The following is a 115,343-nucleotide window of genomic DNA, read 5'->3' on the forward strand; positions in this document are numbered from 1 at the left end:
TTTAATCTTGGTGTCAACAGCGACTGGCGCAAAGTCAGCTGCCGCAACGGCTTGGATGACAATATCGGCTTGCTTGGCTAGGTCGTCCATGGCCTCAGCAAGGTCTTCGGTGCTATCAATGCGGGTAATCTGCACGTCCGACGGCATAGCGACGTCAACGTGGGCAGCGACAATGTGGACATCGGCCCCGCGAGCAGCGGCGACTTGAGCGATAGCCCTGCCCATTCGACCTGACGACGAGTTACCGAGGTAACGCACAGGGTCGATAGCTTCCCGGGTGCCACCCAGGGAGATGACGACGCGTTTTCCAGCAAGGTCCTGCTGGGCCATCGCGGCGGCGCACTCAGGCACAGTGATGAGAAGATCAACAAATTCTGCAATCTCGTCGGGATCAGGTAGACGCCCCGGGCCCGAGTCACGACCAGTAAGGCGCCCAGTAGCTGGGGCCTTAACGACAAGGCCATGGCGACGTAAGGTCGCGACATTATCGACGGTCGCTGCGTTTTGCCACATTCCGGTGTGCATAGCAGGTGCGAGCAGCACCGGCGCTGACGTGGCAAGAACCGTCGTCGTCAGGAGGTCGTCGGCATGGCCTCCCGCAAGGCGCGCCAAGAGATCAGCAGTTGCTGGAGCCACCACTATGGCGTCGGCGCGCTCAGCCAAGCGGATATGCTCCACATCGGGAACGTCGTCAAAAACCTCGGTGTGGACCGGATGCCCACTCAACGCCTCCCACGTCGGGCGTCCGACGAATTCAAGGGCAGCCCTAGTGGGGACGACATGGACCTCGTGGCCGGCCTCAGAGAGGAGCCGCGTGAGCCGGCATGCCTTGTAGGCGGCGATCCCTCCCCCGACACCAAGAACGACGACACTCACGCCGGTCTCAGATCAGGCGCTCGGATCAGCGAGGTCAGCGAAGGGGTCATCCAGCTCAATAGCCGGGGCCTCTTGGGCCGCGGCGGCCTGGGCGGCGATCTCCTCGGCATCCATCTCGTGGGCTTCGACGACGCCGGCCTGGATCTCACGCATGGCGATAGATAGCGGCTTCTCCTGGTTGGTGGTTTCCACCAGTGGGCCGACATTCTCCAGTAGGCCTTCCGCCAGCTGGGAGTAGTACGCATTGATCTGACGGGCGCGCTTCGCCGCGAACAGGACGAGGCGGTACTTCGAGTCGACGTGCTCGAGGAGCTGGTCAATGGGCGGGTTGACGATGCCTTCAGGGGTGGTCTCAGTCAAGGAATGTCCTCCAGATATGGTCACAGACTTAGTAATTCTACCAGATGCGCAACTGCGTGATCTACGGTGTCGTTGACGACAACGGCGTCAAACTCATCCGCGTTGGCCAGTTCAACCTTTGCAGTCTCCAGACGCTGTTTCTGTTGCTCTGGTGTTTCCGTGCCGCGACCGACCAGACGGTGGACTAGCTCCTCCCATGAGGGCGGCGCGAGGAAGATCTGGGTCGCCTGAGGATAGGTCTCGCGAACTTGGCGAGCTCCCTGCAGATCGATTTCCAGCACGACCGTGCGATTGTCAGCAACTGCCCGTTCAACAGGACCGCGCGGTGTGCCGTACCGGTGGCTGTTATGGACGGTTGCCCACTCAAGGAGACCCTCGCCGTCAACGAGCTTGTCGAACTGTTCGGGGGTGATGAAGTCGTAATCGATGCCATCGCGTTCAGTGGGGCGCGGCGGACGGGTAGTCACCGACCTAGAAACGACGATCTCCGGATGGCTACGCAGCAGCGCCCCTACCACGGTCCCTTTGCCAACTGCGGTAGGTCCGGAGACGACAGCCACGGTGACCGGGCCGGTGTGACGAAGTCCTCGGGCCTGAGGGATGACGGGGACGCTATTCATAGGAACACCCTAATGGTCCATAGCGACACAGTTGCGCCGAGACGCGCGTCATCTTTTAGGAGCGTTGGTCAAACTCAGCGCGTAGCCCGGCAATCTGATGGCGTCCTAGGCCCCGGATACGCCGGTTAGGGGCAATCTCAAGACGCTCCATGATTTCGGCTGCGCGCTTGTCCCCGACCCGTGGTAAAGCTTTCAGCAAGTCGACGACTTTGACGTGAGCGAGTATCTCGTCGTTGGTGGCCTTATCGAGAGCCTCAGACAGCGTTATATTCCCAGAGCGAACCTTGGCTTTGAAGTCAGCACGGACTCTCCTTGCCCGTGTCGCTGCTTCACGAGCAGCCGAAAGCTGTTCAGGTGAAAGAGTGGGTATGGACACGAGCCCCTCCGATCAGGTGTGCAGCGCCTCGGCGCGACAGCGGGTGATCGTCTCCACCGGGGACCCGATGGAGACGATCGGCACATTAGTCCGCTTAGTCGTCGGTTGTGTCCATTTTGTGGAGATCTGTAGCCAATTCATGATCTTTGGAAGTTGGGTGTTCTCCGTCGGTCAGCTCAATATCATCAGCAGAATTTTCAGGATCGCTGGCATTTCCGCTAGTCGTGTCCACATTGCCCACCTCCGCAGGGAACAAGTCTGAACTGCTAGGCATGGATCCGACATCGTCAACTGTGATGAGCGGCTGCTCACTATCCCCGTCCAGCGCGGGGCAAGTTAAAGAGGCCGCGTCGTCGGACGACTGATCCTCGATGCAAGCGGGCCCATGAGTGATGACCGCACCGAGAAGCCCATTGAGGAAAGGCGCCGAGTCGTCGGTCGAGAACTCTTCACTCAACTCGATCGCCTCCGAAATCACCGCCGGATTCGGGGTATCCGTATGCAAGATCTCAAACGCACCGAGGCGGGCGAGAATACGATCCACCCGCGGCATTCGGGCCAGTGTCCAGCCTTCAGAAAGGCAATCAGTCAGGACCGAGTCAAGGCCGACCTGGGTGGCTGTCACACCACGGACCAAATCAGCTGCGAACGGCCTCACCGGGTTGGTGAAGACACCTGGACGCGCTGCGAGGACTTCGAGCGGATCAGTACCTATGAGGTCTGCCTCGAACAGAATATCGAGAGCCTGTTTACGCGCTTTGGACCGTGTCGAGAGGTCTGCGTGTTTTTGGATGTCTCCACTGACGCGCCTGACCTCGAGGTCGCCGATCCACTCGGTGGGGCCCTCGTCGTCAGGGGCGGGAACGGTATTCGTACTCACTTCTCGGAGATGCGGCCGAGGTAATCGCCGGAACGGGTGTCGACCTTGACCTTTTCACCCGTAGTGATGAACAGCGGCACCTGGATCTCACGACCAGTCTCGAGGGTCGCAGGCTTAGTGCCACCAGTGGAGCGGTCGCCCTGCAGGCCAGGCTCGGTGTAGGTGATCTCCAGCTCAACCGAGGCCGGCAGATCAATGTAGAGCGGGTTACCCTCGTGCAGAGCCACAGTTGCGGTCTGGTTCTCGAGCATGAAGTCCTTGGCATCGCCGACGACCTCGGCTGGGATCGGCAGCTGCTCGTAGGTTGACTCATCCATGAAGATGTAGGTGTCGCCATCCTGATAGAGGTACTGCATATCGCGACGATCGACCTCAGCCGATTCAATCTTGACGTCGGAGTTGAAGGTGCGATCAACGACTTTCCCGCTCAGTACGTGCTTAAGCTTGGTGCGCACGACGGTGTTGCCCTTACCCGGCTTATGGTGTTGGAACCAGATGACCGTCCACAGCTGGCCGTCAAGGTTGAGAACGGTGCCGTTCTTGATGTCATTGGTGGAGATAACCACAGGTCGGGCCCTTTCGGAGTCGTCGGATGGGGAGATGGACGGGTAGTGACAGCTAGTCGCTCTAGCCCACCCTCGACAAGTGTAGCGGAATCCCAGTGCGGCCGGTTGCGTAGGAAGGCGTTGCCTCAGGCACCGTACAGTCTCGCCTAGTGAGATCTTGGCCACAAAACGGGGCCCTTGTGCTGGGCAGGTGGAGACCTGTTGAAAATTTCAGAGTTACCGTCCGTTCACTGTGAGGCTGCCCCGCGCACCCCATGATCACGATAACGTGAGGTCATGTACGACCTCGGTTCCAGCCAGCTGCCGACTAGTTTTGACCCCGCTACGGACTCCGACCAGCACTCGCTGCGCGAGTTCATTGACCTGGTGGCTGATGCCGGATATGTCGTCGACTCCGATGAGCATGGTGACGACCCCGAACTCATCGCCCCTGACGGCTCTGCCGTGGAAACCTGGCACGAGGATTATCCGTATCCCAACCTCATGGATCGTCGCGAATACGAAACTCAAAAGAGACTGCTGCAGATTGAGCTACTGAAACTCCAGTACTCGATCGACGATACCGGTGAGCGTCACGTCATCATCTTTGAAGGTCGCGACGCCGCAGGCAAAGGTGGGGCCATCAAGAGGTTTAGCGAACACCTCAATCCGCGTCGTTGCCGCGTCGTAGCCCTCGATAAGCCATCAGACCGCGAACTGGGCCAATGGAATTTCCAGCGCTACATTCAACACCTGCCTACGGCCGGCGAAATCGTGCTCTTTGACCGCTCGTGGTATAACCGTGGTGGCGTCGAACGGGTCATGGGGTTTTGCACCGATGAAGAGCATCGAATCTTCCTTCGGCAGGCTCCAATCCTCGAAGAAATGATGATCGAATCGGGCATTCATGTCACGAAGTTTTGGTTCTCGGTCACCCGGCAGGAGCAACGCACCCGGTTCGCAATTCGTCAGCTCGATCCAGTTCGTCGCTGGAAGCTCTCCCCTATGGACTTGGAGTCGCTGGGGCGCTGGGACGATTACACCCGTGCTAAAGAGGAGATGTTTGCCGCAACTGACACTGATGCCGCGCCGTGGATATGTATCAAGTCTAATGACAAAAAACGCGCGCGTCTTAATGCGATGAGGTACTTCTTGTCGCAATATGATTACGAAGGCAAAGATGTGGATGTCGTCGGACAGCCTGATCCGAGGTTAGTGCGTCGAGCTCGAGACATGGTTGGAGACTAAATGGTGCTGCCTCGACGAGGATGGGCGATAGTTGCCTTGGCTACCGGGATTATGGCCAGCGGATGCGCAACCACGCCGCCACCTGACGACACCGGGGTACCCCTCCCTGCGGCCTCATCAAGCGCGTCGAAGGCCTCCTCCATGCCATCACGATCGACCGTTGAACCCACGCCTGCAAGGGCGAAGTCCGCTACGCCCACGAAGATAGCCACCACCCAGCCATTGGTCCATCGCAGTACCAACGGATCACTAACTGTCACTGTCTCCGGGGACCTGCTCTGGCACCCTTCCACGTGGGACACGGCGCGGGAGGATGGCCACGGAAGGAACGATTTCGCGCCGATCTTTGGAACCGTTGCGCCTATCCTTCGTAACGCCGACGTGTCGATCTGTCACGAGGAGGTACCCGTCGCCCCCAAAGGTTCTCAGTACTCCGGCTATCCAGAGTTCGCAGTGCCCGCTGAGATCGCCAAGGGGATCGCTGCTGTCGGATTCGACGCCTGCAGTACCGCCTCGAACCATTCCTTCGACCGTGGCTTGCCAGGTGTGAGGGCCACCCTCGATGCTCTGGACGCCGCACATGTTAAGCATTCCGGCACAGCCCGAACTAAAGAAGAGGCTGACACCCCTGTCATCGTGAGCCACGGTCTCAAGCTAGGTCTGGTTTCGGGAGCTTATGGCCTCAACGGATCGACCCCTCCCAAGAGCAAATCATGGGCGTGGAGTGACATCGAGGCAGACCACCTCATTAAGAGGGCAGAAGCGGCAAAGAAGGCTGGGGCAGACATCGTTATCGTCGCGGCTCACTCTGGCCTCGAATATCACCATGAGCCGACCGAGGAACAGATTCGGCTAGCGCAGCGCCTTACTGCATCTCCTGCCGTCGACATGGTTTACTGCCACCACAGCCACGTCGTTGAGCCATGGACGCGGATGAACGGCAAGATCGTCATATATGGGCTGGGGAATCTCGTTGCCCAGCAGTCGTCTAACATGCCCGGTACCGACGAAGGAGTCGTCGGTCGGGTCACCTTCACGGTACGAGCTGGGAAGGTTTCGACGACGAAGGCTGAGTACATCCCGATCCTTATCGGTTCTAAGAACGACGGTCCGATCCGGATTCATGCCGTCGATACTGAGCTTAAGTCGGGTATGGGGAATCAGGCGAGGCTCAAGAGTGCCCAACAAGATATTTCCCGAACCGTCACATCACTTGGGGTCGACGGCGTCACCGAAGCCTGAATGCCGACTGACCCGCAGCCACATGTTCCACTTGCTGGTGTGACCGAACACATGCCACTTCGTGGGTGAAATTTGCTGGTTGGTAAAGGTTTCGCCGAACCGATGAAACCCCGTAGCAGCCAGAATTAATTTCCGAACGTTTTTACCGTGCGGAACACCGGTCGTAGCACTCGGCCAGAGTGGCCTCGTCAGGGTCGACGATCATGGCGACCTGACCGGGTTTGTGAATACCGACAAACCGCAACACTTGACGCCCGGTCTGCGGGTCTACCCTGGTTTTCTTGTCCACGTTCATCGTCTCGCGCAGATCTGCCCACTTAATCTTGTCACAGGTAACAGGCAATCCGATCCCAGACAGGATAGTGCGGGTGCGCGCAACGACCTCATCGGATAGTCCCAGGTACCGGTGCGACAGTTCGGCCGCAAACACCATGCCCACCGCGTCGGCCTCGCCATGACGCCACGTGAAATGCTTGTGGGCCTCAATAGCGTGGGCCAAGGTGTGACCATAGTTGAGCCTCTCGCGTCCGACCTCTTCTCTCGAGGACGTCCGCTCGTGCAGATCAGCGCTCACCACACCAGCCTTGACGGTAATCGCACGTGTCAGCACCTCAACGAAGGTCTGGGAAGTGACGTCGAGGGCCAACCGCGGATGGTTGGAGATGACGTCGAGAATCACCGGGTCCTTAATAAACCCGCATTTGACGATCTCAGCCAGGCCAGAACGCACCTCTCGCGCTGGCAGGGTCGTCAGCAGGTCCGTGTCGCACAAGACGCCGATGGGCTCATGGAAAGCCCCAACAAGGTTTTTCCCGGCAGGAATGTTGACACCAGTTTTGCCGCCAATTGCAGCGTCGGCCATAGCCAGCACAGTCGTCGGAACGTGGATGACGTCAATCCCTCGCATCCATGTGGCGGCTAGAAACCCTGCAATATCGGTGGTAGCTCCTCCGCCAAACCCGACGATGATGTCTCCACGGGTCATGCTGGCCTCGGCTAGCCGGCGCCAGCCATCAACGAGAACTTCAGGCGTTTTGGCAGCCTCAGCGTCGGGAACCTCGATGACTACAAGATCGTCAATACCAAAGCGAGGTACCAGACGCACCAGAGCCTGTGGGCAGACCACAGCTGCACGGCGTCCTGCCACCAAACCAGCCAACTCGTGGACCGCTCCTGAACCGATCCTCACCCGGTAAGGCTTGGCCGCGGCGACCTCAACAAGGTTCACGGCTCCTCCTCTAAGTCAGCCAGTTCGGACACGATGACGTCGACGACTTGTTCCGGTGACAGCGTGTCGGTGGCCACCCGTATCGCTGCGGGGCGTTGGTAGACCGCCCGCCTCTCCTTCATAAGGCGCACCAACTGCGAATGCACCTGGCCTCCCAGCAAGGGTCGACCAGTGTCCTTGAGCCCGACGCGATCGGCGGCAGTACGAGCCGAGACGTCCAGCCAGACAACGCACACTCGCTCCAGCGCGTTCCCGACCTCGACGTCGGCCGGAGCCCCCCCGCCAAGAGACACCACCCCGCCGCGCTCGATGGCGGCAAGCGTCTCTCGTCTCTCGACCTTGCGAAAATACGGCTCTCCGTCAATGAGAAAAATCTCCGGAATATCACGACCCTCGGCCTGCTCAATCGCGGCATCGACGTCGACGAACTCTTCTCCAAGGCGCTGGGCCAGCAACGACCCGACGGTCGACTTGCCTGATCCAGGGGCACCGATGAGAGCTATCACGGGGCCACCGCCAGACCACGCGCGGCAAGACGATCCAGGTAGGCCTGCGCATTGCGACGGGTCTCAGTTACTGAATCCCCACCAAATTTCTCCAACGCGCACTCAGCCAACACCAATGCGACCATGGCCTCAGCAACCACACCGGCGGCAGGAACCGCACACACGTCGGAACGCTGGTGGTGAGCCTTGGCAGCTTCACCGGTAGTCACGTCTACGGTCGGCAATGCCCGCGGTACGGTGGCAATCGGCTTCATCGCCGCACGCACCCGTAGTATCTGACCAGTCGACATGCCACCCTCAGTGCCACCGGCACGGTCACTCACTCGATGGATACCGCCCTCAGTCGGCTCCATCCAGTCGTGAGCCTGCGACCCTCGGCGACGGGCCAGGTCGAAACCGTCGCCGAGTTCGACCCCCTTAATAGCTTGGATGCCCATCAAGGCCCCGGCAAGACGGGCGTCGAGCCGTCGGTCCCCCTGACTATGCGATCCCAACCCGGCCGGTAGACCGTAGGCCAGTACCTCCACGACACCTCCCAGGGTGTCGCCTTCCTTGCGGCAGGCCTCGATTTCCGCAACCATGCGCTTACTCGTGACGGAATCGGCGCACCGCACTGGATCCGCATCGATACGGGTCAGATCGCTTGGACCCGGACGTAGACCATTTGGAGCTGCGACAGAGCCCAAGGACACCACATGGGAAAGCACCTCGACGCCGAGAGACTGCTTAAGGAACGCCTTCGCAATCGCTCCCAATGCGACGCGGGCGGCTGTCTCGCGGGCAGAGGCGCGCTCTAGGATTGGCCGGGCCTCATTGAACTCGTACTTCTGCATGCCAGCAAGGTCAGCATGGCCTGGGCGGGGTCGTGTGAGCGCAGCTGCACGAGCATGCCCGGCCAGGTCCTCGGGAGCTACCGGACCAGGAGCCATGACGGTGCGCCACTTCTCCCATTCCGAATTGCCGATCCGGATCGCAATGGGATCGCCTAACGTCTCCCCGTGTCGGAATCCGGCCAGCAACTCCAACTTGTCAGCTTCAAAAGACATGCGGGCTCCTCGTCCCGCCCCGAGACGGCGACGTCGCAACTCCTCGGAAATCTCTACAGCCCCGACCTGGACGTGGGCTGGAATGCCCTCCATCGTCGCGACGAGAGCAGGGCCATGAGACTCCCCGGCAGTGAGATAACGCAGCATAATATTTAGTCTTTCAAAGGCGGGTGTGCTCAGCCAGGCCGTTCTGCGCTGTGGACCTCAAGACGTCCATCGGCACCGGGTAGCCAGTCATGAGTTGCACCTGACCGACCGCCTGCCCAGCGAGCAGGTCCAAGCCGTCAATGACGGTTGCACCAGCGATCTTCCCAGCCACGGCCAAAGGGGTTGGCCAGGGATCATAGACGACGTCAAAGACCGCATCAGCTCGAGCAGTGAGATCTTCAGCACGCCTCATCAAGGAATCGGCTGGAACCGTCGAGACCATGAGGTCGCACCGCGGAGGCTCCGATTCGAAAGGCAACCAAGCGACGTGAATGCCGAGGCCATCGGCAAGCTTAAGGATCTCCGTGGACCGTTCGCGTGAGCGCGACATCACGACGACTTCGCCCGTTCCCATCCCAATCGCAGCCGCAAGAACAGACCGGGCTGTTGCGCCCGCCCCTAGCATGACAACCTTCTTGACCTCAGTCACTCCCCTAGCACGAAGCGCAGCCTCTGCCCCCGTGACGTCGGTATTGCGGACGATGGTCGTGCCGTCACGACAAACCCAGGTATTCGCCGCTCCCAACATGTCAACCGTCGCGTCGGTCTCCCCCAACTCGACGAGATCGGCCTTGTGAGGCATCGTCACTGATAGCCCTCGCCAGGAACCGTCGAGCCCTTCAACAAAAGCACGCAAACCACCAGGCTCGACGTCGATGGCTTGGTAGGACCACTCTAGGCCGAGGACCTGGTATGCGGCGCGGTGAATTGCCGGGGACAAAGAGTGAGCCGCTGGATGGCCAACCACCGCACAGCGCATCGTCAGTCCTCCTAGATCAGCACGTATTGTCCTAGCACTTCCCCTTGTGGTCCTGACACCAAGCTTGGAATTTCTTGACATTTTTCTCGTGCTCGGCCAGCGTCTTGGAATACGCCGTAGTGCCCTTGTCGGGATCTGTAACAACCCAATAAAGGTAGTCACTCTTAATCGGTGTCACAGCTGCCTCCATAGATGTCGCACCGGGGTTGTCGATAGGGGTAGGCGGCAAGCCGTTATACAAATAGGTGTTGTACGGCGAATCCTTGGCACGCTGTTCGTCGTTCGTTGTCAGCTTGCCTTCGACGTGGTTGGCATAAAGCACCGTAGTATCCGACTCCAACTTCATTCCTTGTTGGAGGCGGTTGTAGATGATCCCGGCGATCATCTGCATATCTTTTGGCTTTTTGGCCTCTCTTTCCAAGATGGAGGCGACGATGAGGGCATCGTAGGGGCTGCGTTTAATAGTCTGAGCCTGGCCAATGAAATTCATCGTGTTAACCTGCTTGGCGAACTGATTCGTTTGCATCTTCAGGATTTCTAGCGGAGTTGGATTTGACCCCACCTCATAGGTGTCGGGAAAGAGGAAGCCCTCTGGATGCCCCTTGGCCCAGACCGGCAGGCCTAGCTTCGCAGTTTGCTTATACGCATTCTGGAAGCTGCCGAGTGGCATCGTGGTTCCCTTGGCCATGATCCCGAACTGTTGCTCTGTGGTTAAGCCCTCGGGCAGGGTGACACGGGTACGCTGGATATTGTCCGGGTTGTCCAGGATGGACACGGCCTTTGCGGCGTTCATATGCGTCTTGAGCTTGTACTGACCAGCCTGAATAGTAACGTCAGATTCCGAATCGCGAAGGGCCTTGTTATATGCCTTCGTTGACTTGACGACGTCGTTATCGAGCAGGATCGAGCCAACTTCGCTTACCGATGCGCCAGCAGGTACCCGAACTAAGACGTCCTTCTCGCCATCTCCGAGGTAGTCGTCAGCAGACTTGTACGAGATGTAGCCGTCGTAGACCTTCACACCGACAAAGACGCACCCGCCGACGAGCACGGCCAGGGAAAGGATGACGGCGACCGCGCTGCGAAGTTTGTACCAAAATTCCGCCTTCGGGTCATCGTGCTCGTTGAACGGTCCGCTCACGAATCCGCCCCTCCCGTCGCCGTCTCCAATTGGCCTAATCGGACTTGCTCCAACACGTGTTCCAGTATGGCCACAGCAGCGGCCTGATCAATCACGCCACGCTGTTTACGTGCGTTGCGCCCCGCCTCGTGAAGCGCTCGAGCCGCCGTACGCGTGGTCATTCTTTCATCGACCCAGCGCACGGGGATCGGGTTAATAGCCTCGGCCAACTGGCGTCCGGCATCCCGAACGTCTTGCGCGGCCAACTGCTCAGTCCCGTTAAGGGCGACCGGAAGTCCCATGATGACTTCAACCGGTTCGTACTCGGCAACGATTTCGGCCAGGCGCTGCACGGGGCGGTCGGCGGTATACACCGTCTCAACGGGGAAGGCCAGAATCGCGTCGCGGTCGCTCGCGGCCACGCCAATCCGTGCCTTTCCCCAGTCGATGGCAAGCCTCACACCGCACAGAGACGTGTCCGGACGTTCGGCGGGGTTCACAGCGCGGTCAGTTCAGTGTTAACAGCACGCAGAGCGGCGTCGATACCGGTGGGGTCGCTGCCAGCCCCCTGGGCCATGTCGTCCTTACCGCCACCGCGGCCACCAATCGGAGCAACGCCGACCTTGATAAGGGCACCTGCTTTGGCACCAGCAGCGCGTGCTGACTCGGTGGTGGCGACGATCATGGCCGGCTTGTCATGAGTGCCGCCGATTAGGGTGACGACGGCGGGACGGTCCTTGACGCGGGCTCGGATCTCAGTAGCAAGGGTACGCAAGTCGCTACCCGCGACACCTGGAACCTTGGCAGCGACGAGGTCGAAGGACCCGGCTGGAGTAGTCCCGGCAACGATGTCATCAACCTGACCCAGGAGCTCACGGGTTCGGGCAGCGCCGAGCTTACGCTCGGCCTCCTTGAGGTCGGTCGCGAGCTTCGAAACACGGTCGGCGAGCTGATCCGGCTGCACCTTGAGGATTCCGGTCAACTCGTTGACGAGCGCCCGCTCAGCCGCCATGTGACGGAAAGCATCAGTGGAAACGAGGGCCTCGACGCGCCGGGTACCCGAACCGACCGACTGCTCCCCTAGCAGACTCAGCATGCCAATACGACCGGTGGAGGCAACGTGAGTGCCACCGCACAACTCGCGCGACCACGGGCCAGCCAGCTCGACGACACGCACGATCGGCGGGTACTTTTCGCCGAACATGGCCATCGCTCCCATGGCTTTGGCGTCCTCCAGCGGCATCTGGGTATCAGTAACCTCGAAGTCGTCATGAATGGCAACGTTGCAACGCTCTTCGATTTCGTCTTTCAGAGAGTCCGACAGACCCTTGGTAGCGGAGAAATCAAAGCGCAGATAACCGGGCTTGTTGTAGGAGCCGGCCTGGGTGGCCGATGGCCCTACGAGCTCGCGTAAAGCGGCATGGATGACATGGGTGGCGGTATGGGCCTGGCAGGCTCCAAAACGAGTGGTCGGGTTGACCAGGGCTGTCACCCGATCACCAACGGCGAGATCGCCATCGAGATGCACCTTGTGGACGATCAGGCCTGGTACCGGACGCTGCACGTCAAGAACCTCAAAGTCGATCCCGTTGGCGCGAATGATGCCAGAATCAGAATCCTGGCCACCCATCTCGGCATAGAAAGGGGTCTCGGCCAACACGACCTCGACGACGGCCCCCGGTTCAGCAGCCGACACGGAGGCACCGTTAGCGATGATGCCAGTAACGGTGGTATCGACCGTCAAATCGGTGTAGCCGAGGAATGGGGTCTCACCGAGGGCACGAACTTGGGAGTAAGCCTCCCGATCCGTGAGCAGGCCCTTCTTCGCTTGAGAGTCAGCTTTAGCGCGGGCACGCTGCTCAGCCATAAGGGCGGTGAACTTGTTGCGATCAACCTCTAACCCTTGCTCGGCCGCCATTTCGAGAGTGAGGTCGATTGGGAACCCGTAAGTGTCGTGAAGCTGGAAGGCTTTCTCCCCCGAGAGGGTCTTTGACCCGGAGGCCTTAGTTTCGACCACGGCTGCATCGAGCATCGCGGTACCCGAGCTTAGAGTGCGTCGGAAGGTGTCCTCTTCCGCTGTGGCGGCACCGATGACGCGATCCCACTGGGTGAGGACATCAGGGAAGGAATCAGCCATAAGATCACGAGATACCGGGAGCAACTCGGGTAATACTGGATCCGCCACACCGAGCAGACGCATGGCGCGAACGACGCGACGCAGCAGACGACGCAACACATAACCGCGGGCCTCATTACCAGGGGTAACTCCGTCGGTCATGAGCATGAGACCGGAACGGACGTGGTCAGCAACTACGCGTAGTCGGACGTCGTCGTCGTGGCGAACGCCGTAACGCTTGCCCGACATCTCGGACGCTTTCTCAATGACAGGGAATACCTGGTCAGTCTCGTACATATTGTCGACGCCCTGGAGTAGGTAGGCAATACGTTCGAGACCGGCACCAGTGTCGATGTTAAGGCTGCGCAATGGGCCTGCGATGTCGAAGTCATCTTTAGCGCGCACCGCTGAGAGATCCTCGGTCTCGAATACGAGGTTCCAGATCTCAAGGTAACGGTCCTCATCTGCTTCTGGACCACCGTCGGGACCATAGGCTGGGCCACGATCGATGTAGATTTCCGAGCACGGGCCGCCGGGGCCGGGAACCCCCATATGCCAGTAGTTGTCCTTAAGGGAGCGACCCTGAATCTGCTCGTCAGGGATACCCGCAGCACGCCACGCCTCGCGCGCCTCAATGTCGCCCTCCGGATAGTCGGGGTGAAACCCAGGTCCAAGGACCGTCACCCAGATGCTGGCCGGGTCGAAGCCCAATCCGCCCTGTTCTGCCGGCTTAGTGACGAGCTCCCATGCGTACTGAATGGCCTCGTTCTTGAAGTAGTCACCGAAGGAGAAATTCCCCAACATCTGGAAGAAAGTGCCGTGACGAGTGGTCTTGCCAACCTCATCAATGTCTAAGGTGCGCACGCACTTCTGAATACTGGTGGCCCGCTTCCACGGGGAGGGCTCAGTGCCCATAAGGTAAGGCTTGAACGGCACCATGCCGGCGTTAACGAACAGCAAGGTGGGATCGTTGTAGAGCAGTGAGGCGCTCGGCACTACGGTGTGACCCTTACTTTCAAAGAAGTCGACGAAGCGCTGTCCGATCTCCGCTGTTCTCATGCCTAGCCCTTCTTGACGTGGTTGCTTTTGTGGCCCATAAGGGCCGTCCCGTATCGGGACACCGCAGTCCAACCCTACCCGCACGTGCGGCCGGCGACATCTCACCGCGCCACAGAGGGGGTGCGTACTCCGTGTTCTACCAGATCAGTCCTGCTCGCCGCCTTCGGCCGCAGTGGCGCTGTGGCTTATCTCGGTAGGACTGACCGTATTCTCAACTTGGGACTGACGCATCCGACGCTTCGGACGATGAATTGTTCGGCGCACTCCCTCACCAAAAGCCGCAGCCTTGACCATTGGCGTCCCGACGGTCTGGGTAAAGGTTTGGGCCAGCTCGGCGGCCTGGCCAGTAACGATGGTGCCATGCTCGGAAATGGTGTGGATGTCCTCGATGACTTGATCGAGTTTAGAAATCTCGCCATTGGTTATGACGACGGTGCTTTTAAGCTCTTCGAGGATCGGCACAGTGGACTCGTCGACATCACGAACAGCTTTGCGTACCTCGTCGAGGACGCCGCCAAGTTTGAGCAATGGAACCGCGCATAGCGCGACCAGCACTACCGCCGCGAGTGCCGCGATGAGTCCGGCTATCTGCCCCAAGGTCATGACTTCTCCTCCTCAATATCTCGCCCAAGCAGCACCCGTATCTGGCTCAGACGTTGTGCGATGACAGCCTCATTGCCATGATCGGTCGGGTCGTAATACCGGGTCGAGGCGATATCGTCGGGCAGATACTGCTGCTTGGCAACCCCATGCGGGAAATTGTGGGCGTAACGATATCCGACGCCGTGGCCCAGATCGTGGGCTGATGAATAGTGGGCGTCACGCAAGTGGGCGGGAACTTCGCCTCCCTTTCCAGCGCGTACATCAGCCAGGGCCCCATCGATAGCGGTGATGACGGCGTTGGATTTCGGAGCGGTGGCTGCGGCAATGGTGGCCTGGGCTAGGTTGAGACGAGCCTCGGGCATCCCGATCAGTTGGACGGCCTGGGCTGCCGCGACACAGGTCTGGAGCACACTTGGGGCGGCCATCCCGATGTCTTCACTGGCGAGAATGATAAGGCGCCGCGCAATAAATCGGGGATCCTCCCCTGCCTCAATCATCCGGGCCAGGTAGTGCAGTGCGGCGTCAACGTCTGAGCCGCGCACGGATTTGATGAAAGCGCTGATGACATCGTAGTGCTGGTCGCCGTCACGGTCGTAGCGCACTGCGGCACGATCAACCGCAGTGGAGACGATCTGACTCGTGATCGTGTCAGTACCTGCCGTACTCGCCCCGGCAGCGGCCTCTTCAAGATAGGTGAGGGCGCGTCGTGCGTCTCCCCCAGCCAGTTGCAGCAGGTCAGCGCGAGCATCGTCCTCCAGAACGTAACGCCTGTCGGACTCAGTTCGCAGGCCGCGTGGATCGCTCAGGGCTCGATCGAGTAACGATGAAACGTCAACCTCGGTGAGTGGCTTGAGGGTCAACAATAAGGAGCGCGACAACAACGGGGAGATGACCGAAAAAGACGGGTTCTCGGTGGTCGCCGCGATGAGGGTCACGGTGCGGTTCTCCACTGCCGGGAGCAGAACGTCCTGCTGAGCCTTAGAGAAGCGGTGCACCTCGTCGACGAAGAGAACGGTCGGCTGTCCCAAGGCTAACTGACGTCGGGCAGTGTCAAGTTCCCGACGGATGTCTTTGACTCCGGCCGTTACAGCCGAGATCTCCACGAAGCGTCGGTTCGTGGCGTGGGAGACGACCGAGGCAATCGTCGTCTTGCCAACCCCGGGAGGGCCCCACAAGAACACGCTCATGGCCCCGGTCCCCTCGGCCAGGCGGCGCAGGGGTGAACCGGGGGTCAGCAAATGCTGCTGACCGACGATCTCATCAATGGTGCGCGGGCGAAGCCGAACTGCTAGTGGCGCATCAGGGTTGGGAGTATCCAGGGACCCACCACTGGTCGCGTCGGATTGAGCCGACGTGACGTTGCCGAAGAGATCCTCACTCACCGTGGCACCATATCGCCACGTTGCGACAGCGAGCGGCCCACGTATGTTCGCGCAGTAACGCTCGGGCAGCGAATGATATCGCCGCCGCCCGTCGTCACCATGGGGTCGTCACGTCGTGGACTTATCTGCCTCCACATTCGAGGTTTGACCGCCGCAAGGCTTCTTCGGCTTGGCATCGACGCCGGCTTCGCGCCGCTGGGCCGGGGTAATTGGTGCAGGAGCAGCCGTCAGCGGGTCATAGCCGTTACCAGTCTTCGGGAAGGCAATAACGTCACGGATAGTCTCGAAGCCGCCAAGCAGCATAACTAGACGATCCAAACCGAAGGCGATGCCACCGTGCGGTGGCGCGCCAAATTTGAAGGCATCCAGTAGGAAACCGAATTTCTCCTGGGCCTCTTCGGGGCCAATACCCATGACGTTAAAGACCCGCTCCTGAACGTCACGGCGATGGATACGGATAGACCCGCCGCCTACCTCGTTGCCGTTGACGACGAAGTCGTAAGCGTAAGCCAAAGCTGAACCCGGATCGGTGTCGAAGGTATCCAGGCAGTCGGGGGTCGGGCTGGTGAAGGCGTGGTGGACGGCGGTCCAGGCGCCCGTGCCAACGGCGACGTCGCCGGAAGCCTCTGCTTCCTTGGTGGGCTTGAACAGCGGGGCGTCAACCACCCAGCAGAAAGCCCAGTCAGATGGATCAAAGAGTTCGCAACGGCGGCCGATTTCCAGACGGGCGGCGCCAAGTAGTTCCTGGCAGGAGGTCTTCGAGCCAGCAGCAAAGAAAATGGCATCACCAGGCTTGGCACCGGCCTTCTCGGCGATGCCAGCTTTCTCCTCCTCGGAAATGTTTTTGGCAACTGGACCTTCTGGCGCGCCCTCGTCAGAGATCGTGATGTAGGCCAGACCCTTGGCTCCGCGGGTGCGCGCCCACTCCTGCCAGGCGTCGAACTGACGGCGTGGCAGGGAGGCTCCACCGGGCATCACGACGGCACCGACGTAGGGAGCCTGAAAGACCCGGAACGCAGTGTTGGCAAAGAAATCGGTAACCTCGGTGATCTCGTTGCCAAATCGCAGATCCGGCTTGTCAGAGCCGTAGCGATCCATCGCCTCGTGCCAGGTGATGCGAGGTAACGGCGTCGGCATGTCGACGCCAATGATCTTCCAACAAGCCGCCATGGTCTCTTCAGCCAACGCGATGACATCGTCCTGGTCAACGAAGCTCATCTCGACATCAAGCTGGGTGAACTCAGGCTGACGATCGGCACGGAAGTCCTCGTCACGGTAGCAACGAGCGATCTGGTAATAGCGTTCCATACCCGAGACCATGAGCAACTGTTTGAACAACTGAGGGCTCTGCGGCAGGGCGTACCAACAGCCCGGGGCCAGACGAGCCGGAACCAGAAAGTCGCGAGCGCCCTCAGGGGTAGACCGGGTCAGAGTCGGAGTCTCAATATCATAAAAATTGTGACGATCCAGCACCTCACGAATGGCGTGGGTCACGTGAGAACGCAGCACCAGGGCTTCATGCTGATGCGGGCGGCGCAGGTCGAGGTAGCGGTACTTCAGACGGGCGTCCTCGCCGACACTGACGTGCTCGTCGATCTGGAAGGGTAGCGGCGCTGAAGGATTGAGCACCTCGAGCTCGGTGATGGCAACCTCAATCTCGCCGGTGGGTAGGTTCGGGTTGGCATTACCCTCTGGACGTGCCTCAACGACTCCGGTCACCCTGATGCAGTACTCGTTGCGCAGGTCGTGAGCGCCTGAGGACTCCAAGATCTCATCGCGGATGACGACCTGGGCCAGGCCTGAGGCGTCGCGAAGATCGATAAAGGCGACGCCACCGTGGTCGCGACGATGCCCAACCCATCCGGCGAGAGTCACTTCCTTGCCGATGTCGCTGGCTCGTAGGGTTCCTGCGTCATGGGTTCGCAGCACGTTTCATCCTTCCGTTGTCGCAGGCCACGCATAGACGGTACGGGCCGTAAAACAGCATACCGACGGGCCATGGACTGTCGCTATCCGCACCCAGATGCCCATTAGCTGCTCAGCCATAGCATCCGAAACTACGGACGCCGTGGCGATCGCAACCGCCACGGCGTCCGTCCCTCAAATCGGATCACACCTGGATCTCAGGGAACCACTCTTCGATTTGCTTACGCATAGCCTCATTTCCGCCGGAACGCTGATTGTGCTCGAGGATCCAGTCGCGGATCGACCCTCCGGCGAGCTCATTAATAGCATTACGCGCGGTCTGTGGGTCGTTGAGCACTTCTTTAAGCATTGAGACCGCTTCGTCGCTAGTGCGGTAGAAATACGGATAATCCTCAGGGACCGTCTTACGTGCCCAGGTGGTATCTGGGAAGACACCGATGGCACCGGCGACGAGAGCCTCGAGGTACTCGAAGCCATAGGCCTCGTTCTTGGCGGTGGCCAGGAAGGCCGTCATGCGGGCTAGGGACTCCCAGTACTCCTCGCGCTGACCGAAAAGGGGGCCAACGGAAGCCCACTTTGGCGACGACATCTTCATCGCCATGACGCTAGCGAGATCGCGCTGACTTAGACGGGCTTCCATTCTCACGTCCATGTCTGCAGCGACGCGGTTCATAACGTCGAGAAATACCTTCGGGCGTTTGGTTTCTGTGAGGTGAATCGCTGGGTAGAGAACCGTCGGAATTTCGGGATCAACGTGCTCGCGAGCGAGGTCATCACGAATGCCAGGCTGGATCCAAGCGACTCGGGCCTGGTGAGCCAGCGGGGAGATCGTCCAGCGGCGAACGAGCTCGGTTACCTCACCAGCAGTGCGCTCGCCAGAGCACAGTGTCGGGAAGAGGGCGTACGCGAGGCCCATAGCCGCAAAGTTCACTTTGTGGTGGTAGTGAGATGGGGGCAACCACTGAAGGTTAAGGATCTTGGGCTCGGCACCCTCGCGGTGCATGGTTTGGAAGACGCCAACCGAATCGATGACGTCGAGGTTGATGACAACGGTTTCAAGCGGTTCAAGGCTGGTCAGCTTCTTGGCCTCGAATCCATCGCACTGACGATCCTCGTAGTTCACGACGACGGCTCCCGGGTACATGTCGAGAAGCCGCTCAACGAGAGCGGTTCCGCCCCCTCGACTAACAAGTCGACCTTGGTCGTCGACGATCGGACTGTCATCGAGAAAACCCATCTTGATTGCGATGGTCATTGGTCATCTCCCGTTATCTGTGGGCGTCAGGCGCGGCCATGCGCCAAGCTTTGACTACGACTCTATCGCTAGCCGTGGCACCACGGTAAGCGAACCGACCCCTCCTGCGGCAAAAAGTGTTAACCGTTGATAGCCGGTCCAGTGAGGGTGCTCTGTAGGGCAGGCCCTTCCCGGCCGATGAGTTCTGCCGCCGGAAGATTCGCTAGGGACTGCAACCCAACGACGTAGCGAGCCGTGAAAATCCCCAGCAATTGCGAGAGTCCAAGAGAGGCCCGTATCCCCGCCTCTTCTGCGCCGAATCGGGGAATGAGTAAATTGACAACTGGGGCCAAAATTTCCTCGGTGTAAAACTGACGCATCATGTCGAAGGCGTCAGGCTGGGTAAGAAGTGCCTGCACCACACCTTGCATTTGCGGATCCGGTCCTCCCAGGCCAAGGTGACTATCCCAGGCATCGATGAACGCCTTGACCAGGGCCTCCCCCAGATGATCAGGGTCAGTTCGCGAACACACCTCAGCAATAATCCGGTGCGGACCATTGGGAAGGGACATCGCCTCGTTGTAGAGGGATTGCTTAGATCCGAAGTAGTAGCTCACCAACGAGGTGTCCACCTCAGCTTCGCGGGCTATAGCTCTTAGGCTCACTGACTGGAAATCACCGGCCAGAAAAAGGGACCGGGCTGCGGCTAAAATCGCGGCTCTCGCAGCCCCAGCCTCACCACGTGGACCACGACGAGACGATCGTGCGCACTGTGACTGAGACATGCCATGACCGTACTCCCTCATGACTTGGCTGAAAAAGACCCCCTACTGCTGCAAAGTGATTTCCACGGTGATGAAATGGAGACATGGACGCACACATCGGCAATGCGATTCCACCGGACGCGCAGGACCTTCGGATGGGTCTTGACGTCGGATCAACGACGATCAAGGCCGTCATCCTCGATCCCGACGAGAACATTCTTTTCGAGGACTACAGACGCCACCACGCCGATATCACCGGCGCTATGGCCTCTCTGCTCGCCGACGCCGCCGATGCCCTTCCCGGCGCAAAGGTGCGCGCGACCGTTACTGGATCGGCGGGATTGGGAACCGCAGAGGCATTGGGCCTTACTTTCATTCAGGAGGTCATGGCTGAGACGGCCGCCGTCCAACGTTGGAATCCCGACGCCGACGTGCTTCTCGAACTCGGTGGTGAGGATGCCAAGATCACCTACCTCAAGCCGGTCCCCGAACAGCGCATGAATGGTTCGTGTGCTGGTGGCACCGGTGCCTTCATCGACCAGATGGCTACCCTGCTGCACACCGACACTCCCGGCCTCAATGACCTCGCATCCCGGGCTAAGACCATCCATCCGATCGCCTCGCGCTGTGGTGTTTTTGCCAAGTCCGACCTTCAGCCCCTCATTAACGAGGGAGCCCGCCACGAGGATCTGGCTGCCTCGGTCCTGCAGGCTGTCGCCACTCAGTGCATTGCCGGCCTGGCATGTGGTCGCCCGATTCGGGGTAAGGTTATCTTCCTTGGCGGTCCGCTTCACTTTATGCCAAGTTTGCGAGACGCTTTCTCGCGCGTCCTCGACGGTAAGGTTGACGCGTACATCACCCCAGACCGCGCTCAGCTATACGTGGCTATGGGAGCAGCCCTGACGTCAACGTCTGAACCGGTAGATCTCGCGACAACTGCGAAACGTTCACGACACGCTCGTACTCAAAACGGGATTTCCCAGTCCATGCCACCGCTATTTCGTAGCGAGGAGGAATTAGACGAATTCAATCAGCGGCATTCTCACGCCAAGCTGCCACGCCTACCTTTACATGACGCTCGCGGTAGCCTCTTCCTGGGCATTGACGCCGGATCAACGACTATCAAGTCGGTCCTCCTTGATGAGTCCCTCAACATTGTCGCCTCTCACTACGCCTCTAATGAGGGTGACCCGGTGAGCGCGGCGGTGCAAATCCTCGCCGACCTGTACGACACTATGCCAGCAGAGGCCACTATCGCCCGTACCTGCACCACTGGGTACGGTGAGGGGCTCGTCAAGGCTGCACTAGAGGCCGAAGACGGCGAAGTCGAAACTATGGCCCATTACCGAGCCGCCGATCATTTGCTTCCCGGGGTGACCGCAATCATTGACATTGGTGGCCAGGACATGAAGTATTTGCGCGTCGTCGATCAGGTCATCGACTCTATCTCTGTCAACGAAGCGTGTTCGTCGGGATGCGGGTCCTTCTTGCAAACCTTTGCTGCCGGTATGGATACCGATATCGAATCATTCGCCTCCATGAGCCTGATGGCTCAGCATCCGGTAGATCTAGGTAGTCGCTGTACCGTCTTTATGAACTCCTCAGTTAAACAGGCACAAAAGGAGGGGGCCTCTCCCGCTGATATTGCTGCCGGACTGTCCTACTCAGTGGTCCGCAATGCCTTGTACAAGGTCATTAAGCTTACCGATCCGGCACAACTAGGGAACAAGGTTGTCGTCCAAGGTGGAACCTTCCTCAACAATGCTGTCCTACGTGCCTTCGAAAAGCTCACCGGTCGCGAGGTCGTTCGTCCCGCCGAGGCTGGCCTCATGGGAGCCTATGGAGCTGCCCTGACGGCTCACGCCCGGTTTCATGCCGGAGAGCCCACCACCTCCGAAGGCTTACGGGAGCGCGCTGAACTCGATGGTTTCACTGTTGAGACCCACCGCGACGACTGCATGTTGTGCCAAAATCACTGCCAACGCACCATCGCCACCTTCTCCGATGGTCGCGTCTTCGTCTCGGGCAACCGTTGCGACCGTGGCGCCGCGGTCACTAACCGCAAGATGGCCAAACTTCCGAAGTCTGAGCTGCCCAATGTGTTCGAGGCCAAGTACAAGAGGCTCTTTAGCTATCGGCGTTTGACGGCTAAGAAGGCCTTTCGCGGTGATTTAGGCCTGCCTCGCGCTCTCAATATGTACGAAAACTACCCATTCTGGTTCACGACTTTATCGGCACTCGGATACCGTGTCATGATCTCGGGACGTTCCTCCCATGCCCTATTTGAAAAGGGCATGGAATCGATCGCCAGCGAGAATATTTGTTATCCAGCTAAGCTTAACAACGGTCACGTTGAGGACCTTGTACAGCGTGGGGTGAAACGGATTTTTGATCCCTGTATCCGCTATGAGCAGGTCAGCGTGGCCGACGCCGACGCGCACTTCAACTGCCCGGTGGTTGCCTCGTACCCTGAGGTCATCAGGGCCAACGTCGAAAGTCTACGAGACAAGGACGTCGAGCTTATCTCGCCCTTCCTCTCGCTGGCCGATCCTGACAAGCTTGCTGAGCGGCTGGCTGAGGTTTTCGCCGATGATGATGTCACCGTCGATGAAACCGGCCGCGCCATTGCTAAAGGTTTGGAGGAAGATAAGGCTTTCCATGACGAAATCCGGAAAATGGGCGAGGATGCCTTGGCCTATATGGCCGAACACAACGTCCCGGGAATCGTACTGGCAGGCCGTCCGTACCATGTCGATCCGGAGATCCATCACGGAATTCCCGAGATGGTGAACTCCTTGGGAATGGCGGTACTAACCGAGGACTCGGTGGCCCATCTGGGAGCCGACTTACTGGAACGTCCACTACGCGTGCGCGACCAGTGGATGTTCCACTCCCGCCTCTACCAGGCCGCAGCCTTCGCCGGAACCCGTCCCGACCTTGAGTTGGTTCAGCTGAATTCATTCGGCTGTGGCCTTGATGCTATCACCACCGATCAGGTGCGTGAGATCCTGGCCGCGCGCGACCGTATTTACACCACCCTTAAGATCGACGAGGTATCCAATCTGGGAGCGGCTCGCATCCGAATGCGCTCGCTGCAGGCCGCATCGAAGGAACGAGCCAGCCATAACCGCAAGCTTGTGACTCATCCGTTATCGGATGACCGGGTGCCCTTCACCAAAGAGATGAAAGCTACTCACACCATTCTGGTGCCACAGTTGGCCCCCTACCAGACCTCCATCGCCGAGGCTGCCTTGCGGGCCTCTGGCTATCAGGTCGAGGTACTGAAGCAAGCTTCCCGAAGGAACATTGATTATGGCCTGTCGGTAGTCAACAATGATGCTTGTTTCCCGGCTATTGTCGTCATTGGGCAACTCGTGTCGGCACTGAAATCCGGCAAGTACGACCTTGATCACACCACACTTTTCCTTACGCAGACCGGCGGCATGTGCCGTGCCACTAATTACATCGGTCTGCTGCGCAAGGCTCTCAAGGATGCCGGGTTTGGCAATATCCCGGTCATCGCAGCTTCCCTGCAAGGAGTCGAGGACAACCCGGGCTTCTCCCTGACTGCTCCCCTCATCCACCGCATGGTGCAGGCCATTACCCTTGGCGACCTGCTGCAGAAGGTGCACCTTCGTACCCGTCCTTACGAGGCAGTTCCAGGATTGGCTGATCGCCTCATGCGCCGCTGGACGACCATAGCGCGCGAGCATTTCCTGAACGGTGGACATTCCACGACGTGGGGACGCAGAACGTCCTACAAGACCATCATCAACGGCATCGTTGACGATTTCGAACATCTCGACTTGGTCGATGGACCGCGTAAACCGCGGGTCGGTGTGCTTGGCGAGATTTTGGTGCAGTTCCATCCTGACGCCAATAACCACATCGTTGAGACCATCGAATCCGAGGGTTGTGAGGCTGTCCTGCCGGGCCTGATGTGGTTCGTCTACAACTGCTTGTCTGCTGGTGACTACAACTACAAGACCTTCGGCACCGACAAGTGGAGCCGTCACGTCAAAAAAGCTTTCCGAGCCCTGCTTATGCAGTATCAGAAGCCGGTCACCACAGCATTGCGCAAGTCGGCTCGGTTTGAAGTCCCGACCCCAATCACCGAACTCATGGCGGATGCCCAACGCATTGTTCAGCTCGGTAACCAGGCCGGTGAAGGCTGGTACCTCGTCGGTGAGATGGTCGACATGATCCGTGAGGGCGTACCGAATATCGCTGTTGTGCAGCCCTTCGCGTGCCTACCGAACCACGTCACCGGGCGTGGTATCTTCCGCGAGATCCGCCGTCAGTTCCCGCAGGCCAACGTGGTGTCTATCGATTATGATCCGGGGGCTTCTCAAGTAAACCAGCTCAACCGCATCAAATTGATGGCCGCTACCGCTCGAGATCGCAACGTCAGCGAGGAACGTGACGCCGGCCAGGCAGTGCGCCCGGAACCTGACGAGGAGATCCCAACCTCACCGCCGACAGCTTCACGCCCAGATCTCAACGGGAAACCGGTTATGGAGCTGTCTGTGCATCTGTAAGGGTCCTTGGGACCCGGTGCTATTGTCACCGTCATGAAACTGGTTGGCACATGTCCGATCCACACTGATCGGCTGGTGCTCCGCCGATGGTCGGTTGACGACGCCCAACAGATGTACGACAACTGGGCTAGTGACACCGAGGTCACACGGTTTGTGACCTGGCCGCCGCATCCCAACGTCGACGCGACCCGATTGCTGCTGACCGGTTGGGTACACGGCTACGGGGACCCCGCCATCTTCAATTGGGCAGTGTGGCTGGACGAGGTCATCATCGGGCAGATTGCTGTCGTGGACGTTGATACGAGAGTTAACCTCGCCGAACTGGGCTACTGCTTTGGCAGACGCTGGTGGAATCATGGCTACGCGACCGAAACGGTTAAAGCGGTGATGTCTTATTTGTTCGACACCGCCCAGGTCAACAAGGTTGAGGCCCGCCACGACCCGGCGAACATCGCCTCCGGGAGAGTAATGGAGAAGGCGGGAATGGTCGCCGAAGGGTTGCGGCGAGCATGCGTGATGGATTCGTGCGGCCCACGAGACTCCCAGTACCATGGCCTGCTGCGCAGCGAATGGAGAGGCCAGCAGGCTGATGACTGATCGTCGTGAGGTGACCTGCCGACGCTGGCGCGCTACCTTCCTCGTCCTCGCCTCGCTTGCTTCGCTTACCTGGGCCTTCGCGGGAGTGCTCAACCCGGCCATGAGCCAGCTGCACGCATTCGTTTCGGAGTATTCGGCGCGTGATCAGCCGTGGCGTTACCTCTTCCAGACCACCGATGTCATCATGGGGACATTGCTGTGTCTGGCAGGTCTGGCAACTCTCGTGTGGGCCCGACACCGCCCCCTCGGACGTCAGGGATGGTCGGGAGTTGGCTTCGTTGCAGGAGGGTTCTTCAGTGTCCTCGATGCCCTGGTTACGATGGACTGCTCTCCCACTCGTTCCCAAGCGTGCATGGCTGCTGAAGAGGCCGGACAGGTCAGTGTGAACCACATAGTCCACGTTGGGACCTCAACGATTGTCGTCGTCGGATTCGCGCTACCGATCCTGCTGCTCAACTCGACCATGACGAGATTCCGCGGATTCGGCCTTGTGGTGACGTGGGCTTGGGTTGTTTTTACCCTCCTCAACGGCATCGGTGCCGTAGGTTGGTTTGTCGGCACACCGATGGACTACACGGGAATCTGGCAGCGATTCAGCTTGGGACTGGGAACGCTGTGGTGGCTCATTCTGGCTGCCGATGACATCGTCACGGCGCGTGTTCAAGATCGCGCGCGCTCCTGCTGAGTTCCCTCACGCCGTCGCAACGTCCCAGGTCTACTGGGAGCCATCGTGGCCGAGGTCACCAGGTACCGATCACACCGGGATGAAGGTCTTCGGTAGGCGGGTTCCACGCCCCAGCATCAGCCTCAACCTGATCGCCCGACCGAATGTCCTTGACGGTGTCGGCGTCACGGTGGTCGGCGTGTTTGACGCCTGGGAACCACACAAACGGTATACCGCGACGATCAGCATGCTTGATCTGCTTCCCGAACTTGTCAGCCTTCGGAGCTACCTCGCATGGGATGCCGCGGGAACGCAATGCGGAAGCGACGACCTCCGAAGTAGCGCGATCCTCCTCAGTATTAACGGCAACGAGAACCGCCGAAGGAACCGAACGCGAGGAAGACAGCTCGCCGCGGGAAAGGATCGGCGCCAGCAAACGGGTGAGGCCCAGAGAGATGCCCACACCCGGGTAGACATGTTTACCATCGGAAGCAAGGGACTCATAACGACCCCCCGAGCATACTGAACCCATCGACTCGTGGCCGGTGAGCTCGGTTTCGTAGACGGTTCCGGTGTAGTAGTCGAGCCCGCGAGCGATTTTGAGGTTGGCAACCATGCGTCCGGGAACCGCCTTATTAACAGCAGCAACTACCCGGTTAAGGGAGTCCAGGCCCTCCTCGAGCATCTCATTGGCCACCCCCAACTCGCGTACCTTGGCAATAAAGGAGTCGTCGGCCGACTGAATAGAGGCCAGAGCGACGCACTTAGCCGCGGCGTCATCAGAAAGGTTCAACTCGTCGACAAGCAGCTTGCGGACGGCGTCCGGGCCAATCTTGTCGTACTTGTCGACCCGCTGTAGCACCGCCATCGGATCGGCGATGCCGAGCCCGCGATAGAACCCTTCGGAGAGCTTGCGGTTGTTGACGTGCATCGTAACGGTCGGAAATCCCAGCTCAGTGTGCAGTCGTTCAAGGGCTGACAGCATCACTAGCGGAGTTTCGACGTCGTGGTGCTCAGCAAGGATCTGGTCACCAACAATGTCGATATCGGCCTGGGTGAACTCGCGGTAGCGACCCTCCTGCGGACGCTCGCCACGCCACACTTTCTGAATCTGGTACCGGCGGAACGGGAAATACAGATGTCCAGCATTCTCCAGTACGTAACGTGCAAACGGGACGGTCAGGTCGAAGTGCAGGCCAAGGCGATCCTTCCCGGAACGCGTGTCGTGCGGGTCGGCGTGCAGCCGGTCGACGACGTAGACTTCTTTATCGATTTCTCCCTTGCGAGTGAGCTGTTCCATCGGCTCGACGGCGCGAGTACGAATCGGTACGAAGCCATGAAGCTCGAAGGTCTCCTCAAGAATCTGGGTCACATGGTTCTCTACCATCTGTCCTGAGGGCAGGAACTCGGGAAAACCGGACAGGGGCTTGAGACGGGCCATGAGGAAATCCTTCGAAAAGTTGAGAACAACAGCGGGTCACCCCGCAGCCTTTATTGTGCCAGTCTGAGGGCGATCGGGTGCATTCGCATGCAGTGAGGCCTAGCGGCGCCCCAAGAACGGATTGGTCAGACGTTCATTGGCCATCGTCGTTGGTCCGCCGTGTCCGGGGAGCACATGGGTGGAATCATCCAGGGGCCACACGACGTCGGAGAGGCTGTGTGACATCTGGGCAGGGTCGCTGCCTGGCATGTCAGTACGTCCGATAGATCCGGCAAAAACGACGTCTCCTGACATGACGATCGGACCAAACTCGGCGTCGATCGTACGAATCATGGAACAACCCGGGGTGTGGCCCGGTGCATGCAAGAACTCCAGGTCGAGGTTGGCGAACTGGTGATGGGAGAAGGGCTCAACGTCGACGACTTCTTCTGGCTCACGCAGGGTCGTCGACCCATACCACTGTTCGATAAGCGGGCGGGCGAAGTCGGAAAGCCCGGCCATCGGGTCGCTGAGCAGGTGACGGTCGTCACGAGGGCACAGCACCGGGATGCCGTACTCGTCCCCGACCTGTCGAGCAGAACCAATATGGTCGATGTGGCCGTGGGTCACAGCGATCGCCACTGGAACGAGGCGATGGGTTCTCAGGGCATCACCAAGGAACTCTTCAGCGCCCATACCGGGATCGACGATGACGCACTCAGACCCCTGTTCGCGCGCTAGCAGATAGCAATTGGTCTGAAAAGGACCTGTGATAAAGGACGCGATGAACACGTTTGGCAGTTTATCGGGCAAGATGGGGCGTATGAGTCACGCACAAGCTCCGCAGTCCTTCGGCCGCGTCGATGATGACGGCACCGTTTACGTCCGAACTAGTGACGGGGAGAGGTCTGTCGGCCAGGTGCCGGACTCCACTAGCGAGGAAGCCCTTGAATTCTTCGTGCGCCGCTATCGCGCCCTCGAGACCGAGGTGTCGCTGCTGGAATCACGAGTGAGCTCGGGCACCGCCTCGCCGGAGGAGGCACGGTCGGCCGCCAGTAAACTCGTCACATCTATCCATGAGGCCAATGCCGTTGGCGATCTGGAATCTCTCGCAGCCCGAGTGGAGGCATTGACCCCCACTATTGACGCCAAGGCGGAGACCCGCCGTGAGGAGCGCGCTGAAGCTAAGGCCCGCGCCAAGCAAGCTAAGGAGGAAATGGTAGCCCAGGCAGAGGCTATTGCTGCTGGCAGTGACTGGCGTGGTGGCATCGGAAAGTTTCGCGATCTACTTGACCAGTGGCGCCGTCTCCCCCGTATCGACAAGACGACTGACGACGAGTTGTGGCACCGTTTTTCCGGTGCTCGCACCGCATTTACCCGTCGTCGCAAGCAGCACATGGCTGAGCAGAACCACCTGCGCGAGCGCGCCCGCGTCGTCAAGGAGCACATCATTGAGGAGGCTCGTCCGCTGGCCGAGTCGACCGCCTGGGGCGAGACCTCTCGCCAGTTCCGCGATCTCATGAACCGATGGAAGGCCGCCGGACCTGCTCCCCGCGATGTCGATGACAAGCTCTGGAAGGAGTTCCGCGCTATCCAGGACACGTTCTTCGACGCCCGCACCGCGGCCCAAAGCCAGCAGGACGAAGAATACCGCGGTAACCAGGAGGTCAAAGAGCAGCTCCTTGACGAAGCAGAAAAGGATATTCTGCCCGTCAAGGACATTGAAGAGGCCAAGGTCAAGCTCCGCGCATTCCTCGAAAAATTCAATGAGGTTGGTCGAGTTCCTCGCGACGCCATGAAACGTATTGACGCCCGCGTCCGTGACTTGGAGCGTCAGGTCCACTCCGCTGAGGAAGCCGAATGGAAACGCACCGATCCGCAGGCTCGCGAACGTGCTCGCGCCACCGTCGATATGTTCAGCGCCCAAATCGACAAGTTAAACGCCCAGGTCGAGAAGGCTGAGGCCGCTGGTCGTACTAAGGATGCCGACAAGGCTCGCGAATCGATCAAGACCTACCAGACCTGGCTCGACGAGGCTCAGAAGGCACTCGACGAGTTTAGCGCCTGATGGTCACCGCTAACGGCCTCGGAACACTTCTCAGATCCGGGGCCGTTGGCGTTCTGGGCAACTTTCAAGACTTTACACGGAAGACGTCGTAAACCCCCGAGATTCGACGAATCGACTCAGCAAGGTGCTTGAGGTGAGTCGGATCGGGGGCTTCGAAGGTAAGCCGCAATCGAGCGAGATGAGACTTTGAGGTACTCATATTGGCTGAAATGACGCTTACCCCCTGCTCGGCGAAAACCCGAAAGGTATCGAGCAACAAACCGGCACGATCAAGGCCTTCCACCTGGATAGTGACCTGGTAGCTCTCTTGCCGATCATCAGACCACGACACCGAAACGATGCGCTCCGGGTGCTCAAGAAGATTCTTGGCATTGGAGCAATCTGTTCGATGTACTGAAACGCCGTCATAGCGCGTCACGAATCCCATGATGGGATCGCCGGGCAGCGGGGTACAGCATCGAGCCAGCTTGACGAGCATATCCGGATCGCCGTCGACCATAACCCCAGTTTCGCCACTGCGACGACGATGCGGCGCCTTGACGCCAACCGCCAGTTCTTCCTCGACATCGGCAGTGGCCTCTTCCGGACCGCCACCCAATGCGATGAGCTTCTCGACGACGGACTGGGCGCTGGCGTTGTGCTCTCCTACCGCTGCATACAAGGCGTTGATGTCGGGCACCCGGAGGTCGTCGGCCACCGCGGTAAGGTACTCGACAGTTAGCAACGATTGTAACGGCACACCGGCTTGACGTAGCTGCTTTGCGATAGCGTCCTTGCCGGCTTCAATGGACTCCTCGCGGCGCTCCTTAGTGAAGTAAGACTTAATCTTGGAACGAGCACGGGGAGAAGCGATGAACCCCAGCCAGTCCCGACTGGGCCCCGCATCAGGCGCGTTCGACGTGAGGATATCGACGACGTCGCCGTTGTTAAGTTTGGTATCGAGGGTGACAAGTTTACCGTTCACCCTGGCGCCGATACAACGGTGACCAACCTCGGTGTGGACGGCATAGGCGAAGTCAACCGGAGTGGCGCCCTGAGGAAGGCTCATAACATCGCCCTTGGGGGTAAAGACATACACCTCGCGAGAGTTAATCTCGAAGCGCAGCGAGTCCAGGAACTCGCTGGGATCAGATTCCTCCTTGGACCACTGGTTGAGAGACTGCACCCACGAAAGATCTGTGCCGTCAGGCTGAATCCCCCGACCGACAGCATTGGGGTTTTCCTTATACTTCCAGTGGGCTGCCACACCATACTCAGCGCGCCGGTGCATCTCGTGAGTGCGGATTTGCAACTCGACCGGCTGGCCGCCCGGCCCCAACACCGTGGTGTGCAAAGACTGGTACATGTTGTACTTGGGCATCGCGATGTAGTCCTTAAACCGACCCGGAAGAGGGTTCCATCGCACGTGCATGACACCGAGGGCTGCGTAACAATCGCGTGGAGTGTCGACAAGGATGCGCAGACCAGTGAGGTCGTAGATGTCAGAGAAATCCCGGCCCCGTACCACCATCTTTTGATAGATCGAGTAGTAATGCTTCGGTCGTCCGTAGACGGTGGCCTTGATGCCTGCTTCGTCAAGGTCCTGACGAACGATTGAGATGACGTCTTTGAGTTGCGCCTCCCGTTGCGGAGCCCGCTCCGCAACCATATGGACGATCTCGTCGTAGAGCTTCGGGTTAAGGGTGGAGAAGCACAGGTCTTCCAGCTCCCACTTGATGGCATTCATCCCGAGGCGGTGAGCTAGCGGGGCGAAAATCTCGAGGGTTTCCTTGGCAATACGGTTTTGCTTATCGGGACGTAGAAACCCTAGCGTGCGCATATTATGCAGCCGATCTGCCAGCTTGATGACGAGAACCCGAATATCTCGGCTCATCGCGATGACCATCTTGCGAATGGTCTCAGCTTTCGCAGAATCCCCGTATTGGACTTTGTCGAGCTTAGTGACCCCATCGACGAGAAGGGCGATTTCTTCACCGAAATCAGCAGTGAGCTGTTCGTTAGTGTAGGACGTGTCTTCGACGGTGTCGTGCAGGAGGCCGGCACATAGCGTCCGCTCGTCCATGCCAAGCTCAGCGAGGATCATCGTCACCGCGAGTGGATGTGTGATGTAGGGATCACCAGACTTACGAGACTGTCCGCGGTGGTAATGCTCAGCAGTGCGATATGCCCGCTCGATGATGGCGGTATCAGCCTTGGGGTGGTTGGCCAGCACGACCGAAATTAAGGGATCGGTGACGCTTTGCGTTGGGGCTGGTGGTTTCGGCGTCCCCCACCGGACAATGCGCTCGCGCATCCGCATGCGGGGCTGGGAACGCTGTTGACCCGGCTTCGGCTTGCCCAGGGTTCCCTTGCCCGAACCGTACGGGCCATAGACGCTATCGTCGGTCATCGCGTCACCTCCTGGCAAGCTAGACCTCTCATTCTAGTGGTATGCCGCGTCTCAGTGTCGGTTGAGTGTGCTGCCCGAGGGCTAGGTGCAACCAGCGCTGACAGCAAGGTCAGTCCTCTAGCGCTGTTCTCAGCGCACCAGGTCGCTTTCAGTTTGTGGTTCATGGCGACGTGGAACCGCTTTGCGCACGACCACGATGACGTCACCGGCCTGCAGCTGACCGACCGAGGGATCGTAGAAGTTGCGCAGCACGTCGTTTCGAATGACGGCTAGCACCCGTTCGTTTTGAATATCGGCTGGACGTGCGCCCACCTCGCTCTCGGAGACCATTCGCTGAACGACTTCCATGCCCTTGGAGCTGGACAACAAATCGTCCACGACGGTGCCAACGTACGGGTTAACCGACGACAGCCCGAGCAATCGTCCCACCGCGTCAGCAGATGTGACGGCAGCGTCGGCACCAGACTCGCGCAGCAGCGGGAGGTTCTCGTCCTCTCGACCGGAAACCACGATGTGGCAACGCGGGTTGAGCTGGCGCACCGTCAGCGTCGTCAGAATCGCCGAGTCGTCTCGGTTGAGGGTAATGACGACCTCCCGCGCCTTACTAATCTCAGCTCGCCTCAAGAGATCACGGCGAGTGGCGTCTCCCTCGAAGGCGGCCAGCCCGGACCGGTTGGCCTCAGCTACAGCAGAGGGGCGGGAATCAATGACGACGATCTTCTCGACGGGGACATCGTGGTTACGCAACGTATTGACCGCGCTGCGACCTTTCGTGCCATACCCGATGACGACGGTGTGATTCCTCATACGCTTCCTCCAAGCACTATCGAGCAGGCCGCGTCGCCCCTCATTGGCCAGCATCTCAAGGGTGGTACCGACTAACAGCACCAGGAAAGTGATGCGTAACGGCGTGATGATGAGGGCGTTGATGAGCCGCGCATGCGGCGCGACTGGGGTGATGTCACCGTAACCTGTGGTGGTGACGGTGACCGTTGAATAGTAAAAGGCGTCAATGAGCGAGACGCCGTCTCCAGCGGTGGAATCAACATACGAGTCTCGATCGACCCACACAATCAACGTACTGACCAGCAGCAATACCGCCGACCAGGCCAATCGCTTAACCAGCTCCCAAAAAGGTTCAGTCGCTTTGAATGGAAGCTTGACCAAAGCGGTCTGTTCGAAGACGCTATGGCGTCCCGAGGATTCGGGTGATTCCGAGACCATGATCAGATTGTGAGAACTGCGTTGACAGGGCCGATTCCGGCGCGATCGAGTTTCTCGCGACCGCCCAGAGCCGACAGCTCTATGAGCACCGATACACCAACCAGTTCTGCGCCCAACTGCTCCACGAGAGAGGCCGTAGCGCGAACTGTGCCGGCTGTCGCGAGGACGTCATCGACGATGAGCACCTTGGAACTAGGCTGCACCGCATCCTGATGGACTGTCAGGGTCGCAGAGCCGTACTCCAGCACGAATGACTGAGAGTAGACGTCGCCAGGAAGTTTCCCGGGTTTGCGGACAGGAACAAATCCCGCTCCGAGGGAGAGAGCTACCGGCCCAGCGAACATGAATCCACGTGCCTCCATACCGAGGACGACGTCCACGTCACGAGAAGCAGTGTCTACGAGTTCAGAGACCGCAGCCGCATAGCCATTGGGATTTGCCAGTAGCGGAGTAATGTCCTTAAAAGTGACCCCGGGCTCCGGAAAGTCCGGGACATCCCGGATCAGGCTAGCAATGAGGTCCTTACGGTAGGTCATTTCTTCCTCTCGGCACGGGTAAAACGACGTGGCTGGTGACGATCGCCCCCGGTGATAGTCGTAACGTCGCGTGGACCTTCCGCGGCAACGGTCTCAGCGGTTACCTGTGGTGCCTTCTGAGCGGCCCGCTCACGGCGACGCAGAACACGCGCAGTGTGCTCTTTCATGGCTGGCTCGTGCTCACGCAATTGGGTAAACACCGGGGTTGCAATGAAGATCGAGGAGTAGGCACCAACGATCATTCCGACGAACAGGGCCAGGCCAAGGTCTTCGAGCGGCCCGGACCCCAGCACAAAGGCACCAGCGAAGAGCAACGCGGCGACGGGTAGCACGCCCACGATGGTGGTGTTAATAGACCGCACCAGCACCTGGTTGACGGCTCGGTTAGCGCCCTCAGCAAAGGTGTAATCACGCTTGTCGATGTCCTGGACATTCTCGCGCACCTTATCGAAGACCACGACGGTGTCGTACAACGAATAGCCCAGAATCGTTAGCACACCAATGACTGTTGACGGTGAAACCGTGAATCCAACCAGCGCATAGATACCGATGGTGACGATGAGATCGTGTAAGAGGGCCACCAAAGCAGCAATAGACATCTTCCAATGCCGGAAATAGGCCCAAATCTGCAGCATCACCAAGACCAGGAATACCACCAACGCCTTAATGGCCTTGCCAGTGATCTGCTCACCCCACTGACTGCCGACCTTAGAGTAGGTGACCGAGCTCGTCTTCGTCCCGGTGGCCTTAGCAATGGCCTCCTGAACCTTCGTAGTCTCGTCACTGTTGAGAGCCCGAGTCTGCACCTGAACAGCATCCGAGCCGAGGCTGACGACCTCAGTTGCGTCCATATCGGGAGCACCCGAGGACAGCACCGACTTTCGGACCTCGTCGATAGTAGAGGTAGCAACGTGGGCCGGAGCTCGGAACTGCACGCCACCCTTGAACTCAATACCGAGATTCAGACCACGTATTAGCAGGCCGATAAACGAGATGATGATGACGGCTGCAGTGATGGTGTACCAGATCTTGCGGCGCTGGATAAACCCGTAGGAGATCTCACCGGTGTACAGGGCATGGGTGAAGTTATGCTTGCGCTTCTTGCTGGTCGCGCCGTCGCTAGGACGCTTTGTAGCAACATACGAGGTCCGGGCGTTCATGTCGTCAGCCATCTCAGGCCTCCTCCGACTCGATGGTGCGCTTTGCTCTTGAAGCAGATCGCCTGCTTCTCCGACCAAGCAGCTGGCTCTCAGTCACGCCCATATGCTCCGCCTCGAGGCCAGAACCGCGTCGGCCTTCTCCCCAGAACCTTGTGCGTCCCAACACGGTCACGATGGGATGGGTGAAGAAGAAACAAATAATGAGGTCGATCACTGTGGTCAGACCGAGAGTGAAGGCAAATCCCTTCACCTGATCTACAGACAGCACGAACAAGACGATGGCAGACAATAGGGACACGCCGTCAGCCATGAGGATCGTGCCCCGGGCCTTTGCCCAACCAGTCTGAAGAGCCGTGCGTAGCGTACGACCCTCGCGGATCTCGTCTCGGATGCGTTCGAAGTAAACGATAAAGGAGTCTGTTGTCACGCCGATAGCCACGATCGCGCCGGCGATACCAGCCAGCGAAAGAGTGAATCCGACGGCCTCGCCGAGCAACACCATGGCTGCGTAGGTAGTGATACCAGCAATGACGAGGGAGCCAAGGGTCACCAATCCCAGGCCCCGGTAGTACAGCAAGCAGTAGCCGCCGACCAGAATAAGGCCAATGATGCCAGCGATAATGCCAGCTCGAAGCTGCTCACCCCCAAGGGTAGGCGAAATGTTGTCGACGCTGGAAATATCGAACGACAGAGGAAGAGCACCGTATTTCAAGACGTTGGCGAGATCAGCCGCGCTGTCTTGGGTGAAGTGACCAGAGATCTGAGCCTCGCCACCGTTAATCGGGCAGGACGCGCCGGTATCGCCGTTGAGCTGCGGGGAAGAGATGACTTTACCATCAAGGACGACCGCAAACTGATTCTGCGGGCTCATCTTAGAACACAGGTATGTCGTAGCGTCACTGAACGAGGTGGTGCCAATGGAATTGAATTTCAAGTTAACCACGTAGGACAACTGCCCTTGCGGGATACCTGAATCAGCACTAACCACCTGGGTACCGGTAATGGCGACCGGGGACAACAAATATTTCATGGTGCGTTCACGATCACAGGTCACGAGTGACTTATCATCTGGCGAATCAACCGACTTCGCACACTTATAGTCCTCGAAGGCCTTCTGATCTTCAGGCGTGGGTTTCCACTCCTCGGCAGCCTTTACCATCTTGGCAGCCGACTGAGGATCCTTCTCGTTGTACTGCGAAGCACTGGATGTGGTACCACCCTTGGAACTAGCAGACGCATCTGGGGTAGCCGAGGCGCTGGCACTAGGCTCAACAGTAGGAAGGGCAGATGGTGCAGATGGCTTTGCCTTTCCGGGGGTCGGGCTCTTCTGGCTCACTGGTTCCTCTGCATAGACCATACGGAATCCAAGTTGAGCGGTCTGACCGACCATCTCCACAAGCTTGGAGCTCTCGACGTTCGGGGCCGACACGACGATGTTGCGATCACCCATCGTCTTGACCGATGATTCGCCCACTCCGAGCGCGTTCACTCGCTGCCCGATGATGAGACGGGCTTGCTCGAGACTCGTCGCTGACGGAGCTTTGCCGTCTTCCGTCTTGGCTGTCAGAGTAACGGAGGTGCCTCCCCTGAGGTCCAAGCCGAGCTTGGGTGACCAAGTACGCATAACTCCCATGAGTACGTACATGACAATGATGATTACCAGGAAGATCACCAAGGTTCTACCCGGATGATGTGTTCGCTTTTTCGTTGCCACGTCGAATAAATTCCTTGATCTTGGTGGATATCAGGCCTGCGGCTGCTCATCAGAGGTATGAGCATTTACAGCCGAGGCCTCGGGAGAGGTCAGCACATCACTCGCCGGTTCGGTAGCGACATCATCATGAGCCGTGGAGTTCTCGGTCAGGACGTCATCAGCGAACGCGAACTCCTCCTCGTCACCAGCGGGCCGAACAATCGCCTGCTTGAGAACGCTCACCTCAACGCCCGGGGCAAGCTCAACCACGGCTTGTTTGTCCCCGATATGGGTAATGGTTACGAACAGGCCGCTGCTCAGCACGACGCGAGTACCAACCTCAAGACGTGACTCGAGTTGAGCGCGCTCCTCCTGCTGCTTTTTGACCTGCCGCTTGCCCTGCCACACCGTGAAACCAATGAGCACGATAAAAATGATCAGCAGGGGCATGAATCCGCCCAGCGGGCTAGCGAGAAGAGGCATAAAACGTTCCTTGTCTTCGGGGGTGACCGGGGTCATGCTACCCCGACTCGGTCAATGTGGTCAGAACAGCCCCTCACCGGAACTGTCGGGAGGTGGTTCAAGGCCGAGATGTCGCCAAGCTCGATCCGTAGCGACGCGGCCCCTCGGGGTGCGCATGAGAAAACCAAGTCGTACCAGGAAAGGTTCAGCAACTTCCTCAACCGTCTGTGGTTCCTCCCCCACGCTAATAGCAAGGGTTGACAAGCCTACCGGCCCGCCCCCGAACTTTAGACACACCGCATGGAGAACCGCCCTGTCGAGGCGGTCCAGACCCAACGGATCAACCTCGTAGAGGTCAAGGGCGGTCTCGGCTCCTTGCGGCGTCACAGGAGACTCATGATGAACGTCTGCCCAGTCACGGACCCGTCGCAGCAAGCGGTTCGCGATACGGGGCGTACCGCGAGACCGCGACGCAATCGTGTGCGCCGCACCTTCAGCAAGCTCAACTCCGATGACCCCAGCCGATCGCGTCACGATTCGTTCGAGATCGGCTACCTCGTAGTAGTCAAGCTGGGCAGTAAAACCGAAGCGGTCACGCAACGGCCCCGGAAGCAGCCCGGCTCGCGTCGTCGCCCCCACCAGCGTGAACGGTGGTATCTCAATCGGAATCGCGGTAGCTCCCGGCCCTTTACCCACAACAACGTCGACCCGGAAATCCTCCATAGCCAGGTAAAGCATTTCTTCGGCAGGCTTGGACATCCGGTGGATCTCGTCAAGAAAGAACACTTCGCCGGGTACTAACGAGGACAAGATCGCAGCCAGATCCCCGGCGTGCTGAATGGCAGGACCCGAGGAAATACGGATTGGTGCCGACATTTCGGAGGCAATAATCATGGCCAAGGTCGTCTTCCCAAGACCTGGCGGTCCCGACAGCAGAACATGGTCGGGGGTCGTACCACGGGACTTCGACGCGGCAAGGACCAGACCTAGCTGATCGGCGACTCGCTGTTGTCCTCCGAACTCTGCCAGTGCGCCAGGACGTAAAGCTGCTTCTTCAGCCTTTTCAGGGGGTTCGGCCGACGGATCGACGGGCGAGTGTTCCACCGACATTCTCCTTCCTGACGACTCTTATCAGTCTGCCAGAGGCATCCGACATGTCACCGCGCCAAACTACGCAACGCCGCTCGCATGAGGTTGCCGATGCTCATAGCTGGATCGGCTTCCTTGAGAGCAACCACCTTGTCGACGGCCTTCTCCGCGTCTTTAGTCGACCAGCCCAAGCCGACCAGCCCTTCCGCCACCTGTTCCCGCCACGGTGCGGCCACATGGGTTGCTCCGCTCGCCGAAGCTCCGCGTGGGGCAAGGGCTGCGACCTTGTCCTTGAGCTCCAGGATCATTTTCGCCGCACCTTTGCGACCAATACCGGGAACGCGGCATAGAGTTGCGTCATCTTCTTCGGTAATCGCCGTGGCTAGCTGAGCAGCATCAAGGACACTCATAATCGCTGCAGCTAATTTGGGACCGACTCCCGACGCGGTTTGCACCAGCTCAAAAGCATCGCGATCATCAGCTTCGACGAACCCGTAAAGAGTCAGGGACTCCTCTCTCACAACCAGGGAAGTGTGCAGGGACATATCTTGGTTGATGCGAGCACTCGCAGCTGTGGCAGGAGGGCATAGCACCTTGATACCGACCCCATGATTGTCAAGGACGACCCAAGTCGGGCCGGCAGCACTTACCGTGCCGGAAAAATGGGAAATCACCGGGCTAGGTCCTTCCAAGAACGGGGCACACGCCGACCGCGTCGTTGCGTAGCCACAGCAGCTTCAATGCGACGAGCCGCCCCGCCACGCCACAGGTGGCAGATCGCCAAGGCGACAGCGTCGGCAGCATCAGCAGGCTTGGGAGGAGCCGAGAGCCGCAACACCCGTGCCACCATGAAACCCACCTGGGCTTTGTCGGCTCGTCCTGAACCCGAGATTGCCGCTTTAACCTCACTTGGAGTGTGAAGAGCAACTGGAAGACCATGCCGGGCGGCAATCATCATCGCGATTCCGGCTGCCTGAGCGGTACCAGCTACCGTATTGCGGTTGTGCTGGGCAAACACTTTCTCGACGGCAATGGCATCGGGGCGGGTGTGGTCACGCCACTCCTCCAGCCCGTCGTGGATGCGCAGTAGTCGGTGTGCATGATCGAGGTCGGCAGGAGTACGAATGACGCCCACGGCAATGAGCTTCAGGGAGGATCCTAACCCACCTTCAACGACGCCAACCCCGCACCGGGTTAAACCAGGGTCGACCCCCATGACCCTTGTAACACGCCGGTCGGGGGTCGACTTTGGAATGCTCACTCCTCCTCGTCAAGAGCTGCTGCAACCTCGGCGGGGATATCAACGTTGGAGAACACGTTCTGGACGTCGTCGAGATCTTCGAGAGCATCAAGGATCCTGTAAAGCTTGCGGGCGTCCTCAAGCTCGACACGCTGGGTGAAGTCTGGCTTGAACGACACCTCAGCGGAGTCGTAATCAATACCGGCACCCTGGACGGCTTTACGGACATCAACAACAGCGCTCGGATCCGAAATAATCTCAAAGACCTCGCCCTCATCAACGATGTCCTCAGGCTCAGCATCGATGGTTGCCTCCATGAGCTGGTCCTCATCCACCTCACGGGTCTCTGTCTTGCGGCCCTCCTCAACCTCGTAGGTCTTCGAGACTGAGACAACACCCTTGCGCTGGAACAGACGCTGCACAGAACCACCGTCAGCCATGGTTCCGCCGTTGCGGGTAACGGCCACGCGGACGTCAGAAACGGCGCGATTGCGATTGTCAGTCAGGCACTCGATGAGGATGGCAACGCCAGCGGGGCCATAGGCCTCGTACATAATCGTCTCGTAATTGACGGCGTCAGCGCCCTCACCAGACCCACGCTTAACAGCACGGGTGATGTTGTCGTTAGGAACCGAGCTCTTTTTCGCCTTCTGGATGGCGTCGTAGAGGGTCGGGTTGCCCGACGGGTCTCCACCCCCGAGGCGGGCGGCCACCTCAATATTCTTAATCAGGCGAGCGAAAAGCTTGCCACGCTTGGCGTCAATGGCCGCCTTCTTGTGCTTGGTGGTGGCCCACTTGGAGTGACCGCTCATGAACGGTGTCTTCCTTCCTCGAATGTCGCAGTTATTGGCCCAGCGGGGCTAAGCATCCGGCGCAGGACGAGCCTACGCACACAGTGGAACAGTCTACACTCCCCGTCTGAGAACGAATCAGAGGAAGAAAAACCACGATAAATCGGCGCTCAGTCGGTAGGAGGCATCGGCGATGAATCAGCCGGGATGGGGGCCCGGCACACATCCAAGGCCGCAGGCAAGGTGAAATTGCCGACGTACAGAGCCGTCCCGACGATCGCGCCCTCAACACCGATCGGGACTAAACCGCGCAGGCGTCGCAAATCCTCCAGCGCGGCAATACCACCTGAAGCGACAACTTTGCCTTGGGTACGAGCGCAAATCCGCCCCAGAAGCTCGTAATTAGGGCCGGTTAGCATGCCATCACTGGCGACGTCGGTAACGACGTATCGCCTACACCCGGCGTCCTCCAAGCGCGCCAGAACGTCGAGAACCTTTCCGCCCTCGCGCGTCCATCCACGAGCCGCCAGCTGATCGCCACGCACGTCTAAGCCGATCGCTACCTGTTCGCCATAACGCCCGACTACTTCGTCACACCACTGAGGGTCCTCGAGGGCAGCGGTACCGATATTGACCCGGGTCGCGCCAGCGGACAATGCGGACTCGAGACTCCTTTGATCTCGGATACCCCCCGAAACCTCAACGTTAATGTCCAACTGCTCAACGACGCTGCTGATGATCTTCGTATTGGATCCATGTCCGAAGGCAGCATCAAGATCAACCAGGTGAATCCATTGGGCTCCCAGGCCTTGCCACTTCTGAGCGACATCGAGAGGGTCGCCAAATGCCCGTTCAGAACTGGCCACCCCCTGTTGCAGCTGGACGGCACGACCGCCCTGGACATCAACGGCTGGAAGCAGCGTGAGTTCTCCGGTCACAGAATCAGGCTATCAACTCAGCTGATTCAGCCAGCGTGTGAGCAAAGCGAGACCTGCTATCCCCGACTTTTCAGGATGGAACTGCGTGGACGTTACCGGGCCATACTCTGCGGCTGCGACAAAGGTGGCTCCCTGATGGGTCGCAGTGGTGAAGTGGTCGTGAGGTCCGGTAACGACCACACCATAGGAATGGACGAAGTAGAACCTCTCTTGCACGCCCTGGAATAAGGCTGAGTCGGTGGCCGGTGTCACTGTGTTCCACCCCATATGGGGCAGTCGCTCTGCTGGCAGCTCCTCAACGACGCCAGGAAGAACACCAAGGCACTTGACGTCAACGTCGCGTTCACGTCCTCGCTCGAAAAGCATCTGGTGGCCCACGCAGATACCCAGCAGAGGTCGTCCCTCGTCAACCCATTGACGGACAAGACGGGCCCCGCCCATAGCCCGCAACCCTGTCATACACACCGCTAACGCTCCCACTCCGGGGAGGACGAGAGCGTCGGTATCGAGTAGGGCACTCGGGTCGTTGGAAACGATCACCTCGGCACCTACCTGACGCAACGCACGTCTAGCGGAGTGAAGGTTTCCTGATCCATGGTCGATAATGCCGACCCGCACCGGATCAGACATTGAGAGCGCCTTTAGTGCTGGGGACACGACCGGCATTACGGGGATCCGGTGCTATCGCAATTCTCAGCGCCCGGGCCAGCGCTTTGAACTCGGCCTCGCAGATGTGGTGGGGGTCGCGTCCTGCCAGCAGACGCAGGTGAACGCACAGACCGGCGTTGAAAGCTAAGGAGTGCATGACGTGGTAGGTCATCGAACCCTGGTAGGACACGCCAGAACCACCAATACGAACGTACGCCTGCCCCTCGGGCTCACCCGAGCACGCCACCCACGGTCGTCCAGCAACGTCAACAACGCACTGGGCAAGGGCCTCGTCGAGGGGAACCACGGCGTCACCAAAACGCGTGATACCGCATTTATCCCCCAAGGCCTGAGCAAGAGCCTGGCCCAAAGCAATAGCCGTGTCTTCAATACTGTGGTGACCATCGATCTCGACGTCACCGGTAGTGGTGATCGTCATATCGATACCTGAATGCTTCGACAATGTCGTCAGCATATGGTCGTAAAATCCAACCCCGGTAGAGATAGTGGACTCCCCCGCCCCATCGAGATCAATTGCGACGTCGACAGTGGATTCCGAGGTCTCGCGGTAAATGTGAGCGCGACGATGGGTCATTGATCCTCCTCCGGGACGAGACGCGGAGCGGTGGGAAGGACGTCAAGCAAAGCGGTACGGAAAGCGTCGGTCTGGCATGGGGTTCCGGCGCAGACGCGCAAGTAGCCAGTTGGTCCGACCTCTCGGATGAGCACACCGCGATCAAGCAGCGCCTGGAATACCGCGTGACGATCAGCGAACCTGCCGAAGAGGACGAAGTTCGACTGTGAGGAAACGACGTCCAACCCGTGCAGTTGCAGCCAGTCCTCCAGGTTTGCGCGGGTCTCACGCAACTCGTCGACCCGCGCAAGCATCTCGGGGGCATGAGCGAGGGCAACTCTCGCCACCACCTGTGACACGTCCGAGAGATGATAGGGCAGCCGCACCATCTGCAGCGCGTCAACGACGGCCGGTGCGGCCACCGCATACCCCAGTCGGCCACCCGCCAGGGCGAAGGCCTTGGATAGGGTGCGCACCACAATGAGCCGACCGTACTTCGGAAGCAAAGCAATCGAGGAGTCCTCCGGAGCGTCTGTGAACTCCTGATATGCCTCGTCAACGACGACGATGGTGTCGGTGCCAGCACACACCTCGTCAATGACGGCGACCGGGATAGTGGTTCCGGTGGGGTTATTTGGCGTCGTCAGTAAGACGACATCCGGCTTGACCTCCTCGATTGCCGACAGTATTTCGTCAGTTGTCAGTCCCCAGGAGGCGTTGCGAGGACGAGTGACGTAATTCGTGTGAGTATTGCGGGCATACTCGGGATACATCGAGTAGGTCGGTGTGAAGGTCAGCATAGAGCGTCCTGGACCACCAAACGCCTGCAAAATATGGGTCATAACCTCGTTGGAGCCATTAGCAGGCCATATCTGGGAGCTGCTAATACCGAAGCCGATATATCGGGCCAGATCCTCGCGAAGGCCGGTGGCTTCCCGGTCGGGGTAGCGGTTAAGACTCTTGGCAGCCTTGGCAACAGCCTTGGCCATGTCCTTGCGCACCGCCTCCGATGGCGGATACGGATTTTCGTTGACGTTCAGGCGTACCGGGACGTCAAGCTGCGGAGCCCCGTATGGTTGTGCCCCGACAAGTTCGGAGCGCAGCGGAAGATCCGCCAACTGGATAGAGTTAGGCTCCGGCTTAGCCACCGGACGGGGCTGGCTGGTCTGTCGATGTTGAGTCAACGTGACCTCCTCACAGTGATGGCATTGGCATGGCCGGGCAAATTCTCCGCCAAGGCAAAAGCCTCAACGGAATCGGCCAGTTCGAGTAGGGCATCCTCGGTGTAGTCGATGACGTGGACGGCGCGCATGAAGGAACGCACCGACAGACCAGACGAGTGGCAGGCTGCTCCTGCCGTGGGAAGGACGTGAGTGGATCCGGCTGAGTAATCCCCAAGAGAGACAGGCGCCCATGGGCCGACGAAAATGGCGCCAGCGTTCCAGACCCGAGCAGCGACTGCGGCAGCATCGGCCGTCTGGATCTCGAGATGCTCGGCGGCATACGCATTGACCACTTCGAGGCCCTGATCAATATCACGTACCATGACGATGGCCGACTGCTTGGATGTCAGCGAGGTGCGAATGCGCTCGGAATGTAAGGTGGCACTGACCATCGGGGCAAGTTCTCGTTGCACAGCTTCGGCCAGTGTGGTCGAGTCTGTGACAAGCACTGCGGCAGCCAGCGTGTCGTGCTCAGCCTGGCTCATAAGATCAGCAGCAATGTGACGCGGGTCAGCAGTCTCATCGGCCAGGATGGCGATTTCGGTGGGCCCAGCCTCCGAATCGATGCCGACGGTGCCACGCAGGCAGCGCTTTGCCGCGACTACGTAGATGTTGCCTGGACCCGTAACCATGTCGACGCGCGGACAGGAATCTGCCTCGTCGGAGCCCTCAACACCGTAAGCGAACATGGCGATCGCCTGGGCGCCACCAACGGCGTAGACCTCATTGACACCCAGTAGATGACACAGCGCCAAGATGCTCGGGTGCGGCAACCCACCAAACTCCGCCTGGGGCGGAGATGCTACAGCGATAGACGAGACACCGGCCTCCTGCGCAGGAACGACGTTCATGATGACCGACGATGCCAGCGGAGCGAACCCACCCGGAACGTAAAGGCCTACACGCCCGACCGGGACGATGCGCTGGCTCACCCGCGCGCCACCTGCCACCTCAACCGGTTGGGACGAGGTCTCCACCTCAGCTTCCTGACATACCTGACGACGACGTCGAATAGATTCGCTGAAAGCCCGACGCAAGGTGCCGTCGAGGTTCGCAGCTGCCGTGGCGAGAGCCTCGACCGGAACGCGCAGATGCTCGGGAACCACATGGTCGAATTTCTCGCTGTACTCACGTAGCGCCTCAACGCCACGATCCCTCACCGCGGAGCAGACAGGGATGACGGCCGCCATGGCGGCATCGACATCGAAGTCCGCGCGAGGCACGGCGCAACGCAGGTCGTCAGTGGTCTCACTGGTCACATCGACGATTCTCAGCACATTGCTAGTCTAATGAAGCCCCGGTCGACGTCTTTGCGCGTCCGGTCCGCGAAGCGCCACGTCTGGCCGCCAGCAGGGAGGCGATGAGCATGGGCACCATGGCAGCGAGCAGCCATACCAGGACTGCCACCCAGGTATGGAGGGCGAAATCGATGGGGATAACCTCCCCAGACTTAGCTGAAGCAATCCGTTCGGCAAAAGAGTCCGGGCCGATGAGAACACCCACCCACCAACACGCTAGAGCCGACAGACATGCCGAGATCCCAGCGGCTAAAACGCCCCAGGCTCCCCGCCGCCGCATGAGAACCCAGCTCAAACAGCCGATGATGAGTCCCACGACCAGACCGATAAGACAGTACGTAGCGTCAGTTGAGAAGACCTGGGTGAGACCCTTCTCCGTCGTCGTAGCCGCACCGTCAGAGCCGACGGTGTACGTCGGCAGGGTCACCATTGAGTGCCATAGCGGAGCAGCCAGTCCTCCAAGGACGACCCCCATCGCGATCACGAGCAGGCTCAGCCGCAAGACCGCAATCATACGGGCGCGAGTCATCTCGTTCACTGCTGCCTCCTTGGGACGCACGACGGGCCAAGCAAAGCCTTGAGGTCCGCCATGAGCGGCTGACCTTGGGTGACTTTAAGTTCGTCGGCAAGCCGGAATGTTGTTGTCACTTTGCCGTCAATGAGCCGCAACCTCACCTCGGAACTACCCGGATGGTTGCGCAGCACCCCGCGCAGCTCTTCAAGCGTGCCACGGGTGCAGCGTCCGCGACGCATATCGATCGTCATTGGTGCCTTGCTAGCGTCAGTGAGATCAAGCAACCAGATGTCGTTGGCCGACATTTCAACCGTCTCGTCGCGTTCCCGGACGAAGCCGCGTACCTTCAGGATGCTGTCCACCGCTAGCAAGGGTTCCACTCGCTGATAAACCTTTGGGAAACAGGCGATGGTGATGGACGCATCAAGGTCCTCCAGGGTTACTGAGGCCCAAATGTCACCGTTCTTAGTCGTACGCCGCACGATCTGGGTGACCATGCCGACCACGGTATACCGGCCCTCGTGATGGCCCTCAGGATTAACGAGTTCCGCCACCGAAATATCTGATTCGGCCTCCAGAGCAGCCTCGAGCCCACGCAGCGGGTGGTCCGACACATAGAGACCGAGCATCTCGCGCTCGAAGGCGAGTTTGGTACTGCGATCCCAATCGTCGTCGGGAACGACCCTCTCGACCCCCATCTGAGTGGGCTGGGAATCATCCCCCATGCCGAATAGATCGTCTTGACCGTTGGCTTGGTTGCGCTTGATGTCGATGACGGCGTCGACGGCCTGCCCGTAGACAGCCATAAGCCCACGTCGAGAGTGACCCATAGAGTCGAAAGCGCCAGCCTTAATGAGGGACTCGATGAGTCTCTTATTGCATACTGTCAAGCTAACCTGATCGAGGAAGGTGAAGAAGTCGGGGGCTGGACCGTTCTCCTCCCGGGCGCGAATAATCTCAGCTACCGCATTGGCCCCGACATTTCGGACGGCCCCCAGGCCGAACCGAATGTCCTCACCGACAGCGGTGAACTCAAGGGAGGATGCGTTGACGTCGGGAGGAAGGACGTTGATGTGCTGGGCGCGCATGTCAGCTAGGTACATTGCCATCTTGTCTTTATCGTCACCGACGCTCGTCAGCAGAGCAGCGCCGTATTCAGCCGGGTAGTTGGCCTTGAGGTAAGCCGTCCAGTACGAGACAAGTCCATAGCCAGCAGCGTGGGATTTGTTAAAGGCGTATCCAGCGAAGGGGACCATGACGTCCCACAAAGTCTGGATGGCATCGTCGGAGTAACCGTGTTCACGCATACCCGCCTGGAAGGGGATGAAGTTTTCCTCCAGGATGTGCTTCTTTTTCTTACCCATCGCTCGGCGCAACAGGTCGGCGCCACCCAGGGTATACCCGGCAAGTTTTCGGGCGATCGACATGATCTGCTCCTGGTACACAATGAGGTGGTACGTGGGAGCAAGGATCTCGTCGAGGTCCTCCTTGAGTTCGGGATGGATCGGAATGATCGGTTCCCGGTTGTTCTTACGCTGAGCATAAGAGATATGCGCATTAGCGCCCATAGGGCCCGGGCGATACAGGGCTAGCACGGCAACAATGTCGTCGAAGCATGTCGGACCCATGAGCCGCAGCAACGACCTCATGGCCGTGCCATCAAGCTGGAAGACGCCTAGGGTGTCGCCGCGCGCCAGCATCTCGTAGGTTGTCTTGTCATCAAGGGCGATGTTTTTGAGATCGACATCAATCCCCCGGTTGGCCTTGATGATCTTGATACAATGATCCATGATGCCGAGGTTGCGCAGGCCCAGGAAATCCATCTTCATGAGCCCCATCTCCTCGAGCTGGGGGTACGCGAAGCCGGCAATGATCATGCCGTCCTTATCGCGCTTGTGCATCGGCACGAGGTCAAGCAGCGGGGTACTCGACAGGATGAACGCGCAGGCATGCACGCCGGTGCCTCGAATCAGCCCCTCGAGGCCTTTGGCAGTCTCGACAACCTTGGCTACGTCAGGGTTATCTGCCACCAGCTGACGGAACTCCTGGCCTTCGCCATACCTCTCGTGGGAGGAGTCGAAGATCTTGTCCAGTGGAACGCCCTTGCCCATCACGTCCGGGGGCATTGCCTTGGTGATCTTGTCGCCGAGGGCGAAGGGATAGCCGAGAATACGGTTAGCGTCTTTCACAGCGGCCTTCGCCTTAATCTTGCCGAAGGTGTTGACCTGGCTGGTGTACTCGGCCCCGTACTTGTGCGTGACGTAATCAATGACCTTGTCACGCTGACGATCGTCGAAGTCAAGGTCGATATCGGGCGGATTGACGCGCTCCGGGTTGAGGAACCTCTCGAACAGTAGACCGTGTTCCAGCGGGTTGATCGCGATAATGCCGGTCAGGTAGGCAACCAGGGAACCAGCCGCCGAACCACGTCCGGGCCCTACCGGTACCCCCATCGAACGTGCCGCGTTGCAAATATCGGAGACAACGAGGAAGTACGAGGCGAATCCCAGCGGTTCGATGACCGACAGCTCAGTCTCGAGACGCTCTAGGACCTCTTTGGGTGGGTTCGGACCGAATTTCTCGTCAAGTCCTTCCTGGAGTTTCTTACGCAGCCAGGACTCCTGAGTCTCCCCCTCAGGAACATCGAACTGCGGCATCCGGTCGACGTACTTGAACACCTCGTCATAGGAACCAATCATCTCGGTCAGCAGCAAGGTGTTGTCACAGGCCTCCGGATGGTCGGGGAACAGCGCCCGCATCTGCTCCGAGGATTTGATGTAGTAGCCGGAACCGTTGAACCGGAACCGGTTCGGATCATCTTTGTTTCGGCCCACACCGACACACAGCAAAGAGTCGTGGGCGTCGGCCTGATCCTCAGTGACGTAGTGGGAGTCGTTGGTGACCAGCAACGGAATGTCTAGTTTTTTGGCCAGCTTCAGCAGGTCGGATCTCACCTGCTTTTCGATTGGGACGCCGTGGTCCATCAACTCACAAAAATAGTTTTCACGGCCAAAGATGTCCCGATAATCGGATGCAGCTTGGCAAGCTTCCTCAAACTGGCCGAGGCGCAGCCGGGTCTGCACCTCACCCGATGGGCAGCCGGTTGAGGCGATGATGCCACCGGGGTACTGGCCCATGAGCTCGCGGTCCATACGCGGTTTCATGTAGTAGCCCTCATAGGACGCCAAGGACGAGAGTCGGAAAAGGTTGTGCAGGCCTTCGGAATCCTTCGCCCACATCGTCATATGGGTGTACCGACCGCCGCCAGAGACGTCTTTGCCGCCCTCGGCATCCGGATCTCCTGCATCACGCGAGGTCCCCCAGAATTCCTGTACTCGTGACTTGCGGGTACTCGGAGCGACGTACGCCTCGATACCAATGATCGGCTTAACGAGAGGATTCTGGTCCCCGTCGTACTTCTTGGAAATCTGGAAGAACTCGTAGGCACCGAACATATTTCCGTGGTCGGTCATCGCGACCGCAGGCATCCCTTGACGTGCCACCTCGGCGAAAAGTTTCTCGTTGCTGGCAGCGCCGTCCAGCATCGAGTATTCGGTGTGGGTGTGGAGGTGGACGAAGTCGGAACGGGCCACAGGGACTCCTTTCACATTCCGACCCCAAGCCCTTGGGATCGTGCCTTGCGATCGTGCTGACCTAGACAGAGTAGTCGGAACCAAGGACATCTCGAATCACCCCTGGTGCGAACGGCAAGTATTGACGTACGAGGTGGGCGAGACGATGTGTGAAGCTGTCGCGTGGGTAACGTGACAAGGCCCTTTCTTGATACCACCGTTGCCGGGGTGTTGTGACTTGTCGTTGGAAACCTGCGCCACGTGGTCGACAGACTGTCCCACGACGTCGCAGCCAAAGTCGGCGTCGTGGCTTCTTCTCCGCTTATCAGACTGCTGAACACCTTCATGCGTCTGGGGGGGTGATTGCAGTCACGGCACTCCGGACCAACCAGCGCGCGTGCAGCCGACAGTGAGACCCGTATTGCGCGATTAATCCTATGGGAGGTCGCCAACCCGCTAATCACCGGAATTGCGTCCGGGTATTAGCAGCGCCGTGCTCTTGACGTGCAGCCGAATGGGCGAACTGGCTACTGCGGCACTACCTCTGATCTGCCTGAAATAGGTAAGCCGAACCTTGGGTTGGGCAAACACCTGAAAAGCCGTGTTATCAGCTCGTAGCAGTATCGCGACGTCGACCCGGAACTGGCTGACAGGGTGCTGCGGTTTCTTAACCGGCGGATGATAATCGTCGCGCGAGATGAAGGAACCGAAGCAAGCTAGGGCCCGGGAACTTCAGGGACAGCGAAACGACGGCAGTTCACGTGCGCACCGCGTCGCCCGGTAGCCCCTCCTCGCATTCAGTGCACCCACCTCACGGGACCGTCTCACAGCACTCTGCACCCTGCAGCATACCGGGCACCACGCGAAAACACCCGAATACCGCACCTTCCAAACCTACGATAATCGAGCAGTCACTTCCCACCGTTGATACCTATGTCTCGAATTAGTCCAATCATGTGCTCAATGAGAGACTGTTCTGACATCGTCGTCATCAACTGGTCTTGGGCATGGACGAGTAAAAGCGACATCGGCAGCGAGCCGTTGAGATCACGCGTGATGAGCTCGGTCTGCATATCATGGGCTTTCTTCAACTGTGTGTCCGCCCTAATCATGCACTGTTCACTCTCAGTCATCTCGCCAGCCCGTGCTTTGTCAAGAGCCTGATACAGCGACGCACGCGCCTCACCAGCGCTCGTGATGATGGTAAAAATGGCGGTTTCGATCTCTGGCATCACCGCCCCACCATCCGGGCTGTCACTCCCACAATATGAAGTCATGCTCCACCTTCTTCGCATTGCTCTTTTCTGAGTTGATCCCTGTCATACATCCTCATAAATGGATAATAAATAGCAGTAGAAATTAATATATTTACAAGGCATAAAACGATGGCACGCCAGTCGCCGCCCGTCATCAAAAACGCGCCTATTGGAGCGGGTAACGTCCACGGCGGCTGAACAGCCATATACGTGACAAACCCCAAATAAACGCAAACCAAGTTACCACGCATAGCACCAACGGCGCGAGGAGGAAAGGTATAATAAAAAACGGATTCATCATGACTGGGAGACCGAACATGATCGGCTCACTAATATTGAACAACGCAGGAACCGCGACCGCTCGCATGATTGACTTGGTATACCTTGCTCTCCCAACTAAAAAACCGGCAATAACTAGACCCATAGTCGCCCCAGAGCCACCAATGGAGACGAACCACTGGAAGAACGTCTCCGGTGCAATGTGAGGGGCCGGGACACCAGAAGCCACGGCGTCAGCGTTGTCGCTCAGATACTGCAACCACACCGGCCGGGCAACCGATCCAGCTACCGAATCTCCGCTGATCCCGAAGAACTATAGAAACACGACTAAGAAAGCGGGTACTAATACTCCTGGTAACGAATCGCCAGCTTTAACTAGAGGTGAAAGACCCTGCTGCACAACCTCGACGATGTCGATCTTAAAAACCACAGATATGAGGGTCATTATACCCATGATAATGAAGGCCGGAACGACGGCACCGAAAGATCGGCTGACGGACTCAGGAACCTGTTCTGGCATCCTGAATGTCAAGTTATGCTTATAACAGATGCGCATCACTTCAACGGCCAGCAGTGCTAAGATCATCGCAGGGAATAGCCCTCTTGAGCCTAGACTCTCAAGTGCGACGTAGATTCCATCTCCAAACGTCTTTGGGGTCAGGCTAAGTAGAAATGCAGCGACACCAAGTTGGCCACCAGCAAGGCCATCGAGATCATAACTACGAGCAAGACTTGAACCGACTCCGAAGCATACATATAGGGACATGATCCCGAACGTCATACGGTATGGAATGAGAATCTGGTCCGCGTGGTCCTTCACCCACATAGCAAATCCTGACGTTTCAGGGACCGGCGGAGCTGCTATAATAAGAATTAAGCTGCCGGCGATGATGAAGGGGATAGCGGAAATTACACCGTCGCGAATAGCCCGGATATGTCGCTGCTCCGATATCATCGACATCGGAGCAGCCACTCTCCTATCCAAGAAGTTAAAGAACTTCTCCATGGCGATCACCCGAGATGTTCTTTGACAGTCTTTACCAGTTCTGAACCGCCAAGCGGACCGTAGGCAACCGGAGGAATCGCGCAAATCGGGATCCCACGTCGATCGACGTACTGTTGAAAAGTCTTCAATCTATTTCGCACCTGGGGAGCGACCAAAACGAGATCCCATTCCCCTGTCGATATTTCGTCCTGCGCCTGCCCTGACCCGACAGCCTTAGCCTGGAGCGGCTCGCCCAGCTTCTGGAATTCCTTCTCCAAATTCTTGAGAACGACCCCACTCGACATACCACCAGAGCAAACCAGTAAAACATTAGACATGACCAATCCTCCTTGATTGTGTATCAATCACCTATGAGAGGCGATGAAGTCGCGATACCAATAGAAACTATCTTTCGGCAACCGTTTATAAGTTCCCCGCCCTTCATTGTCTGCGTCTACATAGACGACACCGTACCTTTTCTCCATTTCGCAACTACCGGCACTGACGATGTCAATGATGCCCCAAACGAAATATGCTTCTATACCTACACCCTCCCGCACGGCAAGCTCAGCCTGTTCCATATGGCGCTCGAGATATGATATTCTATAGTCATCGTGGATACGTCCATCAGAGTCGATATTATCCCGTGCACCTAATCCATTCTCAGCAACCATTATGGGCTTCCGGTACCGGTCGTAAACCTTGTGAGCCGCAATCCTCAAACCCATCGGGTCTATCTGCCATCCCCACTCGGTAGCTTCTAAACTAGGGTTTCTCAATGTTGGTACCAGGTTTCCGGGGACTTGTTCACGTTTTTCGTCGACACTACAAATCGACGATGAATAGTACGAAAATGACACGACATCACAGGTATTCGACCTGAGTATGCCACGGTCCTTGTCCGTGACGTCGAGTACTACCCCGTGGTCGGCTAAGAACTTCTCTGTGTAATACCCGTATTCACCTGTTGCAAGTACATCCGCACACCACCACTGATTGATCTGCTCGTCGTGAACGAGCTTCATGTTGTCCTCAGGTGTGGGATGGAGCGCATAGTAATCGAAACAGCTCACCATGCACACGAATTTTCCTCGTACTCCGATATCGCGACCGTATTTTGTTATTAGGGCGCTTGCTATCATTTGGTAATGAAGACCATTAAAGACTGCCTGATAATCATAAGAGTGATCGATGGATCCTATTATTCCGAGTCCATTATAAGGACTGAAATATCCGGAATTAATCTCATTTATGGGAAGCCAATAGTCTACATTTTCTTGCCAGCGATAGACGACAAATTTCGCCATCTTAAGGTACAGATCGATGACGTCACGATGTCGCCAACCTCCGTATTTGCCAACGATAGCAATCGGCATCGCATAGTGATTGATCGTAATGAAGACTTTAATTCCAGCATGTGCAAGGGTGCGAATAATCCGGTCATAGTACATCACGCCTTCCGGATTGGGCTGGTCCTCGAAACCAGTGGGAAATAGACGGGCCCAGCTAATCGAAAGACGATATACATCTAGGCCAAGACTGGTAATGTAATGCAAGTCTGACTCCCAGTATTCGTAACCCCGCGAGCCCATACGGAACGGGAACCGGCAGTCGTCAGAACGGGAATTCTTTGCGTTTCGAACGTCAGCCTCGGTGAGGAGACGAGTTTGTACGGTATCATTCGATAGCCGTGGAATCCATCGACGACAGTCTTGGGTGTCCATTCCCTTTCCATCGTAGAATCCGCCTTCATATTGACTGGCCGCGGTAGCCCCACCCCACAGAATGCGCTTCATCTCACATACCTCTCATGAACACCGTGCGATCCGCTAAACCGTCTAGGCCAACAACTCTTAGCCTCGACCAACTGCTTCAACTCGTCCGGAGTCATATTCCTGTCGGCAGCAATTCCTGCCAACGGCACACAGACGTCAGTGGGGCCCATCACCTCGGTGTTCCACACGTTCCAAGGTCGGTCGACTCGCGTTACGACAGCGCGATGGATCTTGTCTTCGGAGACACACTTAATTCCATAACCGCCATTGATGTCGGTGTGCGATCCATTGGATGACCAATAGCGCACAGTTCCCACCCTATGTCTGGAACAGTTACTGTGACTCGACCGCCCTAAGACAACCACCATGTGGCCACGTTCATCCTTTCCGATTTCGTCATTCCAGAATATTTTCATGAAATCGTACCTGCGGATACTCGCGAACATCTCGTTGCGATCTCCGGGGTCCGCATATTCGCCCGTAGTACCGATATACAGGTTGGTACCAATTTTCAATTCATGGGCCAATTCAGCCACGCCCGGTCCGTTGGCATTTGCACGCCCCCACGCTCCGACTCCATCGTTCTGGATCGGGTAGGGCCTGTTGTCCACCGTGTAAGGCTTCAGGTATTCCCACTCCTGCCTGGGCGGCATGACGCCGCAGGTTTTCTCGTATAGTTCAAGGCTCTTTAACAGCAGAAGATAGGTGGCCGAGGAGCAAAACGACGGCGTCGCAAGGTAAGGGTCCACGCAAACGCCAGTCGCCGTGACCCGAACCGCACGGTCCAATCCTGTCCACGCGGTTTGTCGAAAGCCAGGCGGAATATTTCTGCCGGTGTGGTAGCCGCCGCCAGTAGGAAAGCACTGTAACGCGCGCTCAACACACTGCTGCCACATGACCCTCGGCCTTGCTAGGTCGGCCTTAGCCTCTGCTGTGGGAGCAGGACTCATCATCGCGGCCACCGTCGCGACGCACGTTGCCGACATTACGGTCCTGCGAGTGATTAACCTGCCAGTATCCATTATCATCGTCTCCTGGAATCCGAACAAATCTCTAATGCATTCATCATATCGACGTTGTGCAGCTCGACACCTCGTAAGCGCCCGGCCGCCCAGCATGCCCCGACCACCGGGTGGCTCGCATATGTGCACCCGCCCAGCGAGTCCTCCACCATTGCCCGCAACGTGTTAGGTCGTTGGTATTTGTGACTTGTGCTCGGCGCGAGCAAACCTCCTGCCAGGATGACGTGCTCAGCACCAACACTTCTCACGGTCGTCACCAGCTCCGATGCCCCGGCAGCCAGGATGATCGAAGCGATCTTGTCGTCTTGAGCGGACAATACGATTTGAGCAAAGCTTGCAACGTCTGCCGGTCGAAGCTCCTTCGTCTGACCAATGAGATCCTGAACGGTACATCCATGAGACAATCCAAGCGCCTCGACAACCCCACGCGTGATAGCGGTACTCGGGCCTCGCCGGTCAAGGTCCGCCGCCGCAGCTCGCAAGGCTTTTCTGCCAATCCAGTAGCCGGAACCATGATCCCCCAACAACCACCCAGCTCCATCTCGGCGATCGACACAGCGCCATTCCGAGAAGCGACCGGCTATCGCCCCGGTCCCGGCTACGAGAATGGAGCCGTCCCCCAAAGCTGCGGCAGACCAGTAGGCAATCTCAATGTCAGTCACCACCTGAGGGGTGACATCTAGGCCTACGGCGCCAAATGCCTTCTCGACACTCCGACAGACGTACTGATTCCCAGCCGGACCCGCGCCTGCGGCTCCGACGACAGCGGCTTCCACATGCACAACCGAAGATTGGGCCAACACCGCGCCTAGACAGTCATTGATAGCCTGCCACAAAGATTCGCAACTGACGCGCGCAATACGTTGATAACCCAGTATTTTCCCGCTCGCATCAGTAACGAGGGATCTCACACTCGTTCCGCCAATGTCAACTCCCAAGAAACACATAATCCTGCTCTTTCTCGTCATCACAGCCACGGGTCTCATTGGGCAGCTCTTCTTCCGTCAAAGTCACCGCCGCTCTCGTACGGTGTAATACGATGACCCACGCGTTGCCATACCGCTCGTACTCTAAATTCGGTAAGCCACGACGTAGCGGAGCTCGCAGTCCCTTCTCTGCGAGAATAAAAGCCACCAGAAGACCGCGATCTGTGAACAATCGCGGTCGTTCCAAGCACCACCTACTGGTGATTTCAACGCCAGGACGTGGGCAGGAAGTACGACATCCGACACGCTTCAGACCGACCAGAGTGAAGAATTTCGCGTACTCGGCTTCAGGCATCTGTAGCGAAGCGAATATGACCTTGCTGTGCGAAGCAGCCTGGCGAGCAACGAGGCCACAACTCTCGTTGGTCAGATATACGGACCGCATCATCGATCAGTCCATAATGCGTTCGGCCATGGAATCCTTGAAACCGAACAGGTAAGTGAGCACAGCTCCCATGATTACTGAAATAAGCCAGCCACCGAGATACCAGCCCCACTTGCCGGCCGAAATCACCGGTGCCATGAGTAAGCCCGACAGGCCAAAGGCCTGGGAGCCAAACGTTCCGGAGTTCTGCATCCCCCACGCTATAAAGGCACCTCCGAAGCCACCACCAAGACACGCGGTGAGGAAGGGGTATAGCAACGGTAACGAGACCCCGTAAATGAGGGGTTCGCCCACACCAAGGATGCCAATTGGTAGCGCGCTCTTAATCACGGACCGCAGTTTCGGATTCCTGGTTTTCATAAGAACGGCAATGGCCATTCCCACCTGAGCCGCACCAGCCATCGCAAGAATGGGTAATAGTTCGGTAAAACCATGATTGGCGATGAGTTGAGCATGAATTGGGGTCAGTCCCTGATGAATGCCCAACATCACCATAGGCAAGAAGAAGGTTGCGAGGATAAATCCGCCGATGATTCCACCTTTAGCAAGGGCGAAGTCAACGAGCAGCCATGTGAGGCCCTTCATCAGCAAGGATGACAACGGCATGATCACAAAGATTGACGCTGCGGCGCCGAGGAGCAAAGTTACAACCGGCACAAGAAAAAGTTCCATAGCCGCCGGGATAACCTTTCTCAACCGCCTTTCGATGACGGTGAACAGCCAGGCGGTGATCATGACGCCGATGACACCTCCCAGTCCGGGTTGAAGCTCCCCGAATATTGGGATCGTCAGCGGGATAGCTGCCGTCTTGTCGGTTGCTGCCGTACCCGCCAGAGCGGGCATATATGGAACCCCGCCCGCGATGAGGCCTAGCACCGGGCTGCCACCACATTCTTGAGCTGTGTTGTGGCCGACGATGAAGTTGAGCGAGGCAATAACGATCCCTCCCAGACCAACTAAAACCAGGAACCACCCGTCATTGGCAACCGTGGGGTCAATTGTCTTCCAAATCCCGCAGATTGCGGTCACTAGCCCACAGGCGATGAACCCTGGAATGATCGGGACGAAAATGTTCCCGACGTGACGGAACATCGCTTGCACCCTAGATGTTTGCGTGCCTCGGACCATCTTCTTGGTCCGAACGGCTATATCTGTATCACCTTCCAGGACTGGACTCGGCTCTGTCTCGACCACTGCAGAGTCCACACCTCGCTTTGCGGTGCCAGGCGGCGTGACTTGAGTCGTCGCGTCTGTGTCGGTGGCAGAAGCAGAATCCGCCGACCCCATGACCTCACCGAATGCTGACCGTAATCTTTCCGCGTGACCAGGCCCGACGACGACTTGCAGCTGCTTACCCTCGACGACTCCAAGGACCCCAGCCAGCCCATTGATGGCCTCAGCATCAGCAGTCTGGGGCCGGATGAGGTTGAGACGCAGCCGCGTCATGCAATTGGTAAAAGACTCGATATTGTCGGGCCCTCCAACAAGATCGAGTATTTCTCGTGCAAGCAAGTGATAGTCCATGACTTCCTCCCTGGAAGATTCACAGGCGAAGGTGGTTCTCATCGACGGCTACCCGGACTACGCCGCCCACTTCAGCCAGTCGGGCTCGAGCTTGAGTCGCAGTCATCCCCAACAGCACCATGACAATGGCCGTCTTGGCATGTCCGCCAGCCTCGTGTAACGCCGTGATGGCATCATCACAAGAGCATCCCGTGGCAGCCATGACAATGGACATGGCCCGCTGCCGTAGCTTCTCGTTGCTCGGAGAGACGTCAACCATAAGGTTGCCGTATGTTTTACCTAAGCCGACCATGGTCGCCGTGGAGATCATGTTGAGGACCAGCTTCTGCACGGTCCCTGCTTTAAGGCGGGTCGATCCGGTGAGAACCTCAGGGCCAGCGTCGATTTCCACCGGAAGGTCTACCTCGCTGCTGATGACCGCACGATGGTTGCAACACACTGAAGCCGTCACCGCCCCAGCTCGCTTCGCAGCGCGCACCACGCCTACAACCCAAGGAGTTCGTCCTGAGGCTGCCAGACCGACGACGACGTCGTGGGGTCCTGGCTGAAGCACGTTCAACTCCTCAGCGCCACGATCCGCATCGTCTTCAGCTCCCTCCACAGCCTGAAACATCGCCTGCTGTCCACCTGCGATGAGGCCGACGACCATCGTGGGGTTGGTGCTAAACGTCGGTGGGCATTCCACCGCATCGAGGACCCCTAAACGCCCACTCGTTCCGGCACCGGCATAGATCAAACGGCCTCCGGCCGACAGACCCTTCACTGCAGCCTCCACGACGGCGGCGATGGCTGGAAGTTGAGACGCGATAGCATCCGGGACGCGGTGATCCTCGTCATTCATGAGGCGGAGCACGTCGAGGGTCGGCAACTGGTCGAGTTTTTCGCTGGCCGGGTTCCTTCCCTCAGTCGTTGCAAGATTCGTCAGACTGTCCATGGAATCTCCTCCCCGAATCAAGACTTTGTGGTTCCATATCTGCGATGACACACCACGAAACGCGCCGCCCCCACGACGTGAAATGATTGTACACAAAATCCAACTTTAGTGGAAGGATGTTTCACATGGATGACAGCCTGCTGCCTCGGATCGATATGGCCAGAACGACCATGCGTCCTGCAGAGGCCCAGGTTGCCGCCGTCATACTGGCCAAGCCCGACTGGACACTAGCTGCTTCAACGAGCCAACTCGCTGAGGCTGCCGGCGTATCCCCCGCGACTGTCGTGCGCTTTTGCCGAGCCCTTGGGATGAGTGGTTATCGGGAGCTTCGCACCGAGCTTGCGCGCGACTTATCTCGACGTACCCTCGAGCTAGAGAGGTCCTCAGTGGCTGAGGGCACTATTACTCTCGACGACTCTCTAACCCAAATGATCACGAAGATCGCGTTCCATGAGGCTCGCACGATTGAGAATACTGCGCGGGCCGTTGACGCCGACGAGCTTGAGGCTGTCGCCAGCGCTATCTCGATTGCCCCGCGGACTGCGCTTTTCGGGGTCGGATCCAGCGGTCTTGTCGCAAGCGACCTATCTGAGAAACTGGAACGCATTGGCCTTGTCTGCCAGCATCATCAAGACACCCATATGCAGCTTGTTCATGCCGCATTGTGTAAACGTCCCTGCGTAGCCTTAGGAATCTCTTTTAGCGGTAACACCCAAGAAGTCGTTGAGGCTCTCACCGTGGCGCAAAAGCACGGCGCTACTACCGTCGCTATGACAGGCCTACCTGATTCTCCCGTCGGACGGCTTGCCGACCACGTCCTCGTCACTTCAGCACGCGAAACACAGGTTCGCGCAGGTGCGATGTCCAGTCGGATGGCACAGCTAGCCGTTGTGGACTTTCTTTTCGCGCGCGTCGCCCAGCTGTGCATGGATGACCTCGAGACCCTCCTGAGTAGTACGCGCACCGCGGTAAGCACGCACAGAAAGTCCCTCACGTAGACTTAACGCATGTCGTCACAGACCCTCAGCAAGACCTGGAAGTCGATCTGGTGGATTCCGTTCACCAAGGGGATCCTCGCAATCGTTGCCGCAGTGGTGGCCCTGCTCTGGTCCCGCCAGACGATGACTGCCCTTGTGATCATCGTCGGTATCTACGCCATCATCGACTCCATCATGACCCTTGTCAATGCCCAGGCCCTCCATGGCATGGCCGGCACCGGATTCATGAAGGGCTGGGGCATCATCGGCATTATCATTGGCGTGATCCTCATCATTCATCCTGGATTCTCCTTGCACGTCATTGCCATCTTCATGGGAGTGTGGCTGGTGCTCCTGGGCGTGTTTGCTACCAGTTTTGCCCTGCCCTTGAGACTCGTCACGCAGAAAGCATGGGGCTGGATGTTTGGCGGTGGCATCAGTCTATTCGTCCTGGGCATCGTCATCCTCGTTCATCCTGGATTCGGCGTAGTGGCCATGAGCTGGCTGCTAGCGCTCGGGGTACTGCTCTATGGCGTTGCTAACCTTGCCATTGCCATAGGAATCCGCAAGATCACAAGCTCTATCTCGCTGGCGATGCGTCGCAACCCCCGCAACACCATCATTGAAGGAGACGTGGTTGACAGCCCTGACACTTCAACCCGTCCCGAACTGAAGTGATGATCTGATACACAGTAATTGAATTGCACTACTGTTGCTCCGGCCTCATTGCTAGGGGCTGAAGTCACGTCCGGGATCATGCTCCCGTATCCAAGAAGATGGTCTATCGACTGCTGCGACGACGGGGAATAACACGAGGCCAATGTGTCCTAGTTGGCGAGAAAGCGGCACGCTCCGGTCACAGCGCATCGACGTCCGTCACCCTCTCGTCCTCAGCCAATGCCGAATACACTCGAGAGATGAGCCCCACATAGTGCGCAAGCGGGAAGGCCCCAGTGGCAAACTCGTTCGGTGGCTCGACGACCGGGCTGTGACGCATATTAGTCAACAGCACGATCTGGATGTCACGTATCGGATCGACCATTGTGATTGTCCCGGTCCAGCCGGTGTGCCCGAAGGCTGCCTTGCTTGGCCCGCCATGGAAGTAGTAGTACCCGTTCGTTCTCCAACCCAGCCCGTAAGTCTCGCTATCACCATCAGGAGTGAGAAACCGACGCTGCACATCGGCCGGGAAGTACTCACGGCCCTGATACATGCCCTCGTTGGACATCAACTGCAGCAGCACCCCCAGATCGTCAGCGGTGGAGAACAGCCCTGCATGCCCCGACACCCCCGACATGGTGTAAAAAGCTTTCTCGTCCTGGACCTGCCCACAAATAGTCTGGGTACGGATGAACACCGGACTGCCGTCAGGACGAGTGCCGAAGTCGACATTGCCGTCCCGGGTGTTACCGTTCAGCTCGGTCGCGGCAATGAAGTCGGGGGGCGTGCTGACGTCAAGTGGCCGGAATTCAGTCCGCTCGAGCCCCAGGCGCCGATAAACGCCCTCTTGGAGATATTCGTCGAGGCGTTTACCGACGACCTGCTCGACGATCAGGCCAAGGATCATATAGTCGACGTCGCTATACGCCCGCTCGGTGTGCGGTGCATACATGAGAGGTGTACGGCAGATCCGGTCGATCACGTCGGTACGGTTCGAGATGTCGTCGAGGTTCTGCAGGTATAACTCGCCTGCCACTGTCGCGTTGGGATATTGCGGATCCGGAACGAGCCCACCTCGATGGTGCATGAGGTCGACCAGCCGGATGGTCTTCTTGCCAGTGAATGGGTTTTTGATACCGCCGGGACCCCCAACCGTCCACGAGCCGGTGTAGACCGTCGACTCGTCCCGGAAAGCCTCCCAACCGGGAAAGGTACACACCTGACGCGACAGGTCGATCCGCCCCTGCCCCACAAGCATCTGCAAGGCCAGGTTGACCGCATACATTTTGGTGTTCGAGGCGATGTCGAAACGAGTCGTAGCTGTCACGGGAATCTGTTCGGCAGGGGGTAGCAGTCGCGCCTTATGCACCGTGTGGTCAATGACCTCGGTGGAGTACTTGAGGGCCTGACCGGCATGATGACGCCAGGCAATCTGGCCATGACGGCAGACCAGCACACTCGTTCCGGAGAACCCGGCCTTGACCTGATCGTCGATCCAAGAGCCGACCCTGGCCAACTTAGACTGATCAAATCCCAGAGCACCGACGTCCCGGCTGGTGCGAAGCACATCAAAACCAACATGCATCCGCTCCAAGGCGACGAGTTGACGGCCGACCCTAACCAACCTGACATCCCACAGCCGCCGCACGACACCGACGGTAAGCCAGTACTGTCCACCAACGACCATCCCATCGACTGGCTGGATCATGAGGTTGGGCTCGTCGTGGAAAAACTTCTCCTCGAAGTTGCGGGCATGAAGATTGCGGCGAGTGTCGAAAGTCTCGACGTCGCCACCGCGTCGCACCGACAGCAGGTCTGACGGAACACTAGACAGTCCGTCGAATGGAACTGCCCCCCTCGACAGAGGCCAACCGGCGGTCTTCGCCAACCAGTCGACGCTGATCCAATACCGCCCGGACATCACTCGCACTCCTTCGGACGGGACCGGGAGAGCAGAGCGATAGGTGGCGGGATCCTCATGGTCGCCGTCACACATGATCCACACCTGGTTAGCATCGCCTCTGACTAGCCACCGCCAGCGTCCTGAATCCATGCGCACCGCGAACCTGCGTGACGGGACATTCACGCTAGCAATCCGAGACAAGGCCTCCGGACGGGTAGAGAATCGACGGATGCGACCGTCGAGACCTCGGACTTCCACCCGACTCGTTGCCGGGGCGCCTATGAGGTGAATCGTCAGGCCCTGAGTGTCAGATCCGAACGCCTGTAATGTCCGATCTGCCAAAGGTGCGGTGACAATCGCTGTCATCGATGCACCCAGTACGGTTCTGCGTCGGATATCGTCGATCATGGCGACAGACTAGACGGCCGGCGGCTCACGCCGGTCATTGCCCCTGGCATCGTCCTCGATGTCGAGTTCACGATCGAGACGGTCGTCCAAGGCACGGGCCCTCCGCTGGGAGGCCAAGGAGGCCCACCAGACACCCGCGCCAATGATACCCAAGAAGGACGCGGCCCCACCAAAGGCCCCCAGGACGAATCGTGGATCACTCTGGCTAGGTGCCGTAAGACCGATGACATCGAGCACCACAAAGAGTGCCACGCACACCCACGTCAGCGCTTTGGCGTGGCGAATCGTCGAGTCGAGATCCTCCTCATTATCGTTCATCCCAGCAGTTTCCTCCTAGATGGCGCCTCCTGTCGAGCCCATGAGATCGCCTCGGGGCTACACCGTCATCTGGCGATCCGACGGTCTTACCGGCTTCGGTAGCACCGACGGTGATCCTTTGAGATATGCATCAACACCGTGAGCAGCTGCGCGTCCCTCCGCGATGGCCCACACCACAAGGGACTGCCCGCGGCCAGCGTCACCGCAGGCGAAAACCCCCGGCACATTAGTCTCATACGCATCATTTCTGACGATATTGCCCCGTCCGTCAAGTTCCAGCCCCAGCTCGGCAACAACACCGTCATACTCCGGATGAGCGAACCCCATCGCAAAGATCACCAGGTCGGCCGGCAGATCATGTTCGCTGCCCTCGTCCGCAATAAACACCCGGTTCTCGTCACGATGGCCTGAGACCACCCAAACTGCCTTGACGTGACCCCGGTCATTACTGACGATCTCAACGGTATTAGTCGAGTACACCCGCTGTCCCCCCTCCTCATCGGAGCTGGAGACCCGTAAAATGAGCGGATAAGTGGGCCAGGGATAGTTAGCCGATCGGTCCTTAGGCGGCTTCGGGTTGTACTGCAGCTGGGTAATTGAGGCCGCGCCCTGACGCACTGCGGTGCCTACACAGTCGGTGGCAGTATCTCCGCCACCGATGATGACAACATGCTTACCGTCAGCGTGGATCTGATCAAGCACCTCTGCCCCCGCCACGACGCGGTTTTGCTGAGTGAGGTACTCCATGGCATAACAGACCCCGTCGAGCTCAATACCTGGAGCATCCAGCATGCGTGGAACGGTGGCACCGGTAGCCAAGACGACGGCGTCAAACCGCTCGCGTAACTGCTCGCCAGTGATATCGACGCCGATCTCAGTATTCGTCTTGAAGACGGTACCCTCCAACACCATCTGCTTAATCCGGCGGTCGAGAACCGATTTTTCCATCTTAAAATCCGGGATGCCATAACGCAGCAACCCGCCGATGGCGTCGTCACGCTCGTAGACGACGACCGTATGCCCCGCACGGGTGAGCTGCTGGGCGGTTGCCAGTCCTGCGGGGCCAGATCCGACCACTGCAGCCGTCTTGAGTGAATGCCACTCAGGCACCACCGGAATGACGCGGCGGTCTTCCCAGGCCTTATCAATAATGGCAACCTCAACGTTCCTAATCGTGACCGGGGCGCGGTTAAGCCCTTCGACACACGCCGTCTCGCATGGAGCGGGGCACAATCGACCGGTGAACTCTGGAAAGTTGTTGGTGGTCTGCAGACAGCTGAGGGCCTCGCGCCATTCGTCTCGCCAAATGAGGTCGTTCCAGTCAGGGATGAGATTACCCAACGGACAGCCGGTATGGCAGAAGGGCACACCACAGTCCATGCACCGGCTCGCTTGGTCTGTAATGATGGGCAGCAGAGCGTGACCAGGTCCGCCTGGGTAGACCTCTTTCCAGTCCTGGACGCGCTCTTCGACTGGACGACGCTCCGCCTCCTGTCGAGGCACATTCATAAAGCCGTGCAGATCAGCCATGAGACACCTCCATGAACGTCATCTCGTTCTCGTCCAGGCCGTGCCCCTCAGCGTCGACCATGGCTTTCATCATCCTGGCGTAGTCGCGCGGAAGCACTTTCATAAAGGACTCACGAATTCCGCCAGCCCCTTGTGCCAGAATCTCCCCGGCGAGGGTGGACCCAGTCTCGGTCTGGTGCAGCTCCAGCAGCTCGGTAACCCGATCAACATCGGCTTGTTCCATCGGTAGGGCATCGACCATATCTGCATTGAGGCGGCTGACGTCGAGGTTGCGCACCCAAGCCATCCCGCCAGACATGCCAGCAGCAAAGTTCCGCCCGGTAGCGCCAAGCACCAGCACTTCTCCCCCGGTCATGTATTCACAACCGTGGTCGCCGACTCCCTCCACAACGGCAGTGGCTCCCGAGTTTCGCACACAGAATCTTTCGCCCGCCTGACCACGCAACAGGATTTCACCGGAGGTGGCACCGTAACCGACGACGTTTCCAGCAACGATCTGGTCACGTGGTTGAAACGGCGTTTTGAGCGGTGGAGCGACGATCACCCGACCGCCGGAGAGCCCCTTGCCGACGTAATCGTTGGCGTCACCGATGAGCCTCATCGTCATGCCCCGTGGCACGAAGGCGCCGAAACTCTGTCCAGCAGTACCGGTGAAGGTGAGGTCGATGGTGTTATCAGGAAGACCCTTGCCTTGGGTGGCAACCGTCACACGGTTACCCAACATAGTTCCCACGGTGCGATCGACATTGCGAATGCTGACCTCCTGACGGACGGGGGTGCCATTTGTCAAAGCCTCAGTACACATGTCGATGAGCTTCATATCGAGACTTGTCCCGAGGTCATGATCTTGATCGCGAACGTGACGCAGCGGGGAGCCGTGGGGAAGGTCCACCTGGTGCAAAATCGGCGAAAGGTCAAGACCCTTAGCCTTCCAGTGTGTGATGGCCTTGCGGGTATCCAGTGCCTCAACGTGGCCAACAGCCTCGTCAATGGAGCGGAATCCGAGCTCAGCGAGAATTTCGCGAGTCTGCTCAGCCATCATCATCATGAAGTTGACGATGTGGTCGGGATCACCGGCGAATTTCTCACGCAATTCCGGATTCTGAGTAGCCACACCTACCGGACAGGTGTCGGTATGGCACTTACGCATCATGACGCATCCCTCAACAATGAGCGCGGTAGTTGCGAACCCGAACTCTTCGGCGCCAAGCAAGGCAGCTACGACGACGTCGTGTCCGGTCTTGAGCTGACCGTCGCATTGCACCACGATGCGGTCACGAAGACCATTAAGAAGCAAGGTCTGTTGAGCCTCGGCCAGGCCTAGTTCCCAGGGCCCACCAGCATGCTTGATCGAGGTTAACGGAGCCGCACCGGTTCCACCGTCATGGCCCGAGATAAGTACAACGTCGGCCTTAGCTTTCGAAACGCCGGCAGCAACAGTGCCAACACCAGTCTCGGCCACTAGTTTGACGTGGATCCGAGCCCGGGGGTTAGCGCACTTGAGGTCATGAATGAGCTGCTTGAGGTCCTCGATGGAGTAGATGTCGTGGTGCGGGGGCGGAGAGATGAGTCCGACGCCTGGGGTCGAGTGACGGGTCTTAGCTACCCACGGGTAGACCTTCGAGCCGGGGAGCTGACCACCCTCGCCCGGTTTAGCTCCCTGGGCCATTTTGATCTGAATGTCGTCGGCATTGACCAGGTACTCGCTGGTTACGCCGAATCGTCCCGATGCCACCTGCTTGATAGCCGAACGACGTTCTGGATCGTAGAGACGTTCAGGATCCTCGCCACCCTCTCCGGTATTCGATTTGCCCCCAATCCGGTTCATCGCAATGGCCAGGGTTTGGTGCGCCTCTATGGAAATCGAGCCGTAGCTCATCGCACCTGTGGAAAATCTCTTGACGATCTCGTTGGCTGGCTCGACTTCCGTGAGCGGCACTGCTGGACGATCGTGACGGAACTCTAACAAGGACCGCAGGGTCATGAGCCTGGTTGAGTTGTCGTTGATATGGTCAGTGTAGCGACGGAATTGCTCGTAGTCATTGGTACGCGCAGCCAACTGCAGCCGGAATATCGACTCGGGATCGACGAGATGCTGCTCCCCCTCCCGACGCCACTGGTAGTGGCCGCCAGGTTTGAGGGTGCGGTGGGCCAGACGCACCCCTGTCTCCGGATAGGCGCTGAGGTGACGAGCCAGAATCTCTTGAGCGATCTCGGTCAGGCCGACCCCCTCGATGCGACTCGTCGTTCCGGCGAAGTACTCATCAATGAGTTCCTGCGATAACCCGGTAGTCTCGAAAATCTGGGCTCCGGTATACGACGAGATAGTGGATATACCCATCTTGCTCATCGTCTTAAGGACGCCCTTGCCAAGAGCCTTGTAAACGTTATGGATAGCAGTTTCAGGGTCAGTAGACACCCACACCTCGCGCCGGGCCATGTCCTCGGCTGACTCGAAGAGCAAATACGGGTTGACAGCCGAAGCACCATAACCCATGAGGAGGGCGACGTGGTGCACTTCGCGAACGTCACCAGCCTCGACGACGAGACCGGCCCGGGTACGGGTCTTCTCCCTCACCAGGTGGTGGTGGATAGCTGAGGTGAGGAGCAGGGACGGAATCGGCGCCAGCTCGCGAGTGGCGTGGCGGTCCGAGAGTACAATGATGGTAGTTCCCTCAGCAATGGCCTCAGAAACCTCGGCACGAATCTCCTCGATACGCCGACGCAAGCCCTCGCCACCCTCTTCAACAACAAAGAGGCCCCTCACCACGTGGGTTTTACGATCCGGATGCTCCCCGTCAGCGTCGATGTGAATGATCTTGGCAAGCTGGTCGGAATCGATGATCGGGTAGTTGACGACCACTTGCCGACATGATTCCGGGCCAGGCTCAAGCAAGTTCGCCTCCGGGCCGATGGTGCCCGTCAGGGAGGTGACAAGCTCCTCGCGGATAGCGTCCAAGGGCGGATTGGTTACCTGAGCGAAAAGCTGACTGAAATAGTCCCAGAGCATCCGCGGACGGTTAGATAGCACGGCCAGCGGGGTGTCGGTTCCCATCGCTCCAGTGGCCTCGACCCCCTGGTTTGCCATGGGGGCGACAAGCATCTTGAGCTCCTCAGAGGTATATCCGAAAAGCTGTTGACGCCGCGTTACCGACGCGTGAGAGTGAATGATGTGGGTTCGCTCTGGCAGGTCGTCGAGGTCGATGCGGCCCTGGTCAAGCCATTCCCCATAAGGCTTAGCAGAGGCCAGTCGAGCCTTAATCTCAAGATCGTCAACAACCCGATGCTCTGTCAGGTCGACCAGGAACATCCGCCCAGGCTTAAGTCGTCCTTTCTCGACGACATGGGCGTCCGGCAAGTCAAGCACCCCCGACTCGGAGGCAAAGACAACAAGGCCGTCGTCGGTCACCCAGTAGCGCGCCGGGCGCAGACCGTTGCGGTCCAGCACCGCACCGATCTGGTTACCGTCAGTAAAAATGACACAAGCCGGACCATCCCATGGCTCCATGAGGAAAGAGTGGAACTCGTAGAAGTCGCGCAGTTCCTGAGACATCTCGGTGTTCTCTTGCCATGCCTCCGGGATCATCATAAGAACGGCATGGGGCAAGGAGCGTCCACCCAGGTGAAGTAGTTCTAGAACTTCGTCAAAGGAGGCGGAGTCCGAACCAGACGGGGTGCAGATCGGGTAGAGACGGGCTAGATCGCCCGGAATGAGGTCGGACTGAAGCAGAGCTTCGCGAGCCTGCATCCAGCTACGGTTACCGCGCACTGTGTTAATTTCGCCGTTGTGAGCAATAAGACGGTACGGATGGGCCAGCTCCCATGAAGGGAAGGTGTTGGTCGAGAACCGCGAATGGACCAGCGCGACAGCGCTAGATAGATCTGTGTCATGGAGTTCCGGGAAGACCTCCTCGAGTTGATTAGTCGTCAGCATGCCCTTGTAGACGAGCGTGCGCGAAGAGAGCGAAGCAAAGTACACCCCAGCTTCATGCTGGGCACGCCGCCGCAGCACGAACGCTAAACGTTCCAGGTCCATGCCAACACGACCATCGCGAGCGCGTATCAGTAGGTGTTCAAAATGGGGCATAGTACCCAGCGAGATTTCGGAGAGAGTATGGGTATGCACAGGAACTTCACGCCAACCCAACACCTTGATGCCCTCATCAGCAGCGATGAGTTCAATGGCAGCCCTGGCGCGAGCACGCTGAGCTTCGTCAACAGGCATGAAAGCTAGACCGACGGCATAGGTTCCGGGCTCAGGTAACCGGATTCCGGTGGTCCTCCGCAGGAAGGCGTCAGGGACCTGGACGAGGATGCCGGCGCCATCTCCCGCGGCCGGGTCGGCTCCAGTGGCACCACGGTGATCCAAGTTACGCAGTGCCTCAAGGCCCTGCTCCACGATCTTATGGCTAGCCACCCCAGTCATGGTGGCCACGAAGGCCACCCCGCAAGCATCGTGCTCGAATTGGGGATCATAAAGGCCCTGTCGGGGGTGATGGCCGAAGATCATCGGTGGTCCTTTCGACGGAGGCTGGGTGGGCCACGGTACGCAGACGCACCGGAAGACAGATTGTCACACAATGACCGCGCCTTGATACATACGTCCAATTCGTGGACTCATCACGACAAGATCACCGAGTTTTATGGTCTGAGCAAGAGCTGTGCTCGTCATCCTCGCCGTATCGGCGCTGCAGCACGATCAGTATGACGACCGCACCCGTAAAAACGACGAGAGCGGTAACGTCATTGAGCCGCCATTGTCCCACATGATGGGCCGGATCGATGCGCAGCCGTTCAACCCAAAAACGACCAAAAGTGTAGATCGCCACGTACAGCGTGAACAGACGACCGTGATCGAGCGTCCAACGCCGATCGACCCACAATAGAAAGACAGCACCAACCAAGCTCCACACCAGCTCATAGAGGAAGGTGGGGTGAAAAGTCGCGTACTGAAGATATCCCGCTGAGCGATGACTCAGGTCGATCTCAAGACCCCACGGCAGGCTCGTCGGGCGGCCAAAAAGCTCCTGGTTAAACCAGTTTCCCAACCGTCCGATCGCCTGGGCCGCCAGAATTCCCGGGGCAAGGGAATCTGCCACGGACGCGAAGCGAATGCCCTTACGGCGGCAATATAGCCAGATCGCTATACCACCTAGAGAAATGGCGCCCCAGATGCCTAGGCCACCCTGCCAGATGAAGAAGCAGTGGTACCACGTCCGACCCGGGCCAAAATACAGCTGATGGTCGGTAATGACGTGGTAAAGCCGTCCACCAATAATTCCGGCAATGACAGCTAGGGCGCACAATTCCTCAAATTGTTCTTGCTTACCGCCACGAGCCTGATAGCGACGCCCACCACTGATATAGGCGACGACGATGCCCGCGAGGATGCATAGGGCGTAGATGTGGATGGTTAGCGGTCCAAGATGAAACGCTTCGATTGATGGGCTGGGGATCGATAGCTGACTCACTGGCGTTCCGCCCGCCGTACTCCGGCCGCCAGGTCGTCGACGATGGCGCACATCCGGTCAATTCCTACCGTCACTGAGTCCCCCCGATCCTCAGCCTCAACGAAAGCACGTACTAGAGCTGACCTTACGATGACGCCGTCAGCAAAAGAGCCAACTTCGGCAGCCTGGTCGCCATTGGACACCCCCAACTCGACACCCACCGCAATGTCGGGGTCAACACCTCTCACCCGGGCTACCAATTCGGGGGCTGTCGAAGACTTCTGGGTTCGAGTTCCCGTCGCTCCCATTATTGAGGTGGCGTAAATCCAGCCGCGGCAGGCCGCGACCGTTGACGTCAGTCGCTCATGAGTGGAGGAAGGTGCAACCAAGAAGACACGGTCTAGCCCGTAAGCATCGGAAGCTGCCATCCACTCCTCAGCCTCATCGGGGGTGAGGTCCGGGGTGATGAGCCCTAAGCCACCCGCGGATGCCAGATCGCGAGCATAAGCGTCGACACCGTAGTGCTCGACAAGGTTCCAATAGGTCATAATCACGCACGGAGTTCCGGTCCCGGCCACGGCCTCTGCGGCCAATAGGGTGTCGCGGGTGCGTACCCCGCGCTCTAGAGCCCAGGTAGTGACGTGCTGAATGACGGTGCCGTCCATCATCGGGTCGGAATAAGGCATTCCGATCACGACGAGGTCGACGCCAGTCCCAGTAGTCCCCGTAGTCAGTGCCTTCATAGCATCGATCGAGTGCGGAACTGACGGGTGTCCCACCGGGAGGTAACCGACGAGGGCCGGGCGGTTTTCTTCGCGGGCCCTGAGGTAGGCACTGGCGCTACCGGTCATTCCATACCTCCCGTAGTGGCGTCGACGCTGCCGTTCATGGCAAACCACTTCAGGGCAGTGTCAACATCTTTATCCCCGCGACCCGACACTGTGACGATGACCACTGGCGGCTCGTCGTCGTAAGCAGGCAGGTCTTTCGCGATCTTAAGAACGCCGGCGACAGCGTGGGCCGACTCAATGGCCGGCATGATGCCTTCGGTACGGGTGAGGGTACGTAGAGCCTCCATAGCCTCGCGGTCGTTTACCGGGAGGTAAGTAGCACGCTTCTGGGCTGCTAACCAAGAATGTTCGGGGCCAACTCCGGGATAGTCCAGGCCGGCCGATATGGAGTGAGATTCCATCGTCTGGCCGTCCGGATCTTGCAGAATGTAGGTGCGAGTGCCGTGCAGCACACCAACGGAACCTCCGGTGATTGATGCTGCATGGCGACCGATCTCGACACCGTCACCGCCCGCCTCGAAACCGTAGAGACGAACCTCGGGGTCGTCGATGAACTCGGCGAACGATCCGATGGCATTCGACCCACCACCGACACATGCACAAATGGCGTCGGGAAGGCGTCCAACCCGATCAAGGCACTGCTGACGGGCCTCCGCAGAAATGACCCGCTGAAACTCTCGCACCAGTTTAGGGAACGGGTGAGGTCCAGAAGCGGTACCGATGAGGTAGTGGGTGTCCTCAACATGGGCCACCCAATCTCGCATGGCCTCGTTCATGGCATCCTTCAACGTGCGCGAGCCGGCTTCCACTGCAATGACCTCGGCGCCCAGCAGCTGCATGCGAGCCACATTGAGGGCCTGACGCTCGGTGTCGACCTGGCCCATATAGATCCGGCACTCCATGCCCATCATCGCGGCCACGGTCGCCGTCGCCACGCCATGCTGTCCAGCTCCCGTCTCTACAATGAGACGGCGCTTGCCCATCTTTCGAGTCAGCAGGGCTTGGCCCAACACATTGTTGATCTTGTGAGAACCGGTGTGGTTCAGGTCCTCGCGCTTCAGCAGGACTCGCACCTGATGACCGGTCTGCTGAAAGATGTACTGAGAAAAACGCGGTGCCTCTGTAAGCGGAGAGGGGCGTCCGGCGTACTCCCGGCGCAGATCCTCCAGCTCAGTGAGAAAGTCAGGATCGGTTACCGCGGCCTCGAAGGTCTCCGTAAGCTGGTTAAGAGCAGCTTGGAGAGCTTCTGGAACGAATCGGCCACCGAAACGGTCGAAGTGTCCCCGAGCGTCGGGCAAGTCTCGTGCGGACATGATCGTCCTTTCCATTGAATGTCAGGGTCACACGGTGGCACGGTGGATCTTGCGCAATACCTGTGCTGGTTCACCGTGGCGGACCAGCATCTCCCCCACCAACACCGCATCAGCGCCAAGGTCATAAACCTCGACGGCCTCGCCCACGCAAAGAATTCCGGATTCCGCCACCTTGACGACGTTTTCAGGCAGCTCACCAAGGAGTTCCCTGAAAATGGTCTTATCGACTTCGAGGGTCTTGAGGTTGCGCGCATTCACACCCACCACACGGGCACCAAGGGCTGTAGCTCGACTTACCTCTTCAAGGGTATGAACTTCGACTAGCGGGGTCATGCCCAGCTCGATGGCAAAGTCATATAGGCGTTGCAAGTCGTCGTCAGGTAACGCGGCAACAATGAGGAGGATAAGGTCTGCCCCGTGTGCGCGGGCTTCGAGCACCTGGTATTTCGCGATAACGAAATCCTTGCGGAGTACTGGGATCTCAACTTTCGCACGCACCGCGTCAAGGTCGGCCAGGGATCCTTGAAATCGGCGCTCCTCAGTCAGAACGCTGATAGCAGCGGCTCCACCGGAGCGGTACTGATCAGCCAGTGCGGCAGGGTCATGAATAGCAGCCAGCTGGCTGTTTGACAGGCTCGACCGCTTGATTTCTGAGATAACCGACAGGCCGGGCGCTGTCAGCCTCGGGATCGGATCGATAGCAGGGGCCACGAGCTCAATGGCCTCACGAAGATTGTCCGAGGTAACCATGAGTTGGCGCTCATGAAGATCTTCGAGAATACCGGAAATGATTCCGTCAAGGACCGTTCCGGTAACAGTGGGCGGCATTCAGCGAACCCCGCCGTAGCCCATAGCGCGCATCACCAGGGTGACGACTCCACCCAGCACGACTAAGGCGGCACCAACGATGCAGGTAGTCCAACTTGGCCCGGCCATTGCACCGACGGTAGCCACGATGAAGCCGATGACGGCGACGATCGAACCTGCCCAGTTTGCGGGACTCCCGCCGTACTGGTAGTGACGGGTGGCGCGATCAGCACTCATGGTGTTCCCTCCGGTGGTCAGGCGCGGATTTTCCACGCAGCTGGTCAAAGATACGGAGTGCACCCGCGAGTTGGTCGAGGATGGACGTCCGCAACTCGATGAATCCAGTACTAATCCTACCCTGATGTGCCATCAATACGGGTTCGCTAACCATTGTGTGAGCCACTGCTGTCGCTATGGACTGACTTATCAACGGTCGATTCCGATGATCCTGGACGCGACGCCTCATTGTGGGACGGTGGGAGGGCTGACTCGGCCTTCTCGGCTGGCACCTCTACAACATCACCGAGTGTTGGATCCTCCCCCCTGTCTAAGGCATCCCAGACCGACCGGGGGTCACCGGTCAGCTCGCCCATGCGCCGAGCGGATCGACTAGGCCAACGGTCTGCTAACACTGCTAGCCCAATTCCGCTCAGTATCGTCAATGCCCCAGCAACGAAGCATACCCAAGGCCATGCGCTGACATGATCCTGAGGAGCTCCTGCATCGACGCCCTGAGCGGCCCACTGATGCGCTGTGGCAGTGCGATGGGTAACCACGATGGCCACGATCCCTATCCCTACGAGAGCCTGCAGGACACCGGTGACGCGACGACCAATTGTCTTCACCACAAGCAAAAAAGCCACCGTCACGATGAGCATCAACGCCGTGGCCGTCATCAGTCCACCCGTAACGTCGGCCCCCGTCAAACCGATTCCGGCTCGTTCGAGCCAGATACGACGCGAGGATACGCTGATAAGGACCGCCGTCATCATTGGGACGGCACCGAGCACGACCCGCCAGCCACTTGGGATCGGAGGCGTCACCGCTTATCCTCCCGCAGCGCGGACAGCGATCCGGAGCTCTGAGCCACCTGGATAACCGCAACAGCCTTGCTCTCGCATTCGGCGTTGTCGCGCGATCCAACCGAGTCCAGCACACTTCCGGCACCAGCCTGAACATGTGTTACCCGATCCTTAAGCGCCACGGTGCGACCATGCAGTTGAATTCCGGCGACGGAATGGGTCATCGCCCCAACAGGAGTGTCATCATCACTCACCAGCGTGGTTCGGACCAGCACGACCGTGTGATTGACAGCACGAGCCACGGGCCCTTCACGCAAAGAGGTGACGTCGATCACGACTCGACCTCCTCGGTTAGCAAAACATCAGCATCAAAACAGGTGTGATCACCAGTGTGACAGGCACCATCAACCTGGTCGACGCGCAGCAGGAGCGTATCTCCGTCACAGTCAAGTCTCACCGAACGCACATGCTGAGTATGACCAGAGGTTTCCCCTTTGACCCAGTACTCCTGACGAGAACGGGACCAATAAGTGGCCCGTCGGGTTGCTAGGGTGCGGGCCAAAGCAACGTCATCCATCCACGCCATCATAAGGACGTCCCCGGTCGCAGCGTCTTGCACCACGGCGGGCACCAGCCCAGCGTCATTACGGCGCAACCTTGCCGCGATCGCGGGGGCCAGGGTTGGTTCTTCAATCTGCACGCGCCTCATTCAACACCGGACCACTGACACCTTAGACCGACGCCGCGCTTCGGACCGGTACTGGCAAAATAGACCCATAGCCCGAAGGAGGACCTGGATGTCCATTGCCCAAGACGAACGAGCTGGCCTGGCCGCAGATCTGTCACGACTCGGTCCCGACGCCCCGACACTGTGCAAAGGATGGACGGCCCGAGATCTGCTGACCCACCTCCTGTTGAGGGAGAACGACCCGCTTGCCGTCCCCGGGATGGCCGTCAACGTCTTTGACGCCGTCACTCAGGCGCGCGCTGATAGATTAGAAGCCTCGGGATCTTTCGAGGATCTCGTGGCCCGGTTCGCCCACGGTCCAGGTCGCTTCTCGGTCTTCCGCATCCCCGGTCTCGACTCCGCGGCTAACTCCATGGAGTACTTCATCCGCCATGAGGATCTGCTGCGAGCCCAACCCGACTGGCGTCCTCGAGAGCTCGGTCATCGGGCCGAATTACGGTTAGCTGACATCATTCGCAAATACGGGCGGGCCCTCGCCCGTCGCTCTCCCGTCGGTGTGCGCGTCGAGATGACTGGACAAACAGATCCTGTCACGCTCCACCCCGGCGATCGCATCGTCACCCTGGTCGGAAAACCCTCGGAAGTCATTCTGCTTCTCACCGGACGCACATCGGTGGCCCAGGTGGATGTGCTTGGCGAGCCCGCAACGATCGCAGCGTTCATGCGCTCCGACCGCTCACTGTGAGTTAGCCGGAGCGCATTACGAGTCAGGACAACTTCTCTAAAATGAGCTCCCTGACCCGCTTGGCGTCGGCCTGGCCCTTCATGACCTTCATAATCTGACCGATGAGGGCACCAGCAGCCTGCACCTTCCCACCACGGATCTTCTCCGCGATCTGCGGGTTAGCGGCGATGACATCGTCAACGGCGGAGCCCAGGGCCGCGTCGTCAGAGACGACAGCCAAGCCACGACCGTCGACAACCTGCTGGGGGTCCCCCTCACCAGCAATCACTCCGTCAATCACCTGACGAGCTAGTTTGTCGGTCAACGTGCCGTCATCGACGAGCTTTTGCAGCTGAGCGACCTGACAAGGCGTCATACCAACCTCGGCCAAGTCCACACCAGCTTCGTTGGCGCGACGCGACAGCTCAGTCAGCCACCATTTACGGGCCGCAGCGGGCTGACAGCCGGCATCGACTGTCGCCTCGAGGAGGTCAAGGGCACCTGCGTTGACGGCCGAGGTCATGTCCATTTCGGAGAACTGCCATTGGGACGACAGACGAGCCTTTTTGGCGGCTGGCAGCTCTGGCAACTCGGCACGCAGCTGCTCAACCCACTCCCGCGACGGTGCAATCGGCACCAGATCTGGCTCGGGGAAATAGCGGTAGTCCTCGGCGTCAGACTTGTCGCGTCCGGTGATGGTGTATTCGCCGGCCTCTTGCCACATTCGGGTCTGCTGACGGACCTTGCGTCCCTCAGACAGCACGTATCCCTGACGTTGAATTTCGTACCTCAGCGCTCCTTCCACAGAGCGCAACGAGTTGACGTTCTTCGTCTCGGTACGGGTGCCTAACGTCTCGCTGCCGCGCGGCATGAGGGAGACATTGGCGTCACAACGTAGATTGCCGCGCTCCATTCTGGCCTCGGAAACCCCAAGGGCGATCATAATATCCCGTAACTGAGCCATATAGGCACGCGCAACTTGGGGTGCTTTGGCTCCCAGCCCACGGATCGGTTTAGTGACGATCTCGATGAGGGGAACACCGGCCCGGTTGTAGTCCATGAGGGAGTAACTAGCACCGGAAATACGCCCGTCGGAACCTCCGACATGGAGGGATTTTCCAGCATCTTCCTCCATGTGAGCACGCTCGATCTCAACGCGGAAGGTCTCGCCATCGGCCTCGACGTCGAGCCAGCCGTCATAGCAAATCGGTTCGTCGTATTGGGAGGTCTGATAATTCTTCGTCATGTCCGGGTAGAAGTAGTTCTTCCGGGCCATGCGGCACCACTGGGCAATGTGACAGTTGAGAGCCAAACCAATCCGAATGGCCGACTCGACGGCATGACCGTTGATGGCCGGCATGGATCCGGGTAAACCTAGGCAAACCGGGCAAACATTGGTATTGGGATCCTTCTCAGTATCGGTTGAGCATCCGCAGAACATCTTGGTCGCGGTGGACAGCTCGACATGTACCTCCAGCCCGACGACCGGCTCATAATTGGCCATCACTTCGTCGTAGGGCAACAGCTCGTCGGTCATCGCTCTCCCCTCACTTCGGGAGCCTTCGCTAGCAGCGGGGCGCCCCACTTCTCATGTAGTAATCGTTCTAGAGCTGCCCCGACTCGGTAGATTCGATCGTCCGCCATGATTGGCGCCATCACCTGCATGCCGACGGGCATACCGTCGGTCTCTGATAGACCGATCGGGAAAGATCCTGCGGGGCCTCCGGCCATATTGGCCGGGACGGTGCATAGATCGGAGCGGTACATCGCCATTGGGTCAGCAGTACGCTCACCCAGCCGGAAGGCAGTCGTTGGCGTGGCCGGTGACACGAGCACATCGCACATCTGCCATGCTTTCTCGAAGTCGCGTTGGATGAGGGTACGGACTTTCTGAGCCGAGCCGTAGTAGGCGTCATAGTACCCAGCTGACAAGGCATAGGTACCCAAGATGATGCGACGCTTGGCCTCGGCCCCAAGTCCAACACCGCGGGTGGCTCGCATCACCTGCCCGGCAGAATGCTCGCCGTCGTCATTGACGCGTAAGCCGTAACGCATGGCGTCGTAACGAGCCAGGTTGCTAGACACCTCGGCAGGCTGAATAAGATAATAAGCAGGTAAGGCGAGGTCAAAGTTCGGGCAAGAGACCTCAACGACCTCAGCCCCCGCCTCTATTAGCATCTCGACAGCCTCGTGGAACCGGGCCTCGACCTGAGGGTCGTAACCCTGCCCGCTCAACTCCGTGACAACGCCAATGCGCACCCCGGAAACGTCTGCCTGCCGCGCAGCCTCAACGACCGCCGGGGTGGGCTGATTAATCGTGGTCTGGTCCATAGCGTCGTGACCGGCAATGGCCTGATGGAGCAACGCGGCGTCAAGGACGGTACGGGCGCAGGGCCCAGGAGTATCCAAAGATGAAGCCATAGCGATAACGCCGTATCGGGAGGTCGAACCGTAGGTCGGCTTGATCCCGACGGTGCCGGTCACCGCTCCAGGTTGGCGGATCGAGCCACCGGTATCAGTGCCCAAAGCCAACGGGGCCTGAAAGGAAGCCAAGCTAGCTGCTGAACCACCACCGGAACCACCCGGTACCCGTTCAAGGTCCCAAGGATTATGGGTAGGCCCGAAGGCCGAAGTTTCCGTTGACGACCCCATGGCGAATTCATCAAGATTCGTCTTGCCGAGGATCACCATTCCGGCATCCTTGCAGCGGGTGACGATAGTGGAGTCGTACGGTGGGATCCACCCTTCGAGCATTCGGGAGGACGCTGTGGTGGCGATCCCCTTCGTGCAGAAAAGATCCTTAACAGCCAGCGGCACCCCGGCCAGCGGACCAAGATGCTCGCCATCTGCAATGCGGGCATCAATGCAACGAGCAGCGTCGAGAGCCCCAGCGTGGTCAACAAGCAGGAAGGCATGGATGTCGCCGTCAACCTCGCTAATGCGATCCAAATGCGCCTGGGTGACCTCTTCGCTAGAGACCTGTCGGGCCGCAATCCGCTCGCCTAACTCGGCGGCGGTCAACGTCAGAAGCTCGTTCACTGTGCCTCCTCGTCCAGGATGCGGGGCACGCGAAAACGTTGGTTCTCACTGCGCGGGGCCATGGCCAGAGCGTCATGGGAGGACATTGACTCCTTGATGACGTCCTCGCGGAAGACGTTAGACAGCGGCAAAGCGTGCGAAGTAGGTGGCACGTCGTCGGTGGGGACGCCTGACACTGCAGCTACTGCGTCGAGAATCGCGTCCAGCTGCGGAGCAAGATACGCGATCTCGTCGTCAGTGAGATCGATGCGTGCCAGGCCGGCCAAACGGACGACGTCATCCGGCGTGAGGGCCACGATGAATCTCCTGGTTGACGGCATGGGGTGGGAATTCCCTCTAGCTATCCTAGAGCCACGAGCGCACGTGGCCACGAGAACGACTCCTATGCGGGTCGTGACCCGCCCAAAGATTGCTGCGGTTTGGGGATCGTCGGACCAACCCGCAACAATGAGGGAGTGCTCATGATTCGTATTCAGCTGCCAGACACGCCGGGTTCCCTGGGCTCGGTGGCTACCGCTATGGGCACTGCCAATGCTGACATCTCTGCTATCGAGATCGTTGAAAAAGGCCCCGACTACGTCATCGATGACTTCATCTTGACCTTGCCACCCACCACGATGCCTGACACCCTGGTGTCGGCCTGCGGCATGCTTGACGAAGTACACGTCCTATGGCTCAGCCGGTATCCAGAGAATTGGAGCATTGAGTCCGATATCGCAGCCCTTAATAGGATGTCGGAGGACCCCGAGCATTCCGCGGAGATCTTGTGCGGTGCTGTTCCGGTCGTCTTCCACACCCAATGGGCGGCCCTTTTTGATGTTGACGAGCAGGTCATTATTTCGACCGCGCTCGCCCCCGAGTTCACTGCCGAGGGAATTGCGCGATTAGCCCCCATGGACCGCACCCACACTGCGGAGCTAGAAGCCGACTGGATGCCTGGATGGGGAGATACCATCATTGCTGTTGTTCCGTTGTCGCAAGGGCGTTGCCTGGTTGTCGGTCGTCAAGGTGGACCGGGGTTCCTGGCCTCCGAGCTCAACCGACTCCAGCACATGGCCGCATTAGCCAACTGAGGACGTATGGAGGTCTATCTCACCTGGCAGTTTTGGTACCAGGTCCTCTCGGCCTTCGCCTTTGGCGTCGCGTCAAGTCTCGTCCCGGTTCTCAATTCCGAGTTGTTTATTGTCGGAGCTCTGGGATCGCGATTATTAGGCCACCTTGAGGTGGCATTGGGCCTGGCTCTTGGCCACGGGGTTGGCAAGCAGGTCATGTTCGTCGGCATCCGCAAAGGGTCAAACTCACGGTGGATCAAGCACAAAGAACCCAAGCTAGTCGCGGTGGGGTCCTGGCGATGGCGGCTGCGACGATGGAATGATCAGGCTGCGCACATCGTCGAGACCCCGCGATGGGGGATGCCCTTGCTATTCTTTTCTGCCATCACTGGGGTCCCGCCAGTGTATCTCGTTGTCATTTACGCCGCGACGACCAAGATGAATTTCTGGCGGTTTTCTTTGTGGGTGACGCTTGGATTCTTTATACGATGCTATTTGCTAGCCCTAGCAACCCAGTACGGATTCCACCTCATTATCTGAATAAATAGGGGTCTGACAAGATACGTCAACCGCCAACGACAAGGATGCGGAAAAAGTAATACCCCACTCCCACTAATACGGCAAGGGCGACGCTAAAGGCAATGGGGGCGAGAACCCTTTGGACCTTTTTGCGTTTCGTCGTAGGCACTGCCGCCGGGGCCCACTGCTCCTCACCCACGCGCGGCCGGGTACGTACCGGAGTCTGGCCATCCAGATTGAGATTGGTGAAGAAGCCCACAGTCGAAACCCTACCTGCTCGCCTGGTCTAGCTGCTCGTCAACGAGGTCGCCAGCTCGCTTGACAGTGCGGCACACCTCGGCAGCGTCATGACGCGACCAACCCGCCAGACCGCAGGCTGGGGTCAGGATGCCAGACTTCAGCACAGCCGGATCAATCTCGAGACACCTGACCAGCCACAGCACCTTGTCAATAAGATGATCAACGAGAGGTACTTTATCTACCTGCATGGTGTCGACAACCCCCATTCCAAGGCGCGCACCAGATTCCACCCACTCGGCAACCCGATCCAGGTTGAGCAACGAGGTCACCTCGCACCACATCGTCGAGAATCCCGCTTTCCTCGCCAATGCCCACGGTATCGGCGCTCCGCAACAGTGCATACCCACCTCAGCCTCTCCGCAGCCTGACACGACGGTCTGCCACAGCTGAACTGCTGTCGAACCTGCCATAGCTGGGTAGCGATACAAGCCAGACTGAGTGGGAACCGCGCCGGAAAGGACTGCGGGAGCTGAAGGTTCGTCGATCTGCAGTGTCCAGGTGACCCTCGGCATCCGCCGTCGCAGTTCCGCTATAAGCTGACTAACTCCCTCAGCCAGGCTCGTGGTGACGTCTGCTAGCGCCGATCCGTCAGCCAAGATTGACTCCCCTGCTCTCAGGTGCAGACCGGTCGCCAAAGTGAGGGGCCCAGCGAACGAGAGCTTGACACTGGTTTCCCCGTCGGCCAGGACTTCCTCGAGATCGTCGAGGTCGCTGCGCAACCAGGACCGTGCCGATCGAGCAGCGTGGTCAGTGGAATCAGCCAGCCGCCATCCCCCTGGACCGTGGTCGACTGGAAGGTTGACGAGCACAGCCGTTGCTCGTCCAATCATGTGGGCGCCTACCCCACGTGCTGGTAGCTCGGGCAAGGGTATGAGCTGGTCAAATGTCTCCGCCATCGCCGCCAGACTTCCGCGCATATCGGTGCCTGGCAGGGAACCGATTCCGGTCGCAATCACGCTGCTTGCTCCGCCTTCACGCCAGCGCGGTCGGTACCGCAGATGGTGGCCGATCCGACAACAAGGTCACCGTCGTAAAAGACGACGGCCTGGCCGGGAGCGACTCCACGCAGGGAATCCTCTAATTCAACGGCTACCCCGCCGGGAACTGCGGAAATTATGGCCGGTACCGGGTCTCCGTGGGCACGGACCTGGGCCTGACCGTGCCAGGTCTCGACAGGCTCGCCAGAACACCACACCGGCCGAATGGCCTCAATATGATGCACGGTTAGCCCCTCCGCTCCTCCGACGACCACGGTGTTGTTAACTGGCTCGATATCCAAGACGTAGCGCGGCTTGCCGTCGGGAGCCGGAACTCCCAATCGCAGACCACGCCGCTGACCGATAGTGAAATGGTGATAGCCATTATGGTGACCGACGAGGGCACCGGACTCGTCACGGATCTCACCGTCTGCCGAGCCGATTTTATCTGACAGCCAACCGGGAGTATCCCCATCAGGGATAAAGCAAATGTCATTGGAATCAGGCTTATCAGCCACAGATAATCCAAGCGCCGCAGCTTCCTGACGTACATTCACTTTAAGGGAATTCCCGAGGGGGAATAGCGAGTGAGACAGCTGGTCCTGGTTGAGGACCGCCAATACGTAGGACTGGTCTTTCCCCGGATCAACTGATCGATAGAGTTTCGTCACACCGTCAATGACCTTTGTCCGGGCGTAATGGCCGGTCGCCACAGCGTCGTATCCGAGGTCCAGCCCACGCTCTAACAGGGCCGCGAACTTGATCCTCTCGTTGCAGCGCAGACAGGGGTTTGGGGTGCGACCGGCCCGGTATTCGGCGATGAAGGGGTCAATGACTTCCACAACGAAACGGTCCGAAAAATCCCATACATAAAAGGGGATTCCCAGTCGGTCCGCAGCGCGCCGCGCGTCGAAGGAATCTTCCAGCGAGCAGCACCCTCGCGATCCCTCACGATGAGAGCGCGGGTTACGTGACAAGGCCAGGTGAACCCCAGTGACGTCATGCCCAGCCTCGACGAGACGGGCTGCTGCGACAGCGGAATCGACTCCTCCCGACATAGCGGCGAGAACCTTCACAGTGTGTCCTCTCACAGTGACGTGGTGTTGTGGCGGCTTGATCTGACCCCCCGCATGGGGGAACCTCAATGATAAGGGTTTGACGCCCACTTACCGGGCTCCGCTTGCCTTGCGTATCGTTGCGGGCAAGGTGACGAGCAAACGATCGATATCGACATCGGTGGTGGTATATCCCATCGAAATTCTTAATCCCGAGGACGCAGCATCGTCGTCTCTCCCCATGGCAAGCATTGTTGGGGAGGGGCGCGATACCCCAGCGTGGCAGGCCGAACCGGCGGAGAGGTCAACGCCATCGCGGTCAGCGAGCATGACAAGATCAGTCCCGCGGGCTCCAGCAACACTAAGGTGGATGATCGACGGGCTCGTCATGGGCGCATCGTCAACAGTTATTTCGGGCTGTTGATGACACCACGCGATGACGCGCTGCCGCCACGACTGCCACCGGGCCGTCATGGTGTCGAACTCATCGACACAGGCACGTAAAGCCGCGGCGAAGCCGCAGGCCAATGCCACCGGCTGGGTTCCCGAGCGAATGCCGTACTGCTGACCTCCCCCTGGGGAAACGGGGTGCAGTTCGACTCCCCGTTTCACCCAGAGCGCTCCAATCCCAACCGGCCCACCAATCTTGTGAGCGGAGAAGGAAGCGAGATCTACCCCCCATCCGTCGAGGTCGACAGGGATGTGGCCAAGGGCCTGGACGGCGTCGGTATGCATGAGCGCCCCAGCCTGGTGGGCCGCCTCAGCGACCCGCGAGACGGGCTGGCAAGCTCCGGTCTCGTTATTGACAGCCATGACGGAAACAACGTCAAGATTGCCGGAGTGCCCGCCCACCTCATCCGGGTCGACAAGCCCGGCATGGTTCACCGGTAGCAATTCACATCGCTTGCCAAGAAGCCACGGGGAAACCAGACCACCGACGGCTGGATGTTCAACTGCTGACACCAGCGCGTGGCCGTCGCGAACAGCTCCCATCACCGCAAGCATGTCCGACTCGGTTCCTCCACTGGTGAACACAATCTCAAGCGGACCGACCCCTAGCAGGCTGGCGATCTCCTCGCGGGCATCCTCTAGAAGTGCCCGCGCTGCACGGCCTGAACCGTGAATGGCGCCAGGGTTGCCCGGTACCGCACATGCCATTGCCTCACGTGCCTCGCTGCGTAGTGGGGATGTTGCCGCATGGTCGAAGTAGGCGCGGTCGTGGTGTACTGATCCGGGCTTCAGCTGCGACATACCTGTCCTTCCTGGCGACTCCTCGACGCTACTGCCCAACAGCAAGACGTGGAAGGCGCGCATCATCGCCCTTACGGACGCTACGGCCAACCAGATTAAACTGTGACGTCCGCCCATTATCCCCGACGAAAGGCCCCTATTGTGACCGACACCAACACGGCGTCATTCGACACCAGCGCCTTGGGCTCGACCCTCGTTGACGGCGGCTGCCGCTTCGGGTTGTGGGCGCCTCGCGCGGAGCGTGTCGAGTTGGCCCTCGTGGCGGATGACAGGTCACAGGTTAACCACGACATGGCCAGGGACGAGCACGGTGTCTGGACTGTTGAGGTCTCCGACGTCCAGGCCGGTCAGCGCTATGGGTACCGAGTCCACGGGCCGTGGGATCCTGACCGCGGCATGAGGTTCAACCCTGCCAAGCTATTGCTCGACCCTTATGCCAGGGCCATCACGGCAGGAGTCGATTATCACGGCCCGATTATGGACCACACGCCGGAATCCAACTACGAGCCTGACCTGACCGACGATGCGACGTCGGTCCCGCTCGCCGTCGTCATTGACGATCCCGGCCCGCCTACGCCTATTGCGCGCCGCCACGACATCAGCGAATCGGTCATCTATGAGACCCATGTCAAGGGCTACACCCGCCTTCACCCCCTCGTTCCTGAGCATCTTCGCGGCACCTATGCCGGGCTTGCCTATCCGGCTGTTATCGAACACCTCAAGTCAATCGGAGTAACAGCCATCGAACTACTACCCGTCCAGCAGTTCGTCTCCGAACCATTCATCGTTGGGCGCGGCTTATCCGATTACTGGGGTTACAACACCCTGGGGTTCTTTGCGCCGCATGCTGCCTACTGCTCCGTCGGCTCGATGGGAACCCAGGTGCGCGAGTTCAAGGACATGGTGACGTCTTTCCACGAAGCCGGCATCGAGGTTTTCCTCGATGTCGTCTACAACCACACTGGTGAGGGCGGCCATGAAGGACCGACTCTGTCTTTCCGCGGCATCGATCACGAGTCTTATTACCGCCTCACCAACGATCACCGCAATGACTATGACGTCACCGGTTGTGGCAATTCTGTCGACACCTCTCATCCGGAGGTTCTCGCCATGGTCCTCGACTCTTTGCGCTACTGGGTCACCGAGATGGGTGTTGACGGGTTCCGTTACGACCTTGCCACCACTCTCATCCGCGATACGTCCCATGGGGTCGATCAGAACCACCTATTTAAACAAGCTCTGGTCGAAGATCCGATTCTCAACAAGGTCAAGCACATTGCTGAGCCCTGGGACCTCGGCCCATACGGCTATCAGGTGGGTGCCTGGGGGCCACATTGGAGCGAGTGGAACGACCGTTTCCGCAATTATGTCCGTGACTTTTGGCGTGGGGCCGTTCGCGGAGTCGAGGAGCTGGCAACCAGGCTCTGTGGGTCACCGGACCTGTATGGTCAGCCGACCTCCAGCGTCAACTTCATTACTGCTCACGACGGCTTCACGATGCGTGACCTGGTCACCTACAACATGAAGCATAACCAAGGCAACGGCGAGGATAACCACGACGGGTCTAATGACAACCGGGCCTGGAACTGTGGTTGGGAGGGCGAGACTACCGATCAGTCCATCGTCATGTTGCGGCATCGTCAGGTGCGCAACCTGGTCGCTACTTTGCTATTAGCTACCGGTGTACCAATGATCACCGCCGGTGACGAAATGGGACGCACCCAGCAGGGCAATAACAATGCATACTGCCAGGATTCCCCTATCTCGTGGATAGATTGGGAGGATGCCGAAGCATGGTCCGATGTGACCGACCTTGTCAAGACAATTACGGCACTGCGTCGCGAGCACCCCGCTCTTCGTCCATCAAGGTACCGTCATCACGATCCGGTCGGGGACGCGAACGATTCGTACCCGCGCCGTGCTGATCTAGCGTGGTTCTCCGGCCACGGCGGGGAAATGGTAAACAACGACTGGCATGACGAAAGCCGACGCACCCTCGGTATGTACACCAGTGACGACAATGAGGCCTTCCTCATCTGGTTTCACGCCGGTGACCGCCCGATCGAGATCATCTTGCCAAGCGTTCGATGGGGCGAGTCGTGGCACGTTGTGGCCTCAACAGCTCTGCCTGGGGAAATTCCCGACGAAGCCGTACCAGCAGGACTATCGGTTACTCTGCCGAGCAGATGCGTCGTCGTCATGCAAGCCTCCCCTTTCGGCCTGACTGCACCGTTACGCGCCAAGCGCACACTCGGCGGGTGAGCGTGCCTTCACCCGCCGATGTCGCCGCTGTGGGTCCCTCATCCAATGGTCAGAGGCACTTCTTCCTCTTGTGAAAAGTCGGATCAATCCAAGATTGACGCTGGCTTGAATCATGATGCGTCGAAACGGGCCACGGTAGCCTATGACTTGTGTGGAGGATCAATAGGCGAGACCGCCGTCACGACGAGAATGGCTCCGACGACGAGGAGGTGCAGGTCACTCCTTCGGCCCCGGAACCGTCACCCAAACCGATGGCTCCTGCCTCCCCTGCCGACTCCCCTAAGTCAGCCCCTGCTCCCGTACCATCACCAGTACCGCCGGAATGTCCAGCACCACGTCGTGCTGCCGAGCACGCCTTTGGTGATAATGCTCTTTTCACTGCCACGAGCGCCATTGATTCTCCTGGATGTCCCCCGCTACGCGGATTTGGACGTATCCCTGTCCACAACGTCCGTCCCGAGGTCGAAAGTGGCCACCTGCCGATCTACTCGGTCGTCGATGAGGAATTCGAGGTCACCGCGAATGTGTTCCGCGAAGGCCACGACGCCGTCGGGGCTAGTGTCGTTCTCACCGATCCCGAGGGCAACCGTCACCTCACTGACATGCACCAGGTCGAGCCTTGGGGATTAGACATCTGGAAAGCCCGAGTCTCCGCTGACATCGAAGGCGACTGGACTATGCACATTGAAGGCTGGTCAGACACCTGGGGCACGTGGCATCACAATGCCAATGCCAAGCTCGCCGCTGCCATCGACGTCGAACTGGTGTGCGCCGAAGGCCATGCCCTCATAAACGAGGCGGTCCGGCACGCCGAGCAATCCGGGGATACTGACGCGATCACGGCTCTGCGCGAGACCGATGCCAACCTAACCCCTGACCGTGCCCCCGACTCGCTACAACAGGTCATCAACACCTACGCGTTCTGCGAGGCCATGCGGGTCTATGCCCCGCGGCCGTTGGCCTCGCCCACACCCCCCGCCCCACTGCGGGTGGAGAGACGTCGGGCCCTCTACGGGTCCTGGTACGAGTTTTTCCCGCGCTCTCAGGGTGCTTATGTCGATGCGGACGGTCACTGGGTTTCAGGTACTTTCGACACCTCCTGGGAGCGCCTGGACGCCGCCGCTGCGATGGGATTCGACGTCGTCTACCTGCCGCCGATCCATCCCATTGGCACAGCCTTCCGCAAGGGCAAGGACAACACCCTGACCCCAGGTCCGGACGATCCGGGATCGCCGTGGGCCATCGGATCGTCTGATGGCGGCCATGACACCATTCACCCCGACCTAGGCACCTTCGACGACCTCGACCGTTTCGTGGCCCACGCTCATGACCTAGGCATGGAGGTGGCCCTAGATTTTGCCTTGCAAGCCTCACCAGACCACCCGTGGGTACACCAGCACCCGGAGTGGTTCACGACCCGCGTTGATGGCACCATCGCCTATGCAGAAAATCCACCCAAAAAGTATCAGGACATCTACCCGATTAACTTCGACAATGACCCTGACGGTATCTACCAGGAATGCTTGCGGCTGCTGGAGTTATGGATCTCCCACGGCGTGACGATTTTCCGCGTCGATAATCCACATACCAAGCCTCTGAATTTCTGGGCCTGGCTCATGGAACAGGTTCATCATCGTCACCCCGAGGTCATTTTCCTGGCGGAGGCCTTCACCCGTCCCGAGATGATGGCTGCCCTCGGCAAGGTAGGTTTCCAGCAGGGCTACTCCTACTTCACCTGGCGCACCACCAAGTGGGAGCTCGAAGCGTACCTCGACGAAGTCTCCCACCAGACCTCGCACTTCTACCGTCCAAACTTTTTCGTCAATACCCCAGACATCAACCCTATCTATCTCAACGACGGCAATCCGGCCGGCTTCGCTATCCGCGCGATCCTGGCCGCGACAATGAGCCCGTCGTGGGGCATGTACTCCGGATTTGAGATTTGCGAGCACGAGCCGTTGCCCGGACGCGAGGAGTACGCCCACTCCGAGAAGTACGAGTACCGGCCCCGCGATTACGATTCCGAGCCGAACATCACACTGCTCGTCACTCGCCTCAACGAGATCCGTCGGGCTCACCCGGCGTTGCAGCAACTGCGTGACACTACGATCCATCACGCCCCGCACGACAACGTCTTCGTGTTCTCCAAGAAAGCGGGAGATGACGTTGTGATCGTTGTCACCTCCCTGGATCCGGTATGGGGTGTTGAGTCCCAGATCATGCTCGATATGGCTGCCCTCGGCTTCGATAATGACGACACGTTCACCGTCCACGATGAGCTCACTGGAGCCGATTTCACGTGGGGCCAGCAAGCCTTCGTCAGGCTCTACCCCGCTCAGCCCGCCCATGTCCTGCATGTGCGAAAGACCACCTCATGACCCATGTCCCCTGCACCCCCGCCGCGGAGATCCCTGAGACCCTGGCTCCCACCGGGGCTCTCGGGCTGACCTCGGCCCAGTTACAGGCCAGACTCGATGAGATCCACCCGGTCGGTTCTATCGATCGCACCGAGACTGAATGGTTCCGCACCGCTGTCTTCTATGAGGTTCTGGTGCGATCCTTTAAGGACTCCAATGGTGACGGAATTGGCGACTTTAAAGGGCTGACGGACAAACTCGATTACTTACAATGGCTTGGGGTGGATTGCCTATGGTTACCACCCTTCTATGACTCTCCTCTCCATGACGGAGGTTACGACATTCGTGACTATCGCTGGATCCGTGAGGAGCTGGGCACCATTGAGGACTTTAAGGTTTTCCTTGACGCAGCCCACGACCGTGGCCTTCGCGTCATCATCGACTTCGTCATGAACCACACCTCGGATTCCCATCCGTGGTTCCAGTCCTCACGCGCCGATCCAGATGGTCCTTACGGTAACTACTACGTATGGTCGGACACCGACGAGGCCTACTCCGATGCTCGCATCATCTTCTGCGATACCGAGGACTCGAATTGGTCCTGGGATTCCCAGCGTAAGCAGTTCTACTGGCACCGGTTCTTCCATCACCAACCCGATCTCAACTTTGAAGAGCCTCGAGTTATGGAGGAAATGCTCGACGCCGTCCGCTTCTGGATGGACTTGGGTATTGACGGATTCCGACTCGACGCCGTCCCGTACCTCATTGAGGCCGAGGGCACGAACTGCGAAAACTTGCCAGGAACTCACAAGATCCTCAAGCAGCTGCGCGCCATGGTCGATGAAGAGTACCCGGGCCGCATTCTGCTGTGCGAGGCTAACCAGTGGCCTGACGACGTCGTCGAGTATTTTGGCAACGGTGACGAATGCCAGATGGCCTTCCACTTTCCGGTCATGCCACGCCTGTACATGGGACTGCGTCGCGGTTCACGGGAGTGCATTAGCGAGATCCTGGCTCACACCCCACAAATCCCGGACGGCTGCCAGTGGGGGACCTTCCTGCGCAACCACGACGAACTCACCCTCGAAATGGTGACCGAAGAAGATCGTCACTACATGTGGGAGGAATATGCTCCCGAATCCCGGTGGCGGTGCAACTTGGGCATTCGTCGCCGCTTGAGCCCTCTTGTCGATAACGACGATGCGAAGATCCGGCTACTTAACGCCATGTTGCTGTCCCTACCCGGCTCTCCGGTGCTGTACTACGGCGACGAGATTGGCATGGGGGACGATCCCTGGCTGCCTGACCGTGATGGGGTGCGTACCCCGATGCAGTGGGATGACTCGGAGACGGCCGGCTTTTCCACTGCCCTTCCAGAGGACTTTCATCTACCTCTCATCCGCACCTTTGGCCACGATCCAGAACACGTCAATGTCGCCCGCCAGATGGGCGACCCGTCCTCCTTGCTGGTGTGGACGCGCGCCATGCTCGGTATCCGCCGCCACCACCCCGTCTTTGGGACCGGCGAATTCACCGATCTAGGCGGGCCGGACATGGCAGTGATGTCCTTCCTACGTCACAACGAGCACGAAACGGTCCTGTGCCTGGCTAATCTCTCCGATACTGAGCGGACGGTTGCCCTTCACCTTCCACAATTCGCGGGCGTGGCGGGCTCTTCTCTCATCCATGGTCAGGACGCGCAACCAGTAAAAGCTGACGGAACACTGTCCGTACCGTTGTGGCCATATGGCTATCGATGGCTGCAGATGTCCGGTGAGGAGAGGTCATGACCGCTTGGGAAGACGCCACCGTACGGGAACGCGTCTGGGACCACATCAGTGGAGCCCGATGGTTCTCAGGTAAGGGCCGGTGCGGTTCCCTGACTAGGCTGCTGCCGTTGGCTCCCGTCGTCAACGAGCAAGATCTGCAAGTGCTCCCTGTCATCGCACACGTCGGTTATCCGCAGGCCGCCGACGAGTATTACCAGTTGCTTTTAGCATTACGCCCAGGACGCGTTGCTGGCCTGGCGGAGATCGTCGTCAACGGTCAACCTTTTACCGTCACTGACGCCACTGAGGATGAACTAGCTCTCACTGCTTGGGCTCGTATCCTCCTCGAGGGAACTCCCATCGCCATGGATGGATCGTGGCAGCTGCATCGCCGTCGAGCGGCCCCTGAGCCAGTTCGGTTCGCTAAGCGCTTCGGTGGTGAGCAATCGAACACCTCGATCATGGTGGGCGACGCCATCATCATCAAAATGTTCCGCCGCCTGGAGCCCGGCGACAACCTTGACATCACCGTGCATAGCGCCCTCAACGATGCCGGGATCTCATCGGTGGCCACATTGTACGGCTTTATGTCCGGACAGATCCCCGCCGAGGAACACACCCCGGTCGATCTAGCTATGATCATTGAGAGGTTGCCACAGCCCCGGGATGGCTGGGAACTCATCACTGCCAAGGCAGTCGATCTCGTCGACGTCACCGACCTCGTTGCCGGTCTGGGACAGTGCTTACGCACCATTCACGAGGCGCTGCGGCATACTTTTGGCACTGTCGAAATCGACGGGTCGCGCGTCGCCGACGATATGGTGCGCCGCCTTGACGCCGCTGTTGTCACAGCGCCAGCGCTGGCTCGCTACCGGGCCACGCTGACTGCCCGGTTTGAGAAGCTGCGCGGACGCCACCTCGCCGCCCAGCGAATCCACGGGGACTTTCACCTCGGCCAAACTCTGCTGACACCTGACGGCTGGCGGATCATCGACTTCGAAGGGGAACCCCTCAAACCCCTCGCCGAGCGACGGCTACCAGACTCCCGCTGGCGCGATGTTGCCGGGATGATGAGGTCGTTGTCCTACGCCACCTCAGCTCATGCCAGGCCGACGGCACCGCAGACTCTTACCTGGGCCCACCGTGCCAGCGAGGCATTCCTGACCGGCTATGGCTGGCCGAATACCGCTGAACAGGACGTGCTGGCCGCCTACGAGGCTGACAAAGCTAGTTACGAAATCGTCTATGAAACCTTTAACCGACCGACATGGGTAGACATTCCACTGTCGGCTATTCGAGCAATGGGGCAGGATTGACGATGCCCAAACTCGCCCACAGATTCCCGTTGGATTATCTAACCGACGGCCACACCAACGACATCCCAGGAGGACGACATGGCTCACGATGAGTTCGGAGGACTCACCGGTTGGGACCTCGAGGGGTTCCACTCTGGTGGGGACACGGAGGTGTGGAAGAGGCTCGGGTCCCATGTCATCACTATCGATGACGATGAGCGTGGTCCCATCACCGGCACCCGCTTCGCTGTGTGGGCCCCGAATGCCCAGGCGGTTGAGGTCATCTCTGACTTCAACTGGTGGACTGGTGACCGTATGCGCCTCATCCCGGGGTCCGGAGTCTGGGGCACCTTCGTCGAAGGAGTCGACGAGGGAACCCTCTATAAGTTCCGCATTCAGGACCAGTGGGGCACCTGGCACGAAAAGGTTGACCCAATGGCCCGTTATTCAGAGCAAGCTCCTCAGAATGCTTCCATCGTCGCCGAAACCCACTACGAATGGAATGACGATGAGTGGATCGCCCGCCGCGAAGCCTCCCGCGCTCACGCCGAACCGATGAGCGTCTACGAGGTCCATTTGGGTGGATGGCGTCACGGGCTGAGCTACCAAGAGTTGGCTGACCAGCTGGTGAGCTATGTCACCTGGCAGGGCTATACCCATGTGGAGTTCATGCCATTGGCTGAACACCCGTTCGCTCCCTCCTGGGGATACCAGGTCACCGGGTACTTCTCTCCCACCAGCCGCTACGGATCTCCCGACGACCTGCGCTACCTCATCGATAAGCTGCATCAGGCCGGTATCGGAGTCATCATGGATTGGGTTCCCGGCCACTTTCCCAAGGACGACTGGGCCCTGGGGCGCTTCGACGGCACCGCGCTTTACGAGCACGCCGATCCACGCCAGGGCGAACACAAGGACTGGGGAACCTATATCTTCAACTACGGTCGTAACGAGGTGAAATCTTTCCTCATCTCAAGCGCGCTGTACTGGATTAGCGAATTCCACGTCGACGGACTGCGCGTTGACGCCGTCGCCTCGATGCTCTATTTGGACTACTCTCGCGAAGAGGGCCAGTGGGTGCCCAACAAGTATGGCGGCCGGGAGAACCTAGAGGCCATTGACTTCTTGCGCTATGTCAACTCTCACCTGTACTCGCGCCACCCCGGCATCCTCATGATCGCCGAGGAATCCACTAGTTTCCCCGGGGTCACCAAGCCGGTCGACGACGGTGGACTGGGGTTCGGGTTCAAGTGGAATATGGGCTGGATGAACGACTCGCTGCGATATCTGGAGCTCAACCCATTCCACCGCCAGTACCACCATGGCGAGATGACCTTTGCCATGGTCTACCAATACTCAGAGAACTTCATCTTGCCGATTAGCCACGACGAGGTCGTGCACGGCAAGGGATCCATGATCACCAAGATTCCCGGTGACGACTGGCAACAGTTCGCGTCCCTGCGAGCCTTCTACTCCTACATGTGGTCCTTTCCCGGCAAACAGCTGGTGTTCATGGGTCAGGAATTTGGTCAGCGCCACGAGTTCGACGAGTCGGTAAGCCTTGAGTGGTTTGTCGCCGACCTGTGGGGACACGGCGGTCTCAAACGCCTCTTCCGCGACCTTAACAAGATTTACAAAGAAAACCCCGCATTGTGGCAGCTCGACAGCGATCCGCGCGGATTCGAGTGGATCAACGCCGACGATGCCGGTAACAACCTGTTCTCCTGGTTACGCCGTTCCGATGATGGATCGACGATTGCCTGTTTCACGAACTTCTCTCCCAATCCGCAGACCGACTATCGCATCGGCCTACCGATGGAAGGGGTGTGGACCGAGATCCTCAACACCGATTCCCTGGAGTACGACGGCACCGGCGAGTTCGGCAATCTCGGCCAAATCGTAGCCACCCCACTGCCAGCTCCCGATCGTTTCCGTGCGGTTGCCGCAGTGTGCGTTCCGCCGATGGGATCGGTGTGGCTACGTCACAATCCGTCAGCAACCGCTGCCCTGCCCGGCGATCCGGGCGTGCAATGACCGTGCCACAGGAGGAATAATTCGTGGTCGATGACGAATCCGGTTCCGAGGATTTCAGGATCCAGGTCGAGGTGGTGGATGACTCCGGTCGGCTACTCCTTGATGATCCGCCATATCCGGAGGGTCTGACACGCGCTATCTCGCTGGCGTCCGACGACGCCATCATCGGGCACGACGTGCGTCGTCTCGAGGCACGGGTGGCCGTCGATGACGATGAGGTCATCCACGCCTTGCACCATGCTGGGTACCGTCGCGAGGGTCGGCTGCGCCAAGCGCGCGTGCGTGGAAACGGCTGGGTGGACGAATACATCTATTCCCGACTGGCAACCGACGAGATCTATACCCGCACCGGCCACACCGGGATGCTCGATTCTGTCCTACCCACCAAACGGGTCATCTCCCACGTCCTCCTCCGTGATGATGCCGGGCGGGTGCTCATGTGCGAGACGACATATAAGCCAGATTGGGAACTGCCCGGGGGCGTCGTCGAACCTATAGAGTCCCCGCATGCCGGAGCCGTCCGGGAATGCCGGGAGGAGTTAGGAGTCCCCCTTGACATTCCGGGCACGCCGAGTCTCATCGACTGGATGCCTCCGGCGTTGGGATGGTCCGACGCTATCGAGTTCATCTATGACGCTGGTGTAGTCGAGCCAGGCCTCGTCAAGGTCATGCACCCAGCCGACTCGGAAATCAGTCGCCTGCATTGGGTCGAGCCGCAGCTTGTACCCGATCACGTGACCGCACTGTCGGCCCGACGTATCGAGGCCATCTTGTCCGATCGCATGCCTCGCGCCACAGAAAACGGATTCCCTGTGTGAGGCCCGCGTTAGGAGGTTCGACCCTCCTGCCCCGGGGAGCCTCTACTGTGCCCCCGAGAATCCGCGCGGTGGTCTCAGCACGGCGACGCGCTCGATAATATTTGCGGCGTACACATTACGCTATCTCACAACTCCCAGGAGATTCACGACCGCAGCACCACGCAGGTGGACCGGGTGGGACCCACCCCGATGTGCTAGCAACATCCTAAGACGATGTAAACTTCTGCCCCGCTGCTCCCGGGCGGCAATATCACAGGAGGACCACATACATGTCATCACCCGCGTCCCAGATCGTGGATGCGGTGGGCGGCCCCGACAACATCGTCGGCCTCACCCACTGCGCCACTCGTCTGAGGTTCCAACTTCGCGATTCCTCGCCTATCGACAAGGCTGAAGTCGAAGCGATCCCCGGCGTCATGGGAGCCGTTCCTCAGTCGGGCAATCGTTACCAAATCGTCATCGGAGGCGCCGTTGCCGGCGTCTACAACGACATCATGGACCTACCCGCCATGAAAGGGCTTTCTTCCGGCAGCGGCAATCAGTCGGACGCGGACGTCAAGGCGGAGCATCGCTCCAAGGGTCCCCGAGGCAAGTTCTCGTGGCTCGACAACCTCTTCGAGTACCTGTCCGACTCTTTCCGGCCGATCATGGGCGCCCTGCTCGGCGCCTCCCTGTTCATCACATTCATGGCCCTCATGGGTTCTCTGGGCGTCATCGGAAACTGGGCCGACTCGCGCGTCACCCTGCCCCCGAGCTGGCAATTCGTCAACTTGGCTTGGCAGTGCGTCTTCTACTTCCTGCCACTGCTGGTCGCCTACAACGCCACCAAGCGTCTGAATGCTGACCCGTGGGTTGGGTTCTCCGTCATGGCTGTCGTCATGCTGCCTGCGTTCACCGAGCTCGGCAAGACTGCCCATCCGCTGACCCTCGGCGGATTCAAAGTCAACGTGGTCGACGTTTTCGGCCTACCGCTGACGATCTTCAACTACGGCTCCCAGGTGTTCCCGCCGCTCATCATGGCTGCAATCCTGGCCCCGCTGTACAAATGGCTCAAGAAGATCATCTCCCCCAATGTCCAGATGATCTTCGTACCCTTCCTCACCATGCTCATCATGATCCCGCTGACGGCCTTCCTCATCGGCCCGATCGGTGTCTACGCCGGTGCTGGACTGGCCAACGGGCTCAAGGCGGTCAACGACGTCAGCCCCTTCATCTTCGCGGTCCTCATCCCCCTGCTGTACCCATTCATGGTTCCGTTGGGCCTGCACTGGCCGCTCAACGCTGTCATGCTGCTCAACATCCAGACTCTGGGTTACGACTACATCCAGGGCCCGATGGGTGCGTGGAACTTCGCCTGTTTCGGTGCTACCGCTGGCGTTCTCTTCCTGTCCGTGCGTGACAAGGACGTGACAATGCGCCAGACCGCTATTGGTGCCCTAGCCGCCGGTCTGCTCGGTGGTATCTCCGAGCCCAGCCTCTACGGCATCCACCTGCGTTACAAAAAGATTTACCCATCCATGTTGGTCGGCTGTCTCGTCGGTGGTGTCATCATCGGTGCGGGCGGCGGTCTGCACACCCCGGCCTTTGTCTTCACTTCCCTGTTAACCATCCCGGCCTTCGACAAGATCGGGCTGTACTCGGTGGCGATCGCGGCTTCGTTCTTCACCGCGATGGCTCTGGTTATCGTGCGCGACTATCGTGATAACGACGAGAAGGCCGCAGCCAAGGCCCGTCGCCGTCAGGCCAGCGCTCACGACGCAGAACCAACCGCCGCCGCCCCAGCTGCCGCCACCGAATCCATAACCGAGACCGCAACAGTCGAGGGGGCCGAGGCCCCGACTGCAGCCGAAGTTGCCTCCGAAGCCGTCACCATCACCTCTCCCCTTGAGGGACGTGCCGTGCCAATCTCTGAAATCCCCGATCCGGTTTTCTCCACTGGTGTCGTCGGTGATGGCATCGCCATCGAGCCCGCCAGCAACACTGTTGTCTGCCCGGCCGACGCCACCGTTGTCACCGCCCCTGATTCCGGCCACGCTTTCGGACTCAAACTGGATTCGGGTGTCGAGCTACTCATCCATGTCGGCATCGATACCGTCGAGCTCGGTGGCAAAGGGTTTGACGTCAAGGTCAAGGCTGGCGATCACGTCAGTGCTGGCCAGCCCCTGGTCGTTTTTGATCCCACCGTCATTGACGAAGCCGGATACTCCAAGATCACCCCGGTGTTAGTGACCAACAGGTTCGACTACTCCAACGTCACCGGCATTCCTGCTGACGACGTCACCACAGGTACCCCGGTAATCACTGTTGTGAAGTGAGTTCGAGGCAAACCGGGTAACCGGACCGCGTACCCCCACGATATGGAGGAGGCCGACACCGCGAATGGTGCCGGCCTCCTCCCGTTGTTATCAGTCTCACGACGTCGAGATCGGAGAAGAAACAATCGTCTCAGCAATGCTGCCGGGAACTTCTGCAGTGATAAGAGAACCGTCAGCTCGACGCAACCCCGAGATCGGATGGGTAACGCGCAGGCTAGGACGCAACGGCCCCTGATCGGACAACGGCACCCTCACCGGCTCAACCCCAATGTGGTAGAGCTCACCGCGCACTGTCACGTCGCGGTCATGGCCCGACAGAATCTGGAACGTAATGGCGTCACGTTCCAGGAAAACGAGCATGTGAGAGTCGCCAATGAGCATGTGGTGTTTGATCGACGTCCATTGGGCTGGAAGTCTCGGATCAAAACGCAAGTTCTCCCGGTCATTGCGCATGCCAACGAAACCGTGCACGAGGCATCCCCACACTCCACCGGTCGAGGCAACGTGAACTCCGTCCGAAGCGTTGTGATGGGTATCAGCCAGGTCGCAGAAGAGCGCGTCGAGAAAATAGCCCATCGCCATCTCCTGATGACCAACTTCTGCCGCCATCACCGACTGGACTACCGCCGACAGACTCGAATCGCCGGTGGTGATGGGGTCGTAATACTCAAAGTCAGCAAGCTTAACAGCCTGAGTGAATTGATCTCCCTGCAGGAACAAAGCCAGCACAACGTCTGCCTGCTTGAGTACCTGGAATCGGTAGATCACCAGCGGGTGATAATGCAACAACAGCGGCCGCTTGTTATCAGGGGTGTTCTTGAGGTCCCAAAGCTCACGTGAAAGGAATTGGTCATCCTGCGGATGGATACCGAAGGTGTCGTCGAACGGGATCACCATCCCCGCCGCACACTCCTCCCAGCCACCAACTTCATCTTCGGTGAGGTCCAACTCTGAACACAGGTGCTCGTACCACAGTGGGTCCTCATCACGCATACGCCTAATTACACCTGCGGCATCGATGAGGTTGGCCCTCGCCATAACGTTGGTGTAAAGGTTATTATTAACGACAGTGGTGTATTCGTCGGGCCCGGTAACGCCGTGGATGTGAAACTCTCGACCACCGTTGATGCGCCAGAACCCAAGATCAGCCCACATTCGTGCGGTCTCGACGAGGACCGGTGCCGCGTCCCGGAAGAGGAAGGTCTTATCCTCGGTCGCCCGGGCGTGGTTCATAATCGCATGGACAATATCAGCATTGATGTGGTACTGAGCAGTACCCGCCGCGTAATAAGCTGACGCCTCCTCACCGGTGATTGTTCGCCACGGGAAAAGGGCGCCTCGTTCAGACAATTCCTTAGCCCGGCGTCGAGCTTGCGGAAGGGTATTCACCCGGAATCTCAGCGCATTCTCAGCGATTCTTGGATGAGTGTAGGTCAACATCGGGATGACATAAACCTCAGTGTCCCAAAAGTAGTGGCCTTCATAGCCTGACCCGGTTACACCCTTTGCCGGAATGCCAAGTTGATCTGCACGGGCTGATGCCTGAGCAATCTGGAAAAGGTTCCACCTGACAGCCTGCTGAATACCGGTCGGGGCACCCTCGACCTCAACATCAGCCGTTGCCCAGTAATCGTCAAGCCATGCACGCTGTTCGTCGTAGTAGACGTTGTGCCCCTGTTCACGCACTCGGTCTAAGCTGCGGCGCACTCGGTCAAACAGTTCATGTACCGGCACGCCGCGAGAAGTGTGATAAGCGACCGCCTTATCGATGCGAATTGGTCGGCCTTGGGTGGCCTCAACGCGATACACCCGTTTTCCCATCCCGGGCTCGGTATCGATGAGGGACGCGTACTCATTTTCCGTGATGATCTCGTGATCGGCGCCTACAGCCAGGGTCATCCCCGAACGTGCGGTACGGAATCCCAAAATCATGCGCTTGTCAGAGTGCCAATCTTTTTCAGGAATGAGCACCTTGTCGGCAAATTTACGAGCTTGGCGAGGGTCAGCAGTCTTCTCGGCGTCGTCAGGTCGAGCATGGTACTCGTCCATGCCGTCCTGACGGTTAAGGATTTGCGAGCTAATAACGATCGGAGCGTCACCCTCGAGCATCGTCACCTCGATACTAATTAGAGCCATGTGCCGATGAGTGAAGGAGACCATCCGCGAGGTTGCCACCCGCAGCAACTTGCCCGCCGGGGTGCGCCATACCAACTCCCGACGCAGGACACCCTCGCGGAAGTCGATCCACCGTTTATACGACTGGATCTCGTTGATACTGAGCAGGAGTGGTTCGTCATCCACGTAGAGTTTCATAAGCTTGGCGTCCGGAACGTTGACAATCGTCTGACCGGTACGCGCGAAACCGTAGGCATTCTCAGCGTGATGGATGTCCCAAATTTCATGGAATCCGTTGATGTAGGTTCCGTGACTGAAAGAGTCGCGGCCTTCCGACGGATTACCACGCATACCGAGATAACCATTACCAATTGAAAACAGCGTCTCGGTAGTTCCTAGATCATCTGTGCTGGGGGCAGTCTCAACAATCGCCCACGGATCGTCGGGAAAGCGCCATCGATCCATCGGGTCAGTGCCCGTCCGCGTCATGCCATCTCCTCAACCATCTCATCCAAGTCATCCACCACCCGGTCGGCACCGGCCTCACGCAGCCGGTCGGCCCCGACACCACGGTTGACACCAAGCACCATTCCAAATCCTCCGGCAGCTCCCGCGCGTACTCCCGACACCGCGTCCTCGACGACGACGCACTCTTCAGCAGGCACACCGAGTAGCTCCGCTCCTCTCAGGTACGTATCGGGGGCTGGCTTGCCGGGTAATCTTTCAGCCTTCGACCGGTTACCGTCCACCAGCACTGAGAAATCCTCGGCCATCCCCGCCGCCTTGAGCACTGCTGCGGCATTGCGTGACGATGAGACCACCGCCATCGCCATACCACTCTCGTGCAGCCTATCCACCCAACGCCGCGACCCTGGGTAAGGCTGGATGCCGTCCCGGGCCAGCAGTGTATTGAACAGGTCGTTCTTGCGGTTGCCTAGCCCACAAATCGTCTGGGCAGCGGGGCCGTCAGACGGGTCACCCTCAGGAAGAGTGATGCCGCGGCTGGCAAGAAAATCGCGTACCCCATCATATCGGGGTTTGCCATCGACGTAGGCGAAATAATCCTCGCCGGTATAGGGGTTCTGGCCTTGGTGCCGCGATAACTCCTCGTTGAACATCTCCTGCCAAGCACGCATATGAATGAGCGCGGTGGGAGTCAGGACGCCATCGAGGTCGAACAGCACGGCATGGAACTTCTCATCGAGGGGGGTCGAGTCCATAATCGTCATGCTATTCATCATGTTGGGGAAGGGGCATCTCGATTCAATCTCCAGGAGGTTGCTTGCGATCTCGCCTGCATCGAACGGCGGACACGATTCAGCTCCCTTGTGGGCTGGAACCCGTGGATTTCCGAAGCGAGTCACATGAATTGATCAGATGACGTCCCTGTCCTCCAGCTGCACGCGCACACCAAGCCAAGCGAACCTCAGAACAGCACGGCTGCCAAAGAACGGCGAGCTGCGGCAACCTCGGGGGTAGATTGTCCGACCATCTCAAAAAGGTCAAGCAGCCGGGTACGAGCAGTCTCGCGCTCCTCGTCATGGGTGGCGCGCACCACCTGGATGATCCGGTTGAAGGCGTCAGCGGGCCGTCCCCCCATAAGCTCGACATCCGCGGCAGCCAATTGGGCGTCAACATCATCAGGATGCTGTTGAGCAGCAGTCAACAAGGCAGCGGGGTCTTTACCATCCAACCGTCCAAGCAGTGCTGCTCCGTTACGGCCAGCGATGAGGACCGGATCGTTAGGCTCCGAGGCCAGTAATGCATCGTAGGCCGCGACGGCCTCGTCGAACTTTCCGGCATCCATGAGCTTCTCAGCTTCCACGGTACGAGGATCCGGACCGACCGGTTCCTCACTGCTCACCTCGACCATCACCGGTTCCGCGCGCCCCACCATGCCCGCTGACGTCGCTGCCTGGGTGACCTGCTCAGTGATCTGACGAAACTGCTGCTCATCGATGGTGCCCTGAGCCAGCGGGGCGAGTTGACCACCGATGACCGCAACGAGCATGGGAACGGCTTTAACCCCCAGACTCTGAGCCAGTCGGGGCTGGGCGTCGATATCGACGCGGACCAACAGCCACTTGCCCGCGGCCTCATCGGTAACCCGGCGCAGGAGCGACTCCATCTCCTTGGCACCGTGGGCTTGAGGCGTGGTGAACTCCACCAGCACCGGATGTTGCACCGACTTTTGGAGTAGCGAGTTGAAGTTTTCTTCGGTGCCATCGACCACCCAGGTCCTGGCAGTTGCCGAACCGACGTGGGCAGCTGGTCTAGCAGGAGAGTCAGCGGAACTGGCTGCGGCCGCCAGCCCCGACAGATCGACGGCATCGTGACGATGAATCGAGTCAGAAGACATGTCATCCATTCAACCAGATGCACCGAACGAGTCTCGCCGAGATGGCTGACGATCATGACCGGGAACCACGTTAACGAGGTTGTTCCCGGCAGTAATCTGTTGTGGCGCACCAGTCGGTGAGAGAATGGCCGCATGGCTCATGAACGTGCTGGGAAACCTGCCCAGGAATCCGACCTCATCGATGTCGATGCCGTGTTATCGGCCTACCACGACATCTCCCCCGATCCTTCGAACCCTGATCAGATGGTCGTCTTCGGCACGTCGGGTCACCGCGGCTCCTCTCTCGACGGCGCTTTCAATGACGCTCACATCGCCGCTACCACCCAGGCAATCGTGGAATACCGCACTTGTCAGGGAATCGACGGCCCGCTCTTCATTGGCAAGGACACCCATGCTTTATCCATGCCAGCATGGACGACCGCCATTGAGGTACTGTGCGCCAACGACATCGAGGTCATCGCCGAGCATGACGATGAGTGGACTCCAACCCCTGCCGTCTCGCGGGCCATCATTGTTCACAACCGTTTAAGCGAAGGACGCCAGGCTGACGGCATTGTCGTCACCCCCTCACACAACCCGCCACGCGATGGCGGATTCAAATACAACCCACCGCACGGTGGCCCGGCCGATACGGACGCCACCGGTTGGATTGCTGACCGCGCCAACGAGTTGCTCGCCGATCCATCTGGTATCCGTCGTAAACCTTATGAACAGGTGCGCGACGAGGTCTCCCGTTACGACTACCGCAGCGCATATTGCGACGATCTGCGCAATGCCATAGACCTCGATGCTATTGACGAGGCCGGCGTCCACATCGGCGCCGATCCGCTCGGTGGGGCCTCGGTTCAGTACTGGGAGTACATCGCAGACCACCTCGGTATTGACCTGACGGTCGTTAACCCCACGGTTGATCCAACTTGGCGATTCATGACCCTTGATTCTGACGGCAAAATCCGGATGGACTGCTCCTCCCCCTCAGCGATGGCCTCTCTCATCGCGAACAAGGATGCTTACGACATCGCGACTGGAAACGACGCCGACTCTGACCGTCACGGCATCGTCACGCCAGACGCCGGCCTTATGAATCCGAACGCCTACCTGGCTGTGGCGATTGGTTACCTCTTTGCTCATCGTCCAGGGTGGCGCCCTGACGCCGGTATCGGCAAGACTCTCGTGAGCTCCTCCCTCATCGATAAGGTTGCGGCTGACCTGGGACGTCGTCTCGTTGAAGTACCAGTGGGCTTCAAGTGGTTCGTTCCTGGCCTCATGCGCGGGGATATCGGTTTTGGTGGCGAGGAATCAGCCGGAGCGTCGTTCCTTGATCTCGACGGCCAGACGTGGACCACGGATAAGGACGGCATCCTGCTGGCCCTGCTCGCTAGTGAGATTAAAGCTGTTACTGGCCGCTCCCCCTCCGAGCATTACGCCGATCTGGAGGACCGCTTCGGCAAGTCTTATTACGCCCGTATCGACGCCGACGCCAACCGCGAGCAGAAGGCCCGCCTCAAGGCTCTCTCCCCTGACGACGTCTCCGCTAACACTATCGCTGGCGAGAAAATCGAGAAGATCCTCACCAAAGCCCCGGGCAATGGCGCAGCGATTGGTGGTATCAAGGTCATGACCGAAAATGCCTGGTTCGCAGCTCGCCCTTCGGGCACCGAAGACAAGTACAAGATCTACGCTGAGTCCCTGTGTGATGCTGACCATTTGGCCGCCGTCCAGGAGGAGGCCCGCCACATCGTCGATCAAGCTCTCAGGGGCTGAAAGACCCAGCGCAATATCGCCCCGACCACTTCGAGCGGTCGGGGCGATATTGCGTTGCCTATGGTCGTTGTAGATTGGCCACATTGGTCCGCAGGCCAGCCATCTGAATCACCCACTGGATCGTCAGATCGCACTCCTCTGAGTTGTCGACATAGCCAATCTCAGGTAGACCCTCATCCCTCCAGACTCGAAGACGACGTGGCCGTAGCCGAACACCGCCCCAGGAAGGGTTGTAGAACAGAAATATCAAAGATGCACGTCTGAGCATCGCGCCAGCTGCTAATCGGAAATCCCATGCACTCGCGCATAGTGGTAGTGACCAAACGGTCCATGTGATCGAGATGAAAGCGAGGCGCTCCCCAGGCGGCTGCTATCACTGCCATGAGAAAGGGGACACCTCACCACAAGACTCCTTGCTCGACACGCAGCCGGGACACAAGGGCGCTCTATCACCACTTTTGATGCAAGAGTGGCCTGCTAACCGCGTCGGCATTATCTATCCGGCAGCGAGCTGTGCGAACCACTGAGCACAGAGCCCACAGCGTTCCATCGCCTGCAGCACACCTGTACATAAGGCTCCCAGAATACCTACCCCGCCTGGTTGGGCCCTGGTGGACAGTGCAACGATTGGGCCATGGAGAACTTCAACAACGATCCTTTTGCGTGTATTGATCACGTCGGTTTTGCCGTCAAGGACATGGACGAGGCCATCAAGTACCACTGCGACGTGCTGGGCTTCCGGGTGCTCTTCCGTGAGAAGAACGAGGGACATGGCGTCGAGGAGGCCATGCTCGGTACCGGCAAACGCGGCGAGGAGTCGACCGTCGTTCAGTTGCTCGCCCCACTCAGCGAGGACAGCACCATTGGAAAGTACATTTCCAAGAATAAGAATATGATCCAGCAGGTGTGCTACCGCACCTACAACCTGGACAAGACGATCGCCACCCTCAAGGAGCGTGGCGCCGTCTTCACCGGCGAGCCCTCCATCGGAACCGCTGGCTCCCGTGTCATCTTCCTTCACCCCAAGTACACCGGCGGTCTCCTCATCGAGATCACCGAGCCCCCGGCCGGCGGCATGCCCTACAAGGACTGACGTCACGCCACTGAGGTTGACCCCGGGACCGGTTTGTCTTGGCCCCGGGGTCTGTTTCGTTCCGGTGAGTTGCACAGTTGTCATTCGGTCTTGATTGGTACCGTTGGATTCACCTACTGGAAGGGGACCATCGGTGAGCACAAAAGACGTTTCTGACGGCCAGTTCGACGAAGAGACCGGACTCAACCTCTTCGACGACACCGCCAGCGCGGCCGGTAGTTTCACCCATTCGATGTGGGGTTACGACCGCACCAGCGTCGATAACTACGTCCGAGAGATTGAGCAACAGGTATCGACCCTGAAGCAACTCACCCGGCACCTGCGTGGGCAGGTATCTCAGGCCCAGGCCGAGGCTACTCAGAGTGATTTCAAACGTCTGGGGGTGCACGCGACCGAAATCCTCACCGCCGCAGAAGCTCAGGCTAAAGACATCGTCGCCATGGCCGGTAGCGAAGCCGAGCGCATCAAAGAGGAGGGACGCCGGGTTGCTGCCGATATGCGAGCCGCGGCCCAGACTGAGTCCGACGATATCCGGGTCGCAGGGCTAGCCAACCAGCGCGAGCTGCGCGATCAGGCGGCCAAGGATTCACGAACCGCAATCGAGCAGGCCCGCCTACAGGCCCGCACTATCGTTGAGCAGGCCGGCACTCATGCCGAGGCGATTGTTACCGAGGCTCGCACGAAGGCCGCCACCATCGATCAGAATGCTCGCGCCCAGGTTGCCCAGATCCTCGACCAGGCTCGTTCGGAGGCCGCAACTATCACGACCAAGGCGCGGCAAGAAGCCGAGAACATTACTAGCGAGGCCCGCACCAGCCACGATGAGGCCACAGCCAAAATCAAGCAGCTGCTCGAACAGGCGACCGCCCATCAGCAGGCCAGCAGCGACAATGTCACCAAGCGCACCCAGGAGGCCGACGCTATTCGTCAGAGCGCTCTGGAAGAGGCCGAGACCACACGCAACCAGGCTGCTCGTGACGCCGAGAATCGCATCGCGACTGCCCACCGTCAGGCCGCCATGATGAAGGAACGTCTCGAAGAGCAGTACGCCTGGCGTAAGGAACAGCTTGAGCGCGAAACTGCCGCTCTGCTCCAACGTAAGAAGGCTGTCATCGCGCAGCTCAATAATCTCAAGGCCCTAGCCGGAGAAGCCGAAAGCGATTACCCCGACACTGATCCCTTCGCTGAAGAAGCAGAGGGGAAGACCGCCGATGACGCCACCATCGTCATTAGTCCGAAGGCTTCACAGGCCCAGCAGAATCCAGCCGCCAGCCAGAATACTCAGGCAGATCAGTCGATGGCCGACGATAAGGAGACTGCTCCTCTCAACGACCCGGCCAGTCAGCGCACGCAGGTTATTCCGGCAGTAAAGGATAGTGAGTCCGCCCAACCCAGCGGTGCAACTGCTGCCGACGAGGCTGACAATGAGAGAACACAGGTCCTTCCTCAGGGTATTAAGCCTGGGAAGTGACGTTGATAACACCGCGGCGGGGCCCTGGTCAGGAGGTCATAAGCCTCGCAGCCGTGTGCACGTCAGAAGAGACGGTCCTCCGGGTGGTCCATGCCACGCAGAGCGTCGTAATCGATAGTGACGCACTCGATCCCGCGATCGACGGCTAGGGTACGCGCCTGCGGCTTGATTTTTTGGGCAGCGAAAACCCCGCGCACGCGATCGCCTAACAAGTGATCTCTATTGAGCAGTTCAAGATACCGGGTGAGTTGCTCCACCCCATCCATCTCACCGCGCCTCTTGACTTCGACAGCGACATAGACCCCGTCGGCATCGCGACAAAGCAGGTCAACCGGACCGATAGGCGTCATGTACTCACGACGGACCAACGACCAGCCATCGCCGAAAGTATTAGGATTCTCAGCCAGTAATTCCTGGAGATGAGCCTCTACCCCATCTTTCTGCAGGCCCGGATCAATACCCAATTCCTCGGTGACATCAAGCACCTTCGGTCCCAGCAGGATTTGGAGATGGTCGCCGGTCGGGGCGTCAACTTCCCAAACCTCTTCGGCGTCGACAGCGGCGGTGGCCGCCGGTTCATCGGGCAGGCAAGGACGAATCGTCAATGTGCACGGGGAACTCATCCAATTCAGAGGCTTATATGCCCGGTCGTCTGCGTGAACGCTTACCGAATTATCTGATTTGACGACGATGAGCCGCTTAGCCCACGGCAAATGGGCAGTAAGACGGCCGGTGTAGTCGACCTGGCACTGGGCAATGACGAGACGCACGGTGTGGAACTCTACCTCGTCGCCCCTCGAACTCATTGGCACAAGTCTTGACAGCCCGCTCCAGCAAACCGAACTAAACGTAGCCCCTCGAACTCATTGGCACAAGGCCCGTCTCTCGGCATTGTCCTCTCGGTCACCACGTGGGGCACAATGGGGTCCATGGGTCGTCATCATGGTTCGCGCAAATGGCAGCGCCCGCCCCGACCCCTCAATACGGCTAGTCACCCGCGCCCTGAGCACAAGAAAGATGGTCAGCACATCGTGCGCACGGTGCCTGCCGGCCGAGCGCTCAAGGTTTATACCTGTCCGGGGTGTCTGCATCCAATCCAGCCAGGAACCCCACATGTCGTTGCCTGGCCACATGAACCATCGATGTTCTCCAGGTCCCCAGTCGAGGAACGTCGTCACTGGCACACCGGGTGTTGGAGGTCTCACCCATGAATAAGCTTCATCTGACCACTCTCGGGAACGGCCAGCAGGACGTGTACTGGTGTCACGGGGTATTTGGGCAAGGAAAAAACTTCACCCGCGTGGCGAAGGATCTCCTTGCTACCGACCCCGACGCCTACCGCTGTATCCTCGTCGATCTGCCGAACCACGGCCGATCTCCCTGGACCCAAACTTTTTCTTATCGCGACATGGCCGACTCCTTGGCAGCCACCGTCAAAACCACCAGTGGGAACCGTCCAGCCCACCTGCTAGGTCACTCGATGGGTAGCAAAGTTGTCATGCGGACGGTCCTCGACAATCCTGACCTAACCCGTAGCCTCACCGTCGTCGACATGGCCCCGGTGGATTCGCGTCTCACACGCCTGGCACCTCTCGTCGACGCCATGAAGTCAGTGAATCTGACAGCCTTGACCACCCGCCGACAAGCCGAAGAGCACATGTCCGACGGGGTGCCTGACCCGAACATCCGGCAGTTCCTCTTGCAAAACTTGCGCCATGAAACCGGCGATCATGAACGCTGGTATTGGCAAATGAATCTCGATCTATTGGGCAATGGACTGTCCGATATCGGTTCCTGGCCGCCGGTTACCTCGATCTGGGAAGGGCCAGTGCTCTGGATCACCGCCGAGCAATCGGACTATGTTGGCCCCGACCATTCCCAAGCCATGCACGAACTTTTCCCCCAAGTGCGCCGAATTCGTGTTAAGAATTCCGGCCATTGGGTGCATTCAGACCAGCCGGGAGTCTTCGTGCAAGTGCTAGCGGCCTTCCTATCACGGTGCAAGGGGCCTCTCACCTCTCGCTAAGGTTCAGCCCATCACAACCGAGCCAATCTTGGTGTCGACCTTTGGATTAAGGCCATCGTCAGCGAGCCCCTTATGAGCGATGTCAGAGATGCTCTCAGCACCGTCCTTATCGATACTTCCAATGACGAGGAAGGAATCCGACAGCTTGGAGTCACCATAGACCAGGGCGAATTGCGAGCCCAGCCGATGCTGGGAATCGGCGACCAAGGCAAGAGTGCCGGAGCCAACTGATCCTCCGGCCTTGGCTCCCCTCTCAACGGGATAGGAGTACCCTGGACCACCATTCCCGGTTCCGGAAGGGTCACCGCACTGGAGGTACTTGGCATCTCCCGTAGATAATTTGTGACATGAGGTGTCGTTGTAATAGCCCTGCTCGGCCAACGAGATAAACGCGTTGGCGGCACAGGGGGCCATCGCCCGATCAACAGTAAGCACCACGGGAGCGTCATTAATCGTAAGAGTGACGGTGGTGGAACCAGTCTTTTCGATATTGTCAGAAGGCGGCATATCAACTGGGCGAGCAGCCTTGCCCGCGACGGCATAACCGCACGGACCGCTGGCCGCTGCGGGCGCCGGAGTGGTCGTCGCTGATGCCGTACCGGCAGCGTGCGTAGCCGTCCTAGAATTGACAGACCCACTCGTCGCAGACGGTGAGCCCGTCCACCACGCATCAGGGGAGTCGCTGACCCCGGGCACTGTTCCGTTGGTCTGTGAGCACCCGGCAAGCAAGGACAGCCCTGCCACGGCGACTGCGGTTGTTGCTCGGCGCGTCATCCTCATGTAATCCGTCCTTCAGTCGATTGGCGACGCGGTCAGGCTACCTATCAGCACAACGGAATAGAGTGAAGACTCACGGGGTTATACCAACCTGCCCCGATGGAAAGGAGGACGCCCATGGATCGGCAGAGCAATCGCTTCAGCTGGCATCCCGGAATCGTGGGTCCTGACCAGGAGGTGTCCACTCTCATCACTCTGGTGCAGTCTTTTAGTGACACCGGTCTGGTACAGGCACGGGTGCGCGACGCCATCTTTTCCCAGCTTCCCCACCACGAGCTCGGGGAATTCGACATCGATCTGTTGCTGGACCATCGCGATTCCCGTCAGCCCATCATCTTCGACACCGACCACTTCGAGGGGTACGAGCGCCCCCGCCTCGTGCTGCACGAAGTCACCGATCAACTTGGCCAAGCGTTCCTTGTATTGGAAGGCCCAGAGCCGGCTCTCGGCTGGGAATCGTTGGTGGCGTCTCTCACGAGTCTTGTCGACTCTATGGGGATCCGTCTGACCGTCATTACCGATTCGATCCCGATACCGACCCCTCACACCCGTCCTGCCATAGTCACACGCTGGGCATCACGACCTGAACTCATTTTGGGCTCGACGTCTCCCTTCGGCCGTCTTCAGGTACCGGCCTCATTCCCCGTCGTACTCGGTCAGCGGTTGGGGGAAACGAACCACGCTGTCATCGGGCTTGCCTCCCATGTACCCCATTACTTAGCCGATCTGGATTATCCTGAATCGGCCCGCGCCCTCGTGGAGGCACTACGAGGAGCAACCGGCCTGGCACTGCCTATCAACTCCTTGGCTGTAGCTGCCAACACAGTCCGTGCCGAGATCGATACCCAGGTCAATAATTCTGAAGAGCTCAAAGCTATGCTCCATGCTCTAGAGGAGCAGTACGACTCCCGGGTTGCCCAGCGAGAGCTCGGCACAACGCAAGTTGCCGTCCCAGATGCCGAGGACATCGGTGCTGAAGTCGAAGACTTCCTGCGCTCAATCGACGAGGATGATGGATCCAGCAACGACGATCCCGGCACTCAAGGCTCTGGTCCCCGACGCAGTAGCGATGATACTTCCGACGACGACAAGCCTGATTATCACCCCCGCCGCGGGGGCGACCTGGACAACTGACGGCGGTGTCGGTACCCGAGCCTAGACTGCCCACCACGGATCTGGGAATCGACCTAGGAACCACCTACACTGCGGTGGCTGCTATGGAATTTACTCTGCGTCAGGAACGCAATCTTTTCGTCGATCTGGATTCAACGATCCTACATATTCCGATGGCCGAGGTGGCACGAGCGTGCAAGCCTCTTATAGATCGCACTATTGAGACGATGGAGCCACTATCCTCTCTGCTCAACGATACTGATTCTGACGTCGCAGGCATCCACCTTGTGGCCGGGGCGACATCTTTGCCCATCGTCCCGCGCCGTCTGCGTGAGTTATGTGGCCGAAAGGTACACCGCTCCCCTCATCCGATGCCTGCAACCGCCATCGGCCTGGCTGTCGCAGCCGACGCTGACACCCTCGGCATCGGCGATCGTCTATCGCGTGGCTTCGGTGTTTTCCGTGAGACAGAATCCGGAGGTGGGATTGAGTTCGACGTCCTTACCGACCAAACTACTCGGCTAGCGGGGACGACCATCATCACGAGAAAGTACCGCTACCGCCACAACATTGGCGTATTCCGCTTTGTGGAGTTCTCGCGAACCGACGCCATCGGCGAGCCGGTAGGCGACCTCTTTCCCCTCGCTACCGTCGTTTTCCCCCTTGACGAAACCCTGCAATACTCCAGCGCTGAATTCGATGCTGACCAGGTCGAAGGGCAGGAAATCAATAACGGCCATGTCATTGAGGAGACTTACACTATTCTTGAAACTGGCATGATCACCGCGACAATTACCGACGTGGACACTGGCTGGTCTATTACTGCCACTATGGGCCGGCCTACGACGAGCACCGGTACGGGTCGCGCATGAGCAAACCCAACCAGCCGTCGAAACCTCGGCAGCTGATACGCAAACTCATCACCATTCATCCTGCCCCTGGGCGCAGCCGCCAGGCGGTCATCTTCGTCATCCCGATAGCTGTGTCCCTCGTGACTATGGGCCTGATCGTCAGCCCGACGCATGCGGCTATGGGCATGATAGGAGCAATGGGCGCCCTAGCCGGCAACAGCAATGCTCCCTTGTCACGAGCCCGAATCCTTCTTGGAGTTGGTACTGCGACGATCTTTTCTCAATGCCTGGGCCTGATGTCGGTGCAGATCGAATGGCTTCTGCCCATCATCCTCGCTAGCTGGAGCCTGATCGTCATCTGGGTATGGCACGCCCTGCAGCTGGGCCCGCCGGGCCCACTCAATATTCTCTTCGCAGCCGCATTCGGCGCCTATATGGCCAGTCGCGGCTGGACGGTCAGCACGGTATTCACTTCCACCGTGCCGTCCTTCCTCATCGCCGCTGCCGTATCGATGATCATCATCCTCGCCTCTCCGCACCGCCCGGTCCGTGCCGCAGTTAACAAGGCTGAAAACGCAGTCAACGCCTACTGCGAACCTGATGACGATGCCGACAGCCACGAAGTTGCACGACTACGTTCAGCGGCCCACGCGGCCATTCACCTAGCGTGGTGGGCCTACAATGACGGTCACTCCTCCGGCGTTGACAACCCGTCCGAGATGTCCGAGTTGTCGGATTTGCGAGCCCGACTCATCACCGCCCACATGCGACTCGAGCACGAGCTGCGACTGGAGGCCTTCCCCTCGGCCGATGTTTCCCTGCCGGACCATGTCGACTGGACTCCGCTTGGTCGCCCCAAAGCCAGCTACCTGCTGCGAACTGCGCTAGAACGGGGATCGCGACCGACGATGGTGGCACTGCGCGCAGCAACAGGTGTCTTCTTCGCCTCTCTGCTTATGATCCTGTTACCGTTCGGCCATCCATACTGGGCGGTACTGAGCGTCCTCATCATGATTCACATGGACGCAACTCGCTCGGACATGACGATCCGCGCCATTCACCGGGTGCTCGGTACCGTCGTCGGCCTCGGCCTGTACCTCGCGATCGCCGCATTCGGCCTCTCAGGCTGGGTTGAGATCGGTCTCATCATCGTTTTCCTGTGGACCATGCAAGCCCTGGTGACGCGCAATTACGGTCTCGCCTGCATCTTTATCACCTGCTTCGCACTATTCATGACGCCACTAACAAAGCCCGGTCAGATGTACCAGCTCGCCCAGGACCGCATCGTCGAAACTATTGTGGGCTTGACAGTCGGCATCGTCACCATCCACATCGTCGGTCGACGCGCCCCAGTACTGCTGGTACGAAGTCAATATCGCCGAACCCTTCGTTCCATGATGCCAGTACTGAGATCCCTGTCTCAGGGACGCACCAAAGCCCCGCAAGCTCAGATCGAGCGCAATCAGATGGTCCACGAACTCATCCAAGGTTCGGCCTTGCTGTCGGCCACCCGTCCTGATGCTCCGCAGGCTTTACAAGATTGGTCCAAAGTAGACCGCACTGTCACCGAAACCGGCTACGACCTGCTTTCGGTCTGTTGGCACACTGGTAACGGACAGGTACCTTGGGCTCGGCGGCTGCTGGCCGATATCGCCATCTTCATTACAGGTCTTCCGCCGATTTCGAGCCAGAACCTTGACGCCCACAGCGTCGCCGAAGAGATGGAGAAGATTCGGATGGATATGGTGACCTCTCTACCGGGGGTCAAGTGATCGAGTACAGCGTTCTGGCAGGCCCAGTTGAGATAGAACTTGAGATCAAGCGATCAATCTTCCTCACCCGGCTGGTGCGCGTGACCTGTGAGGACGAGGCTCGGAAGGTTATCGCCCAGGCTCGGCACGACGGCCACAACGCCCACCACCATGTCTCCGCCTTCGTACTGGGAGCAGATCGTGGGGTTCAACGGTGCAATGACGACGGCGAACCTGCCGGCACAGCGGGAATGCCCACCTTGGCGGCCCTCACAGCGGCGGATCCGAGAGGAAATCCGTATCTGTCCGATGTCGTCGCTGTCACTAGTCGGTGGTTCGGCGGCATCAAGTTGGGGACCGGAGGTCTCACCCGGGCCTATGGGAACGCCGTTGGCAACGCTCTAACAGTGGCTGCCTTCCACCGACGGGTCATGATGGACACCTTTACGACTACCATCGGCCTGCGTCGAGCTGGTCACGAGGAGGGCATTATCCGTGCCGCCGGGCATGAAGTCACCAACGTGGAATACACCGCTAAAGGGTCCATCGTGACGTTGGCGTGCCGCGCCGACCGTGCGAGTCAGATGGCTATTGATCTGGCCAAGCTGCTGGGTCGCGAGGTCAGACTTACGCCGGCGGGCCAGTGCTGGGTCGACATCGAAGCGTGAAGAGACACACGAGCAGCTGCGGTAAGATGCCCTAGGCTAGCGGCGTGCAGACATCTCAGCCCCGCAAGGTGGCAGTAGTCCACAACTCTGTCAAGACGCAGAACAACCCTCACTGGCACGACCTCATCGAAAAGAAGTGCCGTGAGTACTGCGGCGTCACCCCTGTTTTCTTCCCCACGACGGTCGACGACCACGGCCAGGGTCTAGCCTGTAAGGCCGTCGATGAGGGGGCCGAGTTGGTCCTCGCTCTTGGGGGTGACGGCACTGTCCGTCAAGTCAGCGCAGGCCTAGCCAACACTGGGGTTCCCATGGGAATACTTGGGATGGGCACTGGGAACCTTTTGGCCCGTAACCTCGAGTTGCCGCATACCGATCTCGCCGCATCCCTCGATGCCGCGCTAACCCGCCCGGTCAGGGCAATTGATCTAGGCTATGTCCGATTCGATGAGTCCGAGGAAATCTGCTTTACCGTCATCATTGGGATGGGAATGGACGCCCAGACAATGGCCGGTACCCGAGACCGCCTCAAGGACAAAGTCGGCTGGCTAGCCTATGTCGCCTCGGGTGCCCTGACCCTGGTGCAGCCGGGCTTCCAAGTCAGAGCAAGCGTCGAAGGACGCCGCCCCGTCATCACTCGGGCGCGAACGGTGTTGGTCTGCAATTGCTCAGTACTTCCCGGCGGCGTCGTTCTCGTCCCCGACGGCCGCATTGACGATGGGGCCCTTGACGTCCTCACGCTGTCTCCCCATGGCATTGTCGGATGGATCGCCGTCCTCAACCATTTTGTCACCCGACATCGGCACGGCCATCGCCTCGTGCGCCACGCGACGTCGCGAACAGCCCTCGTCATGTCCGGTTCCGGCCCGATCCTGGCGGAAGTTGATGGAGACCCCATCGGCACAGTGACGACAATGAGGACCCGTGTGGCCCCAGGGGCCCTGCTCGTACGAGCCTGACAGCCTCGTCAAGCCGTGAGCCCGTGCTGCCAAGCTAAGGCGTGAGCGAGGTCGCGACCACGATGGGCCGCGTTGTTAAGGAATGCTGGAAAATCCGCTACCGCATCACCGTCGGCAGAGTCGGACAGAATCCGCACCACAGCGAAAGGTACACCGAGACGATTGGCTGCCTGTGCTAGAGCCGCACCTTCCATTTCGACGGCGCTAGCCCCAAATGTGGCACGTAGCCAGGCGACCTTCTCGGCCTGAGCGATGAACTGGTCTCCACTGACGATTGGCCCCGCCACCACTTGATGGCCACGAGGCTCCTCCAGCGCGCGCAATACGTCTAGCACTAGGGCGAAAAGGTCAGGATCCGGTTCCCAGTACGGTGGTTCCCCAGGAACAGTACCGATCGGATTACCAAATGCGGTGTCGTCAGCATCATGCTGCTGGAACCTATTGCCGACGACGACGTCACCGATTCCTAATCCGGGCGCGACAGCCCCAGCGACTCCGGTGAAGACGATGCGTGTTGCGCCAGCCTGAACCATTGCTGACGCAGCTAATGCAGCATTCACCTTGCCGATACCGCATTTAGCCAGCACTACTGGGGTACCGTCTAACCGTCCGCGCAGTAATTCGCACGGGCCATCAAGCTCTTCGACGTCGTCGAGGTCAGCTCGGATGAGGCGCACTTCATCCTCCATCGCCCCTATCAGACCAAGCACTCTCTTACAACCCTTCGTCAGCAAACCATGTCCATAGGCTTATGGCTTCACTCGAAAAGTGAGGGGTCCCCGGCACCGCGACGGGTGATGACCGCCTCACCGGAGGTGAAGTCAACCACCGTAGTCGGTTCGACGCCACAGTCCCCTGAGTCGAGGACAGCATCGAGTTGGTCACCGATCTCGTCTTGAACCTGCCAACCGTCGACCATAGGTGTGTCCTGACCGGGCAGGATGAGGGTGGAGGAGACAATGGGCTCATTCAATGCTTCCAGCAGGGCCAGGGCTGTCACATGCTCGGGGACGCGCACCCCAACGGTTTTCTTTCGCGGGTGCAGCATGACCTTCGGAACATCACGAGTGGCATTGAGAATGAAGGTGTATCGCCCTGGCACAGCGGCACTGACGGCACGAAACACCCAGTTATCCATCTGGACATACTGGCCAACCTGCGCAAACTGGCTCATGACCAGGGTGAAGTGATGCTTGTCAGATAACTGGCGAAGTTTGCGAATCCGGTCCACGGCATCCTTATTTCCCAGCCGGGCACCGAAGGCATAACCCGTGTCTGTCGGGTAGGCGATAAGACCGCCATGGTGCAGGATGTCGACGACCTGATTGAGAGAACGCTGCTGCGGGTTCTCCGGGTGGACCGGGAAATACTTAGACACCTCATCATCGTATCGCTGCAACGGCCTCAGCGAGCCAGCAAAGTACACATTTCGCTCGCCCGACCGTGTACTTCGGTTAGTCCAATAAGGGCTAATAGACGAGTAGGCCGGGTGATTTCCGTCGCGACGCTGACGGCGTCTCCATTGACGTCGATGACAAGCTGGCTTAGCCCATCCGCTTTAGCCTTTCGCGCGGATGCCTCCGCCGCCACACGAGCAGCGCTAGACCCATCTTGACCGACGAGCTGTGCCGCGGATCCTTCCTCACACCCGGCTCGAGCCGCCTCGGCGGCAACAGTGTGGGCGACGCGTGTTGCCCGAGATCGCCCTGCACCATCGACCGCCACCCCCGCGGATATCAGAAGGATGGGCAGTAACACGGTGACAAGAACAGACATACTCACGCCGCGATCGCCACGACGTCGCTGTGGGGAGACAGGGAAACGCCATCGCGAGAACGCTGGGGTCGAGTGTCGATCGCGCGAGGGATGCATCGTCATGCCAGCACAACAGCACGACAACCATCGGTCCGGCAAGGGTTGACTTTTACTCCCCTGTGTGCCGGTTCGACTCATACCATAGGCTTGCTAGCGTTACCCCACACGACAAATGAAAGGTTTCCCTATGGCCGTCAAGAAGGTCGCACTCCTCACCGCGGGCGGATTTGCGCCGTGCCTATCCACCGCGATCAGTGGATTGATCCAGCGCTACACCGAGGTAGCACCTGAGGTCGAGATCATCGCTTACAAGCACGGCTACGAGGGCCTGCTCAAGGGAGACTTCCTCGAGGTCACCGACACCGTTCGCAAGAATGCCGAGATCCTCAAGCGTTTTGGTGGATCCCCGATTGGCAACTCGCGGGTCAAGCTGACCAACGCCGCCGACCTCGTAAAGCGTGGTCTGGTCGCCGAAGGCGACGACCCGCTCAAGGTTGCCGCCGATCGACTGGTTGCCGACGGGGTTGACATTTTGCACACCATCGGTGGTGACGACACCAATACCACCGCCGCCGATCTGGCCGCCTATCTGGCTGAGAATAACTACGGCCTCACCGTCGTTGGCCTGCCGAAGACCATCGATAACGACGTCGTGCCGATTCGTCAGTCGCTAGGTGCTTGGACGGCTGCGGAACAAGGTTCCCGCCTTGCTCAGAACATCGTTGGCGAGCACAACTCCGGATCACGCATGCTCATCGTCCACGAAGTCATGGGCCGTAACTGCGGCTGGCTCACCGCCGCCACCGCCGCCAAATACCGCGAATGGCTCGATACTCAACAGTGGCTACCTGAGATCGGGCTGTCCAAAAAGGCCTGGGATGTCCACGCCGTATATGTCCCCGAGGCTCACATCGACCTTGAGGCCGAAGCCGCACGCCTCAACAAGGTCATGGACGAAGTTGGCAACGTCACTATCTTCCTGTCCGAGGGGGCTGGCCTGGACGCCATTATTGAGGAGATGGAAAAAGACGGTCAGGAAGTCCCGCGCGATCCCTTTGGTCACGTCAA

101 protein-coding genes and 3 pseudogenes (2 of these 104 only partly in view) are annotated in these 115,343 nt (G+C 59.0%); 29 read left to right on the forward strand and 75 right to left on the reverse strand.

Features of this window, described 5'->3' with window-relative positions:
• From coaBC to efp, 6 genes are all read right to left on the reverse strand, one after another.
• Nucleotides 1–876: the 5' portion of a bifunctional phosphopantothenoylcysteine decarboxylase/phosphopantothenate--cysteine ligase CoaBC gene (coaBC, locus tag LRP59_RS05550; protein ID WP_002513520.1), read on the reverse strand. The gene continues 357 nt to the left of window position 1, outside the view; only the first 876 of its 1,233 coding nucleotides appear in the window; its start codon is at nucleotides 874–876; its stop codon lies beyond the left edge, outside the window.
• 12 nt (nucleotides 877–888) lie between these two features.
• On the reverse strand, nucleotides 889–1,236 hold the full coding sequence (rpoZ, locus tag LRP59_RS05555) for a DNA-directed RNA polymerase subunit omega (RefSeq protein WP_002513521.1): 348 nt from the start codon (nucleotides 1,234–1,236) through the stop codon (nucleotides 889–891).
• Between the two features lie 20 nt (nucleotides 1,237–1,256).
• A complete protein-coding gene (gene gmk, locus LRP59_RS05560; protein ID WP_002513522.1) occupies nucleotides 1,257–1,856 on the reverse strand; it encodes a guanylate kinase in 600 nt (199 codons plus the stop codon).
• Between the two features lie 55 nt (nucleotides 1,857–1,911).
• Nucleotides 1,912–2,232: an integration host factor, actinobacterial type gene (gene mihF, locus LRP59_RS05565; RefSeq protein ID WP_002513523.1), complete on the reverse strand. Its 321-nt coding sequence runs from the start codon at nucleotides 2,230–2,232 to the stop codon at nucleotides 1,912–1,914.
• A gap of 94 nt (nucleotides 2,233–2,326) precedes the next feature.
• The gene (gene nusB, locus LRP59_RS05570; RefSeq protein WP_002513524.1) at nucleotides 2,327–3,112 is read right to left on the reverse strand and encodes a transcription antitermination factor NusB; all 786 of its coding nucleotides are present in this window, start codon (nucleotides 3,110–3,112) and stop codon (nucleotides 2,327–2,329) included.
• Complete coding sequence (gene efp, locus LRP59_RS05575; RefSeq protein WP_002513525.1) at nucleotides 3,109–3,678, reverse strand: elongation factor P; 570 nt, start codon at nucleotides 3,676–3,678, stop codon at nucleotides 3,109–3,111. The genes nusB and efp overlap by 4 nt, the downstream gene beginning before the upstream one ends.
• Nucleotides 3,679–3,954: 276 nt before the next feature.
• Between efp and ppk2 the strand changes: the two genes are divergently transcribed.
• Entirely contained in the window at nucleotides 3,955–4,905 is a 951-nt protein-coding gene (ppk2, locus tag LRP59_RS05580) for a polyphosphate kinase 2 (protein WP_002513526.1), read from the forward strand.
• Here ppk2 and LRP59_RS05585 read toward each other — a convergent pair.
• The gene (locus LRP59_RS05585; RefSeq protein ID WP_002521591.1) at nucleotides 4,902–5,120 is read right to left on the reverse strand and encodes a hypothetical protein; all 219 of its coding nucleotides are present in this window, start codon (nucleotides 5,118–5,120) and stop codon (nucleotides 4,902–4,904) included. The two genes, ppk2 and LRP59_RS05585, sit on opposite strands and share 4 nt — an antisense overlap.
• A 7-nt stretch (nucleotides 5,121–5,127) precedes the next feature.
• Here LRP59_RS05585 and LRP59_RS05590 point away from each other — a divergent pair, with 7 nt between their 5' ends.
• The gene (locus tag LRP59_RS05590) at nucleotides 5,128–6,147 is read left to right on the forward strand and encodes a CapA family protein (protein WP_002521592.1); all 1,020 of its coding nucleotides are present in this window, start codon (nucleotides 5,128–5,130) and stop codon (nucleotides 6,145–6,147) included.
• A 142-nt stretch (nucleotides 6,148–6,289) separates the two neighbouring features.
• Here the strand turns inward: LRP59_RS05590 and LRP59_RS05595 are convergent, their stop codons facing one another.
• The 12 genes from LRP59_RS05595 to LRP59_RS05650 all read right to left on the reverse strand — a co-directional run bounded on the left by LRP59_RS05595 (nucleotide 6,290) and on the right by LRP59_RS05650 (nucleotide 20,119).
• Nucleotides 6,290–7,375, reverse strand: a complete 1,086-nt coding sequence (locus tag LRP59_RS05595) for a 3-dehydroquinate synthase (RefSeq protein ID WP_002513529.1) — start codon at nucleotides 7,373–7,375, stop codon at nucleotides 6,290–6,292.
• The gene (locus tag LRP59_RS05600; protein ID WP_002513530.1) at nucleotides 7,372–7,881 is read right to left on the reverse strand and encodes a shikimate kinase; all 510 of its coding nucleotides are present in this window, start codon (nucleotides 7,879–7,881) and stop codon (nucleotides 7,372–7,374) included. The genes LRP59_RS05595 and LRP59_RS05600 overlap by 4 nt, the downstream gene beginning before the upstream one ends.
• Nucleotides 7,878–9,074: a chorismate synthase gene (aroC, locus tag LRP59_RS05605; protein ID WP_002513531.1), complete on the reverse strand. Its 1,197-nt coding sequence runs from the start codon at nucleotides 9,072–9,074 to the stop codon at nucleotides 7,878–7,880. Before aroC ends, LRP59_RS05600 begins: the two co-directional genes overlap by 4 nt.
• Before the next feature lie 13 nt (nucleotides 9,075–9,087).
• A complete protein-coding gene (locus tag LRP59_RS05610; RefSeq protein WP_002513532.1) occupies nucleotides 9,088–9,894 on the reverse strand; it encodes a shikimate dehydrogenase in 807 nt (268 codons plus the stop codon).
• A gap of 31 nt (nucleotides 9,895–9,925) precedes the next feature.
• Nucleotides 9,926–11,035 (reverse strand): endolytic transglycosylase MltG, encoded by a 1,110-nt coding sequence (gene mltG, locus LRP59_RS05615; RefSeq protein WP_002513533.1) that lies wholly within the window; start codon nucleotides 11,033–11,035, stop codon nucleotides 9,926–9,928.
• On the reverse strand, nucleotides 11,032–11,475 hold the full coding sequence (gene ruvX, locus LRP59_RS05620) for a Holliday junction resolvase RuvX (RefSeq protein ID WP_002513534.1): 444 nt from the start codon (nucleotides 11,473–11,475) through the stop codon (nucleotides 11,032–11,034). Before ruvX ends, mltG begins: the two co-directional genes overlap by 4 nt.
• Nucleotides 11,476–11,510: 35 nt before the next feature.
• Nucleotides 11,511–14,189: an alanine--tRNA ligase gene (gene alaS / locus LRP59_RS05625; protein ID WP_002513535.1), complete on the reverse strand. Its 2,679-nt coding sequence runs from the start codon at nucleotides 14,187–14,189 to the stop codon at nucleotides 11,511–11,513.
• Nucleotides 14,190–14,333: 144 nt separating this feature from the next.
• A complete protein-coding gene (locus LRP59_RS05630) occupies nucleotides 14,334–14,792 on the reverse strand; it encodes a DUF948 domain-containing protein (protein WP_002513536.1) in 459 nt (152 codons plus the stop codon).
• Entirely contained in the window at nucleotides 14,789–16,174 is a 1,386-nt protein-coding gene (locus LRP59_RS05635) for a replication-associated recombination protein A (protein ID WP_002513537.1), read from the reverse strand. The genes LRP59_RS05630 and LRP59_RS05635 overlap by 4 nt, the downstream gene beginning before the upstream one ends.
• A gap of 108 nt (nucleotides 16,175–16,282) precedes the next feature.
• Nucleotides 16,283–18,103, reverse strand: coding sequence for an aspartate--tRNA ligase (gene aspS / locus LRP59_RS05640; protein ID WP_002513538.1), 1,821 nt, complete (start codon nucleotides 18,101–18,103; stop codon nucleotides 16,283–16,285).
• Between the two features lie 181 nt (nucleotides 18,104–18,284).
• Nucleotides 18,285–19,355, reverse strand: a complete 1,071-nt coding sequence (locus LRP59_RS05645) for a hypothetical protein (protein ID WP_002513539.1) — start codon at nucleotides 19,353–19,355, stop codon at nucleotides 18,285–18,287.
• A gap of 119 nt (nucleotides 19,356–19,474) precedes the next feature.
• Nucleotides 19,475–20,119 carry a TetR family transcriptional regulator gene (locus tag LRP59_RS05650; protein WP_002513540.1) on the reverse strand — a complete coding sequence of 215 codons (645 nt, stop codon included), beginning with the start codon at nucleotides 20,117–20,119 and terminating at the stop codon, nucleotides 19,475–19,477.
• Nucleotides 20,120–20,202: 83 nt separating this feature from the next.
• On the opposite strand from LRP59_RS05650, the gene LRP59_RS05655 reads away from it, so the two are divergent.
• The 3 genes from LRP59_RS05655 to LRP59_RS05665 are packed head-to-tail and all read left to right on the forward strand — an operon-like array spanning nucleotide 20,203 to nucleotide 25,918.
• Complete coding sequence (locus tag LRP59_RS05655) at nucleotides 20,203–24,636, forward strand: acyl-CoA dehydratase activase-related protein (protein WP_002521598.1); 4,434 nt, start codon at nucleotides 20,203–20,205, stop codon at nucleotides 24,634–24,636.
• A 33-nt stretch (nucleotides 24,637–24,669) separates the two neighbouring features.
• Nucleotides 24,670–25,233: a GNAT family N-acetyltransferase gene (locus tag LRP59_RS05660; protein ID WP_002513542.1), complete on the forward strand. Its 564-nt coding sequence runs from the start codon at nucleotides 24,670–24,672 to the stop codon at nucleotides 25,231–25,233.
• On the forward strand, nucleotides 25,226–25,918 hold the full coding sequence (locus LRP59_RS05665) for a DUF998 domain-containing protein (protein WP_002513543.1): 693 nt from the start codon (nucleotides 25,226–25,228) through the stop codon (nucleotides 25,916–25,918). The genes LRP59_RS05660 and LRP59_RS05665 overlap by 8 nt, the downstream gene beginning before the upstream one ends.
• Nucleotides 25,919–25,973: 55 nt before the next feature.
• Here the strand turns inward: LRP59_RS05665 and hisS are convergent, their stop codons facing one another.
• Together hisS and LRP59_RS05675 are read right to left on the reverse strand one after the other, a co-directional pair.
• Nucleotides 25,974–27,338 (reverse strand): histidine--tRNA ligase, encoded by a 1,365-nt coding sequence (gene hisS, locus LRP59_RS05670; RefSeq protein WP_002513544.1) that lies wholly within the window; start codon nucleotides 27,336–27,338, stop codon nucleotides 25,974–25,976.
• A gap of 99 nt (nucleotides 27,339–27,437) precedes the next feature.
• The gene (locus tag LRP59_RS05675; RefSeq protein ID WP_014604432.1) at nucleotides 27,438–28,109 is read right to left on the reverse strand and encodes an MBL fold metallo-hydrolase; all 672 of its coding nucleotides are present in this window, start codon (nucleotides 28,107–28,109) and stop codon (nucleotides 27,438–27,440) included.
• Between LRP59_RS05675 and LRP59_RS05680 the strand changes: the two genes are divergently transcribed.
• Entirely contained in the window at nucleotides 28,087–29,385 is a 1,299-nt protein-coding gene (locus tag LRP59_RS05680) for a DUF349 domain-containing protein (protein WP_002521601.1), read from the forward strand. The genes LRP59_RS05675 and LRP59_RS05680 overlap by 23 nt on opposite strands.
• 64 nt (nucleotides 29,386–29,449) lie before the next feature.
• Here the strand turns inward: LRP59_RS05680 and LRP59_RS05685 are convergent, their stop codons facing one another.
• The 27 genes and pseudogenes from LRP59_RS05685 to murQ all read right to left on the reverse strand — a co-directional run bounded on the left by LRP59_RS05685 (nucleotide 29,450) and on the right by murQ (nucleotide 57,882).
• Entirely contained in the window at nucleotides 29,450–31,774 is a 2,325-nt protein-coding gene (locus LRP59_RS05685) for a bifunctional (p)ppGpp synthetase/guanosine-3',5'-bis(diphosphate) 3'-pyrophosphohydrolase (RefSeq protein WP_002513547.1), read from the reverse strand.
• Between the two features lie 129 nt (nucleotides 31,775–31,903).
• A complete protein-coding gene (locus LRP59_RS05690; protein WP_002513548.1) occupies nucleotides 31,904–32,998 on the reverse strand; it encodes a TrkA family potassium uptake protein in 1,095 nt (364 codons plus the stop codon).
• Nucleotides 32,999–33,000: 2 nt separating this feature from the next.
• Nucleotides 33,001–33,534 (reverse strand): adenine phosphoribosyltransferase, encoded by a 534-nt coding sequence (locus LRP59_RS05695; RefSeq protein WP_002513549.1) that lies wholly within the window; start codon nucleotides 33,532–33,534, stop codon nucleotides 33,001–33,003.
• Entirely contained in the window at nucleotides 33,531–34,706 is a 1,176-nt protein-coding gene (secF, locus tag LRP59_RS05700) for a protein translocase subunit SecF (protein WP_002513550.1), read from the reverse strand. Before secF ends, LRP59_RS05695 begins: the two co-directional genes overlap by 4 nt.
• A 1-nt stretch (nucleotide 34,707) precedes the next feature.
• Nucleotides 34,708–36,366: a protein translocase subunit SecD gene (gene secD, locus LRP59_RS05705; protein ID WP_032504748.1), complete on the reverse strand. Its 1,659-nt coding sequence runs from the start codon at nucleotides 36,364–36,366 to the stop codon at nucleotides 34,708–34,710.
• 72 nt (nucleotides 36,367–36,438) lie between these two features.
• On the reverse strand, nucleotides 36,439–36,906 hold the full coding sequence (gene yajC, locus LRP59_RS05710) for a preprotein translocase subunit YajC (protein WP_002513552.1): 468 nt from the start codon (nucleotides 36,904–36,906) through the stop codon (nucleotides 36,439–36,441).
• Between the two features lie 24 nt (nucleotides 36,907–36,930).
• A complete protein-coding gene (gene ruvB / locus LRP59_RS05715; protein WP_002521605.1) occupies nucleotides 36,931–37,959 on the reverse strand; it encodes a Holliday junction branch migration DNA helicase RuvB in 1,029 nt (342 codons plus the stop codon).
• A 47-nt stretch (nucleotides 37,960–38,006) separates the two neighbouring features.
• Nucleotides 38,007–38,612: a Holliday junction branch migration protein RuvA gene (ruvA, locus tag LRP59_RS05720; protein WP_002513554.1), complete on the reverse strand. Its 606-nt coding sequence runs from the start codon at nucleotides 38,610–38,612 to the stop codon at nucleotides 38,007–38,009.
• Nucleotides 38,609–39,154 carry a crossover junction endodeoxyribonuclease RuvC gene (ruvC, locus tag LRP59_RS05725; protein ID WP_002513555.1) on the reverse strand — a complete coding sequence of 182 codons (546 nt, stop codon included), beginning with the start codon at nucleotides 39,152–39,154 and terminating at the stop codon, nucleotides 38,609–38,611. The genes ruvA and ruvC overlap by 4 nt, the downstream gene beginning before the upstream one ends.
• A 41-nt stretch (nucleotides 39,155–39,195) precedes the next feature.
• The gene (locus tag LRP59_RS05730; RefSeq protein WP_002513556.1) at nucleotides 39,196–39,990 is read right to left on the reverse strand and encodes a YebC/PmpR family DNA-binding transcriptional regulator; all 795 of its coding nucleotides are present in this window, start codon (nucleotides 39,988–39,990) and stop codon (nucleotides 39,196–39,198) included.
• A 149-nt stretch (nucleotides 39,991–40,139) separates the two neighbouring features.
• Nucleotides 40,140–40,907, reverse strand: a complete 768-nt coding sequence (gene priA, locus LRP59_RS05735; protein WP_002513557.1) for a bifunctional 1-(5-phosphoribosyl)-5-((5-phosphoribosylamino)methylideneamino)imidazole-4-carboxamide isomerase/phosphoribosylanthranilate isomerase PriA — start codon at nucleotides 40,905–40,907, stop codon at nucleotides 40,140–40,142.
• 12 nt (nucleotides 40,908–40,919) lie between these two features.
• On the reverse strand, nucleotides 40,920–41,537 hold the full coding sequence (gene hisH, locus LRP59_RS05740; protein WP_002513558.1) for an imidazole glycerol phosphate synthase subunit HisH: 618 nt from the start codon (nucleotides 41,535–41,537) through the stop codon (nucleotides 40,920–40,922).
• Entirely contained in the window at nucleotides 41,530–42,150 is a 621-nt protein-coding gene (gene hisB, locus LRP59_RS05745; RefSeq protein WP_002513559.1) for an imidazoleglycerol-phosphate dehydratase HisB, read from the reverse strand. Before hisB ends, hisH begins: the two co-directional genes overlap by 8 nt.
• Nucleotides 42,147–43,277, reverse strand: coding sequence for a histidinol-phosphate transaminase (locus tag LRP59_RS05750; RefSeq protein ID WP_002521607.1), 1,131 nt, complete (start codon nucleotides 43,275–43,277; stop codon nucleotides 42,147–42,149). Before LRP59_RS05750 ends, hisB begins: the two co-directional genes overlap by 4 nt.
• 32 nt (nucleotides 43,278–43,309) lie before the next feature.
• On the reverse strand, nucleotides 43,310–44,629 hold the full coding sequence (gene hisD, locus LRP59_RS05755) for a histidinol dehydrogenase (RefSeq protein ID WP_002513561.1): 1,320 nt from the start codon (nucleotides 44,627–44,629) through the stop codon (nucleotides 43,310–43,312).
• A 4-nt stretch (nucleotides 44,630–44,633) separates the two neighbouring features.
• The gene (locus LRP59_RS05760; RefSeq protein WP_032504779.1) at nucleotides 44,634–45,164 is read right to left on the reverse strand and encodes a hypothetical protein; all 531 of its coding nucleotides are present in this window, start codon (nucleotides 45,162–45,164) and stop codon (nucleotides 44,634–44,636) included.
• 20 nt (nucleotides 45,165–45,184) lie between these two features.
• Nucleotides 45,185–48,757: a DNA polymerase III subunit alpha gene (dnaE, locus tag LRP59_RS05765; protein WP_002521609.1), complete on the reverse strand. Its 3,573-nt coding sequence runs from the start codon at nucleotides 48,755–48,757 to the stop codon at nucleotides 45,185–45,187.
• 61 nt (nucleotides 48,758–48,818) lie between these two features.
• Nucleotides 48,819–49,018, reverse strand: a pseudogene (locus LRP59_RS05770) (hypothetical protein).
• A gap of 629 nt (nucleotides 49,019–49,647) precedes the next feature.
• Nucleotides 49,648–50,013, reverse strand: a complete 366-nt coding sequence (locus LRP59_RS05775) for a PTS lactose/cellobiose transporter subunit IIA (protein ID WP_014604437.1) — start codon at nucleotides 50,011–50,013, stop codon at nucleotides 49,648–49,650.
• A pseudogene (locus tag LRP59_RS05780) lies at nucleotides 50,010–51,286 on the reverse strand (PTS sugar transporter subunit IIC). The gene LRP59_RS05775 and the pseudogene LRP59_RS05780 overlap by 4 nt, the downstream one beginning before the upstream one ends.
• Entirely contained in the window at nucleotides 51,283–51,594 is a 312-nt protein-coding gene (locus LRP59_RS05785; protein WP_002513567.1) for a PTS sugar transporter subunit IIB, read from the reverse strand. Before LRP59_RS05785 ends, LRP59_RS05780 begins: the two are co-directional and overlap by 4 nt.
• Before the next feature lie 27 nt (nucleotides 51,595–51,621).
• Nucleotides 51,622–53,052 (reverse strand): glycoside hydrolase family 1 protein, encoded by a 1,431-nt coding sequence (locus LRP59_RS05790; RefSeq protein ID WP_002513568.1) that lies wholly within the window; start codon nucleotides 53,050–53,052, stop codon nucleotides 51,622–51,624.
• A complete protein-coding gene (locus LRP59_RS05795) occupies nucleotides 53,049–54,059 on the reverse strand; it encodes a hypothetical protein (protein WP_002531374.1) in 1,011 nt (336 codons plus the stop codon). Before LRP59_RS05795 ends, LRP59_RS05790 begins: the two co-directional genes overlap by 4 nt.
• Nucleotides 54,056–55,021 (reverse strand): N-acetylglucosamine kinase, encoded by a 966-nt coding sequence (locus LRP59_RS05800; RefSeq protein ID WP_032496338.1) that lies wholly within the window; start codon nucleotides 55,019–55,021, stop codon nucleotides 54,056–54,058. The genes LRP59_RS05795 and LRP59_RS05800 overlap by 4 nt, the downstream gene beginning before the upstream one ends.
• Nucleotides 54,981–55,427, reverse strand: a complete 447-nt coding sequence (locus tag LRP59_RS05805) for a hypothetical protein (RefSeq protein WP_014604439.1) — start codon at nucleotides 55,425–55,427, stop codon at nucleotides 54,981–54,983. The genes LRP59_RS05800 and LRP59_RS05805 overlap by 41 nt, the downstream gene beginning before the upstream one ends.
• 3 nt (nucleotides 55,428–55,430) lie before the next feature.
• Nucleotides 55,431–56,990 (reverse strand): PTS transporter subunit EIIC, encoded by a 1,560-nt coding sequence (locus tag LRP59_RS05810; RefSeq protein ID WP_002521618.1) that lies wholly within the window; start codon nucleotides 56,988–56,990, stop codon nucleotides 55,431–55,433.
• Entirely contained in the window at nucleotides 56,968–57,882 is a 915-nt protein-coding gene (murQ, locus tag LRP59_RS05815) for an N-acetylmuramic acid 6-phosphate etherase (RefSeq protein ID WP_148378363.1), read from the reverse strand. Before murQ ends, LRP59_RS05810 begins: the two co-directional genes overlap by 23 nt.
• Nucleotides 57,883–57,998: 116 nt before the next feature.
• On the opposite strand from murQ, the gene LRP59_RS05820 reads away from it, so the two are divergent.
• Both LRP59_RS05820 and LRP59_RS05825 read left to right on the forward strand, forming a co-directional pair.
• A complete protein-coding gene (locus tag LRP59_RS05820) occupies nucleotides 57,999–58,880 on the forward strand; it encodes a MurR/RpiR family transcriptional regulator (protein ID WP_002521619.1) in 882 nt (293 codons plus the stop codon).
• Nucleotides 58,881–58,889: 9 nt separating this feature from the next.
• Complete coding sequence (locus LRP59_RS05825) at nucleotides 58,890–59,537, forward strand: HdeD family acid-resistance protein (protein WP_002513575.1); 648 nt, start codon at nucleotides 58,890–58,892, stop codon at nucleotides 59,535–59,537.
• Between the two features lie 178 nt (nucleotides 59,538–59,715).
• Here the strand turns inward: LRP59_RS05825 and pbp4b are convergent, their stop codons facing one another.
• The 12 genes from pbp4b to hisI form a co-directional block, all read right to left on the reverse strand.
• Nucleotides 59,716–61,830, reverse strand: a complete 2,115-nt coding sequence (gene pbp4b, locus LRP59_RS05830) for a penicillin binding protein PBP4B (RefSeq protein ID WP_002513576.1) — start codon at nucleotides 61,828–61,830, stop codon at nucleotides 59,716–59,718.
• 9 nt (nucleotides 61,831–61,839) lie between these two features.
• Nucleotides 61,840–62,148, reverse strand: a complete 309-nt coding sequence (locus tag LRP59_RS05835) for a hypothetical protein (RefSeq protein WP_002513577.1) — start codon at nucleotides 62,146–62,148, stop codon at nucleotides 61,840–61,842.
• 57 nt (nucleotides 62,149–62,205) lie between these two features.
• A complete protein-coding gene (locus LRP59_RS05840) occupies nucleotides 62,206–63,678 on the reverse strand; it encodes a glutamate synthase subunit beta (protein WP_148378360.1) in 1,473 nt (490 codons plus the stop codon).
• Nucleotides 63,671–68,188, reverse strand: coding sequence for a glutamate synthase large subunit (gene gltB / locus LRP59_RS05845; RefSeq protein ID WP_002513579.1), 4,518 nt, complete (start codon nucleotides 68,186–68,188; stop codon nucleotides 63,671–63,673). The genes LRP59_RS05840 and gltB overlap by 8 nt, the downstream gene beginning before the upstream one ends.
• 121 nt (nucleotides 68,189–68,309) lie before the next feature.
• A complete protein-coding gene (gene lgt, locus LRP59_RS05850; protein WP_148378358.1) occupies nucleotides 68,310–69,149 on the reverse strand; it encodes a prolipoprotein diacylglyceryl transferase in 840 nt (279 codons plus the stop codon).
• Nucleotides 69,146–69,979, reverse strand: coding sequence for a tryptophan synthase subunit alpha (gene trpA, locus LRP59_RS05855; protein WP_002513581.1), 834 nt, complete (start codon nucleotides 69,977–69,979; stop codon nucleotides 69,146–69,148). Before trpA ends, lgt begins: the two co-directional genes overlap by 4 nt.
• Nucleotides 69,976–71,247, reverse strand: coding sequence for a tryptophan synthase subunit beta (gene trpB, locus LRP59_RS05860; protein ID WP_002533062.1), 1,272 nt, complete (start codon nucleotides 71,245–71,247; stop codon nucleotides 69,976–69,978). Before trpB ends, trpA begins: the two co-directional genes overlap by 4 nt.
• 12 nt (nucleotides 71,248–71,259) lie before the next feature.
• Nucleotides 71,260–72,060 (reverse strand): indole-3-glycerol phosphate synthase TrpC, encoded by an 801-nt coding sequence (gene trpC / locus LRP59_RS05865; RefSeq protein WP_002513583.1) that lies wholly within the window; start codon nucleotides 72,058–72,060, stop codon nucleotides 71,260–71,262.
• Nucleotides 72,061–72,276 carry an HGxxPAAW family protein gene (locus tag LRP59_RS05870; protein WP_002513584.1) on the reverse strand — a complete coding sequence of 72 codons (216 nt, stop codon included), beginning with the start codon at nucleotides 72,274–72,276 and terminating at the stop codon, nucleotides 72,061–72,063.
• A 146-nt stretch (nucleotides 72,277–72,422) separates the two neighbouring features.
• Nucleotides 72,423–73,031 (reverse strand): Trp biosynthesis-associated membrane protein, encoded by a 609-nt coding sequence (locus tag LRP59_RS05875; protein ID WP_002521626.1) that lies wholly within the window; start codon nucleotides 73,029–73,031, stop codon nucleotides 72,423–72,425.
• Nucleotides 73,032–73,078: 47 nt separating this feature from the next.
• The gene (locus LRP59_RS05880) at nucleotides 73,079–73,396 is read right to left on the reverse strand and encodes a hypothetical protein (protein WP_002513586.1); all 318 of its coding nucleotides are present in this window, start codon (nucleotides 73,394–73,396) and stop codon (nucleotides 73,079–73,081) included.
• A complete protein-coding gene (hisI, locus tag LRP59_RS05885) occupies nucleotides 73,393–73,770 on the reverse strand; it encodes a phosphoribosyl-AMP cyclohydrolase (RefSeq protein WP_002521627.1) in 378 nt (125 codons plus the stop codon). Before hisI ends, LRP59_RS05880 begins: the two co-directional genes overlap by 4 nt.
• Nucleotides 73,771–73,858: 88 nt before the next feature.
• Between hisI and LRP59_RS05890 the strand changes: the two genes are divergently transcribed.
• Entirely contained in the window at nucleotides 73,859–74,494 is a 636-nt protein-coding gene (locus LRP59_RS05890; RefSeq protein WP_002513588.1) for a TIGR03085 family metal-binding protein, read from the forward strand.
• A 22-nt stretch (nucleotides 74,495–74,516) separates the two neighbouring features.
• Here the strand turns inward: LRP59_RS05890 and gatB are convergent, their stop codons facing one another.
• From gatB to gatC, 3 genes are read right to left on the reverse strand one after another with little or no spacing between them, the layout of a single operon-like run.
• Nucleotides 74,517–76,010, reverse strand: coding sequence for an Asp-tRNA(Asn)/Glu-tRNA(Gln) amidotransferase subunit GatB (gene gatB, locus LRP59_RS05895; RefSeq protein ID WP_002513589.1), 1,494 nt, complete (start codon nucleotides 76,008–76,010; stop codon nucleotides 74,517–74,519).
• Nucleotides 76,007–77,512: an Asp-tRNA(Asn)/Glu-tRNA(Gln) amidotransferase subunit GatA gene (gene gatA, locus LRP59_RS05900; protein ID WP_002521629.1), complete on the reverse strand. Its 1,506-nt coding sequence runs from the start codon at nucleotides 77,510–77,512 to the stop codon at nucleotides 76,007–76,009. Before gatA ends, gatB begins: the two co-directional genes overlap by 4 nt.
• Nucleotides 77,509–77,832, reverse strand: a complete 324-nt coding sequence (gene gatC / locus LRP59_RS05905) for an Asp-tRNA(Asn)/Glu-tRNA(Gln) amidotransferase subunit GatC (RefSeq protein WP_002521630.1) — start codon at nucleotides 77,830–77,832, stop codon at nucleotides 77,509–77,511. The genes gatA and gatC overlap by 4 nt, the downstream gene beginning before the upstream one ends.
• Nucleotides 77,833–77,973: 141 nt before the next feature.
• Between gatC and LRP59_RS05910 the strand changes: the two genes are divergently transcribed.
• A complete protein-coding gene (locus LRP59_RS05910; protein WP_002516610.1) occupies nucleotides 77,974–78,585 on the forward strand; it encodes an amino acid-binding protein in 612 nt (203 codons plus the stop codon).
• A 6-nt stretch (nucleotides 78,586–78,591) separates the two neighbouring features.
• Complete coding sequence (locus LRP59_RS05915) at nucleotides 78,592–79,104, forward strand: hypothetical protein (RefSeq protein WP_002513593.1); 513 nt, start codon at nucleotides 78,592–78,594, stop codon at nucleotides 79,102–79,104.
• Nucleotides 79,105–79,129: 25 nt separating this feature from the next.
• On the opposite strand, the gene LRP59_RS05920 is transcribed toward LRP59_RS05915, so the two are convergent.
• The 4 genes from LRP59_RS05920 to LRP59_RS05935 form a co-directional block, all read right to left on the reverse strand.
• The gene (locus LRP59_RS05920) at nucleotides 79,130–79,342 is read right to left on the reverse strand and encodes a hypothetical protein (protein WP_002513594.1); all 213 of its coding nucleotides are present in this window, start codon (nucleotides 79,340–79,342) and stop codon (nucleotides 79,130–79,132) included.
• 10 nt (nucleotides 79,343–79,352) lie between these two features.
• Nucleotides 79,353–80,339, reverse strand: coding sequence for a methionine synthase (locus LRP59_RS05925; RefSeq protein ID WP_002513595.1), 987 nt, complete (start codon nucleotides 80,337–80,339; stop codon nucleotides 79,353–79,355).
• The gene (gene mnmA / locus LRP59_RS05930) at nucleotides 80,336–81,436 is read right to left on the reverse strand and encodes a tRNA 2-thiouridine(34) synthase MnmA (protein WP_002513596.1); all 1,101 of its coding nucleotides are present in this window, start codon (nucleotides 81,434–81,436) and stop codon (nucleotides 80,336–80,338) included. The genes LRP59_RS05925 and mnmA overlap by 4 nt, the downstream gene beginning before the upstream one ends.
• A 90-nt stretch (nucleotides 81,437–81,526) precedes the next feature.
• Nucleotides 81,527–82,732 carry a cysteine desulfurase family protein gene (locus LRP59_RS05935; RefSeq protein ID WP_002532847.1) on the reverse strand — a complete coding sequence of 402 codons (1,206 nt, stop codon included), beginning with the start codon at nucleotides 82,730–82,732 and terminating at the stop codon, nucleotides 81,527–81,529.
• Between the two features lie 75 nt (nucleotides 82,733–82,807).
• On the opposite strand from LRP59_RS05935, the gene glgX reads away from it, so the two are divergent.
• The 7 genes from glgX to LRP59_RS05970 all read left to right on the forward strand — a co-directional run bounded on the left by glgX (nucleotide 82,808) and on the right by LRP59_RS05970 (nucleotide 95,516).
• Nucleotides 82,808–84,928 carry a glycogen debranching protein GlgX gene (gene glgX, locus LRP59_RS05940; RefSeq protein WP_002513598.1) on the forward strand — a complete coding sequence of 707 codons (2,121 nt, stop codon included), beginning with the start codon at nucleotides 82,808–82,810 and terminating at the stop codon, nucleotides 84,926–84,928.
• A 251-nt stretch (nucleotides 84,929–85,179) separates the two neighbouring features.
• Complete coding sequence (locus LRP59_RS05945) at nucleotides 85,180–87,306, forward strand: alpha-1,4-glucan--maltose-1-phosphate maltosyltransferase (protein WP_156190522.1); 2,127 nt, start codon at nucleotides 85,180–85,182, stop codon at nucleotides 87,304–87,306.
• Nucleotides 87,303–89,075, forward strand: coding sequence for a maltose alpha-D-glucosyltransferase (treS, locus tag LRP59_RS05950; RefSeq protein WP_002547248.1), 1,773 nt, complete (start codon nucleotides 87,303–87,305; stop codon nucleotides 89,073–89,075). The genes LRP59_RS05945 and treS overlap by 4 nt, the downstream gene beginning before the upstream one ends.
• A complete protein-coding gene (locus tag LRP59_RS05955) occupies nucleotides 89,072–90,370 on the forward strand; it encodes a phosphotransferase (protein WP_002513602.1) in 1,299 nt (432 codons plus the stop codon). Before treS ends, LRP59_RS05955 begins: the two co-directional genes overlap by 4 nt.
• A gap of 78 nt (nucleotides 90,371–90,448) precedes the next feature.
• On the forward strand, nucleotides 90,449–92,383 hold the full coding sequence (glgB, locus tag LRP59_RS05960; RefSeq protein ID WP_002513603.1) for a 1,4-alpha-glucan branching protein GlgB: 1,935 nt from the start codon (nucleotides 90,449–90,451) through the stop codon (nucleotides 92,381–92,383).
• A gap of 23 nt (nucleotides 92,384–92,406) precedes the next feature.
• Nucleotides 92,407–93,201, forward strand: coding sequence for an NUDIX hydrolase (locus tag LRP59_RS05965; RefSeq protein WP_002513604.1), 795 nt, complete (start codon nucleotides 92,407–92,409; stop codon nucleotides 93,199–93,201).
• Nucleotides 93,202–93,470: 269 nt separating this feature from the next.
• Nucleotides 93,471–95,516: a glucose PTS transporter subunit IIA gene (locus tag LRP59_RS05970; protein WP_002513605.1), complete on the forward strand. Its 2,046-nt coding sequence runs from the start codon at nucleotides 93,471–93,473 to the stop codon at nucleotides 95,514–95,516.
• A 96-nt stretch (nucleotides 95,517–95,612) separates the two neighbouring features.
• On the opposite strand, the gene LRP59_RS05975 is transcribed toward LRP59_RS05970, so the two are convergent.
• The 3 genes from LRP59_RS05975 to LRP59_RS05985 form a co-directional block, all read right to left on the reverse strand.
• On the reverse strand, nucleotides 95,613–98,120 hold the full coding sequence (locus LRP59_RS05975; protein ID WP_002513606.1) for a glycoside hydrolase family 65 protein: 2,508 nt from the start codon (nucleotides 98,118–98,120) through the stop codon (nucleotides 95,613–95,615).
• Nucleotides 98,117–98,872, reverse strand: a complete 756-nt coding sequence (locus LRP59_RS05980) for an HAD family phosphatase (protein WP_002532111.1) — start codon at nucleotides 98,870–98,872, stop codon at nucleotides 98,117–98,119. The genes LRP59_RS05975 and LRP59_RS05980 overlap by 4 nt, the downstream gene beginning before the upstream one ends.
• 185 nt (nucleotides 98,873–99,057) lie before the next feature.
• Nucleotides 99,058–99,999: a tetratricopeptide repeat protein gene (locus LRP59_RS05985; protein WP_002521645.1), complete on the reverse strand. Its 942-nt coding sequence runs from the start codon at nucleotides 99,997–99,999 to the stop codon at nucleotides 99,058–99,060.
• Nucleotides 100,000–100,122: 123 nt separating this feature from the next.
• Here LRP59_RS05985 and pgm point away from each other — a divergent pair, with 123 nt between their 5' ends.
• The 3 genes from pgm to LRP59_RS06000 all read left to right on the forward strand — a co-directional run bounded on the left by pgm (nucleotide 100,123) and on the right by LRP59_RS06000 (nucleotide 104,318).
• Nucleotides 100,123–101,754: a phosphoglucomutase (alpha-D-glucose-1,6-bisphosphate-dependent) gene (gene pgm, locus LRP59_RS05990; protein WP_002513610.1), complete on the forward strand. Its 1,632-nt coding sequence runs from the start codon at nucleotides 100,123–100,125 to the stop codon at nucleotides 101,752–101,754.
• 634 nt (nucleotides 101,755–102,388) lie between these two features.
• The gene (locus LRP59_RS05995) at nucleotides 102,389–102,847 is read left to right on the forward strand and encodes a VOC family protein (RefSeq protein ID WP_002513611.1); all 459 of its coding nucleotides are present in this window, start codon (nucleotides 102,389–102,391) and stop codon (nucleotides 102,845–102,847) included.
• Between the two features lie 133 nt (nucleotides 102,848–102,980).
• Nucleotides 102,981–104,318 (forward strand): DivIVA domain-containing protein, encoded by a 1,338-nt coding sequence (locus LRP59_RS06000; RefSeq protein WP_002513612.1) that lies wholly within the window; start codon nucleotides 102,981–102,983, stop codon nucleotides 104,316–104,318.
• Nucleotides 104,319–104,380: 62 nt separating this feature from the next.
• Here the strand turns inward: LRP59_RS06000 and nucS are convergent, their stop codons facing one another.
• Nucleotides 104,381–105,124 (reverse strand): endonuclease NucS, encoded by a 744-nt coding sequence (gene nucS / locus LRP59_RS06005; protein WP_002518973.1) that lies wholly within the window; start codon nucleotides 105,122–105,124, stop codon nucleotides 104,381–104,383.
• Nucleotides 105,125–105,525: 401 nt separating this feature from the next.
• Here nucS and LRP59_RS06010 point away from each other — a divergent pair, with 401 nt between their 5' ends.
• Nucleotides 105,526–106,344 (forward strand): alpha/beta fold hydrolase, encoded by an 819-nt coding sequence (locus LRP59_RS06010; protein ID WP_148378355.1) that lies wholly within the window; start codon nucleotides 105,526–105,528, stop codon nucleotides 106,342–106,344.
• Between the two features lie 3 nt (nucleotides 106,345–106,347).
• Here LRP59_RS06010 and LRP59_RS06015 read toward each other — a convergent pair whose 3' ends face one another.
• Nucleotides 106,348–106,851: a peptidylprolyl isomerase gene (locus LRP59_RS06015; protein WP_002521649.1), complete on the reverse strand. Its 504-nt coding sequence runs from the start codon at nucleotides 106,849–106,851 to the stop codon at nucleotides 106,348–106,350.
• A 70-nt stretch (nucleotides 106,852–106,921) separates the two neighbouring features.
• On the opposite strand from LRP59_RS06015, the gene LRP59_RS06020 reads away from it, so the two are divergent.
• From LRP59_RS06020 to LRP59_RS06045, 6 genes and pseudogenes are all read left to right on the forward strand, one after another.
• Nucleotides 106,922–107,128, forward strand: coding sequence for a hypothetical protein (locus tag LRP59_RS06020; protein WP_002521650.1), 207 nt, complete (start codon nucleotides 106,922–106,924; stop codon nucleotides 107,126–107,128).
• A gap of 110 nt (nucleotides 107,129–107,238) precedes the next feature.
• The gene (locus LRP59_RS06025) at nucleotides 107,239–108,255 is read left to right on the forward strand and encodes a PAC2 family protein (protein ID WP_002513618.1); all 1,017 of its coding nucleotides are present in this window, start codon (nucleotides 107,239–107,241) and stop codon (nucleotides 108,253–108,255) included.
• An 83-nt stretch (nucleotides 108,256–108,338) separates the two neighbouring features.
• Nucleotides 108,339–109,014 (forward strand): annotated as a pseudogene (locus tag LRP59_RS06030) (Hsp70 family protein).
• An 88-nt stretch (nucleotides 109,015–109,102) separates the two neighbouring features.
• On the forward strand, nucleotides 109,103–110,857 hold the full coding sequence (locus LRP59_RS06035) for an FUSC family protein (RefSeq protein ID WP_002513620.1): 1,755 nt from the start codon (nucleotides 109,103–109,105) through the stop codon (nucleotides 110,855–110,857).
• A complete protein-coding gene (locus LRP59_RS06040; protein ID WP_002513621.1) occupies nucleotides 110,854–111,504 on the forward strand; it encodes a YigZ family protein in 651 nt (216 codons plus the stop codon). Before LRP59_RS06035 ends, LRP59_RS06040 begins: the two co-directional genes overlap by 4 nt.
• A 44-nt stretch (nucleotides 111,505–111,548) precedes the next feature.
• Nucleotides 111,549–112,460 carry a diacylglycerol kinase family protein gene (locus tag LRP59_RS06045; protein ID WP_002513622.1) on the forward strand — a complete coding sequence of 304 codons (912 nt, stop codon included), beginning with the start codon at nucleotides 111,549–111,551 and terminating at the stop codon, nucleotides 112,458–112,460.
• Between the two features lie 8 nt (nucleotides 112,461–112,468).
• On the opposite strand, the gene LRP59_RS06050 is transcribed toward LRP59_RS06045, so the two are convergent.
• Genes LRP59_RS06050 through LRP59_RS06060 form a run of 3 tightly spaced genes read right to left on the reverse strand, consistent with a single transcriptional unit; the run spans nucleotide 112,469 to nucleotide 114,185 of the window.
• Nucleotides 112,469–113,158 (reverse strand): 5'-methylthioadenosine/adenosylhomocysteine nucleosidase, encoded by a 690-nt coding sequence (locus tag LRP59_RS06050; RefSeq protein ID WP_032499675.1) that lies wholly within the window; start codon nucleotides 113,156–113,158, stop codon nucleotides 112,469–112,471.
• 59 nt (nucleotides 113,159–113,217) lie between these two features.
• Nucleotides 113,218–113,838, reverse strand: coding sequence for an L-threonylcarbamoyladenylate synthase (locus LRP59_RS06055; protein WP_032499612.1), 621 nt, complete (start codon nucleotides 113,836–113,838; stop codon nucleotides 113,218–113,220).
• A gap of 26 nt (nucleotides 113,839–113,864) precedes the next feature.
• A complete protein-coding gene (locus LRP59_RS06060) occupies nucleotides 113,865–114,185 on the reverse strand; it encodes a hypothetical protein (RefSeq protein ID WP_002513625.1) in 321 nt (106 codons plus the stop codon).
• 277 nt (nucleotides 114,186–114,462) lie between these two features.
• Between LRP59_RS06060 and LRP59_RS06065 the strand changes: the two genes are divergently transcribed.
• A protein-coding gene (locus LRP59_RS06065) for a pyrophosphate--fructose-6-phosphate 1-phosphotransferase (protein ID WP_002513626.1) crosses the window boundary here: on the forward strand, nucleotides 114,463–115,343 show its 5' portion. The gene runs 319 nt beyond the window's last position; only the first 881 of its 1,200 coding nucleotides appear in the window; it begins with the start codon at nucleotides 114,463–114,465; the stop codon falls past the right edge of the window.

The sequence above is a fragment of the Cutibacterium sp. 37298 genome (assembly GCF_023838685.1).
Lineage (GTDB): Bacteria > Actinomycetota > Actinomycetes > Propionibacteriales > Propionibacteriaceae > Cutibacterium > Cutibacterium acnes.

What these genes read in the sequence shown, in the direction of transcription:
- gmk (WP_002513522.1), bottom strand. Translation starts at nt 1,856, where the DNA reads ATGAATAGCGTCCCCGTCATCCCTCAGGCCCGAGGACTTCGTCACACC.
- ppk2 (WP_002513526.1), top strand. Translation starts at nt 3,955, where the DNA reads ATGTACGACCTCGGTTCCAGCCAGCTGCCGACTAGTTTTGACCCCGCT.
- aroC (WP_002513531.1), bottom strand. Translation starts at nt 9,074, where the DNA reads ATGCTGCGTTATCTCACTGCCGGGGAGTCTCATGGCCCTGCTCTCGTC.
- LRP59_RS05610 (WP_002513532.1), bottom strand. Translation starts at nt 9,894, where the DNA reads ATGCGCTGTGCGGTGGTTGGCCATCCAGCGGCTCACTCTTTGTCCCCG.
- alaS (WP_002513535.1), bottom strand. Translation starts at nt 14,189, where the DNA reads ATGAGAACAGCGGAGATCGGACAGCGCTTCGTCGACTTCTTTGAAAGT.
- LRP59_RS05630 (WP_002513536.1), bottom strand. Translation starts at nt 14,792, where the DNA reads ATGACCTTGGGGCAGATAGCCGGACTCATCGCGGCACTCGCGGCGGTA.
- LRP59_RS05645 (WP_002513539.1), bottom strand. Translation starts at nt 19,355, where the DNA reads ATGACCATCGCAATCAAGATGGGTTTTCTCGATGACAGTCCGATCGTC.
- LRP59_RS05650 (WP_002513540.1), bottom strand. Translation starts at nt 20,119, where the DNA reads ATGTCTCAGTCACAGTGCGCACGATCGTCTCGTCGTGGTCCACGTGGT.
- LRP59_RS05655 (WP_002521598.1), top strand. Translation starts at nt 20,203, where the DNA reads ATGGACGCACACATCGGCAATGCGATTCCACCGGACGCGCAGGACCTT.
- LRP59_RS05660 (WP_002513542.1), top strand. Translation starts at nt 24,670, where the DNA reads ATGAAACTGGTTGGCACATGTCCGATCCACACTGATCGGCTGGTGCTC.
- LRP59_RS05665 (WP_002513543.1), top strand. Translation starts at nt 25,226, where the DNA reads ATGACTGATCGTCGTGAGGTGACCTGCCGACGCTGGCGCGCTACCTTC.
- hisS (WP_002513544.1), bottom strand. Translation starts at nt 27,338, where the DNA reads ATGGCCCGTCTCAAGCCCCTGTCCGGTTTTCCCGAGTTCCTGCCCTCA.
- LRP59_RS05685 (WP_002513547.1), bottom strand. Translation starts at nt 31,774, where the DNA reads ATGACCGACGATAGCGTCTATGGCCCGTACGGTTCGGGCAAGGGAACC.
- LRP59_RS05690 (WP_002513548.1), bottom strand. Translation starts at nt 32,998, where the DNA reads ATGGTCTCGGAATCACCCGAATCCTCGGGACGCCATAGCGTCTTCGAA.
- LRP59_RS05695 (WP_002513549.1), bottom strand. Translation starts at nt 33,534, where the DNA reads ATGACCTACCGTAAGGACCTCATTGCTAGCCTGATCCGGGATGTCCCG.
- secF (WP_002513550.1), bottom strand. Translation starts at nt 34,706, where the DNA reads ATGGCTGACGACATGAACGCCCGGACCTCGTATGTTGCTACAAAGCGT.
- yajC (WP_002513552.1), bottom strand. Translation starts at nt 36,906, where the DNA reads ATGACCCCGGTCACCCCCGAAGACAAGGAACGTTTTATGCCTCTTCTC.
- ruvB (WP_002521605.1), bottom strand. Translation starts at nt 37,959, where the DNA reads ATGTCGGTGGAACACTCGCCCGTCGATCCGTCGGCCGAACCCCCTGAA.
- ruvC (WP_002513555.1), bottom strand. Translation starts at nt 39,154, where the DNA reads ATGGGGGTCGACCCTGGTTTAACCCGGTGCGGGGTTGGCGTCGTTGAA.
- LRP59_RS05730 (WP_002513556.1), bottom strand. Translation starts at nt 39,990, where the DNA reads ATGAGCGGTCACTCCAAGTGGGCCACCACCAAGCACAAGAAGGCGGCC.
- hisH (WP_002513558.1), bottom strand. Translation starts at nt 41,537, where the DNA reads ATGTCTGATCCGGTGCGGGTCGGCATTATCGACCATGGATCAGGAAAC.
- hisB (WP_002513559.1), bottom strand. Translation starts at nt 42,150, where the DNA reads ATGACCCATCGTCGCGCTCACATTTACCGCGAGACCTCGGAATCCACT.
- LRP59_RS05760 (WP_032504779.1), bottom strand. Translation starts at nt 45,164, where the DNA reads ATGATTGCGGTCTTGCGGCTGAGCCTGCTCGTGATCGCGATGGGGGTC.
- LRP59_RS05775 (WP_014604437.1), bottom strand. Translation starts at nt 50,013, where the DNA reads ATGACTTCATATTGTGGGAGTGACAGCCCGGATGGTGGGGCGGTGATG.
- LRP59_RS05785 (WP_002513567.1), bottom strand. Translation starts at nt 51,594, where the DNA reads ATGTCTAATGTTTTACTGGTTTGCTCTGGTGGTATGTCGAGTGGGGTC.
- LRP59_RS05790 (WP_002513568.1), bottom strand. Translation starts at nt 53,052, where the DNA reads ATGAAGCGCATTCTGTGGGGTGGGGCTACCGCGGCCAGTCAATATGAA.
- LRP59_RS05795 (WP_002531374.1), bottom strand. Translation starts at nt 54,059, where the DNA reads ATGATAATGGATACTGGCAGGTTAATCACTCGCAGGACCGTAATGTCG.
- LRP59_RS05800 (WP_032496338.1), bottom strand. Translation starts at nt 55,021, where the DNA reads ATGACGAGAAAGAGCAGGATTATGTGTTTCTTGGGAGTTGACATTGGC.
- LRP59_RS05805 (WP_014604439.1), bottom strand. Translation starts at nt 55,427, where the DNA reads ATGATGCGGTCCGTATATCTGACCAACGAGAGTTGTGGCCTCGTTGCT.
- LRP59_RS05810 (WP_002521618.1), bottom strand. Translation starts at nt 56,990, where the DNA reads ATGAGAACCACCTTCGCCTGTGAATCTTCCAGGGAGGAAGTCATGGAC.
- murQ (WP_148378363.1), bottom strand. Translation starts at nt 57,882, where the DNA reads ATGGACAGTCTGACGAATCTTGCAACGACTGAGGGAAGGAACCCGGCC.
- LRP59_RS05820 (WP_002521619.1), top strand. Translation starts at nt 57,999, where the DNA reads ATGTTTCACATGGATGACAGCCTGCTGCCTCGGATCGATATGGCCAGA.
- LRP59_RS05825 (WP_002513575.1), top strand. Translation starts at nt 58,890, where the DNA reads ATGTCGTCACAGACCCTCAGCAAGACCTGGAAGTCGATCTGGTGGATT.
- pbp4b (WP_002513576.1), bottom strand. Translation starts at nt 61,830, where the DNA reads ATGATCGACGATATCCGACGCAGAACCGTACTGGGTGCATCGATGACA.
- LRP59_RS05835 (WP_002513577.1), bottom strand. Translation starts at nt 62,148, where the DNA reads ATGAACGATAATGAGGAGGATCTCGACTCGACGATTCGCCACGCCAAA.
- LRP59_RS05840 (WP_148378360.1), bottom strand. Translation starts at nt 63,678, where the DNA reads ATGGCTGATCTGCACGGCTTTATGAATGTGCCTCGACAGGAGGCGGAG.
- gltB (WP_002513579.1), bottom strand. Translation starts at nt 68,188, where the DNA reads ATGATCTTCGGCCATCACCCCCGACAGGGCCTTTATGATCCCCAATTC.
- trpA (WP_002513581.1), bottom strand. Translation starts at nt 69,979, where the DNA reads ATGACCGGTAGCGCCAGTGCCTACCTCAGGGCCCGCGAAGAAAACCGC.
- trpB (WP_002533062.1), bottom strand. Translation starts at nt 71,247, where the DNA reads ATGGAAAGGACGATCATGTCCGCACGAGACTTGCCCGACGCTCGGGGA.
- trpC (WP_002513583.1), bottom strand. Translation starts at nt 72,060, where the DNA reads ATGCCGCCCACTGTTACCGGAACGGTCCTTGACGGAATCATTTCCGGT.
- LRP59_RS05870 (WP_002513584.1), bottom strand. Translation starts at nt 72,276, where the DNA reads ATGAGTGCTGATCGCGCCACCCGTCACTACCAGTACGGCGGGAGTCCC.
- LRP59_RS05875 (WP_002521626.1), bottom strand. Translation starts at nt 73,031, where the DNA reads ATGATGACGGCGGTCCTTATCAGCGTATCCTCGCGTCGTATCTGGCTC.
- hisI (WP_002521627.1), bottom strand. Translation starts at nt 73,770, where the DNA reads ATGAGGCGCGTGCAGATTGAAGAACCAACCCTGGCCCCCGCGATCGCG.
- LRP59_RS05890 (WP_002513588.1), top strand. Translation starts at nt 73,859, where the DNA reads ATGTCCATTGCCCAAGACGAACGAGCTGGCCTGGCCGCAGATCTGTCA.
- gatB (WP_002513589.1), bottom strand. Translation starts at nt 76,010, where the DNA reads ATGACCGACGAGCTGTTGCCCTACGACGAAGTGATGGCCAATTATGAG.
- gatC (WP_002521630.1), bottom strand. Translation starts at nt 77,832, where the DNA reads ATGCCGTCAACCAGGAGATTCATCGTGGCCCTCACGCCGGATGACGTC.
- LRP59_RS05910 (WP_002516610.1), top strand. Translation starts at nt 77,974, where the DNA reads ATGATTCGTATTCAGCTGCCAGACACGCCGGGTTCCCTGGGCTCGGTG.
- LRP59_RS05915 (WP_002513593.1), top strand. Translation starts at nt 78,592, where the DNA reads ATGGAGGTCTATCTCACCTGGCAGTTTTGGTACCAGGTCCTCTCGGCC.
- LRP59_RS05935 (WP_002532847.1), bottom strand. Translation starts at nt 82,732, where the DNA reads ATGATGCGCGCCTTCCACGTCTTGCTGTTGGGCAGTAGCGTCGAGGAG.
- LRP59_RS05945 (WP_156190522.1), top strand. Translation starts at nt 85,180, where the DNA reads ATGGCTCCTGCCTCCCCTGCCGACTCCCCTAAGTCAGCCCCTGCTCCC.
- treS (WP_002547248.1), top strand. Translation starts at nt 87,303, where the DNA reads ATGACCCATGTCCCCTGCACCCCCGCCGCGGAGATCCCTGAGACCCTG.
- LRP59_RS05955 (WP_002513602.1), top strand. Translation starts at nt 89,072, where the DNA reads ATGACCGCTTGGGAAGACGCCACCGTACGGGAACGCGTCTGGGACCAC.
- glgB (WP_002513603.1), top strand. Translation starts at nt 90,449, where the DNA reads ATGGCTCACGATGAGTTCGGAGGACTCACCGGTTGGGACCTCGAGGGG.
- LRP59_RS05970 (WP_002513605.1), top strand. Translation starts at nt 93,471, where the DNA reads ATGTCATCACCCGCGTCCCAGATCGTGGATGCGGTGGGCGGCCCCGAC.
- LRP59_RS05975 (WP_002513606.1), bottom strand. Translation starts at nt 98,120, where the DNA reads ATGACGCGGACGGGCACTGACCCGATGGATCGATGGCGCTTTCCCGAC.
- LRP59_RS05980 (WP_002532111.1), bottom strand. Translation starts at nt 98,872, where the DNA reads ATGATGAATAGCATGACGATTATGGACTCGACCCCCCTCGATGAGAAG.
- LRP59_RS05985 (WP_002521645.1), bottom strand. Translation starts at nt 99,999, where the DNA reads ATGGATGACATGTCTTCTGACTCGATTCATCGTCACGATGCCGTCGAT.
- pgm (WP_002513610.1), top strand. Translation starts at nt 100,123, where the DNA reads ATGGCTCATGAACGTGCTGGGAAACCTGCCCAGGAATCCGACCTCATC.
- LRP59_RS05995 (WP_002513611.1), top strand. Translation starts at nt 102,389, where the DNA reads ATGGAGAACTTCAACAACGATCCTTTTGCGTGTATTGATCACGTCGGT.
- nucS (WP_002518973.1), bottom strand. Translation starts at nt 105,124, where the DNA reads ATGAGTTCGAGGGGCGACGAGGTAGAGTTCCACACCGTGCGTCTCGTC.
- LRP59_RS06010 (WP_148378355.1), top strand. Translation starts at nt 105,526, where the DNA reads ATGAATAAGCTTCATCTGACCACTCTCGGGAACGGCCAGCAGGACGTG.
- LRP59_RS06015 (WP_002521649.1), bottom strand. Translation starts at nt 106,851, where the DNA reads ATGCCGCCTTCTGACAATATCGAAAAGACTGGTTCCACCACCGTCACT.
- LRP59_RS06025 (WP_002513618.1), top strand. Translation starts at nt 107,239, where the DNA reads ATGGATCGGCAGAGCAATCGCTTCAGCTGGCATCCCGGAATCGTGGGT.
- LRP59_RS06035 (WP_002513620.1), top strand. Translation starts at nt 109,103, where the DNA reads ATGAGCAAACCCAACCAGCCGTCGAAACCTCGGCAGCTGATACGCAAA.